Annotated in this window: 79 protein-coding genes, 6 tRNA genes and 1 pseudogene (1 of these 86 running past the window's edge); 24 read left to right on the top strand and 62 right to left on the bottom strand. The window is 68.5% G+C overall.

All coding sequences use genetic code 11. The annotated features are described in order from the left end of the window. Window positions 1–185: 185 nt before the first annotated feature. Window positions 186–1451 carry a tetratricopeptide repeat protein gene (locus G6O54_RS03440; RefSeq protein ID WP_165220139.1) on the bottom strand — a complete coding sequence of 422 codons (1266 nt, stop codon included), beginning with the start codon at window positions 1449–1451 and terminating at the stop codon, window positions 186–188. A 302-nt stretch (window positions 1452–1753) separates the two neighbouring features. Here G6O54_RS03440 and G6O54_RS03435 point away from each other — a divergent pair, with 302 nt between their 5' ends. The 4 genes from G6O54_RS03435 to G6O54_RS03420 all read left to right on the top strand — a co-directional run bounded on the left by G6O54_RS03435 (window position 1754) and on the right by G6O54_RS03420 (window position 6584). Next, window positions 1754–3529, top strand: coding sequence for a serine/threonine-protein kinase (locus tag G6O54_RS03435; protein WP_165220137.1), 1776 nt, complete (start codon window positions 1754–1756; stop codon window positions 3527–3529). A gap of 780 nt (window positions 3530–4309) precedes the next feature. Beyond that, on the top strand, window positions 4310–5323 hold the full coding sequence (aroF, locus tag G6O54_RS03430) for a 3-deoxy-7-phosphoheptulonate synthase (RefSeq protein ID WP_165220135.1): 1014 nt from the start codon (window positions 4310–4312) through the stop codon (window positions 5321–5323). Between the two features lie 213 nt (window positions 5324–5536). Beyond that, on the top strand, window positions 5537–5911 hold the full coding sequence (locus G6O54_RS03425; RefSeq protein ID WP_165220133.1) for a hypothetical protein: 375 nt from the start codon (window positions 5537–5539) through the stop codon (window positions 5909–5911). Window positions 5912–6257: 346 nt separating this feature from the next. Further along, the gene (locus G6O54_RS03420) at window positions 6258–6584 is read left to right on the top strand and encodes a hypothetical protein (RefSeq protein ID WP_165220132.1); all 327 of its coding nucleotides are present in this window, start codon (window positions 6258–6260) and stop codon (window positions 6582–6584) included. A gap of 19 nt (window positions 6585–6603) precedes the next feature. On the opposite strand, the gene G6O54_RS03415 is transcribed toward G6O54_RS03420, so the two are convergent. Further along, a complete protein-coding gene (locus G6O54_RS03415) occupies window positions 6604–6936 on the bottom strand; it encodes a hypothetical protein (RefSeq protein WP_165220131.1) in 333 nt (110 codons plus the stop codon). Window positions 6937–7099: 163 nt separating this feature from the next. Between G6O54_RS03415 and bshB1 the strand changes: the two genes are divergently transcribed. The 3 genes from bshB1 to G6O54_RS03400 all read left to right on the top strand — a co-directional run bounded on the left by bshB1 (window position 7100) and on the right by G6O54_RS03400 (window position 8845). Beyond that, complete coding sequence (gene bshB1, locus G6O54_RS03410; protein WP_165220130.1) at window positions 7100–7792, top strand: bacillithiol biosynthesis deacetylase BshB1; 693 nt, start codon at window positions 7100–7102, stop codon at window positions 7790–7792. Between the two features lie 88 nt (window positions 7793–7880). After that, a complete protein-coding gene (locus tag G6O54_RS03405) occupies window positions 7881–8351 on the top strand; it encodes a hypothetical protein (protein WP_165220129.1) in 471 nt (156 codons plus the stop codon). Beyond that, on the top strand, window positions 8327–8845 hold the full coding sequence (locus tag G6O54_RS03400; RefSeq protein ID WP_165220128.1) for a BolA family protein: 519 nt from the start codon (window positions 8327–8329) through the stop codon (window positions 8843–8845). The genes G6O54_RS03405 and G6O54_RS03400 overlap by 25 nt, the downstream gene beginning before the upstream one ends. A 319-nt stretch (window positions 8846–9164) precedes the next feature. Here G6O54_RS03400 and G6O54_RS03395 read toward each other — a convergent pair whose 3' ends face one another. The 6 genes from G6O54_RS03395 to G6O54_RS03370 form a co-directional block, all read right to left on the bottom strand. Further along, the gene (locus G6O54_RS03395) at window positions 9165–9581 is read right to left on the bottom strand and encodes a VOC family protein (protein WP_165220127.1); all 417 of its coding nucleotides are present in this window, start codon (window positions 9579–9581) and stop codon (window positions 9165–9167) included. A 27-nt stretch (window positions 9582–9608) separates the two neighbouring features. Further along, the gene (gene purN, locus G6O54_RS03390) at window positions 9609–10265 is read right to left on the bottom strand and encodes a phosphoribosylglycinamide formyltransferase (RefSeq protein WP_165220126.1); all 657 of its coding nucleotides are present in this window, start codon (window positions 10263–10265) and stop codon (window positions 9609–9611) included. A gap of 162 nt (window positions 10266–10427) precedes the next feature. Then, a complete protein-coding gene (locus G6O54_RS03385) occupies window positions 10428–11258 on the bottom strand; it encodes a purine-nucleoside phosphorylase (protein WP_165220124.1) in 831 nt (276 codons plus the stop codon). 510 nt (window positions 11259–11768) lie between these two features. Continuing rightward, window positions 11769–12209, bottom strand: a complete 441-nt coding sequence (locus G6O54_RS03380; RefSeq protein WP_165220122.1) for a TPR end-of-group domain-containing protein — start codon at window positions 12207–12209, stop codon at window positions 11769–11771. 284 nt (window positions 12210–12493) lie between these two features. Further along, on the bottom strand, window positions 12494–12853 hold the full coding sequence (locus G6O54_RS03375; RefSeq protein WP_165220120.1) for a hypothetical protein: 360 nt from the start codon (window positions 12851–12853) through the stop codon (window positions 12494–12496). 430 nt (window positions 12854–13283) lie between these two features. After that, on the bottom strand, window positions 13284–14291 hold the full coding sequence (locus G6O54_RS03370) for a Gfo/Idh/MocA family protein (protein ID WP_165220118.1): 1008 nt from the start codon (window positions 14289–14291) through the stop codon (window positions 13284–13286). 233 nt (window positions 14292–14524) lie between these two features. Between G6O54_RS03370 and G6O54_RS03365 the strand changes: the two genes are divergently transcribed. The 3 genes from G6O54_RS03365 (at window position 14525) to G6O54_RS03355 (ending at window position 16238) form a co-directional block, all read left to right on the top strand. Next, a tRNA-His gene (locus tag G6O54_RS03365) sits at window positions 14525–14597 on the top strand. 62 nt (window positions 14598–14659) lie between these two features. Then, window positions 14660–14974 carry a DUF433 domain-containing protein gene (locus tag G6O54_RS03360; RefSeq protein WP_165220116.1) on the top strand — a complete coding sequence of 105 codons (315 nt, stop codon included), beginning with the start codon at window positions 14660–14662 and terminating at the stop codon, window positions 14972–14974. A 652-nt stretch (window positions 14975–15626) separates the two neighbouring features. Next, on the top strand, window positions 15627–16238 hold the full coding sequence (locus G6O54_RS03355) for a Uma2 family endonuclease (RefSeq protein ID WP_165220114.1): 612 nt from the start codon (window positions 15627–15629) through the stop codon (window positions 16236–16238). Between the two features lie 338 nt (window positions 16239–16576). On the opposite strand, the gene G6O54_RS03350 is transcribed toward G6O54_RS03355, so the two are convergent. From G6O54_RS03350 to G6O54_RS03330, 5 genes are all read right to left on the bottom strand, one after another. Further along, a complete protein-coding gene (locus G6O54_RS03350; protein ID WP_165220112.1) occupies window positions 16577–16909 on the bottom strand; it encodes a cupin domain-containing protein in 333 nt (110 codons plus the stop codon). A gap of 136 nt (window positions 16910–17045) precedes the next feature. Continuing rightward, window positions 17046–18440 carry an RNA polymerase sigma factor gene (locus tag G6O54_RS03345; protein ID WP_165220110.1) on the bottom strand — a complete coding sequence of 465 codons (1395 nt, stop codon included), beginning with the start codon at window positions 18438–18440 and terminating at the stop codon, window positions 17046–17048. A gap of 117 nt (window positions 18441–18557) precedes the next feature. Then, window positions 18558–19106 (bottom strand): dihydrofolate reductase family protein, encoded by a 549-nt coding sequence (locus G6O54_RS03340; RefSeq protein ID WP_165220108.1) that lies wholly within the window; start codon window positions 19104–19106, stop codon window positions 18558–18560. A 95-nt stretch (window positions 19107–19201) separates the two neighbouring features. Further along, window positions 19202–19696, bottom strand: a complete 495-nt coding sequence (locus G6O54_RS03335; RefSeq protein WP_165220106.1) for a peptidylprolyl isomerase — start codon at window positions 19694–19696, stop codon at window positions 19202–19204. Between the two features lie 215 nt (window positions 19697–19911). Beyond that, complete coding sequence (locus G6O54_RS03330; protein ID WP_165220104.1) at window positions 19912–24273, bottom strand: Kelch repeat-containing protein; 4362 nt, start codon at window positions 24271–24273, stop codon at window positions 19912–19914. A 1087-nt stretch (window positions 24274–25360) separates the two neighbouring features. Between G6O54_RS03330 and rpoC the strand changes: the two genes are divergently transcribed. The 5 genes from rpoC (at window position 25361) to G6O54_RS03305 (ending at window position 32617) form a co-directional block, all read left to right on the top strand. Next, window positions 25361–29638 (top strand): DNA-directed RNA polymerase subunit beta', encoded by a 4278-nt coding sequence (rpoC, locus tag G6O54_RS03325; RefSeq protein ID WP_165220102.1) that lies wholly within the window; start codon window positions 25361–25363, stop codon window positions 29636–29638. 170 nt (window positions 29639–29808) lie between these two features. Continuing rightward, on the top strand, window positions 29809–30552 hold the full coding sequence (locus G6O54_RS03320; protein ID WP_165220100.1) for a Uma2 family endonuclease: 744 nt from the start codon (window positions 29809–29811) through the stop codon (window positions 30550–30552). Next, a complete protein-coding gene (locus tag G6O54_RS03315; protein ID WP_250846694.1) occupies window positions 30549–31202 on the top strand; it encodes a uracil-DNA glycosylase family protein in 654 nt (217 codons plus the stop codon). The genes G6O54_RS03320 and G6O54_RS03315 overlap by 4 nt, the downstream gene beginning before the upstream one ends. 104 nt (window positions 31203–31306) lie before the next feature. Further along, window positions 31307–31603, top strand: coding sequence for a DUF8820 family protein (locus G6O54_RS03310; protein ID WP_165220098.1), 297 nt, complete (start codon window positions 31307–31309; stop codon window positions 31601–31603). 174 nt (window positions 31604–31777) lie between these two features. Further along, window positions 31778–32617, top strand: coding sequence for a DUF6745 domain-containing protein (locus G6O54_RS03305; protein ID WP_165220096.1), 840 nt, complete (start codon window positions 31778–31780; stop codon window positions 32615–32617). Here the strand turns inward: G6O54_RS03305 and G6O54_RS03300 are convergent. The 13 genes from G6O54_RS03300 to G6O54_RS03240 all read right to left on the bottom strand — a co-directional run bounded on the left by G6O54_RS03300 (window position 32593) and on the right by G6O54_RS03240 (window position 51745). Further along, window positions 32593–33507: an STM4011 family radical SAM protein gene (locus G6O54_RS03300; RefSeq protein ID WP_165220156.1), complete on the bottom strand. Its 915-nt coding sequence runs from the start codon at window positions 33505–33507 to the stop codon at window positions 32593–32595. The two genes, G6O54_RS03305 and G6O54_RS03300, sit on opposite strands and share 25 nt — an antisense overlap. Next, a complete protein-coding gene (locus G6O54_RS03295) occupies window positions 33504–34823 on the bottom strand; it encodes an STM4012 family radical SAM protein (protein ID WP_165220094.1) in 1320 nt (439 codons plus the stop codon). Before G6O54_RS03295 ends, G6O54_RS03300 begins: the two co-directional genes overlap by 4 nt. After that, window positions 34820–35578: an STM4013/SEN3800 family hydrolase gene (locus tag G6O54_RS03290; protein WP_439650240.1), complete on the bottom strand. Its 759-nt coding sequence runs from the start codon at window positions 35576–35578 to the stop codon at window positions 34820–34822. The genes G6O54_RS03295 and G6O54_RS03290 overlap by 4 nt, the downstream gene beginning before the upstream one ends. A gap of 47 nt (window positions 35579–35625) precedes the next feature. Further along, the gene (locus tag G6O54_RS03285) at window positions 35626–36273 is read right to left on the bottom strand and encodes an HAD family hydrolase (RefSeq protein ID WP_165220092.1); all 648 of its coding nucleotides are present in this window, start codon (window positions 36271–36273) and stop codon (window positions 35626–35628) included. Beyond that, complete coding sequence (locus G6O54_RS03280) at window positions 36270–37436, bottom strand: STM4014 family protein (RefSeq protein ID WP_165220090.1); 1167 nt, start codon at window positions 37434–37436, stop codon at window positions 36270–36272. The genes G6O54_RS03285 and G6O54_RS03280 overlap by 4 nt, the downstream gene beginning before the upstream one ends. Window positions 37437–37440: 4 nt before the next feature. Next, window positions 37441–38382 (bottom strand): STM4015 family protein, encoded by a 942-nt coding sequence (locus tag G6O54_RS03275; protein ID WP_165220088.1) that lies wholly within the window; start codon window positions 38380–38382, stop codon window positions 37441–37443. A 110-nt stretch (window positions 38383–38492) separates the two neighbouring features. Further along, a complete protein-coding gene (locus G6O54_RS03270; RefSeq protein WP_165220086.1) occupies window positions 38493–40241 on the bottom strand; it encodes a hypothetical protein in 1749 nt (582 codons plus the stop codon). A 1-nt stretch (window position 40242) separates the two neighbouring features. After that, window positions 40243–43827, bottom strand: coding sequence for a DUF5682 family protein (locus tag G6O54_RS03265; RefSeq protein ID WP_165220084.1), 3585 nt, complete (start codon window positions 43825–43827; stop codon window positions 40243–40245). After that, window positions 43824–45047 (bottom strand): ATP-binding protein, encoded by a 1224-nt coding sequence (locus G6O54_RS03260; RefSeq protein ID WP_165220081.1) that lies wholly within the window; start codon window positions 45045–45047, stop codon window positions 43824–43826. The genes G6O54_RS03265 and G6O54_RS03260 overlap by 4 nt, the downstream gene beginning before the upstream one ends. A gap of 2 nt (window positions 45048–45049) precedes the next feature. After that, the gene (locus G6O54_RS03255; protein ID WP_165220079.1) at window positions 45050–50104 is read right to left on the bottom strand and encodes a hypothetical protein; all 5055 of its coding nucleotides are present in this window, start codon (window positions 50102–50104) and stop codon (window positions 45050–45052) included. Next, window positions 50101–51033: a DUF4132 domain-containing protein gene (locus tag G6O54_RS03250; RefSeq protein ID WP_165220077.1), complete on the bottom strand. Its 933-nt coding sequence runs from the start codon at window positions 51031–51033 to the stop codon at window positions 50101–50103. Before G6O54_RS03250 ends, G6O54_RS03255 begins: the two co-directional genes overlap by 4 nt. A gap of 104 nt (window positions 51034–51137) precedes the next feature. After that, the gene (locus G6O54_RS03245) at window positions 51138–51518 is read right to left on the bottom strand and encodes a DUF5615 family PIN-like protein (protein ID WP_165220075.1); all 381 of its coding nucleotides are present in this window, start codon (window positions 51516–51518) and stop codon (window positions 51138–51140) included. Continuing rightward, the gene (locus tag G6O54_RS03240) at window positions 51515–51745 is read right to left on the bottom strand and encodes a DUF433 domain-containing protein (RefSeq protein ID WP_165220073.1); all 231 of its coding nucleotides are present in this window, start codon (window positions 51743–51745) and stop codon (window positions 51515–51517) included. Before G6O54_RS03240 ends, G6O54_RS03245 begins: the two co-directional genes overlap by 4 nt. Window positions 51746–51952: 207 nt before the next feature. On the opposite strand from G6O54_RS03240, the gene G6O54_RS03235 reads away from it, so the two are divergent. From G6O54_RS03235 to G6O54_RS03225, 3 genes are read left to right on the top strand one after another with little or no spacing between them, the layout of a single operon-like run. Beyond that, a complete protein-coding gene (locus tag G6O54_RS03235; RefSeq protein WP_165220071.1) occupies window positions 51953–52366 on the top strand; it encodes a GntR family transcriptional regulator in 414 nt (137 codons plus the stop codon). Next, on the top strand, window positions 52363–53346 hold the full coding sequence (locus tag G6O54_RS03230) for an ABC transporter ATP-binding protein (RefSeq protein ID WP_250846693.1): 984 nt from the start codon (window positions 52363–52365) through the stop codon (window positions 53344–53346). Before G6O54_RS03235 ends, G6O54_RS03230 begins: the two co-directional genes overlap by 4 nt. A 48-nt stretch (window positions 53347–53394) precedes the next feature. Further along, window positions 53395–56274 carry a DUF2339 domain-containing protein gene (locus G6O54_RS03225; RefSeq protein WP_165220069.1) on the top strand — a complete coding sequence of 960 codons (2880 nt, stop codon included), beginning with the start codon at window positions 53395–53397 and terminating at the stop codon, window positions 56272–56274. A 116-nt stretch (window positions 56275–56390) separates the two neighbouring features. On the opposite strand, the gene G6O54_RS03220 is transcribed toward G6O54_RS03225, so the two are convergent. The 7 genes from G6O54_RS03220 to G6O54_RS03190 all read right to left on the bottom strand — a co-directional run bounded on the left by G6O54_RS03220 (window position 56391) and on the right by G6O54_RS03190 (window position 63768). Further along, window positions 56391–56783, bottom strand: a complete 393-nt coding sequence (locus G6O54_RS03220; RefSeq protein ID WP_165220067.1) for a type II toxin-antitoxin system VapC family toxin — start codon at window positions 56781–56783, stop codon at window positions 56391–56393. Further along, window positions 56780–57019 (bottom strand): type II toxin-antitoxin system Phd/YefM family antitoxin, encoded by a 240-nt coding sequence (locus tag G6O54_RS03215; RefSeq protein ID WP_165220065.1) that lies wholly within the window; start codon window positions 57017–57019, stop codon window positions 56780–56782. The genes G6O54_RS03220 and G6O54_RS03215 overlap by 4 nt, the downstream gene beginning before the upstream one ends. 144 nt (window positions 57020–57163) lie before the next feature. Further along, on the bottom strand, window positions 57164–59110 hold the full coding sequence (htpG, locus tag G6O54_RS03210) for a molecular chaperone HtpG (RefSeq protein ID WP_165220063.1): 1947 nt from the start codon (window positions 59108–59110) through the stop codon (window positions 57164–57166). 201 nt (window positions 59111–59311) lie between these two features. Continuing rightward, entirely contained in the window at window positions 59312–61123 is a 1812-nt protein-coding gene (locus tag G6O54_RS03205) for a cation:proton antiporter (RefSeq protein ID WP_165220061.1), read from the bottom strand. A gap of 79 nt (window positions 61124–61202) precedes the next feature. Continuing rightward, window positions 61203–62750 (bottom strand): hypothetical protein, encoded by a 1548-nt coding sequence (locus G6O54_RS03200; RefSeq protein ID WP_165220059.1) that lies wholly within the window; start codon window positions 62748–62750, stop codon window positions 61203–61205. Continuing rightward, the gene (locus tag G6O54_RS03195) at window positions 62723–63268 is read right to left on the bottom strand and encodes a hypothetical protein (protein WP_165220057.1); all 546 of its coding nucleotides are present in this window, start codon (window positions 63266–63268) and stop codon (window positions 62723–62725) included. Before G6O54_RS03195 ends, G6O54_RS03200 begins: the two co-directional genes overlap by 28 nt. Beyond that, window positions 63265–63768: an RNA polymerase sigma factor gene (locus G6O54_RS03190; protein ID WP_165220055.1), complete on the bottom strand. Its 504-nt coding sequence runs from the start codon at window positions 63766–63768 to the stop codon at window positions 63265–63267. Before G6O54_RS03190 ends, G6O54_RS03195 begins: the two co-directional genes overlap by 4 nt. Window positions 63769–63988: 220 nt before the next feature. Here G6O54_RS03190 and G6O54_RS03185 point away from each other — a divergent pair, with 220 nt between their 5' ends. Continuing rightward, window positions 63989–64324: an outer membrane protein assembly factor BamE gene (locus tag G6O54_RS03185; RefSeq protein WP_165220053.1), complete on the top strand. Its 336-nt coding sequence runs from the start codon at window positions 63989–63991 to the stop codon at window positions 64322–64324. Window positions 64325–64429: 105 nt separating this feature from the next. On the opposite strand, the gene rpoB is transcribed toward G6O54_RS03185, so the two are convergent. The 14 genes from rpoB to G6O54_RS03115 all read right to left on the bottom strand — a co-directional run bounded on the left by rpoB (window position 64430) and on the right by G6O54_RS03115 (window position 75492). Next, complete coding sequence (gene rpoB, locus G6O54_RS03180; RefSeq protein ID WP_165220051.1) at window positions 64430–68161, bottom strand: DNA-directed RNA polymerase subunit beta; 3732 nt, start codon at window positions 68159–68161, stop codon at window positions 64430–64432. A 393-nt stretch (window positions 68162–68554) separates the two neighbouring features. Further along, window positions 68555–68962: a 50S ribosomal protein L7/L12 gene (gene rplL, locus G6O54_RS03175; RefSeq protein ID WP_165220049.1), complete on the bottom strand. Its 408-nt coding sequence runs from the start codon at window positions 68960–68962 to the stop codon at window positions 68555–68557. 167 nt (window positions 68963–69129) lie between these two features. Then, window positions 69130–69696: a 50S ribosomal protein L10 gene (gene rplJ / locus G6O54_RS03170; RefSeq protein ID WP_165220048.1), complete on the bottom strand. Its 567-nt coding sequence runs from the start codon at window positions 69694–69696 to the stop codon at window positions 69130–69132. 76 nt (window positions 69697–69772) lie between these two features. Continuing rightward, the gene (rplA, locus tag G6O54_RS03165) at window positions 69773–70453 is read right to left on the bottom strand and encodes a 50S ribosomal protein L1 (RefSeq protein ID WP_165220047.1); all 681 of its coding nucleotides are present in this window, start codon (window positions 70451–70453) and stop codon (window positions 69773–69775) included. A gap of 152 nt (window positions 70454–70605) precedes the next feature. After that, window positions 70606–71031 carry a 50S ribosomal protein L11 gene (gene rplK / locus G6O54_RS03160; protein ID WP_165220046.1) on the bottom strand — a complete coding sequence of 142 codons (426 nt, stop codon included), beginning with the start codon at window positions 71029–71031 and terminating at the stop codon, window positions 70606–70608. A 127-nt stretch (window positions 71032–71158) separates the two neighbouring features. Then, window positions 71159–71986, bottom strand: a complete 828-nt coding sequence (gene nusG, locus G6O54_RS03155) for a transcription termination/antitermination protein NusG (protein WP_165220045.1) — start codon at window positions 71984–71986, stop codon at window positions 71159–71161. A gap of 127 nt (window positions 71987–72113) precedes the next feature. After that, a complete protein-coding gene (secE, locus tag G6O54_RS03150; protein WP_165220044.1) occupies window positions 72114–72641 on the bottom strand; it encodes a preprotein translocase subunit SecE in 528 nt (175 codons plus the stop codon). 196 nt (window positions 72642–72837) lie between these two features. Further along, window positions 72838–72910 (bottom strand) — tRNA-Trp (locus G6O54_RS03145). A 211-nt stretch (window positions 72911–73121) separates the two neighbouring features. Beyond that, window positions 73122–73274, bottom strand: a complete 153-nt coding sequence (gene rpmG / locus G6O54_RS03140) for a 50S ribosomal protein L33 (RefSeq protein WP_165220043.1) — start codon at window positions 73272–73274, stop codon at window positions 73122–73124. A gap of 231 nt (window positions 73275–73505) precedes the next feature. Next, entirely contained in the window at window positions 73506–74717 is a 1212-nt protein-coding gene (gene tuf / locus G6O54_RS03135; protein WP_165220042.1) for an elongation factor Tu, read from the bottom strand. A gap of 167 nt (window positions 74718–74884) precedes the next feature. Beyond that, window positions 74885–74957: transfer RNA gene (locus G6O54_RS03130), tRNA-Thr, on the bottom strand. A gap of 104 nt (window positions 74958–75061) precedes the next feature. Then, a tRNA-Gly gene (locus G6O54_RS03125) sits at window positions 75062–75132 on the bottom strand. Between the two features lie 93 nt (window positions 75133–75225). Beyond that, window positions 75226–75307: transfer RNA gene (locus G6O54_RS03120), tRNA-Tyr, on the bottom strand. A 112-nt stretch (window positions 75308–75419) separates the two neighbouring features. Then, window positions 75420–75492: transfer RNA gene (locus G6O54_RS03115), tRNA-Thr, on the bottom strand. Window positions 75493–75848: 356 nt separating this feature from the next. Between G6O54_RS03115 and G6O54_RS03110 the strand changes: the two genes are divergently transcribed. Then, entirely contained in the window at window positions 75849–76976 is a 1128-nt protein-coding gene (locus G6O54_RS03110; protein WP_165220040.1) for a hypothetical protein, read from the top strand. On the opposite strand, the gene G6O54_RS03105 is transcribed toward G6O54_RS03110, so the two are convergent. The 7 genes from G6O54_RS03105 to G6O54_RS03075 form a co-directional block, all read right to left on the bottom strand. Continuing rightward, the gene (locus G6O54_RS03105) at window positions 76973–77419 is read right to left on the bottom strand and encodes a hypothetical protein (protein WP_165220038.1); all 447 of its coding nucleotides are present in this window, start codon (window positions 77417–77419) and stop codon (window positions 76973–76975) included. The genes G6O54_RS03110 and G6O54_RS03105 overlap by 4 nt on opposite strands. Before the next feature lie 262 nt (window positions 77420–77681). After that, window positions 77682–78542: a CheR family methyltransferase gene (locus G6O54_RS03100; RefSeq protein WP_165220036.1), complete on the bottom strand. Its 861-nt coding sequence runs from the start codon at window positions 78540–78542 to the stop codon at window positions 77682–77684. Then, a complete protein-coding gene (gene cheB, locus G6O54_RS03095; protein WP_165220034.1) occupies window positions 78539–79621 on the bottom strand; it encodes a chemotaxis-specific protein-glutamate methyltransferase CheB in 1083 nt (360 codons plus the stop codon). The genes G6O54_RS03100 and cheB overlap by 4 nt, the downstream gene beginning before the upstream one ends. Beyond that, window positions 79618–81717: a HAMP domain-containing methyl-accepting chemotaxis protein gene (locus tag G6O54_RS03090; protein WP_165220032.1), complete on the bottom strand. Its 2100-nt coding sequence runs from the start codon at window positions 81715–81717 to the stop codon at window positions 79618–79620. Before G6O54_RS03090 ends, cheB begins: the two co-directional genes overlap by 4 nt. 39 nt (window positions 81718–81756) lie before the next feature. Further along, window positions 81757–82239 carry a chemotaxis protein CheW gene (locus G6O54_RS03085; RefSeq protein WP_165220030.1) on the bottom strand — a complete coding sequence of 161 codons (483 nt, stop codon included), beginning with the start codon at window positions 82237–82239 and terminating at the stop codon, window positions 81757–81759. Further along, the gene (locus G6O54_RS03080) at window positions 82236–85319 is read right to left on the bottom strand and encodes a hybrid sensor histidine kinase/response regulator (protein ID WP_165220028.1); all 3084 of its coding nucleotides are present in this window, start codon (window positions 85317–85319) and stop codon (window positions 82236–82238) included. The genes G6O54_RS03085 and G6O54_RS03080 overlap by 4 nt, the downstream gene beginning before the upstream one ends. A 3-nt stretch (window positions 85320–85322) precedes the next feature. Beyond that, window positions 85323–86114: an Hpt domain-containing protein gene (locus G6O54_RS03075; RefSeq protein ID WP_165220026.1), complete on the bottom strand. Its 792-nt coding sequence runs from the start codon at window positions 86112–86114 to the stop codon at window positions 85323–85325. A gap of 460 nt (window positions 86115–86574) precedes the next feature. On the opposite strand from G6O54_RS03075, the gene G6O54_RS03070 reads away from it, so the two are divergent. After that, the gene (locus tag G6O54_RS03070; RefSeq protein ID WP_165220024.1) at window positions 86575–87939 is read left to right on the top strand and encodes a c-type cytochrome; all 1365 of its coding nucleotides are present in this window, start codon (window positions 86575–86577) and stop codon (window positions 87937–87939) included. A 31-nt stretch (window positions 87940–87970) separates the two neighbouring features. Here the strand turns inward: G6O54_RS03070 and G6O54_RS03065 are convergent, their stop codons facing one another. The 6 genes and pseudogenes from G6O54_RS03065 to G6O54_RS03040 all read right to left on the bottom strand — a co-directional run bounded on the left by G6O54_RS03065 (window position 87971) and on the right by G6O54_RS03040 (window position 92886). Beyond that, on the bottom strand, window positions 87971–88465 hold the full coding sequence (locus G6O54_RS03065) for a ComEA family DNA-binding protein (protein ID WP_205678656.1): 495 nt from the start codon (window positions 88463–88465) through the stop codon (window positions 87971–87973). A 198-nt stretch (window positions 88466–88663) separates the two neighbouring features. Then, a complete protein-coding gene (locus G6O54_RS03060) occupies window positions 88664–89944 on the bottom strand; it encodes a dipeptidase (RefSeq protein ID WP_165220021.1) in 1281 nt (426 codons plus the stop codon). Between the two features lie 212 nt (window positions 89945–90156). Continuing rightward, window positions 90157–90582, bottom strand: a complete 426-nt coding sequence (locus tag G6O54_RS03055; protein ID WP_165220019.1) for a type II toxin-antitoxin system VapC family toxin — start codon at window positions 90580–90582, stop codon at window positions 90157–90159. Continuing rightward, a complete protein-coding gene (locus G6O54_RS03050; RefSeq protein ID WP_165220017.1) occupies window positions 90579–90794 on the bottom strand; it encodes a hypothetical protein in 216 nt (71 codons plus the stop codon). The genes G6O54_RS03055 and G6O54_RS03050 overlap by 4 nt, the downstream gene beginning before the upstream one ends. A 305-nt stretch (window positions 90795–91099) precedes the next feature. After that, window positions 91100–91573, bottom strand: a complete 474-nt coding sequence (locus G6O54_RS03045) for a hypothetical protein (protein WP_165220015.1) — start codon at window positions 91571–91573, stop codon at window positions 91100–91102. A 27-nt stretch (window positions 91574–91600) separates the two neighbouring features. Then, window positions 91601–92886 (bottom strand): annotated as a pseudogene (locus tag G6O54_RS03040) (ISKra4 family transposase). A 786-nt stretch (window positions 92887–93672) separates the two neighbouring features. Here G6O54_RS03040 and G6O54_RS03035 point away from each other — a divergent pair. From G6O54_RS03035 to G6O54_RS03025, 3 genes are all read left to right on the top strand, one after another. Continuing rightward, a complete protein-coding gene (locus G6O54_RS03035; protein WP_165220013.1) occupies window positions 93673–94179 on the top strand; it encodes a helix-turn-helix domain-containing protein in 507 nt (168 codons plus the stop codon). Between the two features lie 38 nt (window positions 94180–94217). Further along, the gene (locus G6O54_RS03030) at window positions 94218–94700 is read left to right on the top strand and encodes a transposase (protein WP_250846692.1); all 483 of its coding nucleotides are present in this window, start codon (window positions 94218–94220) and stop codon (window positions 94698–94700) included. Between the two features lie 533 nt (window positions 94701–95233). Further along, entirely contained in the window at window positions 95234–95713 is a 480-nt protein-coding gene (locus tag G6O54_RS03025) for a hypothetical protein (protein WP_165220011.1), read from the top strand. Window positions 95714–95739: 26 nt separating this feature from the next. Here the strand turns inward: G6O54_RS03025 and G6O54_RS03020 are convergent, their stop codons facing one another. Together G6O54_RS03020 and G6O54_RS03015 are read right to left on the bottom strand one after the other, a co-directional pair. Further along, window positions 95740–96162 (bottom strand): hypothetical protein, encoded by a 423-nt coding sequence (locus G6O54_RS03020; RefSeq protein WP_165220009.1) that lies wholly within the window; start codon window positions 96160–96162, stop codon window positions 95740–95742. Window positions 96163–96167: 5 nt separating this feature from the next. After that, a protein-coding gene (locus G6O54_RS03015) for a DinB family protein (protein WP_165220007.1) crosses the window boundary here: on the bottom strand, window positions 96168–96601 show its 3' portion. It continues 85 nt past the right edge of the window; 434 of the gene's 519 nt are visible here — the last part of the coding sequence; its start codon lies beyond the right edge, outside the window; the stop codon is at window positions 96168–96170.

Raw genomic sequence — 96601 nt, 5'->3', positions numbered from 1 at the left:
GTGGGGGGATTCAGGAGGCCGTTCGATATCCGTGAGCTTGATCAACTTCCTTGCCGGGGTAACAATAGCGTCAACCCGTCGCGGGGGCTCCGGGGGATGTCACCACGATCGGGGGGCGGATGCCGTTCAGCACGTCCCCGCCCGGCGCGGCCGCCCAGGCGGCATCTCCCCGGAAGCCGGGGCGCTCAGTCGCGATACGGATGCCCTCCCCGATAGAGGGCCAGGCGGTTGCGGTAGAGTTTCCAGGTCTCCTCGTCCCGGTCTCGCTTCAGGAGCCCGACGGCCTTCTCCTGCCACCGGACGGCGGAGGCGAAGTCGCCGGCCTGGGCGGAGGCGGCGGCCAGGGCGTCGAGGCAATCCGGACGCTCGTAGCGGGTCAGCTCGCAGGCGGCGGCCCCTTCGATCACGGCGCGGGGGCCGTCCCGGACCGATGCGTCGGGCACGGTGGCGAGGAGCCAGGCGAGGACGCGATGGGGCTCCGGGTCCTTCGGCGAGGCGACGCGGCCCGCCTCGGCGGCGTCGGCGACGGCCCGCGCGTAATCGAACCGCTGCTTCCACGACTTCGAGCGCAGCAGGAGGGCCCTGGTGTGGGCCGGGTCCAGCTCCAGGGCGCGGGTGAAGTCGGCGATCGCGGCCATCGAGTTCAGGTCGCTGAGCAGGCCCTCACCCCGGAGGACGTAGCTTTCCGGATCGTTGGGCCGGGCCTGGAGGATCCGCTCGAAGTCGGCCATCGCGATGTTCCGCCGGCCGCGGGTCGAGCAGACCTTCGCCCGGGCGGCGATCATCGCGAGGTTCTCGGGCTCCAGCCGGACCGCCTCGTTGAGGTCGGCGAGCGCCTCGGGGAAGTAGCGGCGGGCGTCCTGGGCGATGCCGCGGTCGCGGTAGGCCGCGGCGCGACCGGGGTCGAGCCGGATCGCCTCGGTGAAGGCCGCGATCGCCGGGCGGTAGGATTTCTGGCGGGCCAGGACCAGGCCCCTGAGGTGGTGCCCCCGCGGATCGGAGGGCTCGATCCGGATCGCCGCGTCCAGGTCGGCGAGGGCGCGGTCGAGCTCATCCGACTCGATCCGGACCCGCGCCCGGCTCCGCAGGGCCTCGGTGTCCTTCGGGTCGGCGGCCAGCCTCCGGCTGAGGAAGCCCTCGGCCGACTCGAGGGGGACGATCTGGTCGATCCCGATCCAGCCGCGGGCGCCGCCCCCGTCCGCCTCGATGTCCGCCATCCCCTCGCCCAGCCGGGCGACCCGGAAGAGGCACTCCCCCTTGCCCGGCAGCTCCTTCTCGCCGTCCCGCAGCGGAGTGTCCGGGTCCTTGAGCAGGACCTTCGAACCGACGACGATCGGGGCCGCACCGCCCCCGGCCCCGGCGCGGACTTGCGGCGGCGAATTCGACCCCGCGATCAGGGTCAGGAGGAGGGAGGTTGCGGCAAGGCGGGAAGATCGGGGGAGCTTCGTCATCGCGGTCTTCGAGGTCGAGGGCCGGTCGGGGTCCTTCCTGTTCCTCTGAAAGCGTCATCCGATCCGGCTTCGGCCGGTGAAGCCGGTGGGGCCGCAAGGATCAGTCCTCGTCCAAGGGACCGCGGAACCGCCGGTGAGGTGCGGGGCCGGGGCTCGGAGATGATCGCCGGGGACAGGCCGGAGAACGTCCCGAATGCCGCGCCGTTGCGCGTCGTCCACGTTCCTCCCGACTTGTCCGGCCGAGGGGGCACGCGAAGAATGAGAGTGTCCCGCCCGGGACGGCAAGAGAGTGCGGAGGCGCGATGACCGACAGCGGGACGCGGGATGTGAGGCAAGGCTCGGCGTCGATCGACGATCCGACGCGGAGCTGGCACGCGGACCGCTCCGGCGACGGCGTCGGCGACGGGCCGTCGCGCGGCCCGGGCGGGGAGGCCGGCGAGGACGGCGGATTCACGCCCCGGCCCGCGATCATCGGCCGGGTCGGCGGGCTCGATGCCACGGCCCTGAAGGGGACGGTCCGCAACCGGCTGGCGGAGCTGCCGGTCATCTACATCCTCCTGCTGGGGATGTCGATCTCCTGGCGGCTGATCCTCGGCCGCGAGGAGCTGAGGCTCTTCGAGGTCGATCTGACCCTGGTCACGGCCTTGGTCGCGTTCATGGCCGTGCTCTGGAGCCGGTGCCCGCTCTCCGTCGCCTGGCTCAAGGGGATCGAGCTGGGGATGGTCGGCATGCTGGCGGCGCGGGTGGTCTACGTCCAGTTCCACATGATGCTCGGCTACTCGCTGATCCGGGACCGGATGATGGCCCAGCTCACGATGAAGAACGTGGTGCTGCTGACCGCCGTGCTGATCCTGACGTATGGCCTATACGTCCCCAAGGGCTGGCGGCGGGCCGCGGCGGTCGTCTTCCCGCTGGCCGCGATGCCGTTCGCCACCCTGCTGGTGATGGTCCTGCGCTATCCGGAGCCGATGGGCTGGCTCTGGCTGGGCTGGAACGGGAACACCACGCCGCGGATCTACCTCTTCACGTTCGACGCGATGGTTCTCCTGATCCTGGCCGCCGGCTCGACGTTCGGTGCCGCGATGGTGGGCCGGCTCCGGCGCGAGGTGGCCGAGGCGAGGCAGCTCGGGCAGTACCGGCTGTCCGACTGCATCGGCATCGGCGGGATGGGCAAGGTCTACCTGGCCGAGCACGCGCTCCTGAAGCGGCCCTGCGCCGTGAAGCTGATCCACGCGAAGGGGGCCGCGGATCCCGGGTCGCAGGAGCGATTCGAGCGTGAGGTCCGGCTCACGGCGACCCTCTCGCACCCCAACACGGTGGAGATCTACGATTACGGCCAGACGGAGGAGGGCGAGTACTACTACGTGATGGAGTACCTGCCGGGCCTGAACCTGGCGGAGCTGGTCCGGAAGCACGGCCCGCTGCCGGCGTCGCGCGCGGTCTACCTGCTGCGGCAGGTCTGCGGGGCGCTCCAGGAGGCGCACGAGGCGGGGCTGATCCATCGAGACATCAAGCCTTCGAACATCGTCGCCGCGCGGCGGGGGGGCCGGTGCGACGTGGCCAAGCTGCTGGACTTCGGCCTGGTCCGCCCGTCCCCGGCCTGGACGCCGACCCGCGGCGCCGCGACGCCGGACTCACGGGTGCTCGGCACGCCGCTGTTCATGTCCCCGGAGCAGGCGGCCGGCACGCCGGAGGTGGATCCGCGGAGCGACATCTACTCGCTGGGGGCCGTGGCCTACTTCCTCCTGACCGGCCGGCCGCCGTTCCAGGGCGACCGGGGGCTGGCCGTGATGCTGGCCCATACCCGCGACCCCGTCACGCCCCCCTCGCAGGTGGTGCCGAGCATCCCGATCGACCTGGAGCGGGTGGTGCTCCGATGCATGGCCAAGGACCGAGAGGACCGCTTCCCCGACGCCGCCTCCCTGGAGCAGGCCCTCGCCGCCTGCGGCTGCGTCGACGGCTGGGACGAACGCCGGGCCTCGCTCTGGTGGGCCGAGGCGGAGTCCACCTCGACGACGAACGCCGGCCTCTCCGCACCTCAACCCGTCGCCCCCACCTCGGCCATCGTCGGAGTCTGAGCGGGCCGGCTCGCCCAGGCTCCCGCCCCGGCTCGTCTCGCCGCTCGTCCCGTCCAGGATGGATGGGAAAAAGGCGCGACACCTTGTTGAACTGGTGACGCGAGGCCGCTAGAGTGAGGGGGTCGTTCCGAGCCCGACACACGCTCGGTCGACTTTCGGGTCGCACTACCGTGGTGCGACGGACTAGAGCCCGTTCTCGCGCGAGGCTGGACTCTCGCGGGCTCGGGGAGGCTAGAACGAAAGGAGGTGATCGCGTGTGTAGTGATAACCAGGGGCGGCTCGCCTAACGGCAGCCGACGGGTTGCCCGTCGGGCAGCCGCATCTCTTGCCAATACCTTACGGATTGGTTCGGCCAGGCCCGCGGCCCCATGCCCGGGCCTGGCTGGATTGACGGTCGTGAGATCTCTCGAATAGCCTGAGCTTCGTTCCCTGCCTCGTCGGCCTTGAGCCTCGGCGGACTTGCCGCCGAAAATGGGGTCCTCCACGTGAATCTCCTCGCAGCGACGGCCTATTCCTTCGGCCCGAGCGATTACCGCGGCTGGTGGCGGTCCTGGTCGTTTACCAGGCTCCAACCAGGTTCCCGGTCCGAGGAGGGTGCGAGTTCCTGACCCCTCTCGAATCTACAGGCATACACTCAAGCCCCGGGACCTGGTCTTTCAGGTCTCGGGGCTTTTTTTTCGTCCCGACCCCACGCAATCGACCTATTCACAGACCTGTTCTTGCCCCGGCCGACGGCGGCTCGCTCGCCCCGGCCGGCTCAATCCCGGGAGACGGTGGACCATGATCGTGGTCATGAAACCGGACGCGACGATGACACAGATCGAACACATGGCGGATCAGATCACCCGGCTCGGGCTGTCGCCCCAGGTGATCCACGGCAAGCATCAGACGGTCATCGCCGCGCTCGGCGAGGAGCGGCAGGGGCTGATCGAGGCCCTCGAGCCGGGCGAGGGGGTCGAGAAGGTGCTGCCGATCATGGCCCCCTACAAGCGGGCGAGCTCCGAGCTCAAGAAGGAGCGGACGGTCGTCGCGGCGCGGAGCCTCGAGGTCGGCGGGACCAAGATCGCCATGATCGCCGGCCCCTGCTCCGTCGAGAGCGAGGAGCAGATCGTCTCCCTGGCGAAGACGCTCAAGGCGCTCGGCGCCACCGGACTCCGCGGCGGTGCGTTCAAGCCGAGGACCAGCCCGTACAGCTTCCAGGGGCACAAGGAAGAGGGCCTGAAGATGCTGGCCGCCGCCCGCGCGGAGACCGGGCTGGCCATCGTCACCGAGGTCATGGCCCCCGAGCACGTGCCGATGGTCGCGGAATACGCCGACGTCCTCCAGATCGGCGCGCGGAACATGCAGAACTACCAGCTCCTCCAGGCCGTCGGCGATTCGGGCAAGGCGGCCCTGCTGAAGCGAGGCATGAGCGCCACGGTCGAGGAGTTCCTCCTCGCGGCCGAGTACATCCTCGATCGCGGCAATCCCAACGTCATGCTCTGCGAGCGCGGGATCCGGACGTTCGAGGACCACACGCGGTTCACCCTGCCGCTGGCCACCGTCCCCTACCTCAACGAGAAGAGCCATCTCCCGGTGGTCGTCGATCCGTCGCACGGCACCGGCAAGTCCCGGCTGGTCGCCCCGATGGCCCGCGCCGCGGTCGCCGCCGGCGCCGACGGCCTGATCCTCGAGGTCCACGACGACCCCGAGCACGCCATGAGCGACGGCGCCCAGTCGATCACCCCGGCGACATTCAAGCAGCTCGTCGACCAGTGCCGCCGCATCGCCGCGGCCGTCGACCGCACGGTCTGACCCCTCCCTCGCACCCCGCCCCGACCCGACCCTTCGCCATGCCCCGCGCCTCGCTCGCGAAACGAGGCGCGTTTCCTCCCCACTCCCCCCTCGGATTCACGCTGGAGGAAGCTTTCGGCATTTGATTTGCTTATGCGAGAGGCGAGGCACGCGTGGCCCCGACGCCGAGGCGACGGGCCACGCCTCGACATCACCTCCCGATCCGAGGACACCATGGCAAAGTCGAAGAAGCCGAAGAGCACGCTCCAGCGAGTGACCGAACCCGTCGCCGAGGTCGCCACCGCGATCGGCCACGCGATCGTGGACGGGGCGGAAGCCGCCCGCGAGGCCGGGGCCAAGGCGGTCCGCGCGGTGACCGGATCGGCCGCGCCGAAGGCCAGGAAGGCCGCGAAATCGCCGAAATCCCCGGCCAGGTCGAAGGCCAGCCCGGGCAAGGCCGGCAAGCCCAGGACGGCCACCGCCACCGCCGACGCCAAGACCAGCCCCAAGGCCCCGAAGGCCGGCAAGCCCGGGGTGAAGGCCAAGGCGACCGGGTCCGCCACGGCCAAGCCGAAAGCGAAGGCGGCGAAGAAGTCGGCCAGGTCCTGACCGAGCTTCCGGGCGCCCCGCTCGAACCGGACCGGAGTGCCGGCCGATCGCTCGGCGCGGGCGCCCCTACGCGGCGACATCCGATGCCCCGCCTCGTCGCCGACCGCCCCGGCGCGCTCATGAGCGTTCACGCGTTGAACCGATTCATTCGCTTTCCGCCACCGGGATGCTATGTTCTCGTTGGACGTTGTGCGCCGACGGTCGGCGCCGACGCGAGGACGATGGGGCGAGGCAGGCCGTCCCCCCGATCCTCAACCTCGGCCGAGCCTTCAACCGCCACTTCGTCGCCCCGCGAACCCTCCTGCTCCATCCGATTGACCCGACCCGCAATCCCGAGGATCACCCGATGGCAACCGCCAAGAAGAGTGCCGCCAAACCCGCCGCGAAGGCCAAGCCCAAGGCCGCCACCAAGGCCAAGGTCGAAGCCAAGTCGAAGCCGAGCCCCGCCCCGGCCCCCCTCAAGGGGAAGCCGGCCGCCAAGGCTCCCGCATCCAAGCCGAAGGCCGCGAAGACCTCCAAGGCGGCTGCCCCCGCCAAGAAGGTCGAGCCCGTCGTTGAACCGGCCGTTCCGGCTCCCGTCGCCTCGGCCGCGCCGTCGGCCCCCGCCGCCGCCCCCAAGGCCAAGGCCAAGCCCAAGGCGAAGGCCCCGAAGGCCGCGCCGAAGTCGGTCTGACACCCGGTCACGAACCGCCTCACGCGCCGCCGCCCTGCGCCTCCCGGGCGGCGGCTTGCGCCTCCCGACGCGCCGCCAGCACCTCGCCGATCCGCGACACGTGGTCCCGATCCCGTCGCCCTTCACCGTTCGAGTCCTGGAACTCTCCGGCGACATATTTGAGCCTCCGGGCGAGGTCCGAGTACCTCTGCCCCATGTCCCTGAGCTGAGCGATCACCCGCCCCGAATCCGGGTCGCTCCGCTCGCGGTCCAGCGCGTCGATCAACTCCGCCGCGTCCCGCACCAACACCGCGTCCACGCCGAGCCTCCGTGCGCTCTCCAGGAGCATTCGCCCCGTATAACTGCCGTCCAAGGTGCCGCCTCCCCACTCGAGGGTAGTGTTCGTATGTATCCTATTATAGAAGGGGTCCTCGGCGTTGTCATCCCCCTGTCGGGGCGTTGCTCGCGGGCGTGGCGTGGCGAATAATCGTGGCGGACGTGGTTTCGGCGGACGCCCTCCTGGACGGGACATGGTCATGCTCGATGCGCTTGTGGTCGCCCCTCATCCCGATGACGCGGAGCTCGGCGTGGGGGGGACGATCGTCCGGCTGATGCAGCAGGGGTGGAAGGTGGGGATCCTCGACCTGACCAGCGGCGAGCCGACGCCGCTGGGCTCGCCGGAGAAGCGGGCCGAGGAGACGGCGGCGGCCACCCGCGAGCTGGGCGATCCGTGGCGGAGGAACCTGGGCCTGCCGAATCGGAGCCTGGAGCCGACGCTCGCCCACCGCCGCGCCGTCGCGGCCGTCTTCCGCGCGGTCCGCCCGCGGCTGATCTTCGCCCCCTACTGGGAGGACGCGCATCCCGATCACGTCGCGGCGACCCGCCTGGTGGAGGAGGCCCGATTCTGGAGCAAGCTCTCGAAGTCGGACATCCCCGGCACGCCGTTCCACCCGGCGCGGATTCTCTATTACTTCAGCGTCCACCTCCGTATCGTCGAGCGGCCGAGCTTCGTCCTGGACATCTCCGACCAGCTCGACGCCAAGGTCCGGGCCCTGAGCTGCTACCGCTCCCAGCTCGTCGACAACCAGCCCGCGGGCCGCCCCGGCGTGATCGACTCCGTCTGCGACCGCACCCGGTTCTGGGGCCACCTGGCCGGCACCCTGCACGCCGAGCCCTTCGCCAGCCGCGAGCCGATCGGGCTGACGGGGTTGGGGGATCTGTTATTGTGATCTTGAACTGTCGTCATCGCGACGAGGGCTTCGACGGACAGATTGACGGCGAACGACCATGCAATTCCGAGCGGATCAGTACTTCAAGGTGAGCCTCGAAAGGATGGACCAGGCAAGGAGGATTTTTGACGATGGCGATGGATATGCCCTGGCGATGTACTGCGGCGGACTCGCCGTCGAGTCGCTCCTTCGCGCCTTCCGATGGAGTGAGGATCGGTCGTTCGAGGGGCGTCACGATTTGCCGGAGTTGTTGAAGGCGAGCGGGCTCCTGAGGGTCGACGAGGAGGATCGGCGACGCGATCAGGTCGCGGGGGCTGAAGACAGGGCAAGAAAGGTCAATCTGGATCTCCGGGTGGAGGTGAACAGCGTTGCCGCGCTCTGGCACAATAATCTGAGATATGCCTCCGAGAAGAGCCTGATGGCTTTCCTCAAGTCCGCGGGAAGGACCAGGCGACTCAAGGGCGACGCGCTCAGGAAGAACGCCCGGGAATTGCTGGAATCCGCACAGCGCATCATCAATCGAGGACAGATCCTGTGGGTGTCTCGGAAAAGATCGTAGAAACGCTCTCGAGAGCCATTCCCGTCGACTACATTCGAGTCGAGGACGATGACGGGGTCTCCGGCTTCGTCATATCGAAGAAATTTCGAGACATGTCAATGTTGGACCGCCAGCGCCTGATTGCCGATGCGCTGGACGGTTCTTCCAGCCCATTGAATGCCAGGGAGAGGCGCAGCGTGTTGATGATTGCCGGACTGACCCCGGAGGAGTACGAGGTCGTCGGTACGCCGATCAGGATTCGCGATGTCCGAGAGGAGCCCGGGGGTACGATTCGCATGGTCCTGGATGGGCGCCACCCCGATGCGGAGTCCGTGGGGAAGCTGCTCTCAGGCCATGCAGGCGTCGAGACCACCGAGATCGAGGCTGTTCCCGAAGCCTTCGGCGATCGAATGGCCCTGCGAGCGCGAGGCAAGTCGCCGTCGTCTCTCTCGAGATCGGAGATCCTTCGGTTCCTGCGGAAGTCTCCCTACGTCGAGATCATGCGCAAGTCATGAATGGCGACGATGGGGTCTTCCTATCGCCATGCCTTGCGGCCCGGAGACAGGCCGATCACAGGTCAAAGTCCGATGGCCTGTATCCGTCCGGTCCGCGACACCATCCGAATTCGGTCGATAGGATCCCGAACGTCCCCAGGGCTTTCCTCCATCGGTCCTGCCCCTTGCCGAGCGTCGGAAGCTTGCCGTGCCCCCTGGCCGGGATGTCTTCCCATCCCAATGGACCCGGGACCAAATTGAAAATCCGCGGACCGGATGCCCAGCAATGGCTCCTCGTTCATCCGCTGGCTCGGCGCAGCCTCCGCCTGGTCTCGATGCGTCAGGTCTCCATCGGCCCCGCCGACCCGTCGGGGCTGGCGAGGACGACGAGGTAGCCGTCGGGGTCGCGGAGCCAGCACTCCCAGTGGTTCGGGCCGCCCTTGCCGTCGATCGGGTTGCGGTGCTTCGGCAGGACGATCGGGGGGTTCAGCTCGGCGACGCGTTCCATGGCGGCGTCGAAGTCCTCGATCTCGAACCAGAGCAGGACGCCGTTGCCATATGGCCTGTCGTCCGGGTCGGCGATCGGGCCGTGATCGTGATCGACATCGAAGCGGTGGAGCTGCAGGACGAGCACGCCGTCGTGAATCAGGCGTTCGTATTCCCTGCCTCCGTGGTCGCTCTTGCAGCCGAGCAGCCGTTGATACCAGAGGCTGCTCGCCTCGACGTCGGTCACCGCGAGGAGGGGCTGGGGGCGCATGGGTCGTGAACCTCCCTCGTGGGACTCTCAGCTCGCCGGCAGGACGCGGACCTTGCGGCCGTCGAGGCGGAGGCGGCCGTCGGCGTAGAGGGTGATGGCTTCCGGCAGGGCCAGGCACTCCTCGCGGAAGACGCGGGCGGCCAGGGTGTCGGCCGTGTCGTTGTCGAGGACCGGCACGGTGCGCTGGAGGATGATCGGGCCCGTGTCATAGGTGTCGTCGGCGAAGTGGACCGTGCAGCCGGAGACCTTCACGCCCATCTCGAGCGCGGACTGGTGGACCTTGTGCCCATAGAATCCCTTGCCGCAGAAGGCGGGGATCAGCGCGGGGTGCACGTTGATCACGCGGCCGTGATAGTCGGGCGGGATCTTGAGGATGGCGAGGAAGCCGCCGAGGATGACGAGGTCCGCCTTGCTCCGGCGGATCGGGTCGAAGACCGAGGTGCTGAACTCGGCCGCCGACGCCGCGTTGCGACTGGCGAGCGCCAGGGGGATGCCGGCGGCCTCGGCCCGGGGGATGGCGCCGATCCGCGGCTTGCTGGCGACCACCTGGACGATCTCGGCCCGAAGCCGGCGACCGCGGATCTGATCGATCAGGTTCTGGAGAGTCGTCCCGCCCCCCGAGACGCACACGGCCAGGCGGATCGGCGAGTCCGTGATCGGCGGGTTGCGCGGTGACGGGGTCATGGGGCCGGGCCTCTCGACGGGGGCGGAAACGAAGGGGGCCGACGATGGTCGCCGATGGGCTGGTTGGTCACGACCGCCGGCCGCTCCATTATGCCCTCGGGCTCGAGAGAGTCAAAACCCCGGCCTCCCCCCGCCCCGCCCGTGTCTCCCGGCGCGCGACGGTCAGGGCTTCCACCGCTCCAGGACGCCGCGGACGATGGTTCGCAGCTTGGCCTCGGCCTGGTTCGCCGTGGCGATGATTTCCTCGATCTTGACCGGCTCCAGGGCGTCCGGCAGGCACATGTCGGTGGCGATGGAAAAGCCCAGGACCTTCATCCCGGCGTGGACCGCGACGAGCGCCTCCGGGATGGTGGACATGCCGACGACATCGGCGCCGATGCTCCGGAGGAACCGGTACTCGGCGCGGGTCTCGAGGTTGGGCCCGGTCACCGCCACGTAGACGCCCCGATGGGCCACGATGTTCTGCTCGAGGGCCACCCTCAGGGCCATGTCCTGGAGCGCGCGGTCGTAGGGCTCGATCAGGTCCGGGAACCTCGGCCCGAGTCGCTCATCGTTGGGCCCGATGAGCGGGTTCGTGCCCAGGAGGTTGATGTGATCCTCGATGACGATCAGGTCCCCCTTCTCGAACATCGGGTTGAGGCCGCCGGCGGCGTTGGAGACGACCAGCAGCTTGCAGCCCATTTCCTTCATCACGCGGATCGGGAAGGTGACCTGCGCGGCGGTGTAGCCCTCGTAGAGGTGGAACCGTCCCTCCATCGCGATCACGGGATGCCCGGCCAGGCTGCCGCAGACGAGCTGGCCCTTGTGGCCCTCGACCGTGGATCGGGGGAAGAAGGGGATCTCCGGATACGGGATCGCGACGGCCTCGGTGATCTCCCGGGCGAGGGCCCCGAGGCCGGTGCCGAGCACCAGGCCCACCGCGGGGCTGCCGCCCCACCGGGCGCGGACGGTTCGCGTGGCTTCCTGGACGTGATCCCACTCGTGATGAGTCATGCGCTGGACATTCCTGCTGAGTAGAAGTGCTGGCAAGATGGACCGCCCGCGGGCCTCATCGCGACCAGGCGGGGAGCGAAACGCTCGGATCTGGGAGGAGAGGTCTGCCTCGATTCGGGAGGGCGAGGCCCGCGTGAACGGTGAGGAGTCGGCTCCGCCGAAGGCACGCACCCGCGCGGCTCAGGGTCGTCGATCCTCGCCATCTATCGAGTGCTCTGTCAACACGAAGGATTCGGGTTTCAGGACAGACAGGAATGTCTGTCCCCCGGGTTTAAAGCCAGGTGTATTGGATATCTCGGAGGACAGGCATTCCTGCCTGTCCTGCTGCCAACCCGAAAATCAAACCGTGGCAAAGCACTGGTACTTTGTCACAGCTAGAAAGACGGGTTGACGGAGGCGATCCCCATGTCCGAGCCGGAAGCGTAAGCGACGGCCAATTCATGATTTGGGATCTACCGTCGCTAACGCTTCCGGCTCGGAAAGACCCGAAATCTAAGCGGCGACGAAGCACTAGACGAAAAACTCGAAACGGCGGAGCAGCCGGATGAAGCGGGGGTCCCGGCGGAGCGACTTCAGGTCCGGGTCCTGCTTGAGCCGCTCGAGGAAGCGATATCCCTGCTCCAGGGACTTCTGGAGCGCGGAGAAGGCGGGTTCGAGCATCCCGAGGACCGCATAGCTGCAGGAGAGGTTGTACCAGGCGATCCCGTCCTCCGGGAGCAGTCGGACGAGCCGCCGATCGAGCTGCAAGGCCCGCGAATACTCGCCCTTGGCCGCCAGGTGATTCGCCAGCACCCGGATCGCCTCCGGGAAGTAGGGATCTCGTTCCAGGACGCCGGTCAGGAAATCGATCTCGAACTCGCGCTGGGATTGCTCGCGGAACCCACGGGTGGTGAGCTCGCGGCCGGGACGGTCCGGGGAAGAATCGCCTGCTCGATCATGCGATAAACCCATCGATGCGTGCTCCTCCCGGTCGGCAGGCCAGCGCCTCGACGGGTGCGCTGGGACGGCGCGCCCCGGAGGCTGTTGCGGCGAAGCGTCAAGGATAGTCGGAACGAGAGCCCTGCGGCAAGGCGCAACCCGGGCCGAGGGAGGCAGGGCCACTTCGTTTCGGGATACTTCATCTTACCCGAACAAAGGGCGTCAGGCCACCCTGGCCCTGCACTTCGCTCCCGTTTGGCGGCGCCTCCGCGAGCCGGCGGCGGGGGGAAGCCGGCTCACGATCCCGGGCCGCTCGATCAGTCGATATCCTCTTCCTCCTCCTCGTCGAACTCGTCGATGTCGTCATCATCGTCATCGTCGAAGTCCTCGTCCTCCTCGTCGATGTCGATGTCGTCGATCTCCTCGTCGGTCTCGTCGTCGATCTCCTCGTCCTCGTCCTCGAATTCGTCGTCGATGTCCTCTTCTTCATCGTCGAAGTCGTCGAACTCTTCTTCGTCGTCGCCCTCGATCTCGCCCTCCTCGAACTCCTCCTCCTCCTCGCCCGGGTGGCGGGCTTCCGCCGCGGCGAGGACGGCGAGTCCGCCGTCCCACGAGCCTTCGGGGGGGGCGAGCTCGATCGGTTCGAGGGTCGCGAGCAGTCCATCACGGTCGAACATGGATCCGGTCCTCAATCCAGGGGAAATTTGGGGGCAGCCCCCGTGTCCAGTCGTGTTTCGATCGTCGGTCTTCGCCCCGCGGAAATCGGAGCGGCAGCCGAGCGGAGTCCTAGTCCTAGTCAACGCGACGCAACCTTGTCAAGACTCACGATTTCGCGTTTTTCCCGGGGGCCGGCGACCCGTCCCGACGGTCCCCCGGAGGGGCCGTCGTGCGGGAGCGCCGGCGATGTCGTGCACCCCCACCCGATTGGTCGGCACGGGGGCCGCGCCGGCTTGAAGAGACTCTGGCGGCGAGTGGTCCGGATGGGCATTCTTTGGGGCTCTCGGGCTGAGGTCGGCCAGGCCTGGATCGTGGCCGGGGCGTCCCGCCGGATCGAGGTGGATTCGAGATGGCGGATCGCGTGGGTGGTCCCGGGCCGGGCGGCGCCCGTCAGGCGACGCGGACGAGCTGGTTGGTCGCCGCGGAACGCCCGACGGCCTCGATGAGTCGGACCGTATCCAGCGCCTCTTCGGCCGGGCAGCAGAGGGGCTCGCCGCGGAGCACGGCGGCCACGAAGTTGCCGTCGATCGACTGGGACGGCTCCGGGACGGCGATCGACTCGAGCGCCCCGCCGGTGGCGTGCTCCCGCTCCACGGCCCGCTCGGTGGCGCGGATCCGCCCCTGATCGCCCAGGAAATTCAGCTCGAAGAGGAAGCCCGGCGTGATCCCCGAGACGGCCAGGCTGGCGGGCGTGCCCCCCTCCAGCCGGATCGCCGCGGCGGTGACGACGTCGAAGCCCGGATCGAGCTTCCCCTGGATGGCGCAGACCTCGACGGCGGCCTGCCCGGTCGTCCAGAGGAGGGCGTCCAGCAGGTGGTCCCCCGCGTCCGGGAGGACGCCGCCGCCAGAGACCTTGGGGTCGAACCGCCAGCTATTCTCCGCCTCGGCCCGCGTGGCGGCGACCCAGGGGAGGGCCATGGTCGCGGTGACCAGGCGGAGCGGCCCGATCGCCCCGTCGCGGATCAACTGGCGGGCGGCGGCCAGGCTGGGCCGGAGCCGATACTGGTGCCCCACCGCGGCCTTCAGGCCTCGCCCGCGGGCCAGCCCGACGATATCCGCGGCCTCCTGCGGGTTGGTGGAGAGGGGCTTCTCGATGAAGACGTGGCAGCCGGCCTGGAGCGCGTCCATGGCCGCCCGGTAGTGCCACAGGTGGGGCGTGAAGATGCAGAGCGCGTCGGGCTTGCCTTCCCGGAGCAGGTCGCGATGGTCCTCGAAGGCCGGGACCCCGGCCCCCTGCCCTTCGGACGCCCGGCCGGCGAGCGCCTCCGCCCGCGCCCGCTCCGAATCGGCACATCCGACCACCGTCACCTCCGGCAGGGCGAGCAGGCGGTCCAGGTGGATCCGCGCCGCCATGCCGCAGCCGGCTATCCCGATACGAAGCCTCTCGCCGCCTGCCATCGGACTCGCCTCGGAGCCCCCTCGGCGGGCTCGACCGACCGGGCCTCGTCCCCGGTTTCCTTCGCACGGGATTCGCCGTCCCGACGCCGTCTCATCCCAGCAGCATCGCGCACCCGCGTCAAGAGTTTACTACCCCCGGCAAGCCCCCCCCTGGGCAGGGTTCGGCGCTCGATCACGCCCTTGACGCGAACCCGGAGCCCCGTTTATCGTGTCCTTATCGTTACCGATTGATGGTGGCTGTGGCCTAGCGGTTAAGGCACCAGATTGTGGATCTGGATATCGCGGGTTCGAATCCCGTCAGCCACCCTGAAGCGTGCCATTCCCTTCGCTGATTTGGCGAGACCTAACCTACGCGGGAAGGTCGGACTTTGGCCACCGGGTTTGCCTATCCGCACATCGAGAAGCGGGAGAGCGGTTCGGCACGCCTGGAACGCCTTCCGCGGATCCGGGTGGCCCAGATCGTCATGGACTACCTCGCCCACGGATGGTCGCCGGACGAGATGTGCCGTCAGCATACCTCCCTGACCCTGGCCGAGGCGCACGCGGCCATGGCCTATTACTTCGATCACCAGGCCGAGATCGATGCGGAGATCCAGGCGGAGCTGGACCTGGATCGTAAGATCCAGGACGATGGCCCCCTCCCCCCCGTGATGAATCGGCTCCGACTGCGAGCTCGATCGTAGATGCCCGTTCCTCTCTACCTGGACGTCCATGTCCCTCGAGCAATCGCCGACTAGTAACGGCGGCGCGGGGTGGATGTCATCACGGCGAGTGAGGATGGCTCCACGACGCTTCCGGACGATCAACTCCTGGAACGAACCCGATCCCTGAAACGCGTACTCTTCACGCAGGATATCCGTTTCCAGGTCCTGGCGGAGAGCTGGCAACGACAGGGGCGACATTTCGCCGGCCTCCTCTTCGGCCATCAGCTTGGTGCGACGATCGGGCGCTACGTGAACGATTTACATCTCATCTCCGAGCCGTGCGAGCCATAGGACTGGGAGGGCCAGATCGGCCGGCTTCCGTTCTGAGGTGATCGCTGTCCTTGGCCCATGAGGATTGGATCGAGCAGATTCAGTTGGTGTCGGGCTCGAGGACTGGCCTCGGGTGGCCAGGTCGCCGTCTCCCCGATGCCTTACGGCGGATTCGAGGTCCTCGACCTGGTGGCGGCCTCGGTAAGCAAGCCGGAGTCTCCGGACGATGTCGGGCCCCAGACCGGGGAGAGCGGCGGGTCAGGTCGCCTGACGGACACGGCAGACGGTCCTGCCTGGGCGTGGTAGGATTCGCGTAACTGAAAGGCTGGCCAGCTTGAGTCAGGTGCTGGAGGGCTGAGGGATGAGTACGGTCGAACGATCCGAATCAGTCTCCGGAGGGGCGCGACGTCGGCGGATGAGCGTCGAGCAGTACGAACGGCTGATCGCAGACGGCGTGATCGACGCGGACGCGCCGGTTGAGCTGATCGAGGGGAGGATCGTCGGCAAGATGACCAAGGGGGATGCCCACTGCGTGGCCAGCGACAAGGTGCAATTGATCCTGTCGGCGGCACTGGTCGGGACGGGCTGGTACGTCCGGATCGAGAAGCCGGTGGCGATCCCGGGCAGGAGGAGCATGCCGGAGCCGGACGCCTCGATCGTCCGGGGCGTGGCGGACGACTATCTCGGCGGGTCGCCTCGGCCCGACCGGGTCGCCCTGATTGTGGAGGTCGCCGACAGCTCGCTACGGCGGGACCGTCGTCGGTCCCGGCTCTTCGTGGACGGCGGCGTCCCCGAGTGTTGGGTCCTCAACCTCGTCCAGCGCCGGCTGGAGGTCTTCCGGCCCGGGAACGATCCCGTGATCATCGGGGCCGATGGGGCCGCCGATCTCGTGGTGGCCGGTGCGATCATCGCCCGGATCGTCGTCGCGGACCTCCTGCCCCGACCCGACGTAGCCGGTGATCATGGTCGTTGAGATGCCGCTGGCCCGCTCCTTCACGACTTGCGTGCATCGACCATAGCCATGATCCCGGCCCGGACGGCTTCGGGGAGATCCGACTAAGCCGCGATCAGGACGGCCAGGTACGGATCGTCGGGCATCCGACGCTTGCCAGCCGGCAAATGGTGGGCGACGGCAGGCTCGGGTTGACGCAAACACTTGTCATTAGCCGTGATCTGCGGGGGCTTTCCAGATTGTGGATCTGGATATCGCGGGGTCGAATCCCGTCAGCCATCCTTCCCGTCCGAACGTCTGCCGGCCTCTTCGTCGGCCAGCCTTGTCGACCGTGATCCAGCTCCTCCGACGCGTGCCAGTCACTCACCCCGGAAGAGCGTCAGGACCATCACGGTCGGTGCCGTCGCCCGGACGCTATGCGGGAGGCCCGGCGGCATGTGGATGAAGGTGCCGGGGCGGGCCTGAACCGTGTCGTCACCCAGGCCCACGTCGGCTCCGCCGGAGAGGAACTGGAGCGTCGCGGGCATGGACGAGGTGTGCTCGGACAGCTCCTGGCCGGCGCCGAAGCCGAAGAGGACGATCTTGCTGCGGTCGTCGCTGAAGATCGTGCGCGAGAGGATGCCGTCGGTGGGGACATTCACCTCGGCGAGGAGGTCCGGGATGTGCGTATAGGTGGCGCTCGGATGGGGCATGGTTCCGCTCCGGATAGCGATGGTCGCCCGGGCCGCGACATACGCGGCCGGGCAACCTCATCATCGCCGATCGGGGGCGCGAAGCCAGATGTGGCCGGGCCTCCTGGCCCCGTGCGAAGGAGACCGCCGCCGACTCTCACTGAGAGCGCAGGCCGCCCGAGCCCCGGGTCGGCATACCGTGGTCGCCGGACATGCCGTGGTCGCCGGGAGTGGCTTCGAGGACCTTGAGGACCCGATCGAGCTTCCTCTCCAGTTCCTGCAGGCGCCGGTCGTAATCGGATCCGGGCGTCGACGCGGGCATGGTCCCCGTTGTGGGGGCCCCGCGGGCCAGCGTGGGGAGCCTCCGCGGCAGGCCGGCCTCGTCGAGGGCCGCGACCTCGACCGCGGATGAAATGAAAGAGAGATTTCGCAACTCTCCGTACTTGCCATGCATGTCCCACAGGACTCGGAAGCGGCCGCTCCCCTCCGGCTCCAGGGTCAACCGGTGCCGCTCCTCGTCCGGACCGACGATCTGGATCTCCATCCGACCGCCCGGCGGTGGGCCGGGGAGTGTGAATCTCTCCGCGAAGCCGCCGGCCGCCGACGGCCGAGCGGGGGGCGGTTTGATGACGTCCGTCGGGCGCCCGTCGGGCTCTCTCTGCCCGCGGCCGAGCTGCTGGGCGAACGCGCCGGCTCCTGCGATCGCCAGGCCGGCGGCCAGGACCGCCAACGCGGTGGTCTTCACGCTGTTCCGGATCATGGTCTCGAGGGCTCCTTCTGCCAGGAGGGTTGCGGCGGTCGGGACTGTCCCGGCCGCCAGGGGCCTGCTCGCCGCGAACCGCGTCGCGGCCGTGATGGTGACCTCCGCGAGGTGGGAAGTCACGACGGCGAAGGCCGGGTCATCCGCCAGGCCCAGGGTGGCCGCCACGGCCGCGGGGGCCAGCCCGCGACGCGTCAGCCGAGCGCGGAGCCTTTCCCGGCCACGGGCCAGGCGGCTTTGCACCGTCCCCGTGGGCCAGCCGAGTCGCCCGGCCGCCTGCTCGATGGTCAGCCCTTCGAGGCAGCAGAGGACCACCGCCGACCGGTAGGTGGCCGGCAGCCGGGAGAGCTCCTCGTGGAGGATCTCGCCGAGGTCCGACTCCGCGGTCGTCGGGCCGGGACTCCCGGCGGCGAGCACCGCCGCCCTGGACTCCAACCGGCGGCGGCGGGATGACTCGGCCCGGGCGCGGTTCGCGAGCCGGTAGGCGACCTGGTACAGCCACGGTCCCAGGGAGTCCCTGACCCAGAGCGACCGGGCCCTGCGGGCGAGGACCAGGAACGTCGCCTGGAAGGCGTCGTGTGCCGCGTGGCCGTCGCGGAGGATGGACCGGCAGACGCGGAGGACCATCGGGCCGTGCAGCTCCACGAGCGTCGCGAAGGCGAGCTCGGCGGCCTCCCCCTCGCGGGCGAGGAATCGCTCCAGCAACTGGCCGTCCGTGAGCGCCCCCGTCGTCCCCGCGGCCAGGAGCGTCCGGAGATGTTGCGGCATCGCGCGGCGTCGATCCTCAGACATCGTCTCGGCCTCCGGCCCATCCCCCTTGACGATTTCCTCTCGATAATGCCGCGGCGTCGGTGGAATTGTCCGGATTTCGCGGCGCACGGGCGATTTTCCTCGGTTCCCCGGGGCGACTCAGGCGGAGAGGACGGCGTAGCGATTCTGCACGAACCCGAAGTCATAGACCCGCGTGAAGACATGCGAGAGCCGGACGTCGCCGCTCGTCGGGCCGAACAGGGGGAGCCCGGAACCGAGCAGGATCGGGATCGTGGTGATGGTCAAGTCGGTGATGAGGCGGGCGGAGAGGAAGGACTGGATCGCCCGTCCGCCGTCGATGTAGAGTCGATCGAAATGATAGTTTTCGGCCAGCCGGACGACGTCGGCGGGTGGCTTCGAGAGGATCCGGACGCTCTCCCAACGGCCCGCAGGCGGTTCCTCGAGAGACTCGCTCAGGACCCACACGGGCTTGCTCTCGTAAGGCCAGTCCGGGAAGGAGAGGACCTTCTCGAAGGTCCTTCGTCCAAGGACCACGGCGTCGACCGAGGCGAGGAAGTCGCCGAAGCCGCAATCCTCGCCCGGCGACATCGTCTCCCGGGCCCGGTCGAGCCAGTCGAGCGAGCCGTCGGGCCGCGCGATGTAGCCGTCGATGCTGGTGGCGACGAAGACGGAGCAGCTCACGGGCATGGGGTGGTGCTTCCGGTAACGCCCGAGGGCCGGACGAGGCGGGCCCGGCCGGCGAGCGGGCCGGCCGGGCCCACGCGAGGAGTCGGGGCTCGAGCTCAGAGCTGGCCGCTCTCGGAGATGACGATCTTGGCGGATGTGGCGCCGCCACGGGAGCCCAGGGACTCGATCTTCTTGACGATGTCCGACCCCTCGGTCACCTCGCCGAAGACGACATGCTTGCCGTCGAGCCAGGGCGTGGGCACGGTCGTGATGAAGAACTGGGAGCCGTTCGTGTTCGGGCCGGCGTTGGCCATCGAGAGCAGGAACGGCCGGTCGTGCTTGAGCTTGAAGTTCTCGTCCGCGAACTTCGACCCGTAGATCGACTTGCCGCCGGTCCCGTTGTGGTTGGTGAAGTCCCCACCCTGGAGCATGAATTCCGGGATCACGCGGTGGAACGAGGAGCCCTTGTAGCCGAAGCCGTGCTCGTGGGTGCAGAGGGCCCGGAAGTTCTCCGCCGTCTTCGGGGTGACGTCGTCGAAGAGCTCGAGCGTGATCCGGCCGGCGGGCTTGCCGTCGATCGTGACGTCGAAGTAGACCTTGGGTCTGGCCATGGCTGTCATCCTCTCGCTGTGGTCGGGTTGAGGTGCCGGCGATCATCGGTCGCCGAAACAGGCCACGCTACCGGGCGGCGGGGCGGAACTCAACCCCATTGGCGGGCGGCTCGGGTTCGCGGTTGCATCTCGCCGTCGATCAAGAAACGCGAAGGCCGCTCCCGGTCGAGGAGGACCGGGGCGGCTTTCGGAGGCCTCGCGGGGGTCGTCGGCGATCACCGCAACGAGGCGGCCCGCAAGGCGATGACCGTCGTGTGGAGCACGTTCCGCACGTACTGCCGGAACCGACCTGGGTACGAGGTGGCATGGCCGTCGATGAACGTGACGGCCGGGGCGGAGCCCGGCATCGTCAGGGCCGTCCATCGGACCTTCGCGGCGAACGCCGTCCCCGGGTGGCCGGTCCCCGAGCCGTCCAGCGGAGTCCCCGAGCTATCCGTGAGGGCGCCCGAGGCGACGAGCCTGTAGCGCCCGAAGAGCCGCAGGCGTCGGGCCGTCACCAGGGTCACCGTGGCGGTGTCCGGGTCGTAGCTGGCGCTCCGGACGGCGATTCGCCGCCCGTTCCTGCGGAGGATCTGGTAATTGGACTTGCTCGCCGCCGAGGTCGCGTCGAGCCGGCTGTCGAACTTCAGGGCCAGCACCGTCCGATGGGCGCCGACCCCGTAACGGCTCAGGCCGATGACCTTCGGGCCGTCGGGGTTGAACGCAATCGACGTCACGCTGGCCGAGGACGAGCCGTCGCCGGAATAGACGGCCCGGAAGGCATGCGCCCCGGCGGAGATGGAAGCGATGTCATAGCTCGCGACGCCGTTGAGGACCGGCACGGTCGCGAGCAGTGTGTCGCCGTCGTAGAAGGAGACCGAGCCGCCAATCGTCGGGCGGCCCGGCGACGTCGCGGTCACGGTCGCGAGGAGCGTCACCCCCCGCCCCGTCTTCGCCGCGGAGAGCGTGGTGTCGGTCGTCGCCGGAGACACGACCACCGTCGATCCCCTCTCGGAGGAGGCGGACTCATTGTTGGCATCGCCCGAGTAGACCGACCGGAAGTTGTGGCTCCCCGGGCTGAGCGTGGAGATCGTGAACCGGGCCGTGGCCGAGTTCCCCGTCCCCGGGGCGACCAGCGGCGCGGAGCCGAGGTAGGTGTCGCCGTCATAGAAGTCCACCATCCCGGTCGGGGCCCCGGCGCCAGCCCCCGGCGACGTGTAGGTGGCCGTCAGGGTCAGCGGCTGGCCGTAGGAGGATGTCGACGGCGAGGTGGTTAGATCGCCGCCCAGGGTCTGGGCCTTCGCGACCGAGACGGACCCGGTGCCCGAGACGTCCGGCGAGCTCGGGTCGGTCACGGTGAGCGACTGGTTCCCGGCGGTCCGGAAGGCGATGGCGAACGTTCCCACGCCGTTCGTGAGGGTCGGATTCGACGGCAGCACGGCGTTCGGGTCGCTGCTGCTGAGCTGGACCGGGCCCGTGTAGCCGGTCGCGACGTTGCCGTAGGCGTCGTGGGCGGTGACCAGGATCACCAGGGTGTCGCCCGCGGTCCCGGTCGGCTCGGCGGTGACGACGAACGAGGACACCGGGCCGGCGATGAGGGAAAGGCTGCCGACGGAGGAGGCGGATGGCATGCTCGGGTTGCTGAGCACGCTGATGCCGGGGTAGTCGTCGCTGTGGAGATTCCCGCCGATGAGGTAGACCTGGCCGTCGGGCCCGGTGGCCGCGCCGGAGCTGTAGTTGCCGTCCGCCAGGCTGGCGGCCTGGCTCCAGGTGTCCGTCGCGACGTCGTAGGAGTAGACCGCGGAGACGTACCCTTCGTCGTCGTAGCCGCCGATGGCGTAGATCGTGCCGTCCGACGCGGTCGCCGCCGAGAGGTAGGCGTTCGCGAGGGGCAGGTCGGCGACCTGGGTCCAGGTGTCGGTCGCGGTGTCGTAGGCGTAGACCGAACTGGTGTTGCCGCTCGATGTGTAGCCGGCGATCAGGTAGATCCGGCCGTCGGGGCCGGTCGTCGCCGCGGCGTAGGCGGTGGCGACCGGGAGCGGGGCGACCTGGGTCCAGGTGCCGGTGCCCGGGTCGTAGGCGTCCACCTCGGTGGTGTAACCCAAGGAGGTGTGGCCGCCGATGGCGTAGATCTTGCCGTCCGGGCCGGTCGCCGCCGAGAGGTAGTCGCGGCCTGTGGGGAGGCTGGCGACCTGGGTCCAGGTGTCCGTGGCCGGGTTGTACGTGTAGGCCGTGTCCAGGTAGCTGCCGGAGTCGCTGTCGCCGCCGAGGACATAGACGGTCCCGTCGGGCCCGGTCGTGGCCGCGTGATCGTAGATCGCGATCGGCAGCGGGGCGACCGTCGAGAGCGTCTGCGTGGCCGGGTCGTATGACTGCACCGTCGAGAGGATCCCGCCCGAGTAGCCCCCGATGATATAGATCTTGCCGCCGGACTGGGCCGCCGCCAGGTAGTAGAGATAGTTGTCGAAGGTGGAGAGGCTGGACCAGACCCCGGGGATCGCCTGGCCGACGGCCTTCACCGACACTCGGAAGGGCGCCGGGCCCGCCAGGGTGAACAGGCTCGGCCCGCTCACCGTGACGTGGAAGAGGCCCGCGACGGTCGGGTCGGCCGTGATGACGCCGGCCGTCGTGGAGTCGTCGGCCCAGGTGATCGTGGCGGCGAAGTCCGAGGCGGTCGCGCCTGGGAAGGTGGTGTCGGTGAACGTCGCCACCTCGACGTCGGTCATCGCCTGGCCGACGACCAGGATGGGGGACGCGACCGTGACCGTCGGCGGGGCGAAGACGTCGATGTGGACCGTCGCCGTCGCCGGGTCGTAGTTGGTGGCGTCGTCCGGGGTGAAGGTGACCGTGAGCGCCTGGCCCAGGCCGGCCGGGAGCACCGTGCCGGAGGGGAGTGCGTAGGCGAACGTGCCCGACACCGACGCCGAGGCGTTGAGCTGGGATGCCCCGAGCGCCGTGCCGGCGAGGATGGGGCCGGGATTGGCCCAGTCGATCGTCGGCGTCCCCTTGGCCACGTTGACCGTCGTCGAGTCGGAGTCGAACGTGTTGAAGGGGTTGAAGGCGAAGACCTCGGCACTCGGGCCGGCGTTGCCCATGATGTAGATCCGGCCGTCCATGCCGGCCGTTCCGCCCTCGTAGAGGCGCCAGGTGGGCAGGGACGGCGAGGCCGCCCAGGTGTCCGTGGTGGTGTCGTACGCGTACGCATTCTGCACCCAGCCGCTCTGGCCGTACCCGCCGATCGCGTAGATCAGGCCGGTCGGGCCGACCCCCACCGCCATCTGCGCCAGGGACATGGGCAGGGAGGCGACCTGCGTCCAGGTGGCCAGGACCGGGTCGTAGGCGTCCACCTCCGCGGTCGGCCCGCTGCCCGTCTCGCCGCCGATGGCGTAGATCCGGCCGTCGGGCCCGGTCACCACGCCCACGACCAGCCGCGGCGAGGGGAGGCTCGGGGCGGTCGCCAGGGAGCCCGAGTCCGGGTCGAAGGTGTAGACCGCGGTCGTCGCGACCCCCGAGACGCTGCCGCCGACGATATAGATCAGGCCGTCGGGTCCGGTCGTCATCGAGAACCGATCGGGCGTGAGCGCGAGGGAGCCGGTCGACGTCCAGGTGTCCGTGGCCGGGTCGTAGATGTCCATCCGCTTGTAGGCATCGATCGGATCCCAGGCCAGGGCGTAAATCTTCCCGTCCGGCCCCGCCACCTCGAACATCGCCTGGTCGGAGCCGGGGAGGCTCGCCTTGGCCGCCCACGAGTTCGTGGCCGGGTTGTAGGCGAAGACGGTCTGCGGCGACTGGCCGAGCCCGTTGACGCCGCCGATCTCGTAGATGAGGCCACCGACCGAGACGGGAGTGACGAAGCCGCGGGCCTCCGGCATGCCGGCGAGCTGCTTCCAGCCGTAAGGGGAGGAGAATTGCAGGACGTTCACGGTCACGCCCAGCGTCTGGGCCCCCGCCGTCGCGTACGGCGAGGACTTGCTGGCGACGACGTCGAACTGGCCGGGCACGTTGGGATCGGCGGTGATCGTGGCGCCGGTCGTGTCGCCGTCTCCCCAGGTGATGGTGGCGGTGAAATCACCCGCCGTGACGGTCGGATCGAGATCGGTGAAGGTCGCGACCGTGACGCCCGAGACCGTGCCCCCGACAGTCAGGCCGGGAGGGGCGACCGTCGTGACGACCGGCGGCGGGATGAGGATCGAATCCACCGACGAGACCGTCCGGCTGGCCGAGGTCGTCACGTTGGTGACGGCCACCGACACGAGGCTCACGCCCTGGTCGGCGAACGTGTGCGAGCCGGTCACGTTGAAGCGGCCGGCGACATTGGGATCGGCGGAGACGATCCCCGCCGATGTCGAGCCGTCCCCCCAGTTGATCGAGGCGGTGTACCCGCCAGGCGCCAGGGCCGAGTCGGTGAAGCTGGCTACGAGCACCGGACCGCTGTCCACGCCCGTGGCGAAGGAATGGTATTGACTCAGCGCCGAGATCGTCGTGGCCGCGAGCAGGCTCCTCTCTTCCAGGAGGGCGAGTGTCGGCCGGTGACGGAGCCTCGAACGACGCGAATGGCCGGATCGGGCGGGGCAACGTGGGATTCGATGTAACAACAAGTTCTGGCTCCTTGATTTTACCCCGGCGGGTTCGTGGTCGCTTGCCCGCACTTGCTGGCTTTCTCGGACGATCGGCAACGGCAACTCTTATCGCGGCTCCGTGGCCCCCTCCCCCGGGCGGCGATAATCCACCCTAGAACACGACGACGCCCCGAGGCGGCGGCTCGCCGGCAAGGGGACGTGGGGCGTCGTCCCGAGATGGGGAGAATTCGGCTCCCGAAGGTTGACCGTCGACATGGCCTTGCAAGCATGGGTGACCGCGATCGTCGGATCGTGATTCGGACCACCGAGGCCTCCAGCCTCGCTCGTGAGTGCGACCTGCGGGGCAGGCCGTCGTTCGTCCGAAGGCGGTCGGGCTTACGCCGGAGGCTGGAGGGCTGTGCCCCGTCCTGACCACGCGCTCACGCGGGCGGTCACCCGTCCGAAAAGCTCGCGCAAGACTGTGAAGCTGAGGCATTCTGTATTGGGGACGATGCCGGACGTGGGAACCAGGGAACCGGCGTAACCCATGAGGTGATCGAGCACTGCGGCGAGGCTTGAGGGAAAATCGAAGTCCCGCGGAAGAAATCCTTGGCGTTGGTCCTCGGATTGCGTACGATAGGACGATGCGACTCCATCGAGTGATCGTCCCCTCGTTTCTACGGCCTAGCGTTTGCCGTCAGGGTCGAAGGTGCGCGGTCGGGCGATGGGGGCTGGCCGTGATACCGGTCAAGGAGGAATCCGGATTGACCCCCCGGGGCTGAGAGCGACCCGCCGAACCGCGGCCGCCATCCTGGAATCAGGATAGGACGGCACGCGGACTTTTTTTGTTTGTAGCCTTGAGTCCTGTGATGGGCGTGCACCGAGGGCGGGTAGGGACGCGAGCGGCCCCGGCCCGGTGCCGCGATGTGGGCGACGCCAGGAGTCGGTCGAAATTACGCTGCGAAACGCGACGTCGTGACGAGCAGAGAATTGGTTCGGGCGGCCGTTTGGGTCGCGGTGCGGCGCCGTCATGCGGGGCCGCGGCCGGGGCCGGGGTGGCCGTCGCTTTCACCCACCAACCATCCCGCAGCCGGCCCGGCCGGATCCGCGCGGAGGAGAGTGTCTCGTGAGCATGGGCGAAAGTGCCTACGATCGTATCAACGACTATGGGGCGGTCAAGATCGGGCTCGCCAGCCCGTACGACATCCGGAGCTGGTCGTTCGGCGAGGTGAAGAAGCCGGAGACCATCAACTACCGGACCTACCGCCCGGAGAAAGACGGCCTCTTCTGCGAGCGGATCTTCGGCCCCGAGAAGGACTGGGAGTGTGCCTGCTCCAAGTACCGGGGGATGAAGTACAAGGGGATGATCTGCGACCGCTGCGGCGTCAAGGTGACCCACTCCCGGGTCCGCCGCAAGCGGATGGGCCACATCGAGCTGGCCGCCCCGGTGGTCCACATCTGGTTCTTCAAGGCCATGCCCAGCCGCCTGGGCACCTTGCTGGACATGCGGACCACGAACATGGAGCGGATCATCTACTTCCAGGACTACGTCGTCGTCGACGCCGGCGACACGCCCCTGAAGGAACGGCAGCTCCTGACCGAGGATGAGTTCCGCAAGGCCCGCGAGGCCTACGGCGACACCTTCCAGGCCGACATGGGGGCCGAGGCCGTCCGCAAGATGCTCATGCGGCTGGACCTCGTCAGCCTCTCCAAGAAGCTCCGCCAGGAGTTGGTGGAGACGACCAGCCGGCAGAAGATCAAGGACCTCACCAAGCGGCTCAAGGTCGTCGAGGCGCTCCGCGACAGCGACAACCGGCCGGAGTGGATGGTCCTGGAGTGCATCCCGGTCATCCCGCCGGACCTCCGGCCGCTGGTCCTGCTGGACTCGGGCAACTTCGCCACCAGCGACCTGAACGACCTCTATCGCCGGATCATCAACCGGAACAACCGGCTCAAGAAGCTCGTCGACCTGAACGCGCCTGAGGTCATCATCCGCAACGAGAAGCGGATGCTCCAGCAGGCCGTCGACGCCCTCTTCGACAACAACCGGTGCAAGCGGCCGGTCCTCGGCTCGTCCAACCGCCCGCTCAAGTCGCTGACCGACATGATCAAGGGCAAGCAGGGCCGCTTCCGCGAGAACCTGCTGGGCAAGCGCGTCGACTACTCGGCCCGCTCGGTGATCGTCGTCGGGCCGGACCTGAAGCTCCACCAGTGCGGCCTCCCCAAGAAGATCGCGCTGGAGCTCTTCCAGCCGTTCATCATCCGCCGGCTCAAGGACCTGGGCCACGCCGACACGATCAAGTCGGCCAAGAAGATGCTCGAGCGCCGCAGCGAGGAGGTCTGGGACATCCTCGAGGAGGTCATCCGCAACCACCCGGTCCTCCTGAACCGGGCGCCGACCCTGCACCGGATGGGCATCCAGGCGTTCGAGCCGGTGCTCGTGGAAGGCAACGCGATCCGGATCCACCCCCTGGTCTGCAAGGGCTTCAACGCCGACTTCGACGGCGACCAGATGGCCGTCCACCTGCCCCTCTCCATCGAGGCCCAGGTCGAGGCCATGACGCTGATGATGGCGACCAACAACATCTTCAGCCCGGCCAACGGCAACCCGATCATCAGCCCGACCCAGGACATCGTCATGGGCTCCTACTACCTGACCGTGAGCCGGGTCGGGGCCAAGGGGGAGTATCACAAGGAGAAGGGCGTGGAGTCCGGCGTCTACGCGACGCCCAATGAGGTCTTCCTGGCCTACAGCCAGGGCAAGGTGGCCCTGCACGCCCAGATCAAGCTCCGCCTGCCGGCCCACCGCAAGCTGAAGGGCGAGGGGGAGAAGGAGTTCACCCCCGGCATGGTCGTCCGGACCAACGTGGGGCGGGTGATGTTCAACGACATCCTCCACCCCAAGATGCCGTTCTACAACCTGACCCTGGGCCAGAAGCAGCTCCAGGGGATCATCGCCGACTGCTACCAGATCCTCGGCCGCCGCGAGACGATCTCGCTGCTGGACCGGATGAAGGACCTGGGCTTCCGCGAGTCCACCCGGTCGGGCCTCTCGTTCGCGACCGACGACCTGAAGACGCCGGCCAGCAAGGACACGATCATCGCCGAGGCGGAGAAGGAAGTCGCCAAGCACAACAAGCTGTACCAGCGCGGGATCATCACCGACCAGGAGCGGTACAACAAGGTCCTCGACGCGTGGACCCACGCCCGCGAGCGGATCACGTCGGAGATGATGGAGGCCCTCCGGAACGACGTCCGCGAGAACGACATCTATCAGAACCCGATCTTCCTGATGGCCGAGTCCGGCGCCCGCGGCGGCGTCGAGCAGATCCGCCAGCTCGCCGGCATGCGAGGCCTGATGGCCAAGCCGTCCGGCAAGATCATCGAGACGCCCATCAAGGCGAACTTCCGCGAGGGGCTCTCGGTGCTCGAGTACTTCAGCTCCACCCACGGCGCCCGCAAGGGCCTGGCGGACACGGCGCTGAAGACGGCGGACTCCGGCTACCTGACGCGGAAGCTCGCCGACGTCGCCCAGAACGTCGTGATCACCATGGAGGACTGCGGCACCTCGCAGGGGACCACCAAGGGGGTCATCTACAAGGGCGAGAAGGTCGAGGTCAGCCTGGCGCAGTCGATCCGCGGCCGCGTCAGCCGGGTGAACATCGTCGACCCGATCACCGACCAGGTGATCGTCAAGGAGAACGAGATGATCACCCTGGCCGCGGCCAGGAAGCTCGAGGACATGCAGATCGAGAAGATCCAGGTCCGCAGCCCGATGACCTGCGAGGCGTCGCTGGGCGTCTGCCGCCGGTGCTACGGCATGGACCTGGCCACCGGCCAGCTCGTCGAGGGGGGCATGGCCGTCGGCATCATCGCCGCCCAGTCGATCGGCGAGCCGGGCACCCAGCTCACGATGCGGACCTTCCACATCGGCGGCGTGGCCACCCGCGCCGTCGAGGAGAAGGACATCAAGAGCAAGCGCGAGGGCAAGGTCAAGTTCGTCGGCATCAACATCGTCACCAATGACGAGGGGAACGCGATCGCGCTGTCCCGCAACGGCGAGATCCAGGTCCTCGACGCCAAGGGGCGCGAGCTCGAGAAGTACGACGTCCCCGACGGCGCCACCATGAAGGTGACCGACGGCCAGCAGATCAACCGCGGCCAGGTCCTCTGCGAGTGGGACCCGCACAACATCCCGATCCTCGCGGAGGTCGGCGGCCGGATCCGCTTCGACGACATCGTCGAGGGCGAGACCATGAAGGTGGAGGCCGACCCGTCGGGCCACGTCCGCCGGACGATCATCGAGCACAAGGGGGACCTGCACCCCCAGATCGTCATCGAGGACGCCGACGGCAAGACCCTCGACTACAAGTACATCCCCGAGCGGGCGAGCATCGAGGTCGACGCCGGCCAGATGATCTCCGCCGGCACCCTGCTGGCCAAGACCCCCCGCGAGGTGGGCGGCACCCAGGACATCACCGGCGGCCTGCCCCGGGTCACCGAGCTCTTCGAGGCCCGTCGCCCCAAGGAGCCGGCGGTCATCGCCGAGATCGACGGCCGCGTCGAGCTGCTCGACGAGAAGCGCCGCGGCAAGCGGGCCATCATCGTCCGCAACGAGAGCGGCATCGAGCGCGAGCACCTCGTCCCCCACGGCAAGTATCTCCGCGTCCACGGCTCCGACCGCGTCCGCGCCGGCGACGCCCTGGTGGAAGGCCCGCTCGTCCCCCACGACATCCTCCGGATCTCCGGCGAGGAGGCCGTCCAGCGGTATCTCCTCCGCGAGATCCAGAACGTCTATCGCTCCCAGCGCGTCGAGATCGACGACAAGCACCTGGAGATCATCATCGCCCAGATGCTCCGCAAGGTCCGCGTCGAGAGCGTCGGCGACACCGGCCTCCTCCCCGGCTCGGTCATCGACAAGTTCGAGTTCCGCCGCGTCAACACCGAGCTGCTGAGCTGCGTCAAGGTGAAGGACGGCGGCGACACCGAGTACCGCCCCGGCGACATCGTCCCCCGCGACACCTTCGAGCAGGAGAACCTCCGGGTCGAGGCGAGCAGCGGCAAGAAGGCCGAGTGGATCCGCACCAAGCCCGCCGCGGCGAGCACCCAGCTCCTGGGCATCACCAAGGCGGCCGTGCAGTCCGACAGCTTCATCTCCGCCGCGAGCTTCCAGGAGACCACCAAGGTCCTCACCGAGGCGGCCCTGGCCGGCAAGGTGGACAAGCTCGTCGGCCTCAAGGAGAACGTCATCCTGGGCCACCTCGTCCCCGCGGGAACCGGCTTCAAGGCCCACCTGGACGCCGAGGTCCGCATCCACCCCGAGGCCCTCGAGGCCCTCGCCGAGAAGGGCCCGGCCTACGCTCGCTACCGGGACGACGCCCCCGCCCCGGCCGCCGCGGAGTGACGCGACCAGCCCGCTACCCGGCCCCCCGATCAACCCGGAAGGCCCGGCCGCTCACCCCGAGCGGCCGGGCCTTCGCCTGCGCCGGCCGGATGACGCCGCCGCGTCGCTCTCGTTAGAATCACGGTCGGGACTTCCAGGATCCGAGGCGGAGACTTCATGCGATGACTTCGATGACCCGCACTGAGCCGTCGCCCCCGGGATTCGCGCCAGCCGTCGATCAGGATTCCATCCCGCCGCTCGAGAATGGGGATCGGTTGACGCGCGAGGAATTCGAACGCCGATACGAGGCGATGCCGGATCACGTGAAGGCGGAGCTCATCGAGGGGATCGTTTACATGGCCTCGCCCGTCCGACACCGCAAACATGGCCGTCCTCACATCTGGTTGGCTGGATGGTTGGCCACCTACGAGTCCTGCACCCCCGGCGTCGAGGCCGGAGACAACGGCAGCGTCAGGCTGGACCTGGACAACGAGCCCCAGCCGGATGCCTACCTCTTCATCGATCGCGATCGAGGTGGGCAGGCCCGGCTCGCCCCGGATGATTACGTCGATGGCGCCCCGGAATTCGTGGCCGAGGTCGCGTCGAGCAGCGTCAGCGGCGACCTCGGCGGGAAGCTCAACGCCTATCGTCGCAACGGCGTGAAGGAATACCTGGTCTGGCGCGTGCTCGACCGCCAGGTCGACTGGTTCGTCCTTCGAGAAGGACGATTCGAGTCGCTATCGCCTGCCGATGGGGTCTATCGCAGTGCGATCTTCCCCGGACTCTGGCTAGACCGTGTCGCCTTGCTGGGCGGCGACCTGGATCGAGTCCTGACTGTCGTTCGTGAGGGGTTGAACTCCCCCGAGCACGCCGAGTTCGTCGCCCGCCTTGAAGCGGCGAAGGCTCGCGGCGATGCCACCGGCGAGCCCCAATGACTTCAAGGCCCGGATCGAGCCCTTGCCCCCATCGCTCCCGCCGGGCCCTGATCGACCTCAACGCCCGCCTGCGGACCTGTCGGGCCTGCCACGAGGCGGGCTATCTGGACGAGCGTGAATCGATCCCCCTCGCCCGCGATCCAGACGACGATGCGCCGGTCCCGGAGATCCTCCTGGTCGGCCAGGCGCCGGGCCTCCGCGCGACAACCGAGGACAAGCCCTTCGCCGGCGCCGCCGGCGAGAAGCTCCGCGACTGGCTGGAGCTGGCCGGCATCCCTCGCGACGACTTCTGGCGCCGGGTCCACTGTGGGGCCGTCACCCGCTGCTATCCCGGCCGGCTCCCCGGCGCCAGGGGCGACCGCGTCCCCTCGCCCGCCGAGCAGCGCCTCTGCCGCCCCTGGCTCGACGAGCTCCTCGTCACCATCAAGCCCCGCGTCATCCTCCTCGTCGGCCTGCTGGCCATCCGCACGTTCCTCGGCCCGGTGAAGTCGCTGACCGCGGTCGTCGGCACCACGGTCGAGCGCGACGGCATCCTCTTCATCCCCCTGCCCCACCCTTCGGGCGTCAGCCGATGGCTGAACGAACCGGCGAACGTGGAGGCCGTGAGCAGGGCGATGCGAGCCCTCCGACAGATCCTGTGTCCTCGATGAAAACACCCACAATTCGCCTTGACGGGAATAGTATTCAAAATTACACTGTACCCAGTAACTCAGGGTGAATCCTGTTCGTCCTTCGATGGTGAGGAGGGATGACGATGTGGAGGCACGGCGACGTTTTCATCGCACGCGTCGAGTCAGTCCCGGTGGATGCGATCAGGAAGCACCACCTGACCCTCGCGGAAGGTGAAGTGACGGGCCACAGCCATCGGATCGCCGAGGCGGGCGCGGCGGAGCTGCTGGAACGGGACGGGATGCTCTATCTCCGCGTGCTTGCGGATCGGGCGACGCTGATTCATCAGGAGCATCGTGCCATCGAGCTGCCGCGGGGAGAGTATCGCGTCTGGCAGCAGCGTGAGTACACGCCGCAGGCCATTCGTACCGTGATGGACTGAGAATCGATTCCCCTTCCTCTCGCGGAGCACCTGCGCATGGCCGGGTTGACGGAGAGTGTCGCTGAGGCGCCGGGAGGGATCGACGCATCGGTGGAGCGATCGAATTCCGGGAAGCCGATCCCTCTGACGGATGAGTTTCGCGAGCGAAGCATCGATCTGCGAGACCGCGGCTGGATGACGGAGTTGCCTGCGGGAATCTCCTGCTACGAGCTCGACCTCCGGGGCACGGCGATCCGGCGGCTTCCGGATGATCTGCGCGTGAGGTTCCGCCTGGATCTCGAAGGCTGTCGGTGGCTGGAGAAGCTGCCGGACGATCTCCGCGTTGGGTCTCTCATCCTGCGAGACTGCACGGCGTTGGTTTCGTTGCCGAAGGGGCTGCGGGTGAACTTCCTGGATCTTCGAGGCTGCACTTCGCTGGTCGGTTGGCCCGCGGATCTGGACATCCGCGTCGGGCGGTTGAGCATCGCCGGCTGCCGCAGGATCACCGAGCTTCCCGGGGGTATCGGGCGATTGTCCCAGCTCGACGTCTCGGACTGTGCGAGCCTGACCGCGCTGCCAGAGGGGCTCGAAATCGCCTCGACGCTCGAGTTGGCTGGCAGCGGCCTGGCTTCGCTACCGGCGTCGATGGTGGGCGTGAACCTTCGCTGGCATGGCGTGGTGATCGACGAGCGGATCGCCTTCCGACCAGAGTCGATCGCCGTCTCCGAGGTCCTGGATGAGCCGAATGCCGAACGTCGCCGCGTCCTGCTGGAGCGAGTGGGCCTCGAGCGCTTCCTGACCGAGGCCGGGGCCGAAGTCCTCGACGAGGACACCGATGCCGGCGGCCGGAGGAGCCTGCTCCGCGTCTCGATAACGAACGATGAGGATCTCGTCGCTGTGCTTGTCCACTGCCCATCGACGGGCGGGCGCTACCTGCTCCGCGTCCCACCGACGATGCGGACGTGCCGCCAGGCGATCGCATGGACCGCCGGCTTTGACGACCCGGACGACTATCGTCCGCTCGTCGAGGCCTGAACGGCAGGCGCTTCCGATCGGTGTTCAGGCGACCTCCAGACCGGCTCCTCCGGGATTCGCTCCAGGATGCCCTGGCCAAAAACCCCGGCCAGGCCCAGGTGGTCCAGGTGGACATAGCCGATGTGGCAGGAGCACGTCGAGGCCGGGCATGGTCGCTCGAGCAGGGCGGACTCGAAGCCGGGCTCGTAGATATTGCCGATCTCGTCCGGGACGAAATGGCAGCGGCGGATCGTCCCCGCGCCGTCCACGGCGATGACCGAATGGCCGGTCCGACACGATCGGCCGAGGCTCGGATGCCGCCGGTTGTTCACGGGGAAGAGGGGGTCGATCGCCTCCAGGAAGCGGATCGCGTCTTCAGGATAGTAGTCCGGCTCCCGCTTGTAGGCGTTCACCCAGAGGTACACATCCGCCGGCAGCTCGCGGCGGAGGGCCTCGATCTCGCCGAGGTGCTCCTTCAGGCCGACGACGCCCACACTGTGTCGGATTCCGAGCCGAGTGAGCTGCCTGCAGCGATCCAGGAATGCCGACCGGGTGACTTCACCGGGGTGGTACGTCGCCCAGATCGCGACCTTCGAGGCGTCGCAACGGGCGACCCAGTCGAGTCGGCCCGAGAGATTGGTCTGGATGGCCGCCCGCTCGATGTGGGCGAGATTCGTCAGGCGGACGATGGCATCGCGATACCAGCGTCGGGTGAGAGCCTCGCCCCAGGGCGTGAAGAGGACCGAGAAGTGATCACCCGCACGCGACTCCACCCAGCCGACGAATCGCGCCAGGGCCTCGCGGTCGGCCGCGAGGCCCGCGTGGCTTTCGCGCCGCTTGGCGAAGGGGCAGTAGCCGCAAGCGTAATTGCAGCTCGAGAGCGGGCCGCGATAGAGAATTGAGAGGCTCAGAGCCATTCGTAACCCTCCATCAGCGTGCCGACCTTCCTCGAGTAGAGCCAGGGACCGACGACGTCCGACCGCTCGACGCCGCGGTCGTTGAGCGCGAGACCCTCCGCGGTCACCACCGCCAGTCCGGCCTCTTCAAGCTCGTCGATCTCCGGCAGGTCGGCCCGGAGATCCGACCGGAATCGGCGCGCGTAGGCCGAGACCGAGAGCCCTTCGCCGCTCAGCAGCGACTGGATGACGAATCGCCGGCGGATGTCCTCGTCGGAGAGGTGATGTCCGTGTGTTGCCATCCCGAATGCCTCGTCGGACCGGGAGGCATAGGCCTCGACGATCTCGCCCACGCCCCGCTGCCCCACCGCGTAGGCGTCCGAGTAGTGCAGGTCGGTCGCATAGGACCTCGCCCCGCAGCCGAGCCCGATCATGCCGTCCTCCTGACATCGATAGGCCGGACCGGCTTCGGGCAGTCCCCCGGCGGAGCGGAACATTCGCATCGAGACCTGTTCGTAGCCCTCGCCGAGGAGGAGCGACCGGGCCTCGCGGTAACAGGCCAGCCGCAGGTCGTCCCATTCCCGCCCGCCACGGCCGAGGATGGTCTGGGGCCGGACGTAGAGTGGATACAGATAGAGCTCCTCCGGGCCGAAACGAAGGGCCGTTCGGAGCGAGGCCAGCCAGGACGCCACGCTCTGGCCGGGCAGCCCGTAGATCAGGTCGATGTTCAGGGTCGGGATGCGGCTGTCGCGAATCAGGCCGAGCGCCCGATCGACCGTCGCCGTCCGTTGCGGCCGATTCACGGCCCGGGTCTCCGCCTCGTCGAAGCTCTCGATCCCGAGGCTCAGCCGCGTGGTGCCGCGTTCGACCAGGACACGAAGCTTCTCCGCCGTGACGGTTCCCGGCGAGGCCTCCACCGAAAGCGGGATACCGCCCGGCACGACGCCCATCACGCGATCCGCCAGCCCGAGCACGGATTCGAGCGCCGGGGGGTCCAGGAACGTGGGCGTGCCTCCCCCCACCGCCATCCTCGCGAATGAGGGATCGCCGACGGCCTCGCGGACGACCCGGGCCTGGCGCTCGATCGCGGCGAGGTAACGCTCGACGAGCGATCCCTCCGGCCTCGCGCGGGTGAAGAGGTTGCAGAAGCCGCAGCGCATGTCGCAGAAGGGGATGTGCAGATAGAGGAAGAGCGAGTCCGTACGTTCTCCCGCCCAGAGTTTCGCGAGCGGCACCGGCCTCGGGAGCGGTCGGTAGGCCGTCTTGTGCGGGTAGCTATAGGAGTATCCCTGGTAGGGCGATCCTTCGAGGCGGCTTCGCAGGTCGCTCACGGCGTGGTCCCTTCCAGGAGGAACTCGGCGTACGGCACGGTCCAGACCACGGGATGCGCCAGGCGGTGGCCTTCGTAGCCGTCCTCGCCATAGGCCGTGCCGTGGTCCGAGCAGGCGACGACCAGCCACGGCCCCCGGCGGCGGAGGGCCTCGAAGAGTTTGCCGAGTGCCGCGTCCACATAGGCGAGCGCGGCGGCGTGGGACTCGATCGTATCCGCGGTGGCGCCGGGCAGGTAGAAGCGGTTCGGCTGATGGATTGCGGAGACGTTCAGGAAGAGGAAGACGCGGCGATCTCTCGGCCGCCGCGAGAGGACCTCGATCGCGAGCGAGACCTGGTTCTCGGTCGACCTGGGATCGGTCACGCCCAAGGCGGGGCTCCAGTGGCTCTCGGCGAAGAGGCCCGGCAGGACGCGGCCGAGCGGGCTCTGCTTGTTGAAGAAGCCGACGCCGCCGATGCAGACCGTGTGGTAGCCGAGCCCGGCGAGACCGGCGACGATGTCGGGCGCATCGAGGACGCACGTCCCCGGGCCGATGGTCTCACTCCCCGGGAAGGCGAGGGCGAAGGGCCGGGCGTGCTTTCCCGGGCGAGCCGGGGTTGGCAGGAAGCCGGCGAAGAAGGCCTGGTGGGCGGAAAACGTGAAGCTCCCCGGCGAATGACGCTCCTCCCAGATCCCACCGGGCAGGACCGCCGCGAGGTTTGGCGTCCTTCCCGCCGCGAGGGCATCGCGGGCGACATCGTAGCGCAAGGTGTCCATCGTCACCAGGAGGATATCATGGGTCCGCACGAGCGACACCGCGTCGATCACGTCAGGGCCTCCGGAAGTGCGCGGACGTTGTCGATCGTCATGTCGGGCCGCGGCGGGCCCTCCGGATAGACGCGTCCTCGACTGACCCAGCAGGTCTTCATGCCGACGCGGGCCGCGCCGGCGATGTCGGCCACGGGGTCGTCGCCGACGAAGAGGGCCGCTTTCGGTGTCACTCTCGCCCAGTCGAGCGCCCTGAGGAAGGAGCGAGGATCGGGCTTGCCGACACCGACCATACCGGAGACGAAGACCCCGTCGATCCTCCCGGCGAGTCCTGCGGCGGCGAGTTTCGCGAACTGGAGCGGACCGGCGCCGTTCGAGACGACGGCCAGCGTGTACCGCGTCGCCAGGCGGTCGAGGAGTCGGTTGAGTTCCGGGTCGGGTTCGATGAAGGTGGGTAGTCGACGCGCCATGTCGCTCTCGAGGTCCCGTGCCGTGTCAAGCCCGGGATAGGCCGCGGCAACCCGACGGGCGAGCTGGCGGCGGTCGCGAACGGAGCCGTCGATCAGAGACGCGAGATCGCGGTCGCGACGCCCGGGCGGGAATGTCTCCGGGTGGCGGTCGAACAGGTCCAGGGCGTATCGGCGGAGGGCGCCGTCGCGGTCCACGAGCGTCCCGTCCAGATCAAACAGGATAGCCCGGATCATGGGCGCCTCCGGATCGGGTCGGCGACCAGGGATTCGATCTCGGCCGTGTAGGTGTCCCTCCCCGAGGGATCCAGGATGCCCGGGATCAGGTCGCCGAAGGCGTTCGCCTCGAACACGACGTGGCGGCGATAGCCGGGGAGCACGGCGGCGTCCACGCCGACATATCGACAGCCGGGGAAGGCCTCGCCGACGCGGCGACAGGTATCGAGGAGATCCTCCCAGGCCGGGCCTCCCATGCGGTCGCGGAGCCTCGAGAGGTCGCCCCGGCGGTTCTTGAGGTGGAGGTTCGTCATGGGGCTTCGGCTGAGCCGGACGACCGCGTGCTCACATCGGCCCCCGATTACCACGACGCGGAGGTCGAAGGCATGTCCCTCCAGGCCGGCCTTGGGCACCCACGCCTCGACGTGGACCGCCTCGGCGGCCAGCGCGTCGATCAGCCGAGCGATCGTCCGTTCGGCGTCGAGGCGGCGAATTCGCCTGGAATTATAGAGCCTGAGCCCGCACTCGGAGTCGACCATCTCCACCGTCGTGAAGGCCTGAGCCCTCGGCCCGATCGCCTCGAGCGCGACGATTCCGGAGGCCGAGGATCCGTACCGCAGCTTGACGAAGACGCGGCCGATCCGGGACTCGCGCATCCGGCCTCGGAGCTCGTCGTATGACCCCACGGGGCCGATCGCCCGGGGGCACTCGATCCCCCGGGCGACAAGATGCTCACGGCAGCGCGGCTTGTCGTAGAGCACGGCGATCGACTCCTCGTCGTTCATCACGACATGGGGCGCGGCCTCGGCGCGATCCTCGCGGATCCGGCCGAGGAGCCGGGCGAATCCGTGATACCACTGGGTCGGGGCGAGGATCCGGCCGCGGTCGAACTCCAGCCGGTCGAGGTCTTCCCTGCTGAGCCTCGATCCCGCCGCGTCGGTCCCCAGCGCCAGGATTTCTCGTTCCACTTCGAAGTCCTGCCCGGGGGACTCGATCCGCAGCACGCTCCCCTCGCGAAGGACCTCGCCCAGTCGGACCTCGCCGCGGAGGTAGGTCGAATACGCGACGACCCGGGGCGCGGGGCCACCGCAACGGGCCATCGCCGGCTCGAGCCATCCCAGCCGCCGGCTCCCCGGGTTCGCCAGAACGACGAGGTCGAGCGGCGACGATGGATTGCCGCCCACATCCTTACTCGGAGACGGAGATGAAGCGGTATTCCTCATCCTTGTACCGATGCGGCTCTTGCCGTTCGCTCGCGTCCACGGCGATGCCGAGGGCCTCGAGCTTCTGCGTCAGCTCGGGCGATGCGAAATGGTGGTGGATGTCCAGCTTCCCCAGGCGGGCTACCTTCGAGCTCTCGATAAGCGCCTTCGCCCCCGCGTCGGTCAGGTCGCCCAGCGAGAGGTCGAGCACCTTGATCCGATCCAGGATCGGCGCCTCCGCCACGGAGACCGCGATCTCGTCCACGTTCTGGCAATTCCGCAGGCCGAGGTATCGCAGCGCCGGGAACACCTCGCCGCGGAGGATCGGTCCCAGGTCCTCGACCGTGACGGTCCTGCCGTATTCCTCGGTGCCTAGCCAGAGCTCCAGGTGCTCCAACCGTGGGAGGTCCGAGGAGAGGATACCGCGGAGGATCGAGGCATCAAGGCCTCCCGTCTCGACCGCGAGCGATCGCAGGTTCACGTGCTTCAGCGACCCGATGACCAGCCCCGTCCCTCCCCGGACGCGAAAGCTCTCGAGCCTTGGATAGGCATCGAAGAGCGGCGTCACGTCGGATTGCCCGATCCAGGACATCTCCGACTCCTCATACGTGATGTCGCCGAGGAAGATCGCCCGCAACGCCACCAGCGTCTCCGCAGAGGCCACCAGGGCCTCCACGATCGGCGCCGAGCTGTTGCTGGAGTCATAGACCTCCTCCCAGGGCCCGATGACCATCGCCTCCACCCTGGCCGCGGCCGGATCCTCCAGGAACGCCGCGAGCGTCCCCGTCATCGTCGCGCCCTGCTCGGCGGCATCGTATTCCACGGAGAGCCGATACGCCATCCCTTCCGGGTCGTTGATCCCCTCGTCGGGATCGAAGTCGTGGACGGGCAGGCCCTCGAACGTCTCGACGTGTTCCCCAATCGTCATCGAACCGATCTCCCTTGCCCGCTCGAGCGAGGCCCCGGATTTCGAGGCCGCCGTGCCCGGCGATTATAACGCCGTCGCCGACTCGCGTCCCGAGCCTCTCGGTGCATGACTCAGCCTTCCAGCGACAGCTCGACACGCGCCCGCTCGAGCGCGCAGGCCCGCAGGTAGATCGCCGCGGCGAGGAACGCGTCGGAACCAGTCGGCCCGGCCGCGGCCGGCTCACGCGAGAGCGCGTCCAGCAGCGAGGCGCCCGTCGTATAGCCGCCGCGATGGAGGGCCGAGGTCTCGATGGCGAGGCGGTTCGAGCTGGCGAGGCGCGGCGAGCTCACGCCCGACAGCATCGTCGCGATCCAGCGCCGGCGGAGCGGCGCGAGCGGATCCTCGGGCGGCGCGAGCGGGACATTCAGGACCAGCGCCGATTCGCGGGCGTTCCGGAGGTGCGGCCGCTGGATCTCGTCGAAGCCGAGGCAGACGCGATCGCCCCAGGACCCGGGGAGATCCAGCCTGGGAGCGTCCTCGGCCTCGGAGTCATCGGCGTTGGCAATCGCGAGCGGGGCGACCGTCCGCGGCTCGACCGGATTGACGCGGCCGATGACCTTCAGCCGCAGGCCCGGCGCGTGGGCGAGCATGCGAAGGTTCTCGCGGAAGAACAGCCCCTCGCTCTCATTCTCGATCACCAGGCCGATCGTCCGACCAACCTCGGCCGGCTGGAGGAACAGGACGGGGCCGGCCGCGCCCAGGACTTTTCCTTCGAGGAAGACGAGATCCCAGCCGGCCGCGCGGAGGTCGATGGGCCGCGACGACTCGGCAAGGACCGCCTCCCACTGGGCGGAGAGCGGGCGGCGGAATCGCTCCTCGATGGCCTCGGTCCGCCAGCTCGATGGCCCCTGCTCGACGATCTGCGCCCCCTTGCCGCGGCCGAGTCGTCCGTCCGATGAGGCGGTCAGGTCGGTCCCCAGGTACGCCCCCCGCGCGAGCTGCCGCGCCGGCTGGATCAGCGGGCCGATCTCGACCCCGCCGAGGTAGACCTCGCGCGCATGCTGGGCCTCGCCGGGGCGCACGTCCGAGGCCGTGTAGAATCGGCCGTCGCCCCCCAGGAAGTACACCGCCGCCCCCGCGTACCCGCTCCGCGTGACGATCGGTTCGGCGAACAGGCCCAGGAGCCGGCGCGGGGTGACCGGGAGCTGCTGGCGTCTGGCCGTGCCGATCCAGTGGCCGGCGACGGGCCCGTCGCGGAGCACCTGGGCGCACGTTTCGAGCAGGTCGGCGATGTCCTCGGCCAGCGCCTCCGGATCGGCCGAGGGGGCCCGCGAGCGGACCTCGCCGATGCCCGCGACCACCCGCAACCCCAGCGCGGCCAGGCGGTGGAGCCCCTCGGCGCGGCAGCCGTGAACGGCCCGCAGGAGGCCGGACTGGAGGACGACGCCCCCGTTGGCGACGCCCACCCGCAGGAGCGGCGTCACACTCCGGGCCACCTCGCTCGCGGCTCGCCGCTGGCCCGGCGTGGGCTCCTCGCGGCCTTCCGGCTCGCTCGGCTCGGCCGCGATCGGCTCCGCGTCCCCCGCCGGCCCGGCCTCATCGTCCACGACTTCCAGGCGCGTGAGGCAGGCGAGCACGTGGAAGCAACGGGGCGAAAGCAGGCACGTGCAGGTGACCTGCTCCACGGCGGTGACGCGTCCATGCGGCAGGGTCACGGTCTCGCCGCCGGTCTCCACCATCCAGGCCGACTCTCCGGGCCGCCAGTCCCAGCTCTCCGCGAGGTCGGGCGTGCGATCGAGGCGGCGGCGGACGCGATCGGGCGTCGACTCGATCACCGCCGCGAGCAGGTCGGGGGATGCGGTGGGCCGCCTGGTGCTCATGTCACGTCGATCCCTTGCGGATGTGATCGCCGACCCACCGGGCCAGTCGCTCCGGGCTGACGGCCGCGACCGGCATGCCCGCGGCCACGACGCTGGCGGCGATGCCGGCGTGGTACCGCGGCCGGGCGTCGTCGTCCAGGGCGGCCAGGCCGATCAGCTTCGCGCCGGAATCGGCGATCATCCGGACCTCGGCGAGCAGCTCGGGGACGGACACGCCTTCCTCGAAATCGGTGACGAGGACGACGAGCGTCCGCGACGGATTCCGGATCGCCCCGCGGGCGGCCCTCAATCCCAGCCCGATGTGGGTGCCGCCGCCGACCTGAACTTCCATCAGCAGGGCGAGGGGATCCTCGACCGAGCCGGACAAGTCGATGACGTCGGTGCTGAAGGCGAAGAACCGGACGTCGATGGCCGGCAACGGCGAGAAGACGGCCGAGACGAGGGCACTGTAGATCACCGAGGCTTCCATCGACCCGGAGACGTCCACCACGAAGATGAGGTGCCAGTCCATCTGCCGCCTCGCCGGCGTGCGGAAGTAGAGCCGCCGCGGCGCCAGGGCGATCCGGCCGTCGTCCCGGCGATGGGCGGTATCGAGGTTGGCATCCAGGGTCCGGCCGAAGTCGAGCCGGCGGCTCCTCCGCCGCGTGGGCCTGGGGGTGCTGAGCCCGGACAGCGCGGGACGAAGGCGGTCCTCGAGCTGCTTCGCCAGCCGCTCGGTGATCCGGCGGGCGAGCTTCCGCAACCGGTCGAGCTCGCGTTCGGGGAGCGCCCCGCGGAGCGAGAGCACCTGCTCCAGGAGGGCGACCGATGGCCGCACGGAGGAGGGATCGAGGTATTCGAGGATCGCGCCACGGCCACCGGCGGCGGCCTCGCCCAGCACCTCCTCGAAGACGTCCTTCCCGAAGAGGCCGTTGACGTCGTCGACCCACTCCCGCGCCGAGGGCGACGCGGCCTCGGTCCCGCCCCCTCCGGCCAGGTCGGCCCGATGCCCTCGGCCCTCGCGTGCGCCTCGACCGTAGAGCTGATCGAGGGTCGAGGCGGCATACCTCCCCTTCGCGGTGCGGCTGCCCTGGACGCCCAGGACGAGCCGCCAGCGTTCGGCCAGCGTCAGCTCGCCCGGCGGCTCGCCGATCCGGGCCGGCGCGGCGTGGGAGTCCGATTTGCCGTACGCGCGGAGCGTGAACTCGGGCAGGAGACTCGCGATCGCCGCCCTGCCGGCGCGGTCGGCCGCCGTCGCACAGGCCAGTGCGATCGGGTCGTCGATGACGCGGGCGCCGGTGGCCGCGGACCCGCCCGGTTCCAGCACCGCCAGCCGATCGACCAGGAGCCTCGCGCGGTCGGCGGGCGTCAGGACGTGGAACCCGCCGCGGAGGGCCGGCAGCCTGGCGAGGAACTCCTCGTCGGGGGACGCGGCGAGGCGTCCCTCCAGGCCGCCAAGCCAGGCGGGGTCGGCCGAGACCAGCGGCAGGAGCGGGATCATCAGGCCCTGGAGGCGGGATCGCAGGTGGGAGCGGCCCTCGGTCGTGGAGGCCCCGTCGTACCAGCTCGCAAGGGCGGCGCCCAGCGGATCGGCCTGGACCAGTCCCAGCATCGCCAGCGCCCCGAGGGCCGCGCCGTGCATCCGCGGCGAACCCTCGCGCCGGAACCGCTCCAGGTGCGACCGGAGCGCGGGCAGGAGGGGCGATGGTCCCGTTCCCGGACTGTCGCCTCGCAGGTCGCCCCGGATCAGGGCCGTCAGGTCGACCAGGCTGGCCACGTCCGCCGGCTCGTCCGACCCGCACAGGCCGTCCAGGCCGTGGAGGGCCGCCTCGAGCAAGGGGAGGTCATCGAGCAGGGCGGGGCTCGCCTCGAAACGCTCGACGTCGGGCGGGGCCGCCTGGTCGTCGCCGAGGGGAAGGCCCAGGACATGGCCCGCGGCGATCCGCTGGAGGATGGCCGCGGCCTCGATCAACTGGGCCGGGGAGGCATCCCGCAGGAAGGGGCCGTCGAGTTCCGCGATCCGGGCCCGGACCGCATCGCCGAGGCCGGACTCCGCCGCGGCCGAGAGGCGTGCCAGGGTGGTCGCCGGGTGGCGGTGCTCGGGATCCTCGTCGTCCGCGGCGGCCCCGGGATGCCGCAGGCGTCGCACGGCGGCCTCGCAGGCCTGGCTCAGGGTCACGCCGAATCGGCCCGCCGCGTCCAGCGTGGCGGTCGTCACCCCGGTCCAGCGGACTCGCCAGGCCTCGGTGAGGTTCTCGCGACGGCCGACGGCCGCGGCGTCGATCCGCTCCGCGTACGAGACGCCGATCAGGTCCAACCGGCGGAAGAGGACGGCGCGGGCGCGATCGAGCCGCGAGCGGAGCGGATCGAGTCGAAGCTCCACGGCGTCTCCGTCGTTGGAGTCGGGCCCCGGCAGCTTCAGCCGGGCCATCACGGATTCGACCTGGGGCGCCAGGCCGCTGCGGGGCAAGCCCTTCGGCAGTCGGCCCCGGCGCACCCCGACCAGCACTCCCTGGGCGGCGGCGGCGACGGCCCGGCCCCGGCCGAGGAGGTCCCCCTGCACCAGGCAGGATTGAATCGCCTCGAGCAGTTCTCCACGCCCCGGCGCGGCCTGGCCGCGGAGCCGGCCCAGGTCGCGAGCCATCCGGACGATCTCCGCGGCGTCCGGCGTGCCGGCCACGTGGCCATCCCGGCGGAGCCGCCGGCAGAGCTCGACGGCGAGGTCCGCGGCGAGAGCCGCGACGGACTCGGGGTCGGGCGCGGCCAGCATGGCCTGCTGCCAGGCCGGGTCCATGATCCCGGCCGGATAGCCGCTCCGCTGATCGAGCTGATCGAACGAGTAAGGAATCAACGATGTTGCAACCGACGGGCGAGGCGGCTCGTCCGACGGGGGCGCAGCGGGGGGCGACCAGAGAACCGGCTCGGGCAAGAGCGCGGCGGCGTGGAACGAGCCGACAACCGCGGCCGACCTCCCCGGCGCCGCCGCCACGGCGGCGCGCATCGCCGCCTCGCGATGGGCGTCCCCGAGCGAGGGGCCGTTCGAGGAATGGCGGACCATCCAGCCGAAGGTGAGCGCCGCCCGGCGGATCGACTCGGGAGACGACCGGCATGCGGGCGTCTCGACGAGCCTCTCCCAGAGCTCGCCGGTGTCGCGCGCATCGTGACGACCGAGCAGGCGTTCGAGGACGCTCGGCCCGTCCTCCTCGCGATCCTCGCCGCCGCGGCGGCCTGCCGCCCGGCTCATGGCCGCGAGCCCCAGGTCGCAAGGGATCACGGGCACGCCGTTCCGCGCCGCCCATCGGATCGCGGCGAGCTCCGGCGAGAAGTCCGCCAGCGGGTAGAACGAGATCAGGCGGCTGTCCTCGCAGGCGGCCAGGGCCACGGGCGCCTCCAGGTCGTCCCGCCCCAGGTACGCCAGCCACGGCCCGAAATCGGGCGGCAGCTCGACCAGGACCGTCTCCGGCCGGAAGCCTTCGAGCAGCGCGGGCATGACCCGCGCCAGGGCCGCCGAGTGATGGCGGACGCCGATCAGGAACGGGGCCCGGCATTCGGCCAGCCGCCTCGGGATCTCTTCATCGAGGGTGACGGCCCGCGTCGGCACGCTCATTCTCGCCCCATTTCCTCGAGGACGTCGCGGAGGGCGTACATCCGCTTCCAGAGGGCGTCGCCCTCGCCGCGGCGGCGGATCGGGCCGTCCCAGTAGGCGAGGAGCCGGTCGCGATCCTCCTGGTTGTCCTTGAGCACCACGCCCAGGAGATAGCCCGGAAGCAGCGACACGGGATCCTTTTGCGCGGGGAAGAACGACCCCTGGCGGGTGATCGCCGCGGCGACGGTGACGGCCTCGGCCGTGCTCATGACGGCGGCCGGCCGCTCCACGTTCCAGCCCTCGCCGGTCCGCCCTTCGCGGAGGTCGCGGAAGGTCGTCACCAGGAGGTCGAGCAGGCGGGCGTCGACGTCGGCCGGCGTCCCCGCCTCCTTCAGGACAGCCTGGGCCCGCCGCCGCACGAGCTCGATCTCCCGTTTCGGGTCGGCGATCGGCGGCACCGTCTCGAAGTTGAGCCGACGCTTGAGCGCGGCGGACATCTCCGAGACTCCCCGGTCCCGGAGGTTCGCGGTGGCGATGACGTTGAATCCCGGCGCCGCGAAGACGCTCCCCGCCGCGCCCTCGAGCTCCGGGATCGTCATCCGTCGCTCGCTCAGCACGCTGATGAGCGCGTCCTGGACCTCGGGCAGGCAGCGGGTGATCTCCTCGATCCGGACGAGCCTGCCGGACCGCATCGCCGCGAGCACCGGCGACGGCACGAGCGCCTCGGGCCGCGGGCCGCGGTCCAGGAGCATGGCGTAATTCCACCCGTAGCGCAGGTGGTCCTCGTTGGCGCCCGCCGTGCCCTGGATGGCCAGCGCGCTCGTGCCGCTGACGGCCGCGGCCAGCAGCTCTCCCAGCATGCTCTTGGCCGTGCCGGGCTGCCCCACCAGCAGGAGGCCGCGCTCGCCGGCCAGCGTCACCACGCACCGCTCCACCAGGGCGCGAGAGCCGACGAACTTGGGCTCGATGACGAGCGATCGGGGCATGCCGTCCGGCAGCTCGGCCGTGCTCGGCGCCCGGATCGATTCGCCCTGCGAGCCGCAGATGAAGTCGACGACGCGCGCGGGCGACAGCCGCCAGCCCGGCAGCCGGGGCGACGGATCCGCGGCCCGGAGGAAGGCGAGCTCGTCCGCGAACCGCTCCTCCGCGGGCGGCTGCTGGATGGCCGCCGGAGGCGGCGCCTCGGCGGTCGTCGACGGGGGGAGGTTCGCGGCGTCCTCGACGGGTTTCTTCCGGGCCATGGCTATTTCGCCTTCCTCTTCCGCTTCGCTTCCTCATAACGCGGCTCGTCGCCGTCGCGGACGCGTGCCCAGGCCGCGGCGAAGAGGTCCTCGAACGGCCGGAGCACGAGCGGTCCGCCGGCCGGGCAGGGATCGTGCGGGGTCATGTCGATCTCGACCAGGTGGGCGAGCTTCCAGCGCTCGATCGGGAGCCATGGCGCCTTCAGCTCGACCCATTCGCCCGGCAGGAAGGTCGAGCGGCCGGCACGGGCACGCGTGGCCTCAAGTGCGAGCCCGCGGCCGACGACCTCCGCGGCCGCCTTCTTGCATCGAGCGGAGTTCCAGGCGTTCCAGGTGCCGACGTTCGCCGTGGTCGGCTCGGGCAGGGCGAGCAACTGGGCATAGAGCGTGGCCGCGTCGTCGCCGAGCTTGTGCTTCTGCTGGATCTGCCGCACCACGTCCGGGGCCGTGACGGCGGGATTCTGGGGCCACGCTCCGGGTGCCATGTCCTCGGCGAGGATCGCCTTCGCGAGCTTCTGGAAGCCGGGGCTCCGGATGGCGACCACGATCGGTATGACGTCCGTGTTCTGCACGTAGCCATCGGTCACCTCGACGCCGAGGATGCCGACCAGCCGCGCCAGGTCGCCGTGGTCTCGCAGCGCCTCCGGCCGGAACGCCAGGAGGGCCGTGATCTGGCCTTCGAGGGCCCCCGCGGCGACCAGGCAGTCGTCGACGCGAATGATCCCGGCCTTCGCGTCGGCACTCGTCTTGCCGACGTGCTTGCCGAGCCATTCGGCGGGCGTCGGCGGCTTCTTCCGATCGGAGCCGTAGAGATGAACCCGGCGAAACTCGAGCAGCGTGCCGGGATGGTCGAGCAGGGCGGTCGCCTTGCGGATCAGGTCCGGCATCGAACCCCGGGCCGGATGGCCCGCCGGGGTCTCGGCGTGGATCAGGGCCACCAGATGTACGACCGAGCGGAGGAACGCGTCGGTGACGATCGCCTCGTCCTTCTTCGCGGCGAGCTTGAGATCGGACCTGTCGCCGGTTTTCTCCACGTCGATCCGGAAGTCGCGCGGCTTGAGCGCGGGATGATGGGCCGGATCGGCGGCGGCGGCCAGGATCTCGCCGTTCTCGGCTGGGCGCCATCGGCTGAGTTTGCCCAACGCCGCGAGCCGCGTCTGCAAGGCCGCCTCGAGCGGCAGCCGCCTGGGCGTCCGCGCCCGCCAGGCGACTTCCAGGAGCTGAAGCACGGGGCCCCGATCGTCCACGAACGGCGCCGCGCAGCCCGCGGCCACGACCGCCTGGTAGAGCGTCTCGCGCACGGCGGGTTCGAGATTCCGCAGGGCCTGCCGGGCGGCGTTGGCCTCCGCGGCCTTCAGGCCCAGGGACTCGCGCAGTGCGGCCGGCAGGAAATGATGCTCATAGCTGTCGAGGTTCAGGCCGCCGGTCCAGACCAGGACGACCTCCGCGGGGGAGACTGCCAGCCGGTCGGCGAGACCTTGCAGCTCCTCGCGGGACGGCAGGGGCGGGCAGGTGCAAGCCCCGGCCGCGGCCAGGAACGCCTCGATCTCGGCGGGGTCCTCCTTCACCTCGAGCGTGCGGAGGTCTTGGACCCGGTAACCGGGCGGCTCGCCGGGCGAGGGGGCCGTCGAGTACCTCAGGATGAGATAGGGAAGTTGTTCCGAAGGGTAGTAGGACCGGCTCGCCACGAAGATGAACCGATCGTCGCCGTGGCGGATGGCGAGGGCCGTCCCGTCGGGGACACCTGCGACATAGCCACCCCACGACTGCGGCGTCGCATCCGCGGCGACGCCCTGCATCAGGGCGAACCGGCCGGGCAACCGGGCGATCCCGAGATCATGCCAGAGCTTCAGGAATTCCAGCCAGGGGGTCTTGCCGCCGTCCTTCCTGGACGCATCCGCTGATTGAATACGCCAGTATGTCTGCCAGCACCGGAGCGGGAGATGCTCCAGCATCTCGAACCAGGTCGGCTCCGCCTTTGGGAGGTCGCCCGCCTGGCGCTCATCTTTCAAGAACGTCGCGACCGCATGCAGGTGCTCGCTGAGCAAGCCCGCACCGTGGTGGACGTAATAGGGAGTCTGTCTCAAACCCCAGTAGGCGGTGGCCAGGTCATTCCGGCCATGGTCGATGGTCGCCGCTTCTGCGGTCGATTTCGTAGGATCCGCGAGCATCATCTCCCGGAGACGGGCGAAGGCCGCGGCCTCCTGTTCGGCCTGCTCGACGACCCTCGCCACTCCGATCGCCAGCCGCTCCGGGGCCGAGGGAAGCCATGCCTTCACGGCCGGCAGCAGGGTTGTCAGCGGGGTCTCGGGCGGCAGCTTGCCGGGGACCCTGGGGACGGCCCTGGCTGCACGATGATCCTCGGCCGCGGCCTTCAGCAGGCCCTCGCATTCGTCGTGGCTCACCGCACGCAGCTTCCGCGAGGACGCCTCGTCGCGGACCTTGAGGAAGTGCCAGAAGAGGAGCGGCAGGATCGCGACCTGTCCGCGGGCGAATCGGCGGTGGGCGGCGGTGAGGTCGGCCACGGCGGTCGAGCCGTCTGGGGCCCAGAGCCGCAAACCTTCACCCCGGCCGTCGCTCGCGGTCACCGGGAGAAAACGGTCCGTCCCCGGCTGCCGCAGAAGGGCCAGGGGGATCTCGGCCGAACCCTCGTGATCGAGGAGCGGCTCATCCCAGCGGCGGCCGTCGATGCCGACGCCGAAGTAGCCGCCGTCGCGGCGTTTGACGGCCTTCCAGCCGAGTAGGCCGTCCTTCACGCCCAGCGGCGAGGACTCGCTCCCCGCCGGGGCTGGCAGCAGCTCCGAGGCGGGGAACTCCATCGTCCCGCCCTCGGTCTCCTCGAACCAGGGGGGAACGCTTTCTCGCTCGTGGACGCCGTTCCGCGGGTTGATCTCGGTGACCCTCCAGCGGTTGTCGCCCAGCGTCTGGTCGTACTCCGGATTCACGCTCCAGAACCGCGTCCCGTCGTGGAAATAGGGCCTCCCGAGCGGCGTCTGCTTGTCGCCGGGCCGGACGGCCCAGTGGCCCAGGAAGACATCTCCGTCGTCCAGCACGGTGGCGGCGTGGGGCTTCTGGAACTGATACCAGCCGGCGGACGGCTCGTGGTCCTGGTCCGGATGGCTCGTCCAGAACAAGTGGTTCTTGTGCTTGTCATCGCGATAAAAGACAGCCAGGTCGTCGCCGATCGGTACGAGTGCCGTGAGCTCCGATTTCTTCGGCAGGCGGATCTCACGCGACGTCACGGTCCCGTCACCAGCGACGACGTGCGCGTACAGGCCGTCGGCGATGACGATCCGGGGGAACGTCGCCTGGATCGTCGTCGACTTCGACGGCACCTTGATCTGATGACGGTGGACGACCTCCTCGAGTGCGGGCAGGCCGTACTCGTCGAAGACACCCGCCCGGAGCGTCCGCTCGAGCATGGCCGCGGCGTCGATCCGCCCCATCCGCTCCGCGATGTCGGGGAAGAGCCGGAGCGTCTCCGGCCAGAGCGTTGACTTGAGCAACTGGCGGGCGTCCTCGAAGCTCGCGAGCCCGCTCCATTCCAACTGGGAGAGGACGCCCGAGGTGTGCCCGTGCCAGAGAGACTTGATCCCTGGGCGATCGCTGGCCGCCTGGGGGAAGGGCCGTTGCTCGATGCCCCACTGGCGATAGCCGCGCTGGAGCGGCCCGCCTCGGCAGGTCAGGGCCTTCGCCAGCGCGAGGAGCACCGCCGGCCGGAAGCGTCGGTCCTCGGCCGATCGGACGATGTCCTGGTTACGCAACCGATGGTCCGGCTTCGCGGACAGCCAGCCCGCGAAGGTCACGATGCACTCCGGCGGCGGATCCGCGACGGGAACCTCCAGGACCAGGCACGCCTCGAGGACGTCAACGTCGATCTCCGTGGAGCGGTAGCGGCGTTGCTTGGAGAGCGGCACCGGCACCGCCTCGGCGCGGAGCCTCGGCGCGAGCTTCTCGAGGAGCTGGAAGGTCCTCGCCGGCGCGGGGACGTCATCGCGGACGATCCGGCCGAACCAGTCCGCGACCGGCTCGCCCAGCGGGGGCGCCCCGCGGTGCGTGTCTTCCGGGAGGAACCCGAGGACGCCCCACTCCTCGATCAGGTCGAACCAGGGTCCGAGCGTACTCTCGCCGTAGTACCGCTCTTCGGGCCTCGTGTGCCGCAGCAGGGCCACCGCGAAGGCCGGGTTGCGGGCCACGATCCGCTTGCAGTGGGCGGAGCAACTCTTCCAGAACATGAGCGGCGGCCGGGCCATCGCGGGGGCGTCGATGATCTCCTCGAGCCACCGTTCGAGCTCCTGGTCGGGCTTGAGCCCGGCCGCCCTCGCCAGCTTGGTGAAGTCCTTCGGCAGGGAGGCCCAGGGGGCCATGCCGCCGCGGGTTCGCCGGACGCAGAGGTCCCGGAAGATGGTGAAGGCCTCTTCGGGCGGATACTGGGCCACGAGGTCATCGCCGTAATCGGAAAGCGCATTGGCCGCCAGGCAGCCCGAGAGCACGAACTCGAGGATGACGTCGCGGCGGCGGGCCCGATCCGCGGGCAGGGCGTGGACCCGCTCGGCCTCGAGCGACTTGTTGAGGGCCCGGCCGGCGTAGGTCGCGTTGCTCAGGTCCTTGAAGGTCCGGCCGGCCTCCTCCCAGAAGGGGGGGAGGAAGTGGCGGACGGAACGGCCCAGGTCCCTGGCCATCTCGGTGTACGCGTCCCAGGCGTGCCCCGGCTTCGACCGGGCCTGGCGGGCCGCGGCCTTCATCCGCTTGACCAGGTCGAGCGCGTAGCGGGCGTTGGCCGGGTCGTTGATCAGGGCCCACGCGGCGAAGCCCAGGCTCCGGCGCCGCTGGACCGCGACCGGCGGCGAGACCGCGGGCGCCTCGAAGCCGAGGAACTCCATCGCGAGGTCCTCCGCCTCGCCCAGGCGATCCGAGGTCAACCGGACCACCGGCCGATCCCGGAGGGCGGGATGGCGATAGCTCCGGGCCACCACCTGCTCGGTCGCATCGGCATCGACCTTCGAGCCGGCCGGGAGCAGGCCGCCGGCCTCGAGTCGGACTTCCGCCGCGCTCATGCGTCGCCTCCCGTCTCATCCTTCTCGACCTTGCGCCTGGCGTAGATCCGCGAGGCCATCCGCACGCCTTCGCTGAACGTGACGGGGCCGACCTCGGCGATCCGGAGCGGCTTCTCGTCGCCCCCGACGAAGATCAGCTCTCCCGTGGACGTCGGCATCTCGGGGTGGTCGTCGCCGATCCAGTAGCGGGCCTCCAGCGGCCTGGCGTCCTCCCAGATCCTGGCGCACGCGTAGCCGCCCCGCAGGGGATAGCCGAGCTGGCGACAGGCCGAGCCCGCGAAGTTCAACTGGTCGAATTGGCCCCCCTGGAAATCGGTGATGCGGCTCAGCTCTTTCTGGGCGGCGGTGGCCGTGAAGATCGGGCGGAAGAGCTGCTCGGTGGCCTGGGAGAAGCCCATGTCCGCGGCGATCTCGCGGAGCTCGTCCAGGCCGTCGATCAGGATGGGGTGAGGGATCAGGAGCTGCCTGGCCGTCAGCCAGCGGGTCTCGCCGTCGCGGTCGACCACGCCGATCCCCTTCCCGGGATCGACGTCGCGGAGCAGCCCCGTCTTCGAGGCGTCGGCCTTGCCACCGGCGTCGGCGGGCATCACGACCAGGTTGCGGAGGACGTCGCTCCAGTCGGGATCGGGCCAGACCGCCCGCACCACGTCGCAGGGCACGGGGAGCGAGCGCATGAGCCAGGACTCGACGCGGCCCAGGCACTCCGCCCGGTGCTCGACGAGCCACTCGCAGAGCCCCGAGAGCTGCTCCGCCAGCTCGGACTCCTTCAGCTCCTTCGGGACCGAGGCCAGCCGCTTCCCCGCCGGATTGCGGCAGACGAGCTTGCCGGCCTCGATCCCAAGCCCATAGCCCTTGCCCGCGTCCAGCCAGGGTATTACCTCGGCCTCGGCCTCGGCCCCGACGGGCGGTTTCCGTGCCGTCTTCCCCATGGCGATGAGCCCTCGAAAAGGGACCTCCAGCGACGGAGGAATGAGCGATCACGGGACCGATTTTATCTCAATTCCGCCTCCGATACCTGGATCGTGCGATGCCGTCAAGGAGTGAATGAGATTGGCAGGATTCTTATCCGGTGTCGCCGCTCGTCCACCGTGACGAGCGCTCCTTCCTCGAGCCGGACCTCAGTCTGGCGAAGGACGGCGAGGATGATCCGACCCATGTGGTCGGGCAGGACGTTGCGCCCGCGGATCTGGAGCACGCTCGGCCCGCGGGCACGAGTCAGCGCGAGCAAGGCCCCGAAGTCCAGGTCATGCGTGAATACGACAAAACCATGGTCGACGGCCCAGGCCATGATCTCCCGATCCGGTGCTTTGGGATCTCCGACGGTGGACCAGTGCACTGCCGACCAACCGGCGTTGCTCAGGAATGCAGCCCATTCCGGAGCAAGATTCATGTCGATGAGAATTTGTACGCTCATGCGTCGATGAGATCGACCTCCCGTTCATCGACTCGCCAGGAGGCATAGGCCAGGGCCTGGTCGATGTCCTCCGACTCGAGATAGGGATAAGCCCCGAGGATTTCCTCACGCGAGCGCCCGGCTGCCAGAAGGCCGATCACCGTGCTGACCGTAACCCGTAATCCTCGGATGCAAGCCTTCCCCCCCATCACCGAAGGATCAAGCGTGATCCGCGTAAGATCTTCCATGCGAATCGCCTCCTTTCCGTGGCCATCTCGACCCGAGACATTTCGACGACTCTTCCCCGCGCAATTATACCAGGCGCCTGCCTTTGAGCCTCGGAAGATCAAGGAACTCGCCAGGTCCCACCTCAGGAAAAGCATGTCCCCTCTTGACAGTTGTCCGAACCGCATCAATACTGTGCTAGTGACGTAGAACAGTAGGAGGTCAAACCGATGATCCTTCTCGACGTGGGGGCGGCGGACGGCCGGCCGATCTACGGGCAGATCGGGGACCGGGTTAAGTTCGCGGTGGCCTCGGGGGTGCTGCGGCCGGGGGAGATGGTGCCCTCGGTCCGCGAGCTTTCCAAGCAACTGGTGGTGAACCCGAACACGGTGGCCCGGGCGTATCGGGAGCTGCAAACCGAGGGGCTGCTGGAGGCCGTCCGCGGGACGGGCTTGCAGGTGGCCGATGGCGCGGTCGAGCGTTGCAAGGCCGCCCGCAAGGAGTTCGTCCGCGACCGGCTCCGGTCGGCGATCGACGACGCGCGGGGGACCGGGCTCGATCCGGCGGAGATTGAAACGGTCCTGCACGAGGAGTGGGCCAGGGGGAAGGCGGCCGCGAACGGGGCGGCGGGGAGGGGCGCATGACGGCGACAACCATGAAGGACGGCTCGGGATCCGCGATCCGGATCCAGAACATGACCAAGCGGTATCGCGGCCACGTCGCGGTGGACGGCCTGTCGCTGGACGTGCCGGAAGGCTCGGTCTTCGGGCTGCTCGGCGAGAACGGCGCGGGGAAGACGACGACGATCCAGGTCATCCTCGGGCTGCTCGCGGCCGACGGCGGCTCCGTGAGCGTGCTGGGCATGGACCCGGCGCGGCAGGGGATCGAGGTCCGCCGCAAGCTCGGCTACGTGCCGGAGCAGCCGGCGCTCTATGACTGGATGACCGTGTCCGAGATCGGCTGGTTCGCGGCCGGTTTCCACCCCGACGCGACCACCGGCACGGGGGCCTACCAGGCCCGCTATGCCCAGCTCATTCAGGGCTTCGGCCTGCCGCCCAAGCGGAAGATCAAGGCACTCTCGAAGGGGATGAAGGCGAAGGTCTCGCTCTCGCTGGCCCTCGCCGGAGAGCCGCCCTTGCTGGTGCTCGATGAGCCGACCTCGGGCCTGGACGCGATGGTCCGTCGCGAGTTCCTGGAGAGCATGGTGGACATCGCCGCGGAAGGCAGGACCGTGCTCCTCTCGAGCCATCAGCTCGGCGAGGTCGAGCGCGTGGCCAGTCACATCGCGCTCGTCCACCAGGGGAAGCTGATCCTGGCCGAGCCGCTGGAGACGCTCAAGGCCCGGACGTTCCTGCTGGCGATCACGTTCACCGGCCGGGATCATCCCGAGGCGCCTCCGGCCGGTCTCCCGGTCGAGCTGATCGACGCGGCCGACGCCCCGAGGCAGGCCCACTGGCTGGTCCGCGCCCGCGATCATGGGGCGGCGGAGGCCGTCCGGTCGTTGCCCGGCGTGGAGTCGGTCCAGATCGAGTCGCCGTCGCTCGAGGAAATCTACATCGGATACATGCGCGGCCGGCGCCCGCAGTCGCCCGCCGCGTCGTCCCCCGCGGCCGTGGTGGCCTGACGTGGCGCGGACTCCGGAGATTGCATACCCATGACGGAGGCTCCTCTCATGGTCGGTCGTTTGTGGTGGAAGGACGCCCGGCAGCTCCTCCCGATGTGGGGGATCGTCGCGGCCTTCGCGCTCTGCATCGATGGGATCTTCGTCCGCTATTCCCCGGAAGAAGTCCGCAACGGCTTCCTCCTGGGCATGGCGCTCTTCTGGGCCGCCCTCTACGCGTGCCTGGCCGCGACGGCGGCCTTCGCGGGGGAGCGAGAGGCCCGGACGATGACGTTGCTGGACACGCTCCCGGCGCCTCGCCGGGAGGTCTGGCTGGCCAAGTCCTCATTCGCGCTGGCGACCGCGGCGGCGCTGGGGCTGTTCCTGTTCCTCTGCGCGGGGCTGGCCCCCGACGGCTGGCACAGGATGGCTCCCGATGTCGTGACTCCCGATGGCGGGCGCATGCTGTCGACCGCGACCTACTGGCCTCCCTGGGTGGTCCTCGGACTCGGCCTCCTCGTCCTGGTCGTGGTGATCGGCAACGGGCTCTTCTGGTCGTCGTGGATGAAGAACGTCCTGCTGGCGGCGACGCTGGCGATCGTGACGTCGATCCTGGCATCTCCGCTGTCCGTTTCCCCGGTCTACGCGGGGCAGTCTCGGACGATCCCCGTCCTCGCGAGTCTGGCGATCGCCGTCGTCCTCACGGTCGCCTCGTACCTGGCCTTCCTCCGCACCGGCCCCCCCACGCGTCCGCTCGTCGCCGTGCGTGAGCCATCCCCTCGGTCGCGACGATCTGCCGTCGCCGATGCGGAGCGGACGACGGCCGGCCTGGCCATGGGCCGTCCCGCCTGGGGATGGTCGGCCGCGTCGCGGATCGCCTGGCAGGCCTTCCGCGAGGTCCGATCGGTCGCGCCCTGGCTGCTGCTACTTGGCGTCGTGACCCCGATGTTCTACCAGTTCTTCGGGGTGGGACAGGAGGTCTACGGGCTCTGGCTCCTGATGAACGGCATCGTGGCCCTCCTGGTCGGGCTGAACGCGTTCGGGATGGAGACGCGGGCCGGGACTCCGAGGATGCTGGCGGGCCACGGCGCCCGGCCCGGCGTCGTCTGGCTGGTTCGGCTGGTGTTGTGGGTGTTGCCCTTGCTGGCGATCTGGACGCTGGGCCTGGTCGCGTACCTCTGGATGACGTCGGATAGCTTCCTGGCCCGGCTCAATCGAGTCTGGTCCGCCCCAGAGACGTCCGCGGTGATCATCCTGGGCGCCCTGATGATCTGGCTGACGCCGATGGCCGTCGGGGCGCTCAGCGGCATGGCGTTTCGTCGCGGGATCATGGCCGGTGCGATGGCCGTGCTGGGCTTCATCATCCTGGCCGTGGTGGTCGGCGGGGCCATCAGTGCCTCGCTGGTCGGTCCCTGGACCATGATCGCGATCCCGCCTACGATCCTGGCGGTCAGCTTCCTCTGGCGGTGGGACTGGCTGCTGGAGCGGCCCGGCCTGGGACGTTGGGCCCGGTTGATCGGCCTGGGAGCTGCGGCGAGCGTCCTTCTCTTTGCAGGCTATGTCGCGGAACGGGCCTGGAACGTCCCGACGCTGCCGCCGGATGTGGACGCCCATCTATTCGCGGTCCGCATCCCCGCGGCGGTCCCGAAGGCGGAAAATGCCGCCGAGGTTTACGCGGACTCGAGTCGGGTGCTTCGACTGAGGGCGGGAAGGACGATATCCCAGGTTGTCATCAAGGAGAACAACAAGGAGCAGGTGCTCTCGAGCCTTGCAGAGAACGCGGACCTTCTGCCGTTCATTCGCAAGGCCGCGGCGATGCCCGCCTGCCAGTTCGTGGATATCAGCCATCGGACCCCCCTATCGGCGATGTCGGGCTTCCCGAACATGTGGAACTTGCGGATGCTCCTGGCCGATTCGGCACGCAAGCGACGGGCCGATGGCGACCTCAAGGGGGCCTGGGAGGACATCATCGCCGTCTTTCGGATGGCCCGGCAGCAGTCCGGAGTCGTCCCCCTGTTCATCGCCCAGAGCGGCCAGGATGCTGAGCAAACGGCCCTCTGGCTGGCCATGAACTGGGCGGCCGACGCGAGGCAGACGCCCGAGCTCTTGAAGGCGGCCCTCGATCAGTTCAAGGAGTTCCAGGCGATCCCCGACCCCGCAGATCCGTACCGGGCCGAGGCCGTGATGGCCCGCAACATGGATCAGCTTTCCTCCGCGGACTTCGCCGTGAAGGTGGAGGACTACCTACTCAGTCCGGAGGCGAGCAGGAAGGAGAAGGTCACCCCCCTGAAGGCGCTCTACCACGACTTCCTGACCACGCCCTGGGAACGAACTCGCTTCGGTCGGGTCATCCGACTCTTCCTGGCCGGTGCCATCCAGGATGCGGACCGGCCGGTCGCCCAGTCGGAACGCGTCGCGCCCTGGCGATCCAGTCCCTGGAACGGCCTGGCCGTCTGGACCAGGGGGGGCCGGTTTCTGTCCGGCCAGCAGGTGGCGGACCTTATCCAGTGGACGCCCCTTGCTCAGAAGACGTTGCCGTATACTCATCAGTACATGATGGAGGTGGACGCCAACGAGGTCTCCCGCCGGGCTCTCGTCCAGATCCTGGGCCTGCGCCTCTACCAGGCCCGGCACGATGGCAAGCTGCCGGGATCGCTCGACGAGCTCCTCAAGGAGGGCATCCTGCCCGAGCTGCCGGCCGACCCCTTCACCTGGCCGCACAAGCCGTTCGGCTATGTCGCCTCGGACGGGCAGAAACTGATCCCGCTGGAGGATCTCAGCCTCCTCTCTCCGTCGGCGGTCTTTCAGAACCGGTCGACGAGCGGCCATCGGCTCCTCTACAGCGTGGGCTGGGACCGGGTTGACGGCCACGCCCAGGACAACGGGTACTGGGGAGGCATCCCCGGCGACCTGATCTTCCCGCTAGCGGACAACGTGCGGCCGCCGAAGTAGAAGACAATCCGGCGAGGGGATGTTTCCCTGGAGTGCGTGTCAAGCCTGGAGCGGACGCACCCTCCAGGGGAACATCCTTGCAAGTCATGCGTCGATCGCCGGACGGCGGCGATGTCTTACCAGAATCGAGTCACACCATACGCGTCCAACGCCAGGTCGACGCTGACGATCGGGATCTGTTCGACGATCGCCTGGGCGGCCAGGAGCCGATCGAAGGGATCCTTGTGGCCAGGGACGAAGGGCATTCGGCTCAGGAACACCGTATGCGCGGGTTCAATGGGCAGGATCCGAAATCCATAGTCGTTGACCACCAGCCCGAGGAAATCCTCGTAGGGACGGTTCAAGGTCAACTTGCCGATGCTAACCTTGATGGCGATTTCCCAGTAGGAGGCGGGACTGATCAGAACCTCGCTGTCCAGATCCTGGATCAACGATCGGGCCGTCTCGCTAAGCTGCGACGACCCATCCACGTACCAGTACATGGCGTGAGTGTCGAGCAACAGTCTCACGGCATGTAATCCTGGAAGGCACCGAGATGTTCGTCGTCGTCCGAGACGACGCTGATGTATCCCTTGCCCAGTCCCGGAGGCGGGCGCAGGCGGGCTGCTGGCTTCCTGGATTCGCCCACGATACGAGCAACGGGCGTCTGGCCTTCGGTGATGATGACCTCTTCTCCGGGACCGAGACGCAGGATCAGCTCTCGGAGCCGGCTCTGGACTTCATCGATGTTCAGGATCGTGGACATGCCTCGAACCTCTTGATGCGGTGCGTTTCGGCTGCGGGCCGGCCTGGCGTCGTATCGCGTCGAGCTCCCTGTATCATCGACCCGATTCGAGGGGGCGTCAAGCGACAGCGAAGACGCCCCTCGCGAGAGATGAGCCTCGGCCGTTCATCCCAGGATCAAGGGCGACCGCTTCTCCGCGGCCTCGTCCATGAACGCCTGGACGCGGCCGACGAGGTCCTCCGGGTCGGGGGTGGTGCCCTCCAGGATCAGGGCGTTGGCCCAGAGCTGGAGGCCGCACTGCTTGATGAAGGCGTCGTGCTCGGCGTTGCCGCTCAGGCGGCAGAGGCGCTTGATGAGCGGGGCCTTGGGATTGACCTCGAAGATCCGGGACATCTCCGGGAAGTCCTTGTTGGTCATCCTCATGAGCCGCTGCATCTGGACGCTGAAGCCGCCGTCGGCGTTCACCAGGCAGCATGGGCTGTCGGTGAGCCGGTCGGACTTGCGGACCTCGCGGACGCGAGGGCCGATCGCCTCGCGGAAGAGGTCCAGGACGCGGGTGAAGCCGCGCTCGGCCTCCTTCGACTCGGGCTCGCCCTCGCCCTCGGGCGTCTCGACCTTGTCCTTCGCCGACTCGGGGAGCTCGAGGTCGTCGGCGTCGATCGAGGTGAGCGTCTTGCCGCCATAGGCGCCCAGGGCGTTCATCACGAACTCGTCCACGGGCTCCGTGAGGTACAGGACCTCGATCCCCTTGCGGCGGAAGATCTCCAGGTTCGGGCTCTTGCGGAGGGCTCCCGGGTCGGGGCCGCCCAGGTAGTAGATCCGCTTCTGATCCTCGGGCATCCGCCTGAGGTACTCGTCCAGCGAGACGCGGGCCTCGGGGTCCTCGGAGTGGGTCGAGCCGAACCGCAGGAGCTTGGCCAGCCGCTCGCGGTTGGCCGGGTCGGTGATGGCCCCTTCCTTGAGCATGATCCCGAACTGGTTGGAGAACGTCAGGAACTCCGCCGGCTGCTCCTCGGCCAGCCGATCCAGGCGGTCGAAGACCCCCTTCAGCAGGGACGTCCGGATCCGGCGGATCACCGAGTTGTCCTGGAGCGTCTCGCGCGAGACGTTGAGCGGCAGGTCCTCGGAATCGACCAGGCCGAACACGAACCGGAGGTACTCCGGCAGCAGCTCGCGGCAATCCGACTGGACGAGGATCCGCTTGGCGCACAGGTTAAGCCCGTGCTCGAGCCGGGCGAAGCCGAACCGCTCCATGTTCATCGGCGGGCAGAAGAGCACCGCGCGGAACTGGATCGGGCTGTCGGCGGCGAGGTGCACGTGCCAGAGCGGCTTCTCGTCGGCGTGGTGCGTCAGGTGCTGATAGAACTTCGCGTACTGCTCCTCGGTCACCTGGCTCTTCGGCTCGACCCAGATCGGCTTCTGGTCGTTGAGGACTTCTCCGGAGGCCAGCTTGATCGGATGCGGGACGAAGCTGGAATAGCGGCGGATGATCTCCTTGATGCGGAAGGGCGTGGCCAGGTCCTTGGTGTCGTCCTTGAGGTGGAGGACGATCTCGGTCCCGCGCGGCAGCGTCCCCTCGGCGGGCGAGACGCTGAAGCTGCCGAGGCCCTCGGACTCCCACTGCCAGCCGGTTTCTTCCCGGTAGCTTCGCGTCCGGACGACCACCCGGTCGGCGATCATGAAGGCCGAGTAGAAGCCGACGCCGAACTGGCCGATCAGCGACAGGTCGGGCTTGCCCGATCCCCCCTGCCCCTCGCCCTGGGCCTTCGCCTGGCTGGCCAGGTTCTTGAGGAACTCGCCGGAGCCGCTGTGCGCGATCGTCCCCAGGTTCGTCACGAGCTCGTCGTGGGTCATGCCGATCCCGTTGTCGCGGATGACCAGCGTCTTCTCGGACTCACGCGGATCGATCGTGATCTCGAGCGTCCCGGCATCCCGCTGCGAATCATCGGTCAGCGCGATGTACCGCATCTTGTCGAGCGCATCGGAGGCGTTCGACACGAGCTCCCGGACCGCGATCTCCTTGCTCTGGTAGAGCGAGTGAGACAGCAGGTGGAGGAGCTGCTTGATCTCGGCCTGGAAGGTGAACTCTTGCCGGTCGGTCGCCGTCGCCATCGTCGTCACCGATACAGGGGCCGCCCCGTGAAAGGGGCCATGTTCGACTCGTCTCCGGATGGTCCGGATCGCATCGAGCTTCTTCCTCTAAGCACGATTTGTGCCGAACTCGCCTCGGAACGCAAGTGCTTGTGGAAAAGTCCGTTGTGGCGTGCTGTCGAGTCTTGCGGTTTGGTTAGGCTGCCACAATGGCGGATGGCTTCAGGTGGGATCGCGATTCTCGTCTGTTCTCAGCTCGCGGCCCTGAACGACGGCCTCCGGCGTCGACCTCCCGGCGAACAGCTCCTCCCGGATCCTCGCCCGCTCGCGATCGATCTGGTCGGGCGTGGCGCGGAGGTGGCGGAGGAGGGACTCGGTCATCGCCAGCGCCACCTCGCCCTCGCCGGAAAACGCGACGTCGGCGCCGGCCCGACGGAGGTCGTCGACCTCGCGGAGATAGGCGGAGCGGGCGAAGATCACGATCGATGGGTTCAGCTCGCGGGCGAGGCGGATGGTCTCGGCGGTCCCCTGCATCGTCGAGCTGCCGATCACCAGGGCCACGGCGTCCGCCACGCCGGCGTTCTCGAGCGTCTCGCGGCGGGCGGCGTCGCCGTAGATGGCCGCGGTCCCCTCCGCATTGAGGCGGCGGACCGTGTCCACGTTCAGCTCGATGATCACCGGCTCGATCCGGTTCTCGTCCAGGAGCCGGGCCAGGGTCTGGCCGACCGGACCGTAGCCCACGATCACGGCCCGAAAGCGTGCATCCTTCGAGGAGTCGGCCTCGGCCCGGTGCCCCTCCGCGATCCCCTCCGCGGCCTCCAGCCGGGTCGGCACTCCGTCCGGGGCCGGCCGCTTCAGGAACCGTCCGAGCAGCCGGGTCAGCGGGTCCACCAGCCGGTAGATCAGCGGGTTGGCCGCGATCGAGACGATGGCCGCCGCGACGATGGCGTTTCTCGCCCGCTCGTCGATCACGCCGAGCTGCTCGCCGACTGTGGCCAGGATGAACGAGAACTCGCCGATCTGCCCGGTCACCAGGCTGACCGACAGGGTCGTCCGGAGCGGCAGCCGGTAATAGGCCACGATCGCGAAGGCCACCAGCGGCTTGGCGAGCATCACGAGGGCGACCGTCCAGGCGATCAGCCCCGGCGACTCGAGCAGGAACTTCGGCCGGAAGAGCATCCCCACCGACACGAAGAAGAGCACCGCGAAGGCATCCCGCATCGGCAGGGCCTCGGTCGCGGCCCGGAGGCTGAACTCGGTCCGGCCGACGACCATCCCGGCCAGGAACGCCCCCAGCGCGACCGAGACGTCGAAGAGCTCGACCGAGCCCACGGCGATCCCCAGCGCGATCGCCAGCACGGTCAGGGTGAAGAGCTCTCGGGAGCGAGTCCGGGCCGCCCGGTCGAGGATCCAGGGGATGATCCGGTTCCCCAGCACGAACGTCAGGCCGACCATCACGGCCACCTTGAGCATCGCGAGGCCGACGGCCAGGATCAGCCCCCAGCCGCTCACCTCCTTGGCGAAGATCGCCGGCATCAGGACGAGCACGACGACCGTGAACAGGTCCTCCACCACCAGCCAGCCGATGGCGATGTGCCCCGCCCGCGTCTGGAGGTCCCCGCTCTCCGCCAGCACACGGGTCAGGACGACGGTGCTGGCGACGGAGAGGGCCAGCCCGAAGACGATCCCGGCGGACCAGCCCCAGCCGTAGGCCACCCCGATGATGGCCCCCAGGATCGTCGCCGCCAGGCTCAGCCCCACGGCGCCCGGGATCGCCACCCGGCGCACGGCCAGCAGCTCCTCGACGTGGAACTGGAGCCCGACGCCGAACATCAGGAGGATCACGCCGACCTCGGCGAACTGGTCGGCCATGTGCTGGTTGGCCGTGAACCCCGGCGTGTACGGCCCGACCACGAGGCCCGCCATCAGGTACCCGAGGATCGGCGAGAGCCCGAGCTTGAAGGTGATGTACCCGCAGATCAGCGCCGCGCCGAGGCCGCCGGCGAGCGTCAAGAGGAGGCTGAGGTCTTGCATCGGACCAGCATAGCGGCCGGGGCCATTCGATGCCACCGCGACGGCACGATTGGAGGAGCCGTGGCCTTCTCTCCGGCCGTCACGGCCGGGCCGGCAGCAGGCGGATGGAGCCGGCGCGGTTGAGGACGTCGACGCCCGGCTCGCGGGAGCTGCCGCGGAGGGCGGCGGCGATGCGGTCGGCGAGGAAGAGGCTGCCGTGGCTGTTCACCTGGGTGGCCAGGCCGCGCCAGGCGCGGAGGGCGTCGAAGCCCGCCGAGGAGGTGAAGCTCAGGGAATGCACGGCCTCTCCCGGACCTTTCCCCTTCATGGCCCCGTCGGCGAGCTGGACGACGCCGCATTCGCTGAAGCACGCGAGCGGCAGGCCGGCGAAGGCGGCCGGGTCCAGGCGGAGCTCGATGTCGCCGGACTGCGAGACGACCCGGTGATCGACCCGGGCGAGCGGAGCGGCGACCAGCCAGCTCGTCCGGCCGAAGTCGTTCTCCACGTCGACCCGACCCGACACCCGACCCACGGTGAGGTCGCCCCGGACCAGCCGTACCCGCAGGCCGCCGTCGATCTCGCGGTACTCGGCCGGCTGCATCGGCGGCGGCTGGACCGTCAGGCCGCGGGCATCGTGCACCGTGGAGACGTTCTCCGAGTAGGCCGTCGCGGAGACGGAGACGTCCCCCCGGACCGACTCGATCCGCCCGATCGCGATGTTCTCGGCGACGAGCGGCCCGTCCTGCTCGGAGACCGCGTAGGTCGTGTTGTAATCCCGGTCCCCCTCGCCGACGACCGTCAGCGCCGCGTGCACCCCCTTCGCCCGGAAGCCGGCCAGGCCGCCACGGACCCCGACGGACTTGCACCTCGGGACGAAGACGACCAGGCGGGCCTGCCGCCGCCATTGGCCCGAGACCTGGCCGGCGCCTTCCTCGTTCTTCGCCTCCACCGTGATCATCCGGTTCCCTTCCTGGCCGCTCAGGCCGGTGAGCTTCACGTGCTCGAACTCGCGGTCGAGGTAGTCCTTGAACCGGAATCGCTCCCAGTCGGCCTTCCACTCCGGCTTGCCGGCGATGTCCCGGTAGAATCCGAAGAGTTCCTTGCCGGTCGCCCGTCGGTGCTCCACGCGAATCCCGGCGAGGTCCTCGTCGATCCCCTTGCCATCCCGGGTCAGGACCGACTTCTCGACGATGCAGCGGACCTCGGGCCTGTCCCAGCCCCGGAGCTCGACGTTCGGGGCGTCGATCAGGAGGAAGCCGTCCGCGGCGATCGGGAAGGCCGTCGTGGCCTTGCCCTCGACGAGGTCGGCCCCCGGGATGTACACGCGGGATTTCTCGATCTCCGATCGGAGCTCACGGAGCTTCGTCGAGAGCTCCTCGACCCGCGATCGCCCTTCCGCGGCGGAGATCCGCGTCGCGACGATGTCCTGGCGCAGGCCCTCGATCTGGCCGACGACCTGGTCGTACCGCTCCTTCAGCGCCTTGGACACGAAGTAGGCGCCGGCCCGGTCGGAGCCGACGATCTGGGCGTCGCCGGGCGCCTTCGGGCGCGGCTTCGGCTCATCGTCATCGGCCTGCGCAGCCGGCCCGAGACTCAGGGCAAGGGCCATCACCGTCGCCATCAGGGTTCGCGGGTGGAGTCGTCGCACGGTCGTACTCCTTGAGGGTGGGAGAAGGCGGAGGCCGAGAGGGTCGCGAGCAGCGATCCCGCCCCTCGGCCGGGGTCTTCGAGGGCGTCCCGGGACGTCAGGCCGCCGCCGGTCCCGTAGCGGCGCCACAGGTCGTTGGCCTCGCGGCGGACGTCGAGCAGGTCCGCCTCGCGACGGAGCGACTCCAGCTCCCGGTCGAGCCGGTCGAGCCGGTCGAGCCATTCGTCCGCGACTCGTCCCCGCTCCGAGCGCATGGTCAGGGTCGGGAGGGCGGCCGGAGTGACGATGCTCTCGCCGAGCGGTCTCGCCCGGCGATACCAGATCGCCACGCTCGCGGTCGCGGCGAGGAGGATCGCGGCGGCCGTGAGCGTGGCCCGCCAGGGCCGGCCTCGTCGCGCGGGCGTCGCGGCGTCCGCCGGCATCGCCGAGATCCAGAGGGCTCGTTGCTCGGGGGTGAGCGGCGGGACCTGGGAGAGCTCCCGCGCGACCTCCGATGCGGTTCCGCGATCGTGGTTCATGAGAGTTCCCTCCGCAGTTGCTCGAGCCCCGCACCCAGGCGGCTCTTGACCGTGCCGACCGAGATGCCGAGCACGCCGGCGACCTCTCGCAAGGACAGCCCCCCGGTGTAATGCAAGGCGAGGACCTCCCGGATCGGCGGCGAGAGGCCGGCCACGGCGTCGCGGACGATCTCGCACCGCTCCCGCATCTCGACGAGGACGGCGGGATCGTGATCCGGGCCGGCCCGCGTGGTGAGGATCTCGCCGTCGTCTCCCGGCGTCGCCGGGAGATTTCGGGTTGACCGGTGGTCCAGGAAGGTCCGGTAGGCGATCGTCATGAGCCAGGCCCGCGGGTTACGGAGCCTCGGCCGCGAGCCGAGGTTCCGCCAGACGCGGACCGCCACCTCCTGGAACAGATCCTCGGCATCATGGACCCGCCCGCAGAGCCGCCTGAGGAAGGCCAGCACGACCGCGCCGTGGTCGTCAACGAGACCCAGGAAGACGTCGCGGTCGCTGGGCATGCGGACGCTTGCTCCGGATAACTCGCGGGTGGAGAAGCTCCCTACTCAATTCGGGGCCGTCGCCGTTGAGTATGACCGGGTTTCTCGCGGAGGTGTTCGGCGGATCTCCTGGGATCGCGCCCGAGTCCTTGCGTCGTTCCAGGAGGGCAACCTACAATCCGAAGGTGGAAGCTCTCCGTCGTCCGCGGATGGCTCGCAGGACTTCTCACGAATCGACGCCATGAATCAGCCCACCCTCAACGCTCCGGCGATCCAGGAATCCACCGCCAACAAGCTCCGATTCGGCAGTTATACCGGGCTGCTCTACGTCGGGGCGATGCTGGGAGTCCTGGCGTACTCCCTGCTGCGGGAGACCGGGGAGACCTTCGCGTTCGAGCGGCTCAAGCCCGGGATGACCCCCACGCAGGTCGCCGCCGAGATCGGCTCGCCCAAGGCCGAGGCGAAGGACGGCGAGCGGCTGGTGCAGACCTGGAAGATCCCCGACGGGCAGGTCTTCACCGTTGAGTTCCAGGACGGCAAGCTCGTGACCAAGGAACGGAAGCCGGCCTCCCGGTAGGAGCCGGTTCCGCCCGGAGATCGGGTGGGCCGGGGGCTGCGCACGAAAAAGCCGCCGGAGGTGTGAATCTCCGGCGGCCGATGATCGATCGCGACGAAAGCCCGCTCAGATCCGCTTCTTCTCGAGCTGCATGTTCAGCCCGAGGCCGCGGATCTCGTTGGTGAGCACGTCGAAGCTGGCGGGGGTGCCGGCCTCGAGGGTGTTCTCGCCCTTGACCATGCTCTCGTAGATCTTGGTGCGGCCCTCGACGTCGTCGGACTTGACGGTGAGGAGCTCCTGGAGGATGTAGGCGGCGCCGTAGGCTTCCAGGGCCCACACTTCCATCTCGCCGAACCGCTGGCCGCCGAATCGGGCCTTGCCGCCCAGCGGCTGCTGGGTGATGAGGCTGTACGGGCCGGTGGCGCGGGCGTGGATCTTGTCGTCGACCAGGTGGTGGAGCTTCAGCATGTAGATGTAGCCCACCGTGGTCCGCTGGTCGAACTTCTGGCCGGTCCGGCCGTCGTAGAGCACCGCCTTGCCGTTCTCGGGCAGGCCGGCGTCCTTGAGGCACTGGCGGATCGTCTCCTCGCTGGCCCCGTCGAAGACCGGGCAGACGGCCTGGAAGCCGAGCTTGGCCGCGGCCCAGCCGAGGTGGGTCTCGAGGATCTGACCCACGTTCATGCGGCTCGGCACGCCCAGCGGGTTGAGCAGGATCTCCACGCCGGTGCCGTCCTCGAGGAACGGCATGTCCTCCTCGGGGAGGATCTTGGCGATGACCCCCTTGTTGCCGTGGCGGCCGGCCATCTTGTCGCCGACCGAGATCACCCGCTTGGTGGCGATGTAGACCTTCACCATCTGGAGGACGCCCGAGGGGAGCTCGTCGCCCCGCTTCAGGCTGTTGAGGCGCCGCTCCTTCTCGTCCTTGAGGGCCTCGATCCGCGGGGCGTAGCTGCGGGCGACCTCCCTGGCCTTCTTGGACGCCTCCGGGCTGCGGATGTCGAGCGCCTCGATCTTGAACCGCTCGTTCTCCTCGACCAGGTCCTTGGCGTCCTTGGCCCGGCCCAGCGGCTTGCCGGTGTTCGGGTCGGCGACGGGGCCGCCGACGACCTCCTCCAGGGCCTTGATCATCTGCTTGTATTCGTCGGCGATCCGCGCGTTCTCGCCGGACTCGGTGTCCTTCAGCTCCTTGTCGAAGGCCTTCCGCTCGTCCTCGCTGAGGCTCACCTTGCGGCTGAACCGCTGGGTGTTGATGACGATCCCCTCCACGCCCGAGGGGACCTCCAGCGAGTCGTTCTTCACGTCTTCGCCGGCCCGGCCGAAGATCGCGTGCAAGAGCTTCTCTTCCGGGGTCAGCTCGCTCTTGCTCTTGGGGGCGACCTTGCCGACGAGGATGTCCCCCGGCTTGACGTAGGTGCCGATCCGCACCACGCCGCTGTCGTTCAGGTTGCGGAGGGCCTTCTCGGAGACGTTCGGGATGTCCCGCGTGAACTCCTCGCGGCCGAGCTTCGTCTCGCGGATCTCGATCTCGAACTCCTCGATGTGGATCGAGGTGTAGACGTCGTCCCGCACCAGCTTCTCGCTGATGATGATCGCGTCCTCGAAGTTGTAGCCGTCCCACGCCATGAAGGCGACCAGGACGTTCCGCCCCAGGGCGAGCTCGCCGCGATACGTGGACGCCCCGTCGGCCAGGATGTCACCGGTCTTCACCTTCTGGCCGACCTGGACGACCGGCTTCTGGTTCAGGCAGGTCCGCTCGTTGAGCCCGACGTACTTGCGGAGCTTGTAGATGTGGTTGTGGTCGATGATGATCCGGGTCGAGTCCACATACGTGATCGTGCCGTCCTGGAGGGCCTTCACGACCATCCCGGAGTTCATGGCGACCGATCGCTCCAGCCCGGTGCAGACGATCGGCGGCTCCGCCACCAGGAGCGGCACCGCCTGCCGCTGCATGTTGGAGCCCATCAGCGCCCGGTTGGCGTCGTCGTGCTCGAGGAACGGGATCAGCCCCGCGGAGACGCCCACCATCTGCTTGGGCGAGATGTCCATGAACTCGATCTTGTCGACGGGCACGCTCACGAAGTCCGTCTGATAGCGGGCGATCAGCGAGGGGCCCTTGAGCTTGCCGTGGTCGTCGACCGAGGCGTCGGCGGGGGCGAGGTGCGCCTCGGACTCCTCGTCGGCCCGCATCCAGACGACGCCCTCGTTCCCCTCGACGGGCTTGCCCGACTTCACCTTGCGGTAAGGGGTGATGAGGAAGCCGTACTCGTCCACGCCGCCGTAGATCCCCAGCGAGCTGATCAGGCCGATGTTCGTCCCCTCGGGGGTCTCGATCGGGCAGATCCGGCCGTAGTGGGAGATGTGGACGTCGCGGACCTCGAAGCCCGCCCGCTTGCGGTTGAGGCCGCCGGGGCCCAGGGCGGAGAGCCGCCGCTCGTGGGTGAGCTGGGCCAGGGGATTGGTCTGGTCGACGACCTGCGAGAGCTCGCCGCGGCCGAAGAAGTACTCGATCGCCGCGCTGATGCTCTTGGGATTGATGAGCAGGCGGGGCGTCTGGTCGTCCGCCTCCTTCAGGCTCATCCGCTCCTGGACGGTGCGGCGGAGCTTGAGGAAGCCCTTGCGGAGCTCGTCGGCGGCGAGCTCGTCGATGGTCCGGAGCCGGCGGTTGCCCAGGTGGTCGATGTCGTCGACGTGGACCCTGGCGTCGCTCCCCTTCCGCAGCCGGAGGATGTAGCGGATGGCGTTGACGTAGTCCAGCGGGTCCAGCGTCATGAGGTCCTCGGGGACCTCCTGATTGAACTTCCGGTTGATCCGGAACCGTCCGACCCGACCCAGGCGGTAGCGGTTGGTGTCGAAGAACTTCTCGTGGAAGAGCTCGCGGGCCTTCTCGAGCTGGGGCGGGTTGCCCGGCCGGAGCCGCTGATAGATCCGCAGCAGGGCGCTCTCGTGGTCGGTGGTCGGGTCCTCCTGGAGCGACTGGAGGATGAGCTGGTCGCGGGCCTCCTTGAGGACCTCGATGTCGCCGAGCTTCTCGCCGGCGTCGGCCAGGACCTGGGCCAGGGCCTTGGAGATGGTGGCCCCGCTATCCACGAGGACCTCGCCGGTCATCGGGTCCACGACGTCGCCGCAGGTGATCCGGCCCTCGAGCTTGGCGGCGGCCTTGGGATCGCCCGCGCTGATGCTCTCGCTCTCGTAGAAGGCGCGGAGGATGGCGTCGTCGGACGAATACTGCGGGCTCATGGCGCGGAGCAGCGTCATCGACGAGAACTTGCCCGACTGGTCGATCCGGACGCCCAGGGTCTCCTTCTTGGTGACCTGGAGCTCGATCCAGCTCCCGCGCTCGGGGATCACCCGGCAGGCGTGCAGCTTCTTGTCGCCCGACTCGACCTCGACGACGAAGTCGACGCCCGGCGAGCGGTGGAGCTGGCTGACGACGACGCGCTCGGCGCCGTTGATGATGAACTCGCCGCCGCCGATCATGATCGGCATGTCGCCGAGGTAGACCGACTCCTCGAGGACGGTCTCCCCCTTGTTGAGGCGGAGCCAGACGTGGAGCGGCCGGCCGTAGGTGAGGCGGAGCTGGCGGCACTCGTCGGGGTCGTAGCGCGGCTTGCCCAGGTCGTAGCGGAGGTACTCGAGCTTGAGCGTCTTGTCGTAGCTCTCGACCGGGAAGATCTCGCGGAAGACCCCCTCGAGGCCGGAATCGGTACGCTCTTCGGGCGGGATGTCGGCCTGGAGGAAGCGCTCGTAGCTGCGGGTCTGGATGACGGTCAGGTCGGGTACGGGGAACTCGTCGTGGATCCGGCCGAAGTTGCGGCGCTGGGGGGGGACGATGCGGCGCACGGTCGTCGGAGTGGGCATCTGGTCGCGCTCCTCAAGGGGAGATGGGGGGCACCGGGGGGCCGGCGGTCACCGTCCGCGGGCTCTTCGGCGTCCGTCTTCCGCGTCGCGGGGCCTGCTTGCCGGGACGCGGCCTGGCTGACGCCCGGAGGCGTCGCGCAGGGATCGGGCTTTCTGTTGCGGGGGATCCGGGTGTCGGGATCGATGGGTCGGGGACGATCGAAGGAAATCCGGGAGGGCGAGGCTCCGGCCCAGGCCGGCGTCCGGCTCGGCCGGAGCCTCGCCCTCCCATTCTTCAAGCAACCCGCCGCGCGCCGCAATACCCCGGGACCGGCGGAAGGGGCTCCGCCGGCCTCGGGGTAGCTTGGCAGCACGCGCGGGCCTGGTCGGGAATCGACAGGCTCGGTCGCGAGCTCACTTGATCTTGACGGTGGCGCCGGCCTCTTCCAGCTCCTTCTTGAGCTTCTCGGCGTCGTCCTTGGAGACGCCGGTCTTGACGGCCTTGGGGGCGGCCTCGACCAGGTCCTTGGCCTCCTTGAGCCCCAGGGCGGTGGCGGCACGGACGACCTTGATGACGTTGATCTTGTTGGCGCCGATGGCCTCGAGGACGACGTCGAACTCGGTCTGGGCGGCGACCGGCTCGGCGGCGACGGCCGGGCCGACGGCCGGGCCGACCGCGACGGCGGCGGCGGCCGGCTTGATGCCGTGGACTTCTTCGAGGTAGTCGCCCAGGGCCTTGGCCTCGAGGACCGTCAGCTTGACGATCGAGTCGCCCAGGCTCTTGATGTTGTCGGCGAACGCGGTGACTTCGGCGGTGGCCATGTCGGTCGGGTCCTTTCTTGCTCTCGATCGGATCGGATGATTCTACCGGCGTGCGTCAAACGCGACCACGCCGAGGGAACTCGGGGGAAACGGCCGGGACGCGTCTGGGACGCTCCCGCCGGGAAAACGCGATGAAGGCAACACTCGGGCGAGGCCGAGGCGTCCGGTCAGGCCCCTTCGGGCGTGGCCTCCTCGGCCGGCCCGGCGGTGCCTTCGTCGCCGCCGGACCCTTCGGACATCGTCTTCAACTGGCTCATCAGGCCCGCCGCGGGGGCGTTGGCCAGGGCCACGACCCGCTGCGCCGGCGCCAGGGCCATGGCGACCACGCGTGCGATCAATGCCTCGCGGCTGGGGAGCTTGGTGATGTCCTCGACCTGCGCCGGGCCGATCACCACGCCGTCCACCGCGCCGCCCTTGATCTCCGGCTTCTTCAGGTTCTTGACCTGGGTGGAGATCTCCTTGGCCAGCTCGGCCACGCCCTCGCCGCCCCAGGCCAGGACCGTCGGCCCTTCCAGGTACTTCGAGAGCCCGCCCAGGCCGATCTCGCCGAAGACCTTGCGGGCCAGCGAGTTCTTGAGCGTCCGCAGCTTGATCGACTTCTTCCGCAGGTCGCGGCGGAGCTGGAACTCCGTGATCGCGTCCAGCCCCTTCAGGTCCATGATCAGGACCGACCGGCTGTCGCCCAGGTCGGACCGGATCTGGTCCATCATCATTTCTTTGACGTATTTACTCATGGCGTTACTTGTCGTCCCCGTCCTTCGGGTGTCTGTGTGCGGTCCCGGCCGGGCCCGCGGCGTGCTGCCGCGGGGCTCAGGCCACGATGCGAATCCCCGGGCTCATGGTGGCCGAGACGGTGATCGACTGGAGGTACGTCCCCTTGGCGGCGGCCGGCTTGATCGACCGCAGGTAGTTCAGGAAGGCGTTGATGTTCTCGACGAGCTGATCCTCGGTGAAGGAGATCTTGCCGACGGGGACCGCCACGTTGCCCCCCTTGTCGTTGCGGAACTCGATCTTGCCGGCCTTGAACTCCTTGACCGCGGAGGTGATGTCCGCCGTCACGGTGCCGGAGCGGGGCGACGGCATCAGGCCGCGGGGGCCGAGCACGCGGCCGAGCGGGCCGACGATCCCCATCATGTCGGGGGTGGCGAGGGCGACGTCGAAGTCCATCGTCCCCCCCTTGATCTTCTGGGCCAGGTCGTCCGCCCCGACGATGTCGGCGCCGGCGGCGCGGGCCTTCTCCGCGTTCTCACCCTGGGCGAACACGGCCACCCGCACGCTCTTGCCGATGCCGTGCGGCAGCGCGACCGAGCCGCGGACGTTCTGGTCGCTCTGGCGGGGATCGATCCCCAGGTGGGTCGAGATCTCGACCGTCTGGTTGAACTTGGTGGTGCCGAACCCCTTGAGGACCTTGACCGCCTCGGCCAGGGGGACCGGGGTGGGCGCCTTGAGCTTGTCGCTCAGGGCGCGATAGCGCTTCGAATGGTGGGGCAAGTGGCCTCTCCTTTCGCCCTCGCGGGCTGCCGCCTTGTCGATGCACACCGGCCGCCCGCGGGCGGTCGCGCCTTGGCGGGCCGGTTCAGTCGGTCATCGAGGGGGCCGGACGTCGGCCTCCCCCGCGGTCCTTGTCTTATCCTGCGTCGTTTTCAGCCCTTCACCTCGACGCCCATGCTCCGAGCCGTGCCGGCGATGATCCGGCAGGCGTGCTCGATGTCGCGGGCGTTGAGGTCGGAGAACTTGGTCTCGGCGATCTTCTTGACCTGGTCGGCCGTCACGGTCCCGACCTTGGTCTTGTTCGGCACCGCGGATCCGGCGGCGATCCCCGCGGCCTGCTTGAGCAGCACCGCGGCCGGCGGGCTCTTGGTGATGAACTCGAAGGAGCGGTCGGAATAGACGGTGATCTCGACGGGGATCGTCGTCCCCTTCATGTCCTTGGTCCGTTCGTTGAACTGCATCACGAACTGACCGATGTTCACCCCGTGCTGGCCGAGCGCCGGGCCCACCGGGGGGGCCGGGGTCGCCTGGCCTCCCGGGCACTGCAGCTTGACCTTCGCCGTCATCACCTTGGCCATCGCGGATTCTCACTCTCTTCGGATTCGATTCCGTCTCGTCTGGTTCGCTCGACTCTGTCTCTGTCCCGGACCCCGTCGCCGTGCCCCTCGTCTCTCCCGCAATCCCTCGCCCTTCGCCCCTCCCGAGTCAGATTCGCTCGAGCTTCCAGTGATCGATGTCCACCGGGGTGGGGCGATTGAAGATGATGAGCATGACCTTGACGAGGCCCCGATCCTCGATGATGTCCTCGACCGTCCCCTCGAAGTTCTCGAACGGGCCGTCCTTGATCTTGACGCGGTCGCCCCGCTCGACGTCGATCCGGACCTTCGGGGACTCGGTGGTCGACTTCTCCTCTTCCTGGTGGAGCATCTGGCTCACTTCGGTGTCGGTCATCTTGGTCGGCGTGCCGTGCGCGCCGACGAAGTCCCCGACGCCGGGGGTCTCGCGGACCAGGAACCAGGTCTTCTCGTTCAGCTCCATCTGCACCATGATGTAGCCGGGGTAGGTCTTCTTCTCGATCACCCGCTTCTTGCTGTTGCGGATCTCGGTGATCTTCTCGGTCGGGACGACGATCCTCGGCTTGCCTTCCTCGGTCTTGCCGAAGAACCGCTCCAGGCCCTGGATCTTCACCCGCCTCTGGAGGGCGTCCCGGATCGTGTCCTCGCGTGAGCTCTGGACCTTGAGGACGTACCAGACGAGTTCGGGGGCTGGTTCATCGTCGGCATCGGCCGCGCCGTTGGCCGCGGGCAGGCTCTCCTCCTCGGCCTCCTCCGGCGCGGGCTCGGGGTCCGGGCGGGCGGCCTTTCGGTGGGCCCGGGGCGTCTTCCCCTGGGGGAGGCCCCCGTCCGGAGTCTCCTCGACCGCGGGGGCGCCGGCGACGGCATCCGCGTCCCCGCCGTCGTGATCGACCTGAGGGGCGTGGCTGGCGGCCTCATCGGGGCTGTCGATCGGCTTGTCGGTCGATTCGTCGCTCATGGTCGGGTTCAATCTGGTGCCTGTGACGCGGTCGAGGTCGGTATCCGGGGCTCTCGTGTGCGGTCCGGGTTCGGGCCGCCCTGGCGGGCGCGGGGGGCGTCGGCCGTCGGGTGGAGGCTCGAACGGCTCAGCCGGCCGGCGAGCCGAACGATCCTCCGCCGGTGAACTGGAGGACCCCGATGTTCCTGAGGATGAACAGCCAGAGCCAGTCGACCATGAAGAGGAAGACGGCCATCAGGACGACGGTGGCCAGGACCACGGTCGTCGATCGATACAGGTCTTCCTTGCTGGTCCAGGAGACCTTGTTCATCTCCGCCTCGGTGGCGATGAGGAACTCGGCGAACGGCGGGAAGTGGACGATCCGGAAGATGGCCCATCCCAGGATGAGGAGCACGGCGGCGGGGATCCCCAGCCTGGCCGTGACTTCATATTCCATGATCGACTGCCAGAGCAGGTAGACGCCGGAGACGAGGACGACGCCCAGGCCGATCGCGGTGTAGAGCCGGGCATACCAGCCCTGCATCGGCTTGTAGAGGCTCGTCTCGAGGAAGTTCAGGAAGAACCGGGTGAACATCCTCGGTTGACCGCCGCCGGGCTTCGCCTTCGGGTTCTTGGTCGGCTTGGCCGCCGAGACGTCGTCTTTCACTTTGCCCATGGCACCCGTCTCAATCATCTCTGAGGTTCACCGGGGAATCCGCCCCGGCAGGCACGTTCCTGGCGGTCGCTCGACGCGAACGAGTGACGGCGGATGCCGGGCCGCAGGTCGCCTCACGCCTGCGATCCGTCGGCACCGAACCGACCGGGGATCTACTGGGTGGCGTGGCGACGACGATCGGGGAGGCTTGCCGCAGCACGAGCGGAGGGAATCGAACCCCCAACCGCCGGTTTTGGAAACCGGTGCTCTGCCAATTGAGCTACGCTCGTATCGTTTCGCGGCCGGAGTGGAGGAGCACTCCGCCTCATCGACCGCGATCTCGGTGTTCCCGGCAAGCCTTGGTCACGATGGTCGCCGCCGCACCTCCTCTATCGAGAGGACGGCGAATGCGGCCGATTTCGCCGTCCCGCGGGATTCCCGCCCCCGCCGGGGCCGGCCCGCAAGGGGCGAGGTCCTTCGGCGGGGCGTCGGGACGACCGCTCACTTCTTCCGCGACTCCTTGTGGGGAGTGTGCTTGCGCTCGCGGCGGCAGTACTTCTTCAGTTCCAGCCGGCCGGCACCGCGGGTTTCTTTCTGGACCCGGTAGTTCCGGTCCCCGCAGGTCGTGCATTCCAGCCATACATACTCACGCATGACGACGCCGCTCCTATCCGGCTCCCTGCAAAGGTCCGGCGACCGATGAGCCCGCCATTCGCGGGTCGATCGGCCGCCACTGAGGACCCTGGATCATCTTCGACTACACAACCCTGGTCAATTTCGCTCGATCAATGATGTCGGGGCCAGTCCCGCCGCGTCAAGTGCACGGCCGGGCCGGCCCCACGGGCACCCTCGCGGGGGTGCCCCTCGTCCCCCCGGCGACGGCGGTCACTCGAGGATCTTGACCACGACCCCGGCACCCACCGTCTTGCCGCCCTCGCGGATGGCGAACCGGAGGCTGTCTTCCATGGCGATCGGCGAGTGGAGCTCGACGGTCATCTTGATGTTGTCGCCGGGCATGCACATCTCGGCCTCGCTGCCGTCCTCGGACAGCAGGTTGAGGATCGAGCCGGTCACGTCGGTGGTCCGGATGTAGAACTGGGGCCGGTAGCCCTTGAAGAACGGGGTGTGGCGGCCCCCTTCTTCCTTGCCCAGCACGTACACCTCGGCCTCGAACTTGGTGTGCGGGGTGATCGAGCCCGGCTTGCAGATGACCTGGCCGCGCTCGAGGTCGTTCTTCTCAACTCCGCGGAGGAGGACGCCGACGTTGTCGCCGGCCACGCCCTCGTCCATCGTCTTCTGGAACATCTCGACGCCGGTCACCGTCGAGGGCTTCTTGGCGCCGAAGCCGATGATCTCGACCGCGTCGCCGACCTTCACCTTGCCGCGCTCGATCCGGCCGGTGCCCACGGTGCCGCGGCCCTTGATCGAGAACACGTCCTCGATCGGCATCAGGAACGGCTTGTCGATCTCGCGGACCGGGTCGGGGATGTACTCGTCCATCGCCTTGACGAGGTCGAGGATCGGCTGGGCGGCCTTGTCGTCGGTCGGGTTCTCGAGGGCCGGCCGGCTGCTGCCGCGGACGATCGGGATCTCGTCGCCCGGGAACTTGTAGTGGCTGAGGAGCTCGCGTAGCTCCATCTCGACGAGCTCGAGGAGCTCGGCGTCGTCCACCAGGTCGATCTTGTTGAGGAAGACCACCAGGGCCGGCACGCCGACCTGGCGGGCCAGGAGGATGTGCTCCCGGGTCTGGGGCATCGGGCCGTCGGCCGCGGAAACCACCAGGATGGCGCCGTCCATCTGGGCGGCACCGGTGATCATGTTCTTGATGTAGTCGGCGTGGCCCGGGCAGTCGATGTGGGCGTAGTGGCGCTTCTCGCTCTCGTACTCCACGTGCGAGACGGCGATGGTGACCGTCTTGGTGGCGTCGCGAACGGTGCCGCCCTTGGCGATGTCGGCGTACGACTTGGTCTTGGCCTTGCCGCGCGCGGCCAGCACCGCGAGGATCGCCGCGGTCAGGGTCGTCTTGCCGTGGTCAATGTGACCGATCGTGCCCACGTTGACGTGCGGCTTGGTTCTGGTGAAAGTTTCCTTGGCCATGTGCGATAGCGCCTTTTCGGCATCCTGGAGTCGAAGTCAAAACGGCGGGAGCCTGCGGCACCCCTCCCCGCCAGCAAAGTCCGCTTTCGGACGGCCATCCCAGCAGCCCGGGGTCGACCGCTGAGCACGTCAATCATGACGCCCGAATTCTTGGGCAACGACCCAAGAGCTGCCGCTGGGATTTGAACCCAGGACCTCGTCCTTACCAAGGACGCGCTCTACCGACTGAGCCACGGCAGCTTGTGTTTTGTCGCGATGTCGTCTCTTTCTACCCTTCCATCCGGCGTGCCCCACGCCGCCTCTTCGCCTGTCTCTTCTCGGGGTTCGCTCTCCCATGCGAGCAGAGCGGGTGATGGGAATCGAACCCACGTAGCCTGCTTGGAAGGCAGGGGCTCTACCATTGAGCTACACCCGCTTTGGAATCTTGGATGCTGGTCGTCTCGTCCTCACTCGACCGGGTCGATGGCTCCTGGTTCTCCTGAGCTTTCCTGCCGGCTGACGGTTCGGATGGGTGGAGCAGGATTCGAACCTGCGAAGGCAATGCCACCAGATTTACAGTCTGGCCCCTTTGGCCGCTTGGGTATCCACCCGTCTTGGGTTCGTCAATCATCCCCGGTCTTGAATCGAATCAGACTCGCTTCCGTTCGGCGTGCTTCTCTCGGGAAACCGGGTGATGCGGCGATCGTCGCCTGAAGCGAGCAGAGCTGGCGGTGAGAGTCGAACTCACAACCTACGGTTTACAAAACCGTTGCTCTGCCGGTTGAGCTACGCCAGCAACCTGGGCCGTGAAATCGTCTACTATACCGTCCGGCGGGACGATTGCAAGAGATTCGATTCCCTCCGCTGAGACGGCGCACGCCGATCAGCGCGATAGGTCATGGTAACGATCTCCCCGGCTGCTCGGCAAGGCCGGGGCCCAAAAAACTCCGCCGACCTCCCTCGCGCCGGCCCGGCTGCACGCTCCGATCGCTCGGGATTACCGTCCCTCCCACCGCGGGTCGTTCTTTCAGGAACACTTGAATCGAAGGTGGCGAAAGTGCCGATAATCGGGGTCGTGGTGATGGTTGGCTGGTGCCCCGCCCGAGCGCGGGGGGACGAAGCCGTCTTCGACCCGCCGAGGAGTTGAAACCGATGGCGTTTGCCGGTGATGTTGGCCGTTGCGTCCTGCGAGGTTGTGTCGTCGGGATCCTGTCCGCATGCCTCGTCGTCGAGGCTCACGCCCAGGCCGACCCGCCGACGGCGGACCTCCCCCCCCTGCCCGCGACGGGCGGCGATCTTGCCCCGGGGACGACGATCCCGGCCCAACCTTCCGCCGGTCCGCTCGGCCCGGAGGCCTTCTCGACGCCGGCCGGCCCCATCGCCGCCCCGGGCGTGTTCCCGGCCCGGCGGTCCACCCTCGAGGTCATCCGCGCGTCGATCTTCGATGACATCTTCTCGGAGGAAGCCCAGGCCCGGTGGACGCCGCTCTCGTTGCGCGGTTTCTTCACCGAGGGCTGGGACGAGCCGTTCGTCCTCCCCGCGGCCAGCAACAACGGCGTGCCGCGGCAGGGATGGGTGGGTGCGTTCGGGGGGCATTTCTTCCGCGCCTGGTTCCTGGTCTTCGGCTACACGCAGGGGGTCAACTCGACGATCGGCAATCGCTATTTCGGCCAGTACACCCTCTTCGTCCCCCTCAACCGCCGGTTCGAAGCCCAGGTGGACATCCCCTTCGTCACCTCGAGCAAGGGGGGGCCTCTCAACAACTATCACAACAACTTCGGCGACATGACCTGGCACGTCCGCTTGCAGCTCTCCGAGGCCAAGGACTTCGGCCAGATCATCAACGTCGCGATCCGCACGCCCACCGGGGATTACATGAACGGCAACGGCGTAACCTCGATCACGCCCATGTATCAGACCTGGTGGAACCCCTTCGGCCAGTGGGTCCTGAGGACCGAGCACGGCGTCAGCGTCCCGCTCAGCCACACCCCGACCTCGGGCTACACCTCGATCATCAACAACGTCGCCGTGGGCCGATATTTCGCCGGCAACAAGGACGGCTGGATCCACATGCTCTGGCTGGACCTCGTGGCCACTCAGAACTCGGTCGTCGAGGGCCACCCGCGCCATGAGACCTATTTCAGCCTCACGCCGGGCATGCGGTGCCATCTCACCGCCCTGCCGGGCCTCTGGTTCTTCTTCGCGGGCGTCAACGTGCCGATGACCGGCCCGCAAGCCTACAGCACGCAGACGCTCGCGGGCATCCTGAAGGACTATTAAGGGAGCGATATCGGGGCCATCGGGGCGATGGCCTGGGGCTCGTCGTCGGCCTGATAGAAGTCGAAGAACTGCTGGCCGGCGAAGTAGTCCGCCATCGCCTTGCGGATGCTTCGCAACTGCTTGAGGAACCGGGCGTACTGGCGGATCAGCCGCCGCCGCTCGTCCTCGGGCATGTCGAGCACATCCACGTAGAAACGCCGCGCCTTGCGGGCATCGTAGAAGCTCCAGAGCCGCTTGATCCTCAGGCCGGACTCCTCGTCCTCGACCTCGAGCTGCCGGGCATACTGCCGAGCCTTCATCTTCTTGGCGAACTGGACGAGTTCCGCGTTGGTTTCGAAACCGTTGTGCTCGTCGATCCAGGCTACGATGTCCTCGGTGGTGAGCCGCGGTCCCTTCTGGGCGCACAGCTCCTTCAGGCTGGCGATGATCTCGGCAGGTCCCATCGATCCTCCCCGGCGCATCTCGGAATCCGTCGAAGGAAGCGGCGGGGACCGCCGTCCCGTGCGTCCCCAACCCGTTTCGCCGGCTCATCCTGAGTCCTCACCCGGCCAATTCTAGCCGCCACAACCTCGGGTGTCGATGGACTTTCGTCCAAGGGTCCAGTTTTTCAGGGTGACGCAACTTCACTGAGTTCGCCTGTTCATGATCGGGGTGTCCCGCGGCGCGATCGGGGCCGCTCTCCGGGAAGGCGGTCGGTCGGGAGCTTCAGGGCTTCACGTGGACGATCGTGCTGCCCATCCGCACGGGCGTGAAGGTATCGGTCACTCGGTAGAGGCTCTCGGCCGCGCCGATCAGCAGGAAGCCGCCGGGATTGAGCGCACGATGCAGGGCCTGGCAGAGGCGGCGCTGATGGCTCTCATCGAAGTAGATCAGGAGGTTGCGGCAGAGGATGAGGTCGAAGTTCCCCAGGTTCGGCAGGGGACGGGCGACGTTGAGCCGACGGAACTCGATGGTCCGGCGGAGCCGTTCGTCGACGACCCAGCCGCGATCGACGGGGCTGAAGTAGCGAGCCTGCTGCGCGGGGGAATTGCCGCGAAGGATCTCCGCGGAGGTGTATCGGCCGCCGCGTGCGACGGCCAGCGCGGTCTGGGAGATGTCCGAGGCGAGGATTGGGAAGTCCTCGGGCCTCAGCCCGATCCCCGGTCGGCCGGCGAGGACATCGGCCACCGCCATCGCCACGCTGTAGGCCTCCTGGCCCGTGGCCACCGCCACGCACCAGATCCGGGCCCTGGCGGTTTCCAGCCCCGGCCTCGCGGCGCGTCGCTCTCGCAGGCGATCCGCGATGGCGGGGAGGATCGACCGGCGGAGCTCGTCGAAAGGATGCCCGTCCCGATTGAAGGAGGTTTCCCTGGTGGTGATCGCCTCGACGATCTGCTCCTGGATGGCCAGGGAATTCGCCTGGCCCAGTGCCGCCACCAGGGCGTCATAGGACGGCAATCCGTACTGCCTGAGGATCGGCTCCAATCGCGAGGTGATGAGATAGCGCTTGTCCTCGCCGATCACGATGCCGCAGAGGTCGTGGATCGCCTTGCGAAGTGCCTGGAACGCGCCGGACGTCAGTTTCATGGGGACGCGTTCCCCAGCAGGGCTGCGGCCCTCGGCCCGATTCGATCGAGCGGCAAGATCTCGTCGACGATTCCGGTGGCGACCGCGGCCCCGGGCATCCCCCAGACCACGCTCGTCGCCTCGTCCTGTGCGATCACGTAGGCCCCCTTACGCTTCAGGGGGCCCAGCCCCCTGGCCCCGTCGGTCCCCATGCCGGAGAGGACGATGGCGAGCACGGAGCGCGGGTAGGCCTCGGCGACGGATCGGAAGAGGACATCCACGGAAGGCCGGCAGCCGTTCTCCGGCGGCTGGTCGTTGAGGGCAATCTGGCGCCCATCGAGGTGCCTTCGGACGATCATGTGCTTCCCGCCCGGTGCGACATAGGCCGTCCGGGCCTCGACGCCCTCCGTGTGCGAGGCCTCGACGACGCGGTAGGAGCATTTCCTGGCCAGGCTCTCCGCGAAGTAGCGAGTCATGCCCTGCGGCAGGTGCTGGACGAGGAACAGGGGGGCCGACGCATGCCTGGTCAACTCGGGGAGGATGGTAGCCAGGGCTTCGGGACCGCCCGTTGACGAGCCGATGACGACGGCCCGGTATCGCCCCCCCGCCGCGACGGGGGGCGCGTCGGCAGGCGCGGGAGGGGGCGACGTCGCGGATGCGGCTCGCCTTCGTCGGAGCGAGAAGAGGCGGATCTTGTCGTGCAGCTCCTGCCGGAGGGCCGCCGCGTTCGCCGCCCGGTCCGGACCGTCCGGCTTGCGGATGAAGTCGAACGCCCCGCGCGCCAGTCCTTCCACGGTGACGGCGGCGCCACGCTCCGTCAGCGCACTCAGGAGGAGGATGCCGACGGGGGCTCGATCGGGGCGAGATTGGCTCAGCCTTCGGATCTCATCCAGGGTCTCCAGGCCGCCGCGGCCCGGCATGTTGAGGTCCAGCGTCACCAGGTCCGGGGGCGAGTCGCGGACGAAATCGATAGCCTTGTCGCCGTTCCAGACCGAGCCGACGACCTGCACGCCCGGGAGCCCCTTGAGCGCGTCCTCCACGGCCGATCGGAAGATCCGGGAATCGTCGACGATGAGGACCTGGAGCGAGTCGTGAGTCATGCGGCGGTTGGATCCTCGACAGGGGGCCTGGCCGGTCCGATGAGGGTCCGAAGCGTCCTGCTGATCCGGTCGAGCTGCTCGGCCGAGCCGTGAATCCTGGCGGCCGCGTCGGCGGTGGCCCGCGACGTGTCCCTGACGCCGTGGATGTCCGCCGAGATCCCGCCGGCGGCCATCGCGGCCTCGGTCACATTCCGCGAGACATCCGTCGCCCCCCGCGCCGCCTCGGCGACGTTCCGGGACATGTCGTCGGCGGCCTTGGCCACCTCGGCGATCGAGCGTGCGATATCGCCGACCCCCTTGTTCGCCTCCGAGACGTTCTGGGAGATCATCGTCGCCGCCCGCGTCTGCTTCTCGACCGACGTCGAGATTCTACCAGAAGAGGCGTTGATTTCCCGGATGATGTGCGACACACCCTGGATCACATGGACGGATTTCCGCGTGTCCTCCTGGACGCCTTCGATCCGCCGGGCGATGTCCTCGGCCGCCTTCGCGCTCTGGTTGGCCAGCTCCTTGATCTCGTGCGCGACGACGGCGAAGCCGCGGCCGGCCTCGCCCGCGGAGGTGGCCTCGATCGTGGCGTTGAGGGCCAGCAGGTTGGTCTGGAGGGCGATCATCTTGATGGCCTCGGTGACCTTGCTGATCTCGCCGCCGGAGCGGTTCAGGAGCTGGATGGTCTCCGAGGCCGAGTCGGCCATCCGGCTCGCCTCGACGGCGACCTGCGAGCCTTCCTGGACGTCCTTCAGGACGTCCACGAAAGAGTTGGAGATCTCGGCCACGGCGGCGGAAACCACGTCCACGTTGGTCGCCGTCTGCTCGGCGGCCGAGGAGATCGTGCCGACGTTGATGCTCATCTCCTCGCTGGCGGAGCTGATCGAGGCCACGCTCGTGCTCATCTCCTCGGCGGCCGAGGCCATCGTGCTGATGTTCGTCGTGAGCTGCTCCGACGCCGACGCGACGCTGGACGCCTTCAGGGAAGCGTGCTCGCTGTGGGAGACCAGCATGTCCGACACGTCGGAGAGGTCGCCCGCCGATCGGGAGAGCTGCGCGGAGATGGTTCCGACCTCGGTCACGATCCTCCGCGTGATGGAGTAGGCCGCCAGCGAGCCCAGCGAGAGCCCCACGAGCGTGCCGCCGAGGATCCAGGCCAGGCCGGTGACATAGGCGAGGGCGCTACGATCGCGACCGGTGGTCGCCTCCGTGGCGAGGAGCCCGTCAACGACGCCGATCTCCTTGACGCAATCATTCCCAACGGTCACCGATTCGCCCAGGCTCAAGGCCATGGCTCTGCCGGTGGAGTCCACGTCGGACAGCTTCAAGATCCCCGCCTGAAGCGAGCGGACCTCGGTCAGGGCCGCCCGGCCCTCCGCCTGGCCCGCCGGGTCCCACTCGTTCGCCGCCGCCAGCACGGCCTGGACCTGACTCAGCAGCTCCGCGAGCCTCTTCTCGTCCGCGGCCTTCTCGTCCTTGCTCGAGGTCTCGATGTGCCTGACAAGGACCGGATACATCCCCAGCACCGCGGCCTGGGCCTCGGCCAGCGACCTCAGCCGCGCGGCGTCGGCCGGCGAGGTGCTCGACTTCGACGCCAGGACGGCGATCCACTTCCTGAGAAGCGAGGTGAGGATGTCGGTCTGGCGCTGGAGGTCCGTCTTCAGGATCCGTTTCGCCTTGGGATGGGTGTTCTGGACCGCGAGGTCCAGCGTCTCGGCGTTCACACTGGCGAAAGCGTCGATCGCGTTCCCGAGCGCATCGGTCGCCGCCGACTCGGCGTCTTCATGCTCGGCCGCCGTTAATCCCCCGAGCCGCTCCATGGCGGTCTTCACGCCCGCCAGGTACGAGCGAGAAGCGGCGGCGAAGGCCTTCGACGACTCATCATCCGGGGCGATGACGGCGTTCTTCTGCGCCCGCAGGCACTCCAGCAACCTGGTCTGGACCTCGGCGAGCGCCTCGCGCTTCGCGAAGGTCCGGTCGACGAGTCCCCGTATCTGGGTGTTGATGTTCGCCAATCGGCTCGCGGCGCCGAGTCCCACCGCGAGCATGGAGCCCATCAGGATCGCCGACAGGATCAACATCTTGTGCGAGAGCTTGAGGTTCGTCATGGGGCGACCCGAGTGAGTAGGATGGTTGGGCCTGGAGCGTCACGTTGCGGCCTGGCGGGGCTCCTCGATCACGGCGAGCATTCGTCCCGGGTTGAGGACGACGAGCAGCTCGTCATCCAGCTTGCAGACGCAATCGATCAGGTCCGATCGACTCATCACCGAGGCGTCGCGGTCCGCCCTGGCGAACGGCTCGATCTGGGCTGCGTCCACGGTCCGGATGTCCGAGATCTCATCGACGACGACGCCGAACGCACCGCCGACCGAGGGCTTGAACAGGATGAGACGGCCGTCGTCGATCCCCGCGTCGCCCGGCATGCCGAGCAACCGGCGGCTATCCAGGATCAGGTAGACGTGCCCCCGGATGTTCACCAGCCCCAGGACCTCGTCCGGTGCATGGTGCACCCGGGTCGTCGAGGCCCTGGTGGTGATCTCCTTGACGTCGAGCACGTCGAAGCCGAACCGCCGGCCGTCGAGCCTGAACGTGCAGAACATCCGCACCGAGGGGGACGCCGGAGTCGTCACGAAGGGGCTCCCTTCCTGGCCAGCAGCCGCGAGACGGTCCGCAGCAGACGGTCCTGGTCGAGCTTCACCTCGTAGCCGTCGAAGCCGCATTCCCTCGCCCTGTTTTCGTAGGTCGGCCCGCTCAGGGAGGTCAGCGCCAGCATCGGCGTGGTGAGGCCACGGCGGCGGACTTCCCGGGCGAACTCCCAGCCGTCCATGACGGGCATCTCGATGTCCGAGACGATCAGGTCGCAGGCCTCTCCCGATGACAGCCGGGCCGCCCCCTGCGCGCCGTTCGCGGCGGTCGCGACCTGGTAGCCCTCCGATTCCAGGGTGCGGCGGATCAGCTCCAGGAAGAACGGCGTGTCGTCCACCACGAGCACCCGCACGGGCCCCCGCGCCCTCTCCGCCGGGCGTGAGGCACGCGGTTCCCGGTCGCCGGCGAGCCCCTGGATCAAGCCTTGCAGATCCAGGAGCAGGGTCATCCGACCGCGGACGATGACGGATCCGACGATCCCCGCCTGGTGCTCCGGAAGGGGTTGGAGGTCGACCGCGAGCGATTCCGTATCCACGATCCGCGTCGCCAGGATCGCCGTCGGTCGGGATGCGAACCTGGGCACGATCAGCGCCGCCTGGGGCGAGAGCCCCGGGCGCGAGTCGTCCGGGCTCGAGACGGCGATCAACCGGTCGAGCCGCAGGAGGCGCATCGACTGGCCGTCGACCGCCACGAACTCGTCCTCGCCGACCCGCTCGATCCGGTCGAGCCCGTTCATCACCACGCGGCGGATCTGGAGCAGCGGCAGCGCAAATCGCTCGTTCGGGCCGTACTCGAACAGCAGGACCCGCTGGGGATGGATCGCCATCTCGTCCCCTCGCGAAGCCGTCCCGGCGGCCATCGCCGGCTCGAGGCTCAGCCGGGCATGCTCCAGGATCCCGGCGACGTCCGCGATCAGGGCGACCCGGCCGTCGCCCATGATCGTCGCGCCGGCGAAGATCCGGACCTCCCTGAGCGAGGGATGCATCGGCTTGACGACGATTTCCTCGCTGCCCCGGATCTCGTCCACCACCAGCCCGAAACGGCCGCCGGTCGTTCGCAGGACCAGGATGTAGGCGACCCGCTGCGGATCGAGGTCGGCGGCGTGACGTGCCGCGATCTCCGCCCGGGTCGCCTCCGTGAACGGCCGGCGCCGGGCCAGCACGTCCGCGAGGTGGACGACCGGCAAGAGCCGGCCACGCGACCGATAGACCTCCGTGTCGAACGCCAGCTCGATTCGTCCCGTCAGCCCCGGATGCAGGCAGACCACTTCCTCCAGGTCTCGCTGGGGGATGGCGAAGCGCTCGCCCTTCACGGCGACGATGAGGCTGGGGATGATGGCGAGCGTCAGCGGCATCCGGAGGATCATCGCCGTCCCCAGGCCCGGCTGCGAGTCGATCGTCAGCGTCCCCTCGAGCTGCTCGATGTTGGTCTTGACCACGTCCATGCCGACGCCTCGGCCGGACACCTCGGAGACCGAGCGGGCGGTGGAGAAGCCTGGCAAGAGGATGAGCGAGAGCAGCTCGCGGGGCGACATCCGGTCGAGCTCGGGCTCCGACCTCAGCCTCATCGCCATCGCCTTCTCGCGGACGCCCCGCGGGTCGATGCCCCGCCCGTCGTCGCGAATCTCGATGCGGATCTGGCCTTCGTCATGGGACGCCGCGAGGGTGATCCGGCCGACTTCCGACTTGCCCGCGGCGAGCCGCGCGGGCGGCGGCTCGATGCCGTGATCGACGCTGTTGCGGACCAGGTGTGTGAGGGGGTCGGAGAGTTGCTCGAGGATCGTCTTGTCGAGCTCGACGTCCCGGCCCTCGAGGGTCATCTCCACGTTCTTCCCGAGCTGCCTGGCGAGATCCCGGGCCAAGCGGGGGAACTTGCTGAAGAGGTTCCCGATCGGCTGCATCCGGGTCCGCAGGACGGTCTGCTGGATGGCCGAGGTGACGGCATCAAGCCGCTGCACGATGGGACGCACCCGGTCGTCATCCCGATCGAACGCGAGCACCGACTGATTGCGAACCAGCGTCAGCTCGCTGGCCAGCGTCATGAGCCGGTCCAGCAGCTCCACGTTGATCCGCAGCGAGGCCGGCCGCTCCGCTCCCGGCGCGGGGGCACGGCCGGCCGGCGGTACCGGACTCGTCGGTGCGGCCGATCCGCTTCCGGACGCCACCTCATGCGGCTGTCCGATTTCGCGAGCCTCCGTGGTCAACCCAAGCCGCCTCCGGATCTCCTCGCCCGCCAGCGTCGTGCGGAGTTCTCCTCGCCAGATGACCGCAGTACGTTCCAGGCCGGTGGTCAGGTCCGACGTCCCGAGGTCCAAATTCCGGGATCCCAGGGCCCCCAGGCCGGCAAGCTCGGAAAAGAGGGGACCGAGCCGAGGACCTCGACGACGCGACCATTCGACCAGGTCGATGACCAGGGGCACGCTCGCGGGCGGCTCGCCGGGGGCGGACGAAGCCGGATGGCCGAGGGATCGGAGGATCTCGTCTCGGGGCATGGCCGAGGTGAGCCCGAATCCGAGCCGCACCGATCCGGTCGGGAGCCCGGCCGAGAGGTCCCCGAATTCGGCGATCAACTCGGGCGAGATCACCGCGCCGAGCCCGGCCAGCGTCTCGAAGAACCCGGCCAGGCGACCGTGCCGGAGGCGGTCCACCTCGCGCAGGTCGATCGTCCAGTCGTCCGGGACGCCCCGCGCGGGGCGTCCGACCGCTTCCAGTTTCGCGAGGATCTCGCCCAGGTCGGCCGCGTTGCTGTTCTCGGCGTCGTCGACGAGTGTGGCCAGGCGGTCACAGGCGGAGAGCAAACGCTCAACAACGCCGGCAAGGGGCCGCGCGGTGCGATCCCGGACCGCCTCGAGCGCCGACTCGATGGCGTCGGCGAGCGTGCGGATCCCCGTGTACCCAAGGAACCCCGCATCCCCCTTGATCGAGTGGACCATCCTCAGGCAGCGGTCGGCCTGTTCGCGAACGTCCGTGTCCGCGCCGGCACTCTCCAGCGACAGGAGGATCGGCTCGAGCGCCGCGAGGTGCTCCCTGGCCTGGGTCACGAATTCGTCCGAGCGTGCCGCCATCGCTCACGCACCCTCTGGCGCCGGGCCGGTCCGGACGTCGTAGCTCGTGTCCAGGCCCGTCGCATGCAGCACCGTCGCCAGCGCCCGAGAGATGCCCGAGAGCTGGAGGCGTCCTCGGCCAAGCCGCGCGAGGTGGCGAGGAATCGCGGCCAGCAGGACCAGGCCCTGAACATCGAGATCCTGAGTCGCGTGCAGGTCGAGTCGGATCGGGTCGTCGCCGCACTCCAGCGCCTCGAGGAACTGGCGGCGCAGCCGCTCCGCGGCCGCCGTATCCAGGATCTCCGGGAAGACGATCGTGGTCTTTCCCGGCGCGGTTGGCTTTTGGGAGCTCGCCGGGCCGGTTGCACCCGGGGCCGAGTGCGGAGGGCCGCTCGTCCGACCTCCACCGGCGATGAGTGCCTCGATCTCGGCGACAAGACTCGCCACCGGCCGGCTGAAGTGGCCCGTCAAATCAGCCTGGGGATCCTTGCTCGCCTCCGCGATCTTCCCCATCAGATCCACGCCCCGGAGCAGGACGTCGATCCCCGCCGGGGTGAGGCTGAGCTTCCCCCGCTGGGCCGCGACGAAGCAGTCCTCCATCGCGTGCGAGACGCCCACCATCACGTCGACGCCGACGACTCGCGCGGCCCCCTTGATCGAGTGCGCCGCGCGCATCATCGGTTCGAGGCGGGCGGTGTCCTCCGGCGACTTCTCGAGCACGAGCAGCGCGGAGGACAGCACCTCCGAATGTGTCTCCACTTCGGACCGGAAGAGCTCCATCAACGAGAGGTCTTCGAGGCCGCTGTCGCTGCTCATGGTGCCAGCTCAATGGGAAACTGTCCCCGTCCCCGGGACCAGGTGACGATGCGCCGGATTCGGTCGATGACGTGGCACCATCAACCGGCCTCAGGCGTCCTCGCCTGAACTTGTCACCTCGATTGCACGCGAGGCCGACCGTGATTGACATACACTGAACCTAGTTTACCCCACGGATGGAGGCCCGGCGGAAAACTCCCTCCAGTCTCGCTATTTTGGAGGCTGTGCCAGGACGCACGCGCAATCCGGGCGTCCGGCGATCCGGGGAAGTGAGCTCGCGAGTGCCTCGGCGGGGGAGCGAATCCGCCCCGCCGGGCGCCCGGTTCGGCGGTCGACGGGGCGGGCCGGTCCGGCATCCATTCCCATTTCGCGATCGCTTTGCGACAATCATCCGAGACGAACATCACGTCGCATGATCGCGAGGGCCGCGCCCAACGGCCCCGGGGAGTGTCGCGCCACCATGTTTGTTCAGACTCTCCTGCTCGCGTCCATCCTGGCCGCGAACTCGGCGGACGAACATCCCGCGCCTTCGAACCAGGACGCCTCGGCCGCGTTGCGAGGCCGCAGTGCGCTTCTGGCCCACAGCTACCTGAAAGCAGAGTGGCGGATCGACGCCTATCGGAATGCGTGGAAGCTCTGGGGCACCACATCCGCCCCCGACCCGGTCGCCGATCCCGACGGCTACGCCCGGGCCTTCGCCGACTACTACGGTCTCCACCCGGCTCCGTATGACAACGAGGGCTTGCCGATGGGCCTTCGCTGGTCGAAGAAGGCCGATGGGACGAGGACGGGGTTTCAGGTCGACTGCATGGCCTGTCACGGGGGCTCGATCGGGGGCAAGAGTTACGTCGGCCTGCCGAACTCGACCGTCGACTACGAGCTCCTGCTCTTCGACCTGTTCCGGGCCGACGGCCGGAAGCCTCCGCTAGTCCCGTTCACCATCAACACGGCGCGCGGGACCGTGAACGCGGGGATGATGTCGGTGGTCCTGCTGAGCGTGAGGAACCCGGACCTCTCCCGCCGCGTCTTCCCGCTCCTGCTCGGCGCCAATCTCCCGGAGCTGGATGCCCCGGCCTGGTGGACGCTCAAGTCCAAGGCCACGATGTACCAGGACGGTCGGACGCCGGCCGCCTCGGTCCGGTCGATCATGCAGTTCCTGCTCGCCGACAAGTCGCGATCGGAGTTCGAGGCCCTGGAGCCGACCTTCGCCGACATTCACGCGTATATCCGGAGCATCGAGCCCCCCGCCTACCCGCTGGCGGTCGATGCCCCGCGTGCCGCCCGCGGGAAGGAGATCTTCGAGCGATCGTGCGCCCGCTGCCACGGCACCTATGGCCCCGACCGATCCTATCCCAGCAAGATCGTCCCGATCGACGTCGTCGGGACCGATCCCGCCCGCCTGATGGGGATCTCCGACCGGGCCGTCGAGCACTACAACGCCTCCTGGTTCGCCGAGCATCACCGCGTGAGTCCCGCCCGGGTCGGGTACCAGGCCCCGCCCCTCGACGGCATCTGGGCGACCGCCCCCTACCTCCACAACGGCTCGATCCCGACGCTCCACGCCCTCTTGCTTTCGTCGGAGCGTCCGGCCCGATTCACGCGTCCTCCCTCGACGGGCCTCGAGCACTACGACGCCCGCAACGTGGGCTGGAACTACCAGGTCGTGGACCCTCCCGATCCCGCCGCCCCGCGGAAGCCCACCCGCGAGGCCCACTTCGTCTATGACACCCGCCGCCACGGCCTGGGCAACCAGGGCCACACATTCGGGGACAAGCTCACGGAGGAGCAGAGGATGGAGCTGATCGAGTACCTCAAGACGCTCTGAGGGGATCGAGGTTCCCACCCGGCGATCGACTTCAGGGCGACCTCCTGGCCGTCCTCGCCGACGCGCGGGCGATCGTGACGGGGGCGGCGGATCGAGGCCCATCGACGGGCGCGGGGTCGGCATCGTGGGCCCCTCGTTCCGTGAAGGACAGGTAAGGGCGGAGCCGTGCCAGGGTCGCGGGCCCGATCCCCTTCACGCGGCGGCGAAGGTCCTCGGCGGAGGAGAAGGGGCGGATTCGCCGCTCCTCGATGATCCGGCCGCACAGGCTGGGGCCGACGTGCGGGAGGGCCTCCAGCACGCCCGGCGGGGCGTGGTTGATGTCCACTCGGAGCGTGGGCGGTTCGCGGTCGCGGACCTCGTCAAATCCATGCCGCCCACCGTCCGCCAGCCGGAGGGACGTCCCGGCCATCGCCAGCATCGCGGCGACCAGGACGCGAACTCCCATCGGCCAGGCCCAACCGGCACCGTTCGGTGCGGGGCGGACACTGCCGGAGAGGTCCGGTCTGTGGTCTCCTTCGCTCGCCATCGCGTACCGGTCCCCGGCCGCGGGATCGTGCTTGAAGGCACGGGGCCCAAGCGGGTCTTGATGCCGACCTGAGACTACGCCGGCCCCCACGCTTCATCAAGAAGAGGACGTCTGATCAGGGCCGCCCTCTCCTTCGCTCGGTCCCACGGCGCGAGGCTCACGCCGGAAGGCTCGTCGCGCCCCCCGGCCCTCGCGGTGTCAGTCGTCGTGCGGCTCGGGGGTGATCTCGTCCACCTCCGGCGGGACCTCGGACTGGAGCTGCTTGGCGACCTCGCCGGCCCGGCGGAACGCGCGGAGGACATTGGCGCCCAGGACCTTGTGAACGTCGGACTCGGAATAGCCGCGGCGGAGGAGCTCGTCGGTGATCCGCGGGTAGGTGGAGACGTCGTCGAGGCCGACGGGCCAGCGGTTGATGCCGTCGAAGTCGGAGCCGAGGCCGACGTGATCGATCCCCGCGACCTTGACGATGTGGTCGATGTGGTCCGCCACGTCCTTGATCGTGCCGCGGCCCAGGGTCTTCCCCTCGGTCTTGTACCATTCCTCCAGCGCCTTCTTGCCGGCGGCCGGGTCGGGGTAGCGGGCCAGGATCGCCTCGCGAGCAGCCCTCACCTTCTTCGCGGCGTCGGCCACGATGAAGTTGGAGTAGAAGTTCACCATCACCACGCCGCCGTTCTCCTTCACGCGGGCGAGGATCTCGTCGGGGACGTTACGCGGCGAGGGGCAGAGCGCGAAGGCGCTCGAGTGGCTGGCGATGACCGGGGCCTTGGTGACCCGGAGGGCGTCGTCCATGGTGGCGACCGAGACGTGCGAGATGTCCACGAGCATCCCCAGCCGGTTCATCTCCTTCACCACGCGTTCGCCGAAGGGGGTGAGGCCGCCGTGCTTCGGCTTGTCGTTGGCGGCGTCGGCCCAGTCGAGCGTCGAATTGTGGGTGAGGGTCATGTAGCGGGCCCCCAACGCGTGGAAGGCGCGGAGCATGGCGAGGTCGTTCTCGATGGCGATCCCCCCTTCCATGCCGATCAGCGAGGCGATCTTCCCCTCCTTGACGATCCGCTCCACGTCGTCGGCGGTCAGGGCGAGCTCCAGGTCCCTGGGGTACTTGGCGACCAGGCGGTGGACCAGGTCGATCTGCTCGATGACGGTCTTGGCCGGGTTGGCGTGCTCGCTCGGGATGTAGACCGACCAGAACTGGGCCTTGACGCCCCCCTCGCGGAGGCGGGGGATGTCGGTCTGGCCGACCTTCATGCGCTTCGAGAGGTCGAACTTGGTGAGTGCCATGTCCCCCTTGGCGCGAAGCTCCCAGGGGAGGTCGTTATGCCCGTCCCAGAGCAGGCCGGACGCATGGACGGCCTTCGCCCGGTCGGAGACGGGAGGGATCTCGTCGCCGGCCGTCGCCTCGCGGATCGCGAACGGAACGAGGAGGGCGAGGACGAAGAAGCGGGCGGCTCGGCCCGGGCCTGTTGGTCGAGGCGGGATCATGGCGGCTCCTGAACGAGGATGAACTTCCTGGCCGTCGTGCATTCTCGCGAAAGTGTCGGCCGCGCCTCAACCCCGGGCCGGTCTCCGCTGACGGGGTTGCTCTCGGACGATTGTCATTGATTGTCTCGGGACGATGGAGCTGATCGAGTATTTGGAGGCGATTGGAACGGATTGCAGATCGGACTCCATGGCGGTCTGCCCATCTGCAACGATCAATCCAGCCAGTTCTCGACCCGCAAACCAGGAACTTGTAGGAAATCGGAAAGGTTGGCGGACAGGAGAAGTGCTTGATGGACCAGCGTCCTCGCCGCGATTTTCAGGTCCATCGACCCGATGCGGAGCTTCTTCTGGCGCAACTCGTCGAACTGACGTGCAGCAGCCTCATCGAACGGTGCAATCTCAAAGGCCTGGTAGAACTCGAATAGCAGGGCAAGCTCGCGATAACCGGCAACTTGCCGGAGCGCCGACTTCTCCTTGGCGATGACGGCCAGCCAGCCTCGCATCCTTTCCTGGACGGTGACGATCGTCACACCGATCACTTCGGATGCCGACACTGCTTCGAGTCGACCGATCATGCGGCCACGTTCACTCTCGGGGTATTTCAGCAGCGTCGTATGATCCGTGTCGAGGAGGATCATTCTGTTAGCTCTCCACGACGTGCCGCTTCACGTTCGGCCTCACGCATCCGCGCACCACATTCCTCGTCAACCTTGCGCATGAACTCGCTCTCATGAAACATGCCCACGGCCTTGCGCCAGTTCTTGCTAGGGGAGAGGGCACCGCCCCTCGCGACAATCGTCTCCAAGGCCGCGACTCGTCTGGCAAGAGATTCCAGGGTCAGGTCGCTCATTACAGTCTCCTCCGGGCATCTTCGGGACTTTCGATCTCGGCTGCATCGGTCCCCTAAAGAGACAACCATTATCGTGCGGCCCGGTTTCTCAGCCATCGATGTCAGCAAGCTCGTCCTCCACTTTGACTCTAGAGCGCTTCACGTTCGGATCAACCACGGGCAAGGAGCGACCGCGCCAGCCGTGGCCACCCCAGGCCGATGCGACGAGCGAGCCCCGTGGGAGCCGGCTCCGTCCGGCGACCGGGTGAGCCTTGGCGGGTGTGACCGAGAAATGATGTGCCTGGTATGCTCTGGATACATCATCCTCAACGTGCGGTTCGGTAGACGACCCACACCCAGCATGCCACCAGGACGATCACCGACAATATCCCCCACGCGAGCAACAACCCGAAGCAGGAGCTCCCGCCCGGCTCTTCCGAGGTATCCGTGACCCAGTGCGAGAACCATGGGTCGAACGGCCCCTGGGATGGTCCGCTATCGGGCCCGAGTCGCATCTGCTCCAGCCACCAGACCGGGCACTCCGGGTCGCGGGTGTCGATAGCATAGCCGCAAGGGTCGCCGACCGACTGGCCGATGACGAACAGCCACGGCGGCCAGCCCTCGACCTCGGCCCGGAGCCGCTGATTCAGGGCGATCAATGCTCCGGCGTCGTCCCAGACCTGGGTCTCGGTATTTCCTTCCTCCCTCGGGATCGGGAATGGGGCCACCCGGCGGCGGTACACGTCCGGCAGCCTGACGGCCAAGGCGTCTTCGATCCGGGAGAAGTCCACTTTGGTCATCGGGGCACCCTCCGACGGGCCGGCGGCTCAGGCGGCCACCGGGAAGCCCCAGCGGTCGATCTTCGCCCAGAACTGGCCCCACCGCTCCGGCGTGTAGCTCAGGCACCGCAGGCTCAGCACCGCCGCCGCCCCGGGCTCCTTCCATTTCATCCCGGAGTTGCAGAGCCGCTGCTTGAGACGATCACCTTGCTCGCCGCCTCCGTCACGCCGCTGCCGATCGGCTCCTTCGCCGCCACCCGCGAGGCGTAGTCCATCCGGCCCGCCCCGCCTTGGTTAGCGAAGTACGTGATCGCCCGCTGCACATCCTCGTCGGCCTTGGCCCAGGGCCGGATCTTCGCCTGGTATCTCAACTGCTTCAGGACCGCCGCCGCACTCCCGGGGTCGTGCTTCAGCGTGTGGCAATTCTCCTCCAGCCACATCTCGCGGGCCGTCGGCTGGCCCCGGTAGAGGACCGCCGCCGCCTTGCCCAGGTACTCGGCGGCATGCCAGATGTCCACCACCTGGGTGTCGGTGTGCTTGGCGAGGAACTCCCAGTTCCCCTTGGCCCCGTCGGCGATCCCGACGAAATGGGCCTCCGGGTGCTTCTCCTTGACCCGGCATACCTCGGCCTCCAGCCTCCCGAGGAACGTCGCCTTGCCGTACTCCGGCGTCGCCGCCAGGTAGATCGTGTGCAGCCGCTGGCCCGCCTTGTCGTAGAAGCTGATCGTGCCGACCATCGCCTCCCGCCAGCCGTCCTCGCACATCAGCGTGCAGGTCCCGTCCAGGCTCAGGGCCACGGATGCCGGGGGCGTCTCCAACTTCGGGAGTTGGTAGCTCCAATCCTCCTGTTTGGCCAACGCCACGGCGGCCACCGCGTCGGCGATGTCCTGGACCAGACACCGCGAGACGGTCCGCCCGTGGTTGTCGCGGAGGTCGTGCTGGACGCGGGCCGAGCCGAACTCGGCGTACTTGCTGGCGACCATCTTGGCGAACTTGGGTGTGGAACTGACGACGATCCGGGCGTCGCGGTCCAAAGGGCAGTAGGTCGCTCCGCCCTTGGGGCCCTGGTAGACGTGCCGCCCGACGGTGGCGACGCCGTAGGGGGTCTGGTAGTCCTTGGGGAGTTGCCCCTTGCTGGTGAGCTTGGTCGCCCCGATGGTGATCGGCGAGCCGTCGGTGTCGAACTGCTTCAGGCCCTCCTGGGTAGCCAGGACGCCGGCGTCGTTGAGTTGCTGCTGGAGGGTCTCCTCGAAGTCGAGCATCGAGGGGTTGTAGGGCACGGTGATCTGGACGGTGAAACCGGCCCCGCTTCGTTCCACGATCCGGGCAGGCATCGTCAGGCTCCTTGAGCAGGGGGAAGCCTGACGCTACCTCAGCAACACCCCAGGGGCAACATCATTCCTCGGTCACACCCGCCTTGGCTATCCCCCGGGCTGATGCCACAGGCAAACCCTGTGGAAGCCGGCTCCCAGTCCGCATGCGATCCAAGCGTTACGCGCTCTAGCGAGTCTCTGCGCTCCGTCATCCGGGAGGTGCAGAAACGGGAAGACAGGCAGGCGCTCGAGGCCCGGCTCAGGGAGGTGTCCCTTTGGGTGCCTGGCCTTCGATGTCCCTGGCCTTCGATGTCCCGTGAACGGCTACTCACTTTCCGCCCTCTAGCCCGAAAAGGGAACAGATTCTCCGCAACTTCTCCGGATAGTCCGGCGGCTCGCTACGATTCTCCAATGATGTAAGAAGAAACGGAATCCAATGAAAATCTGCATCTCGGATTTTCGCGAGCTGCTCCCGATGTTTTCGCATCACCTCGTCGGGAACCAATTCAAAATGTGAAACTGTCACAGAATCTAAATTTTAACAGTTTGTCATGCGACGAAGCAGAGAATCGGCGAATTCCGGCGCCGTGACCAACCCGGACTCGTAAAGTGAGACTATCTTGGAGAAATTAGCTCTGTCCATCATTATCCTCCTCGAGTCAGATTCGTTACTTTTTTCGCTCCCCCCACATTGTAGGCGGACCAAGCACCCCACTGTCACGATTGATCCGTGCGTCGAGCTGAGATAATCGCTCTAAGCACCTGGCCAAGGTTTGTCTTCACCGGTGGTCGTCCGTATAATGATGTATGATCCTCGTACATCTCGACGAAGCCACTCGCGGCGAGCTCAAGTCGCTGCGCCGCACCGATCTGCCGCCCCGCGTCCGCGACCGCCTGGAGATGGTCCTGCTGTCCTCGGTCGCCTGGGCGCCGGCCCGGATCGCATCCCACACGGGTTACTGCACCGCGACCGTACGCGGCGTCCTGAAGGATTTCCAGGCCAGGGGAGTCCCCTCACTCCATCCCAAGCGGACCGGCCCGCCGCCGGACCACGGCCGCCGCGAGGCGGTCGAGGGCCTGCTCCGCGAATGCCTCGGCGAGGCCCGCACCTGGACCAGCCGCCAGCTCGCCGCGGCCCTCTCCGAGCGGGGCGTGGACTTGAGCCCGCGGCAGGTCCGTCGCTACCTCGGCGGCATGGGGGCCGGCTGGCGCCGCACGGCCGATTCGCTGCGGCACAAGCAGGACCCGGCGAAGGTCGCCCGGGCCCGGCACGTGCTCGACAACTTGAAAAAAAAGCGGCCGCCGGCCGCCTGAGGCTCTATTACCTCGACGAGTGCGGCTTCTCGCCGACATTGCCGAGCTCCTACTCCTGGTCCCTGCCCGGGGCCCGCAAGCTCGTGCCCCACGAGGCGCCTCAGGGCCGGCGTATCAACGCCCTGGCCGCCTATCGACTGTACGGGCCCCCGCGCCTGGAGGCGTTCACGGCCGGACGGACGTGGGACTCGTACGACCTGCTGGCATTCCTCCGCGCCCTGCCGCCGGCGCGGGTGCCTCGGGTAGTGGTCCTGGACAACGCTAGCTTCCACACCAGCGACGTGGTCCGGCGGGCACGGCCGTCCCTGGCCCGCTCGGGATTGTATCTCTACTATCTGCCGGCTTACGCCCCCGAGCTGAACCGGATCGAGGCGATCTTCCGACAGATCAAGCACCACGGGATGCCGGTGCGATCCTACGAGACGAAGGTGGAGTTGCAGAGGGCCGTCGAGGACGCCTTCAGCGACTACGCCGTGTCCCTCCATTCACGACGTCGAAGAAAACCGAGGCCGGCCGCTTAGGTACGCGGATTGTTCAAGGGGAGGATGTCTGGGTGCCTGGCCTTCGATGTCCCCTTCGATGTCTCCTGGCCTTCGATGTCTCTTCGATGACTTCGATGTCCGATGTCTTCCTGGCCTTCGATGTCTTCCCAGAGGTGGGGGTCAGTACAGGTCCCGGGGGGGCAAAATTAGTGTCGCCTGACATGCGGACTGGGAGCCGGCTTCCACAGGGTTTGCCTGTGGCATCAGCCTGGGGGATAGCCAAGGCTCACCCGGTCGCCGGACGGAGCCGGCTCCCACGGGGCTCGCTCGTCGCATCGGCCTGGGGTGGCCACGGCTGGCGCGGTCGCTCCTTGCCCGTGGTTGATCCGAACGTGAAGCGCTCTAGGTTGACGATGAGGGAGGACGGACATCCGGGCCGCTCTGCATTGTCGCGGAGCTGCCGCCTCATGTTCAACCCTGGGACGGGCTCTGATGACGGGGCGGGCCTCGGACAGTTATCATGGTGTGGGTCGAGCACGTGGCGCAGGTGGCCCGGCGCGGGGAGCCTTCTCATGGTGGATTCGGGGACCGAAAGCCCGCGGGCGGGAACGCGGGAAGCGACCGGCCGGAGCTGGCACGCGGAAGGGTTTCCCTGGATGTCCTCGGTGTTCTCCTGGCTGGCCGGGGCCGCATTCCTGGCGATCGTTCCGCCCCTGGTGTTGCCCTGGCTGGATCAGCTCGTCCCCGGATTCGCGATCGTCGGCCTGCCGGTCCCGCCCGGGTTGACGATCCCCGCGATCCTCCAGGCGCTCGCGGTGTCCGGCGTGTTCACGGTGCTCTCCCTGACGGCGACGATGGCCCAGTTCCGGCGGCGATGGTCCGACCGGGCCGTCGCCCTCATCGCCTACCCGGTCGCCTGGGTCGCCGTCCTGCCGTCGGCCCTGGTCGAGCTCGACCTCTGGATGGCGTGGTTCGCCATCGGGACGCTCGCGGCGTTCGCCTTCGGAATCCACTGGCGGATCTTCACCTGGACCCGCGAGGTGCTCGATTGACGGGGGGATCGGCGGGCCCTGACGTTTCAATTTAAGTTGACATTTTTGATCAGGCACTCTGACGAGAAAGCGCCCGCCTCGTGAGTGAAGACGCAGCACCATGTCAGGTCCTCGGACGTGAGGATCAACTCCCTGGCATTCGCGAGATCGCGATCGATTTGTCGGAGCCCTGCAGCCCGATAGACGGCTGCCCCGCAGCCGCCCAGATTGGCCAGCGATCTGATCCGCGTGCCACTGAGGATCACGACCGCGGCAGGCAGTCGAGATTCCACGTCCAGGATGGCCTTCTCGCCCCATAGTAATTGCGATCCCGCTTCCAGGCGGGGCAGGAACACGTCGGACCAGCGGCGGACGACGGCCTTGTATTCGCGATCATCGAGCGAGGTCCACTCGTTCGCATCCGCGTCCAGCCAGGCCTCGACGTCCGGGATCGATCTGAGGATTCCCACGCGATTCACCCCTCCGCGTCGGGCAGAACCTCGCGGCACCAGTAGATGAAGTCCGTGATCGCGGGCTTGCCGCCGGCGGCGCGGATCAGCATGGCGATCTGGCCGCGATGGTAGCAGGAGTGGCCGTACAACTGGTCGAGGACGTCACGGAGGCTGTTGCGGAACCGCTTGCCGTCCAGGCTCTGGTACTCGAACGTGCGATCGAGCGCCGGGTCGTCGAGGCCGGAGAGGTAGTCGCTCCAGAGGGCGTACACCGTCTCCCAGTTGGCCGCGACTTGAGGGAGCTCGGCGTCCTCCGGGAAGAACGAGGCGACGCTGAAGGGAGGGCTCGGGATCACGCCGAGACGAGGGAGCCACATGCCGCGGGCGATGACGACATGGGCCTGGATCGTCACGGCCCGCCGGTATTCGGCCGAGTCCCGTCGGTCGACCGGGACCG

The organism is Aquisphaera insulae, from assembly GCF_011064615.1.
In the GTDB taxonomy this organism is placed as follows: Bacteria; Planctomycetota; Planctomycetia; order Isosphaerales; family Isosphaeraceae; genus Aquisphaera; species Aquisphaera insulae.
This window is presented reverse-complemented; position numbering and strand designations above follow the sequence as displayed.

Excerpts from the sequence above, each read along its gene's own strand:
- G6O54_RS03195 (WP_165220057.1), bottom strand. The coding sequence starts at position 63,268 with ATGAACCACGATCGCGGAACCGCATCGGAGGTCGCGCGGGAGCTCTCC.
- rplL (WP_165220049.1), bottom strand. The coding sequence starts at position 68,962 with ATGGCCACCGCCGAAGTCACCGCGTTCGCCGACAACATCAAGAGCCTG.
- rpoB (WP_165220051.1), bottom strand. The coding sequence starts at position 68,161 with ATGCCCACTCCGACGACCGTGCGCCGCATCGTCCCCCCCCAGCGCCGC.
- aroF (WP_165220135.1), top strand. The coding sequence starts at position 4,310 with ATGATCGTGGTCATGAAACCGGACGCGACGATGACACAGATCGAACAC.
- purN (WP_165220126.1), bottom strand. The coding sequence starts at position 10,265 with ATGACCCCGTCACCGCGCAACCCGCCGATCACGGACTCGCCGATCCGC.
- G6O54_RS03270 (WP_165220086.1), bottom strand. The coding sequence starts at position 40,241 with ATGAGCACCAGGCGGCCCACCGCATCCCCCGACCTGCTCGCGGCGGTG.
- G6O54_RS03060 (WP_165220021.1), bottom strand. The coding sequence starts at position 89,944 with ATGATCCCGCCTCGACCAACAGGCCCGGGCCGAGCCGCCCGCTTCTTC.
- G6O54_RS03245 (WP_165220075.1), bottom strand. The coding sequence starts at position 51,518 with ATGAGCGTACAAATTCTCATCGACATGAATCTTGCTCCGGAATGGGCT.
- G6O54_RS03305 (WP_165220096.1), top strand. The coding sequence starts at position 31,778 with ATGACGGAGTTGCCTGCGGGAATCTCCTGCTACGAGCTCGACCTCCGG.
- G6O54_RS03065 (WP_205678656.1), bottom strand. The coding sequence starts at position 88,465 with ATGGCGAGCGAAGGAGACCACAGACCGGACCTCTCCGGCAGTGTCCGC.
- G6O54_RS03435 (WP_165220137.1), top strand. The coding sequence starts at position 1,754 with ATGACCGACAGCGGGACGCGGGATGTGAGGCAAGGCTCGGCGTCGATC.
- G6O54_RS03425 (WP_165220133.1), top strand. The coding sequence starts at position 5,537 with ATGGCAAAGTCGAAGAAGCCGAAGAGCACGCTCCAGCGAGTGACCGAA.
- G6O54_RS03090 (WP_165220032.1), bottom strand. The coding sequence starts at position 81,717 with ATGACGAACCTCAAGCTCTCGCACAAGATGTTGATCCTGTCGGCGATC.
- G6O54_RS03255 (WP_165220079.1), bottom strand. The coding sequence starts at position 50,104 with ATGAGCGCGGCGGAAGTCCGACTCGAGGCCGGCGGCCTGCTCCCGGCC.
- G6O54_RS03110 (WP_165220040.1), top strand. The coding sequence starts at position 75,849 with ATGGCGTTTGCCGGTGATGTTGGCCGTTGCGTCCTGCGAGGTTGTGTC.
- G6O54_RS03265 (WP_165220084.1), bottom strand. The coding sequence starts at position 43,827 with ATGAGCGTGCCGACGCGGGCCGTCACCCTCGATGAAGAGATCCCGAGG.
- G6O54_RS03310 (WP_165220098.1), top strand. The coding sequence starts at position 31,307 with ATGTGGAGGCACGGCGACGTTTTCATCGCACGCGTCGAGTCAGTCCCG.
- G6O54_RS03230 (WP_250846693.1), top strand. The coding sequence starts at position 52,363 with ATGACGGCGACAACCATGAAGGACGGCTCGGGATCCGCGATCCGGATC.
- G6O54_RS03335 (WP_165220106.1), bottom strand. The coding sequence starts at position 19,696 with ATGGCCAGACCCAAGGTCTACTTCGACGTCACGATCGACGGCAAGCCC.
- G6O54_RS03340 (WP_165220108.1), bottom strand. The coding sequence starts at position 19,106 with ATGCCCGTGAGCTGCTCCGTCTTCGTCGCCACCAGCATCGACGGCTAC.
- G6O54_RS03235 (WP_165220071.1), top strand. The coding sequence starts at position 51,953 with ATGATCCTTCTCGACGTGGGGGCGGCGGACGGCCGGCCGATCTACGGG.
- rplK (WP_165220046.1), bottom strand. The coding sequence starts at position 71,031 with ATGGCCAAGGTGATGACGGCGAAGGTCAAGCTGCAGTGCCCGGGAGGC.
- G6O54_RS03350 (WP_165220112.1), bottom strand. The coding sequence starts at position 16,909 with ATGCCCCATCCGAGCGCCACCTATACGCACATCCCGGACCTCCTCGCC.
- G6O54_RS03440 (WP_165220139.1), bottom strand. The coding sequence starts at position 1,451 with ATGACGAAGCTCCCCCGATCTTCCCGCCTTGCCGCAACCTCCCTCCTC.
- G6O54_RS03395 (WP_165220127.1), bottom strand. The coding sequence starts at position 9,581 with ATGCGCCCCCAGCCCCTCCTCGCGGTGACCGACGTCGAGGCGAGCAGC.
- cheB (WP_165220034.1), bottom strand. The coding sequence starts at position 79,621 with ATGACTCACGACTCGCTCCAGGTCCTCATCGTCGACGATTCCCGGATC.
- G6O54_RS03240 (WP_165220073.1), bottom strand. The coding sequence starts at position 51,745 with ATGGAAGATCTTACGCGGATCACGCTTGATCCTTCGGTGATGGGGGGG.
- G6O54_RS03075 (WP_165220026.1), bottom strand. The coding sequence starts at position 86,114 with ATGAGCAGCGACAGCGGCCTCGAAGACCTCTCGTTGATGGAGCTCTTC.
- nusG (WP_165220045.1), bottom strand. The coding sequence starts at position 71,986 with ATGAGCGACGAATCGACCGACAAGCCGATCGACAGCCCCGATGAGGCC.
- G6O54_RS03225 (WP_165220069.1), top strand. The coding sequence starts at position 53,395 with ATGGTCGGTCGTTTGTGGTGGAAGGACGCCCGGCAGCTCCTCCCGATG.
- G6O54_RS03215 (WP_165220065.1), bottom strand. The coding sequence starts at position 57,019 with ATGTCCACGATCCTGAACATCGATGAAGTCCAGAGCCGGCTCCGAGAG.
- G6O54_RS03205 (WP_165220061.1), bottom strand. The coding sequence starts at position 61,123 with ATGCAAGACCTCAGCCTCCTCTTGACGCTCGCCGGCGGCCTCGGCGCG.
- G6O54_RS03250 (WP_165220077.1), bottom strand. The coding sequence starts at position 51,033 with ATGGGGAAGACGGCACGGAAACCGCCCGTCGGGGCCGAGGCCGAGGCC.
- G6O54_RS03190 (WP_165220055.1), bottom strand. The coding sequence starts at position 63,768 with ATGCCCAGCGACCGCGACGTCTTCCTGGGTCTCGTTGACGACCACGGC.
- rpmG (WP_165220043.1), bottom strand. The coding sequence starts at position 73,274 with ATGCGTGAGTATGTATGGCTGGAATGCACGACCTGCGGGGACCGGAAC.
- G6O54_RS03375 (WP_165220120.1), bottom strand. The coding sequence starts at position 12,853 with ATGTTCGACCGTGATGGACTGCTCGCGACCCTCGAACCGATCGAGCTC.
- G6O54_RS03260 (WP_165220081.1), bottom strand. The coding sequence starts at position 45,047 with ATGGCCCGGAAGAAACCCGTCGAGGACGCCGCGAACCTCCCCCCGTCG.
- secE (WP_165220044.1), bottom strand. The coding sequence starts at position 72,641 with ATGGGCAAAGTGAAAGACGACGTCTCGGCGGCCAAGCCGACCAAGAAC.
- G6O54_RS03035 (WP_165220013.1), top strand. The coding sequence starts at position 93,673 with ATGATCCTCGTACATCTCGACGAAGCCACTCGCGGCGAGCTCAAGTCG.
- G6O54_RS03105 (WP_165220038.1), bottom strand. The coding sequence starts at position 77,419 with ATGGGACCTGCCGAGATCATCGCCAGCCTGAAGGAGCTGTGCGCCCAG.
- G6O54_RS03045 (WP_165220015.1), bottom strand. The coding sequence starts at position 91,573 with ATGACCAAAGTGGACTTCTCCCGGATCGAAGACGCCTTGGCCGTCAGG.
- G6O54_RS03355 (WP_165220114.1), top strand. The coding sequence starts at position 15,627 with ATGAGTACGGTCGAACGATCCGAATCAGTCTCCGGAGGGGCGCGACGT.
- G6O54_RS03070 (WP_165220024.1), top strand. The coding sequence starts at position 86,575 with ATGTTTGTTCAGACTCTCCTGCTCGCGTCCATCCTGGCCGCGAACTCG.
- G6O54_RS03100 (WP_165220036.1), bottom strand. The coding sequence starts at position 78,542 with ATGAAACTGACGTCCGGCGCGTTCCAGGCACTTCGCAAGGCGATCCAC.
- G6O54_RS03290 (WP_439650240.1), bottom strand. The coding sequence starts at position 35,578 with ATGGACACCTTGCGCTACGATGTCGCCCGCGATGCCCTCGCGGCGGGA.
- G6O54_RS03275 (WP_165220088.1), bottom strand. The coding sequence starts at position 38,382 with ATGACGATTGGGGAACACGTCGAGACGTTCGAGGGCCTGCCCGTCCAC.
- htpG (WP_165220063.1), bottom strand. The coding sequence starts at position 59,110 with ATGGCGACGGCGACCGACCGGCAAGAGTTCACCTTCCAGGCCGAGATC.
- G6O54_RS03380 (WP_165220122.1), bottom strand. The coding sequence starts at position 12,209 with ATGGGTTTATCGCATGATCGAGCAGGCGATTCTTCCCCGGACCGTCCC.
- rplJ (WP_165220048.1), bottom strand. The coding sequence starts at position 69,696 with ATGAGTAAATACGTCAAAGAAATGATGATGGACCAGATCCGGTCCGAC.
- G6O54_RS03080 (WP_165220028.1), bottom strand. The coding sequence starts at position 85,319 with ATGGCGGCACGCTCGGACGAATTCGTGACCCAGGCCAGGGAGCACCTC.
- G6O54_RS03315 (WP_250846694.1), top strand. The coding sequence starts at position 30,549 with ATGACTTCAAGGCCCGGATCGAGCCCTTGCCCCCATCGCTCCCGCCGG.
- G6O54_RS03025 (WP_165220011.1), top strand. The coding sequence starts at position 95,234 with ATGGTGGATTCGGGGACCGAAAGCCCGCGGGCGGGAACGCGGGAAGCG.
- G6O54_RS03385 (WP_165220124.1), bottom strand. The coding sequence starts at position 11,258 with ATGACTCATCACGAGTGGGATCACGTCCAGGAAGCCACGCGAACCGTC.
- G6O54_RS03285 (WP_165220092.1), bottom strand. The coding sequence starts at position 36,273 with ATGATCCGGGCTATCCTGTTTGATCTGGACGGGACGCTCGTGGACCGC.
- tuf (WP_165220042.1), bottom strand. The coding sequence starts at position 74,717 with ATGGCCAAGGAAACTTTCACCAGAACCAAGCCGCACGTCAACGTGGGC.
- G6O54_RS03185 (WP_165220053.1), top strand. The coding sequence starts at position 63,989 with ATGAATCAGCCCACCCTCAACGCTCCGGCGATCCAGGAATCCACCGCC.
- G6O54_RS03345 (WP_165220110.1), bottom strand. The coding sequence starts at position 18,440 with ATGTCTGAGGATCGACGCCGCGCGATGCCGCAACATCTCCGGACGCTC.
- bshB1 (WP_165220130.1), top strand. The coding sequence starts at position 7,100 with ATGCTCGATGCGCTTGTGGTCGCCCCTCATCCCGATGACGCGGAGCTC.
- G6O54_RS03370 (WP_165220118.1), bottom strand. The coding sequence starts at position 14,291 with ATGGCAGGCGGCGAGAGGCTTCGTATCGGGATAGCCGGCTGCGGCATG.
- G6O54_RS03420 (WP_165220132.1), top strand. The coding sequence starts at position 6,258 with ATGGCAACCGCCAAGAAGAGTGCCGCCAAACCCGCCGCGAAGGCCAAG.
- G6O54_RS03320 (WP_165220100.1), top strand. The coding sequence starts at position 29,809 with ATGACCCGCACTGAGCCGTCGCCCCCGGGATTCGCGCCAGCCGTCGAT.
- G6O54_RS03050 (WP_165220017.1), bottom strand. The coding sequence starts at position 90,794 with ATGAGCGACCTGACCCTGGAATCTCTTGCCAGACGAGTCGCGGCCTTG.
- G6O54_RS03055 (WP_165220019.1), bottom strand. The coding sequence starts at position 90,582 with ATGATCCTCCTCGACACGGATCATACGACGCTGCTGAAATACCCCGAG.